The sequence below is a fragment of the Kribbella sp. NPDC050241 genome (genome assembly GCF_044459685.1).
Lineage (GTDB): Bacteria > Actinomycetota > Actinomycetes > Propionibacteriales > Kribbellaceae > Kribbella.
In genome coordinates, this window is sequence record NZ_JBITJE010000003.1 from 504,883 (window position 1) to 618,053 (window position 113,171).

The following is a 113,171-nucleotide window of genomic DNA, read 5'->3' on the forward strand; positions in this document are numbered from 1 at the left end:
CTAACACCGTGTCCCAGGCTGTGGACCACCGGGGCTTCCGCATGGTTCTGTACTAAGGGCGAACTAATATTGGGGTTATCGCCCTGAACTGGGGGGATCGACCTGTCGCCCACGACGTGGCGGGCCGACCCAAGCTTCGACTTGGAGATGAACAGAACAGTGACCATCGAGGTCAAGCAGCTCGACCGAGTGGTGATCCGCTTCGCCGGCGACTCCGGCGACGGGATGCAGCTCACGGGGGACAGGTTCACAGCGGAAACGGCATCGTTCGGCAATGATCTGTCGACCCTGCCCAACTTCCCCGCCGAGATCCGGGCACCAGCCGGAACTCTGCCGGGAGTGTCGTCCTTCCAGCTCCACTTCGCCGACCACGACATCCTCACGCCGGGTGATGCGCCCGATGTGCTGATCGCGATGAACCCGGCGGCGCTGAAGGCGAACCTGCGCGACGTGCCGCGCGGCGCCACCCTGATCGTCGACACCGCCGACTTCACGCCGCGGAACCTGAAGCGGATCGGGTACGAGCAGAACCCGCTGGAGACCGGTGAGCTCGACGGCTACCACGTGGTGCCGCTGAACCTGACCGGCATGACGGTGGAGTCGGTCAAGGAGTTCGGCCTGACCCGCAAGGACGCGTCCCGGGCCAAGAACATGTACGCGCTGGGGCTGGTGTCGTGGCTGTTCCAGCGCCCGGTCGAGTCGACGATCACGTTCCTCGAGACCAAGTTCGCCAGTAAGCCGGACATCCGGGACGCGAACATCGCCGCCTTCCGGGCGGGCTACAACTTCGGCGAGACCGCCGAGGAGTTCTCGGTCCGGTACGAGGTGAAGCCGGCCAAGATGGCCACCGGCACCTACCGGAACATCTCCGGCAACCTGGCGCTGGCGTACGGCCTGGTGGCGGGCGCTCAGCGGGCCGGGCTGCCGCTGGTCCTGGGCGCGTACCCGATCACCCCGGCCTCCGACGTGCTGCACGAGCTGTCCAAGCTCAAGCGGTTCAACGTGACCACGATCCAGGCCGAGGACGAGATCGCCGGTGTCGGCGCCGCCCTCGGCGCGTCCTTCGGCGGAGCGCTCGGCGTGACCACGTCGTCCGGCCCGGGCATCAGCCTGAAGTCCGAGACGATCGGCCTCGGCGTGATGCTCGAGCTGCCGCTGGTCGTCTGTGACATCCAGCGCGCCGGCCCGTCGACCGGCATGCCGACCAAGACCGAGCAGGCCGACCTGCTGCAGGTGATGTTCGGCCGCAACGGCGAGGCGCCGCTGCCGGTGATCGCGGCCCAGTCCCCCGCGGACTGCTTCGCGATCGCGGTCGAGGCGGCCCGGATCGCCGTCACCTACCGGACACCGGTGATCGTGCTGTCCGACGGCTACCTGGCCAACGGTTCGGAGCCGTGGCAGATCCCGGTGGTCGGCGACCTGCCGACGATCGATCCGGACTTCACTCTCGAGCCGAACGCCACCGACGACAAGGGCGCACCGATCTACCTCCCCTACCTGCGCGACCCGGAGACCCTGGCCCGCGCCTGGGCGATCCCGGGTACGGCGGGCCTGGACCACCGCATCGGCGGTCTGGAGAAGGAGGACAAGACCGGCAACATCTCCTACGACCCGGCCAACCACGACCTGATGATCCGCACCCGGCAGGCGAAGGTCGACGGCATCGCCCGTTCCATCGACCCGATCGAGGTCGACGACCCGGACGGTACGGCGAAGGTCCTGGTGCTGGGCTGGGGATCGACGTACGGCCCGATCGGCGCCGGCGTCCGCCGGGTCCGCAAGGTCGGCGGCAAGGTCGCGCAGGCCCACCTACGGCACCTGAACCCGTTCCCACCGAACCTGGGTGACCTGCTGCGCAGCTACGACAAGGTCCTGGTCCCGGAGATGAACCTGGGCCAGTTGGCGATGCTGCTGCGGGCGAAGTTCCTGGTCGACGTCGTCTCCTACGCGCAGGTCCGGGGTATGCCGCTCGGCGCGGCCGAGCTGGCCGAAGTGATCGGCAACCTGGTCGAGGAGACCGAGGGCATCGACGACGACGCGCGCCACCTGGGCGAAGCTGCCGCCAACCTGACGCACGGCGAGGCACTGAACGGTAACGAGCACGATCTGCACCAGTCCCGATTGGGAGGAGCACGATGAGTACGGTCGACCTCGGCCTGCCGAGTCTGCCCGGTGGGCTGCACGGCGTCCCGGCCGCGAGCGAGCCGCAGAACCGCAAGGAGTACGTGTCGGACCAGGAGGTCCGGTGGTGCCCCGGCTGCGGTGACTACGCCGTGCTGGCCGCGTTCCAGGGCTTCCTGCCCGAGCTCGGGATCAAGCGCGAGAACATCGCGATGGTCTCCGGCATCGGCTGCTCGTCCCGGTTCCCGTATTACCTGTCGACGTACGGCATGCACTCGATCCACGGGCGCGCGCCGGCGATCGCGACCGGTCTCGCGGTGGCCCGGCCGGACCTGAGTGTCTGGGTGGTGACCGGTGACGGCGACGCGCTGTCGATCGGCGGCAACCACCTGATCCACTCGCTGCGGCGGAACGTGAACCTGAAGATCCTGCTGTTCAACAACCGGATCTACGGCCTCACCAAGGGTCAGTACTCGCCGACCTCGGAGCCGGGCAAGGTGACGAAGTCGACGCCGATGGGCTCGGTGGACAACCCGTTCAACCCGGTCTCGCTGGCGCTCGGCGCGGAGGCGACGTTCGTGGCCCGCACGATCGACTCCGACCGCAAGCACCTGACCTCGGTCCTGCGCGCGGCCGCCGAGCACCGCGGCACCGCGATCGTGGAGATCTACCAGAACTGCCCGATCTTCAACGACAACGCGTTCGAGGCGTTCAAGGACCCCGACACCCGCGACGACGCGATCATCCCGCTGGTGCACGGCGAGCCGATCCGGTTCGGCAAGGAAGGCCGGCTCGGCGTGGTCCGCGACGGCTTCGCCTCGCTGGCCGTGAAGGAGGTCGCCGACCTGCCCAACGGCGAGGCCGACCTGGTCGTCCACGACGCCCACGCGGACGACCCGGCGTACGCGTTCGCGCTGTCCCGGCTGACCGACGCCGGTGTCTTGCACCAGGCGCCGATCGGCATCTTCCGTGCGGTCGAGCGCCCGGCGTACGACGACATGGTCCGTCAGCAGATCACCACCGCCCAGGAGGCTCAGGGCACCGGCGACCTCCAGGCCCTCGTCACCGGCTCGGACACCTGGACCATCAACTGAGGAAGGTCCGGACGGCTCTCTGAAAGCCGTCCGGGTCCTCCACCCACGGGTAGTGTCCGACACCGTCGAGCACTACCCGTTCCGCATTCGGCAGCGCGCGCAGCAGACTGTCGGTGACGTACGGCGGCCGCAGATCCTCCGCACCGTGGATCAGCAACGTCGGTACGTCGATCCGCTCGCAAGCGCTGGCCCGATCCGGCACCGCACGGAGCTCGGCCAGCAACGCGTCGGCGCATTCCTGGTTGGGCTCGAAGCGTGGTGTGTTGAGCCGGCGTGACTGCTCCAGCGCCGTCGTCCGGTCGGCGAAGTTCGTGGCGATGCGCGCGATCCAGGGATCAACTGATGGCACGAGCCGCTCGGCAACGCGGTCCCGGTACGACGGGGGCGGTCCGTCGAGCCCGGTGCTCGAGACCAGGATCAGGTGGCTGAGGTGGTCGAGGTGCGCAGCGGCGTACTGGAGCGCGAGGGCCGCACCCCAGGAGTGGCCGACCAGGATGAACTTGTCGTGGCCGCCGCGGATCGTCTCGAGGTCGGCGACCGAGCGTTCGAGGGTGTAGGGACCGCGGCGATCCGACCGGCCGCAGCCGCGCTGGTCCCACCGGTGGACCCTGAAGCCGGGCAGCAGCCGAGGGAGGTCGTCGAAGACGTCCCACCAGCCAGGGCCGCCGTGGACGAGGACGACGGTTGGTCCGTCGCCGGTCGCCTCGGTCCAGAGCCGGCAGCCGTCGTCAGTCGTCGAGTGAGGCATAGACAGCGGCGCGCAACTCGCGACGGATCGGATAGCTGGAGGACGGACGCAACTGGGTCAGGAAGACGACGGCCAGCTCGTCGGCCGGCGAGCTGAAGAACGCCGTCGACGCGGCACCACCCCAGAAGTACTCGCCCGGGGTGCCGATCGTCTGCGCCACCGTCGGATCCAGCAACACCCCGAACCCGAGGCCGAAGCCTTGTCCCGCTCGCTTCGTCTCTCCACCGAAATCGGCCACCGCCGCGAGGTCCTGACCACCGGGCAGGTGGTTCATGGTCATGAACCGCAGTGTCCGCGGGCCGATGATCCGCACACCGTCGAGCGAACCGCCGGCGGCCAGCATCCGGACGAACCGCAGGTAGTCCCCGGCCGTCGACACCAACCCAGCCACGCCGGACAGGAACGCGCGCGGCCGAAGGTACGCGCTCGTCAACGGGTCGTCCGCCGGCGCGAAGCCGCCGTCGGCGTACGTGTAGCTCGCGGCGAAGCGGGAGATGTTTGCCTCGGGCACCGAAAATCCGGTGTCCGTCATGCCGAGCGGATCGAAGATCCGGGTGCGCAGGTACTCGTCCAGCGGCAGACCGCCGATCACCTCGCACAGCAGCCCGACCAGGTCGGTCGAGATCCCGTAGATCCAGCGCGTCCCCGGATCCGCCTGCAGTGGAAGATCTGCCAGCCGGGCCGGCAGCTCCGACAACGGTGCGTCCGAGTCCATCCCGGTCAGCCCGGCGTCCTGGTAGAGCCGGCTCACCGGGTGCTTGCCGTTCGAGGCCGCGAGTCCCGACATGTGCATCAGGATGTCGCGCACCGTCATCTCCCGGGTGGAGTCGCGGAGCGCGCCGTCCGCGAACACCTTCGGGCGTCCGAGCGCGGGCAGGTACTTCACCACCGGATCGTCGAGCTGGAACCGGCCCTCCTCGTACAACTGCATCAGCCCGAGGCTCACGATCGGCTTCGTCATCGAGAAGATCCGGAAGATCGTGTCCGGCCGCATCTCCCGGCCACGCTCGGCGTCCGCCAGTCCGCAGGCCTCGAACAACTCCACCTTGTCCCGCCGGGCCACCGCCGTGACCGCACCCGGATACCGTCCCGCGTCGACGTACCGCCGGACCAGGGCCGCGACTCGCTCCATCGAACCTCCTTGTAGCGAACACTTCAGAACCGACGGTATGTGTTGTGAACGTTACATCGCAAGAGCGGATACCGTGGCGACGTGGACGAACGCCTGGTCCTCCTGGTCGCGTACGACGGTGCCGAGTTGCTCGACATCGCCTGTGTCACGTCGTGTCTCGACATCGCGAACCGCATCGGCGCCAGCCCGCCGTACCGGATGGTGCTGGCGACGCCGGGGAAGCGCGCGGTGCGCTGTGACTCGGGTCTGCAACTGCAGGCCGATGTGGCGCTCGAGCGGTTCAACGAGCCGATGGATACCTTGCTTGTGTCCGGCGGACTCGGACACGAGGACGCCGCCGCCGATCGCAGCCTGGTCGGGCACGTACGACGCTTGTCCGCGCTAGCCCGCCGGGTGTCGTCGGTGTGCACCGGCGCGACCGTGCTCGCGGCCACCGGCCTGCTGAGCGGGCGCCGCATCACGACGCACTGGATGTACGCCGACCAGCTCGCGGCGAAGCACCCGGATGTCGATGTCGACGCGGACCCGATCTACATCCGCGACGGCGAGATCGCGACCTCGGGTGGCGTCACGAGCGCACTGGATCTGACCATGTCGTTCATCGAGGAGGACCACGGCGAGGCGATCGCCCGCGGTGTCGCGCTGGGCACGGTCACCTACCTCCAGCGGCCTGGCGGCCAGTCCCAGATGAGCATGTTCGTGGCGAGCCGGCTGAGCGGCGACCTCCTCGTCCGCCGGCTCCGCGACCACATCGTCAGCCACCCGACCTCGGACCTGAGTACGCCGGCCCTGGCGCGACTCGCCGGGGTCAGCGAGCGGCACCTGTCGCGGATGTTCCTCACCCACGTCGAGCAGACGCCGGCGCAGTACGTCCGCGGTGTCCGCACCGAGGCAGCGGCACACCTCCTGGTTTCGGGAGAGCTGCCACTCGCGGCAGTCGCCCGGCAGTGCGGCTTCGGCTCGACCGAGTCCCTCCGGCAGGCCTTCCTCGACCGGTACGGCGTACCTCCGTCGCAGTACCGGCGGACGCAGGCATCGGCCTGATCCCAGGAATCCGGCCCGCTCCAGCAGGCATCCGGACCTGATCGGTCCGGATGGATGGCCCGGCGCCCGATAGTCCGGAAGATCGTGCCATGACGAACGATTTCTCCGACTCCGAAGACCGGAATCTCAGGACACCAAGTCCGTGAGGGTGACGCCGGCCGCGCGATCGAGGTGATGCGCGGTCAGGCCGACGGCGCGGGCCGCCAGTACATCCAGCTCGAGGTTGTCGCCGATCATCATTGTGTCCACCGGGTCGACACCCAGCGCCTCGCAAGTCCGCAGGTAGGTCTCTGGGGCGGGCTTGCTGACGCCGAGCGATTCCGTCGTACAGACCACGTCGACGAGGTCGGCCAGCCCGATCGCCTGGAGCTTCGCGTTCTGCTGTTTCGTGCTGCCGTTGGTCAGCACGCCGATCCGCCAACCGTTGCTCCGGGCAACTTCCAACCCCGGGCGGGCGTCCGGGTACGCGGTCCAGCTCGACCGGTAGTGGTGCAGGTAGCCGGTGAACAGCTCGTCCAGCTCCGCATCCGTCGGCGGCACCGGGTGGCCGAGCAGGGGCAGGAAGTCGCGGAGCCGGCCACGCCGCTGCCCCTGGTGCGTGATCTCGCGGGCCAGGAACCGGCTGTAGACACGGTCCTCGATCACGAACCACTGCGCGACCAGCTCGTCGGTCGTCATACCACCCAGCTCGGGGATCCAGCTGCGGATCGCGTACGTCGCCGACCCGGTGTGGTCGAACAGTGTGTTGTCCAGGTCGAAGATGACCGCCTTCACGCCCGGACCACCGAGTCCCGGTTGAGCTCGCGGTGGTTGGCGTAGCCGGACAGTGCCAGCGTGAGGTCGAGCTCGGCCAGGAAACATCGCAGGACATGTTCAACTCCGGCCTGTCCGGCCAGGGCGAGACCGTAGAGAAGCGGACGGCCGAGCAGGACTGCCTTGGCCCCGAGTGCGAGCGCTTTCGCCGCATCCGAGCCGGTGCGGACGCCGGAGTCGAAGAGGACTGTCAGCTGCTCACCGACCGCGTCCGCGATCGCGGGCAGCGCGTCGAGGGACGCGATCGCGCCGTCGACCTGGCGGCCGCCGTGGTTCGAGACCACGACCCCGTCCACGCCGTGCTCTGCGGCCAGCTTGGCGTCCTCGACGGCCGTGATCCCCTTCAGCACGATCGGGCCGTCCCAGTTGTCCCGCAGGAACGACAGCTCGTCCCAGCCCAGGCCGACGTTCGGGAACATCTGCGCCCAGTGCATCACCGCTGCGCCCGGGTCCTCGGCGACCGGCTTGGCCAGCTTGGCCTGGAACGCCGGGTCGCTGAAGTAGTTCGCCAGGCCCTCCCCCTTGAGGAACGGCAGGAACCCGCGGTCCAAATCGGCCGGACGCCAGCCCAGCGTCCCGGTGTCGAGGGTGACGACCAGGACGCCGTACCCGCTCGCCTTCGCCCGCTGCAGGAAGCTGAGGCAGACGTCGCGGTCGGTCGGCCAGTAGAGCTGGTACCACTTGCTCTTCGCCTCGATCTGCTCGAAGGCGTGACTCGCCTGCGTCGAGTGCGTGTAGGTCAGGCCGAGCGCGTCCGCGGCCCGGGCCGTCGCCAGCTCGCCGTCGGGGTGGGCCAGCGTCTGTACTCCGATCGGCGCGACCAGCACCGGCGCGGGCATCGCCGTACCGAGGATGGTGCAGGACAGGTCACGGTCGACGCTGCCGCGCAGCATCCGCGGCACCAGCCGCCACCGATCGAACGCTGCCAGGTTCGCGCGCGCCGTCGCCCCGCTGCCCGCGCTCGGCACGATGTACCCCATCGCCTCAGCGGACAGCGTCCCGGCCGCCTGCGACTCCAGCCGGGCCAGGTCGGTCGTGATCTCCGGCCGTGTCCCCTGCAGCATCCCCTGCAGGTAGATCTGCAACTGGTGATCCCCATAGTTGGCCATGCCGGATGCTCCCACGCCCACCGCGCGACCTCAACCACACCACCCCGGCCAGCCGTCGCGGGCCATCGGGATGCCGTTCTCGATCCCGCGGAGCAGCGCCATCCGGCTGTGCAGCCAGCCGTCGTTCTCGAAGTCGAGGGCCGACACCAGCAGCAGGCCGACATCTTCCTTCCCGTACGAACGGGACAGCGCAGGGAAGTCCACATCCTTGCAGATCAGCAAGCCCCAGCTGTTGAAGACAGCGAGGTGGTCGCCGGGCGTGTACGGCTCGATGCCGGGGATCAGGTGGTGCTCGACCTTGTTGCTCGTGGCAACGGTCTGGAACTCCTCGGACAGCTGAGGAAGTGCGGTCGCGTCGAGGTCGACGATCTTCGCCGGGAGCAGGACGCACTGAATGATCCCTGAGCATGACATCCGTCAGGTCCGGGGCCCGACGTTCGTCAGCGCAGGATCCGGACGGATCGCATCGGTGCCGGCGCCCGTCGAACGCGAGAGTGAGAAGCGTGACCGACACAACCGATGTGAGTGTGATGAAGCGGACCCTGCCGGCCCTCGGGTTGTTCTTCCTGGCGCCGCTGGTGGCGGAGTTCCTGCTGGGGAACATCCCGATCAGCCAGATCTTCGCGCTGCTGTTCCTGGCACCGCTGTACGGCGGTGGCGCAGTGCTGATCCGTGAAGTCGTCAGGCGCCGCGGCTGGGGCTACCCGAGCGTCATGATCCTCGCGCTGGCGTACGGCGTACTCGAGGAAGGGGTGACCACGCAGTCGCTGTTCAACCCGAACTACGCGGACCTGCGGCTGCTCGATCCGGGACACATCTCGGCGCTGGGCATGGGCGCGCCATGGACGTTGTTCGTGCTCGCGCTGCACACGGTGTGGAGCATCACCGTGCCGATCGTGCTGGTCGAGTCGGCCTCGCGCCGCCCGCGTGAACCGTGGCTCGGCAAGATCGGCCTCTGGGTGTACGGCGCGATCTTCGCCGCCGGCATCGTCGCGAACACGGCGTTCGCCCTGAGCAGCGACTCGTTCGTCGCGTCGCCGGCGCAGTTCGCCGGGACCGGAATCGCGATCGTCGTCCTCATCGCCATCGCGGCCCGGGTCGGCTCCCGCGGACGGCGTCGTACGGCGGGCACGGTGCCCTCGGCGTGGCTGGTCGGCGCCGCCGGGCTGGTGCTCAGCTCGGCGTTCATGCTGGTGAACGACCTGGTGAAGAACGGCTGGCTGCAGGCCGGGCTGATGGCCGCGCTCGACGTACTCGCGGTGATCGTGGTGGTGCGGTGGTCGCGGCGAACCGGCTGGACGCAGCTGCATTCGCTCGCCGTGGCGGGTGGCGCGCTCCTGACCTACGCGTGGCACGCGTTCCCGGAGGACCCGGTGATGGACGCGTCGCGGACCACCGACCTGATCGGCAATGTGGTCTTCGCCCTCATCGCGGTGGTGCTGCTCGTGGGTGCAACAATCAGGCGTGACAAACTCAGTGACTCCTGACAGCCGCAGCACCGAGTGGCCTGTCGGCCTCGCTCTGTTCGCGCTGGCGACCGGTGGTTTCGCGATCGGAACCACCGAGTTCGTCACGATGGGAGTACTGCCCCAGATCGCAGACGGTGTGGGGATCTCGATCCCGACCGCCGGCCACCTCATCTCGGCGTACGCGCTGGGCGTGGTGGTCGGCGCACCGGTGATCGCGGCGCTCGGCGCCCGGACCGGCCGGAAGCGGCTGCTGCTCGGGCTGATGGCGCTGTTCGTGATCGGCAACGTGCTGTCGGCCGTTGCCTCGAGCTACGAGTTCCTGCTGGCGGCGCGGTTTCTGACCGGCGTACCGCACGGGGCGTTCTTCGGCATCGGCGCAGTGGTCGGGACCACACTCGTGCCGGTCAATCGGCGCGCCTGGGCTGTGTCGATGACGATGGTCGGTCTCCCGGTCGCCAACATCATCGGCGTACCGATCACCACCCTGATGGGTCAGCGACTCGGCTGGCCGGCGCCGTTCCTCGCTGTCGGCGCGCTCGGGCTGGTCACGCTGGTGGCGGTGTGGTTCTGGGTCCCGCCGCAGCCGGTCGGCAGCGACGTCAACATCCGTAGCGAGCTCAGTGCCCTGTCCCGACCGCAGGTGTGGATGGCCCTGCTGGTCGGGATGGTCGGCTTCGGCGGCATGTTCGCGACGTACTCCTATATCGCCCCGACGATGACGGAACTGTCCGGTTTCTCCGAGGCTGCGGTCACGGTGGTGCTGGCCATGTACGGCATCGGCATGACTTGCGGCACCGTCGTCGGCGGCCGGCTCGCCGACCGCGCCCTGATGCCCAGCCTGTACGGCGGCCTGCTCGCGATCACCGTCGTACTCGGGACGTTCGGATGGCTGGCGCAAACCCGGCCAGGAGCCCTGATCGCGGTCTTCGCGATGGGGTTCTCGGCGAGCATCCTGGTGCCGGCACTGCAGACCCGGCTGATGGACGTCGCGCACGAGGGACAGTCGCTGGCGGCGTCGCTCAATCACTCGACGCTGAACATCGCCAATGCCCTCGGCGCCTGGCTCGGCAGCGTCGTCCTGGCCGCCGGCTACGGCTACGAATGGCCGAGCCGCGTCGGCGCCGTCCTGGCCGTCGCTGGGCTGCTCCTGGCCCTTGTCTCCGGCCTGATGGATCGTCGTACGGTCCGAAACTCAGGGGTCGACCAGGTTGTCGCCTGACCTTCTGATCACCGGGGACTTGGTTAGATCGGGGTATGGCGACATTGACGTTGGGCGCCGCCGACCTCGTCCGGCGGCGCGGGCTGCGGCAGATGCGATCGGTAGCGTTGTCGTTGCTGCTGCTGGCCGCGGTGATCTATGTGGCCACGCTGCACCGCGACGGCGGCTGGGCGTACCTGAACGCCGCGGCGGAGGCCGCGATGGTGGGTGCGCTGGCGGACTGGTTCGCGGTGACCGCGCTGTTCCGGCGGCCGCTGGGGCTGCCGATCCCGCACACAGCGATCGTGCCGACCCGAAAGGACAGCCTGGCCGAGAGCCTGGAGCAGTTCGTCACCGAGAACTTCCTGTCCCAGGAGGTGGTGGCGGAGAAGATGCGGACCGCCGAGGTGAGCCGCCGGGCCGGCGAGTGGCTTGCCTCCGGCACCCATGCCGAGCGGATCGTGGCCGAGGGCGCCCGGACGATCGGGGCGGCGCTGCCGCGACTCGGCGACGAGGACGTGGCGGCGTTCGTCCGGGGGTCGCTGCTGCCGCGGTTCGTGCAGGAGCCGTTGAGCCCGATCGCGGGGCATTTCCTGCAGTCGGTCGTCGATGACGGTGCCCATCACGCACTGTTCGACCTGCTGATGGTGGAGGCGCATGACTGGTTGCGTGACAACCGTGAACTGCTCGCCGACGTGGTCGGTCCGCGGGCGCCGCGGTGGTCACCGCAGTGGGTCGACCGGCTGGTGATCGACCGGATCCACCGCGAGGCGCTGGCCTGGCTGGCCGACGTACGGGACAACCCGACGCACGCGGCGCGGCGGGCGGTCGACCGGCTGCTCGGGCAGCTCGCCCACGACCTGCAGAACGATCCGGCGACGATGGAGCGCTTCGAGGCGTTCAAGGCGCGGATGCTGACACATCCCGATATGGGCTCCAGCCTGACCGCGGTGTGGGACGCCGTACGCACCGCGCTGATCGACTCGATCGCCGATCCGGACAGCACACTGCGGGTGCGCGCGACCAAGGCCATCCAGGAGCTGGGGCAACGACTGCAGGACGACGAGGCGCTGCGTGGGAAGGTCGACGCCCGCGCCTCCGAAGCCGTCGGGTACGTCGTCCGCACCTACGGCAACGAGATCGTCTCGGTCATCTCCGACACCATCGAACGCTGGGACGGCCGCGAAGCCGCCGCCCGGATCGAACTCCACGTCGGCCGGGACCTCCAGTTCATCCGCATCAACGGCACCGTCGTAGGCGCCCTCGTCGGCCTTCTCATCCACACCGTGAGCCAACTCCTCTGACAGACACCCCGCGCGAGTGGCCTGTGGGGTTGGGATGGTGGGGGTGTGAAGACGACGTACGTCCGGAAGCGGAAGAGGCCGATGGGGTGTGGGTTGTGGCCGTCGTACGAGTGGGAGGCGGATGAGTTCGGGACGTGGTTGTTCACGCCGGCACGTTCGCGGCATCGGGGGGACGACGGGCGTTCTGCGAGGTGGCGCAACGCTGGCCGGGTGGGCCTGGGGAGGACGCGTTGCATCTGGTGCCGCGGGACGGGTGGTGGTTCGCGACGTGGCGGCCGCGTGGGTTGCTGGTGGCGGACGTGAGTACCCAGCCGGCGCTGGTCGGGGACGAGTGGACGTACGTCGATCTCGAGCTCGATCCGTACCGTCGGCCGGATGGGACCGTGGGCACCGAGGACTGGGATGAGCTCGCGGAGGCACACGCCGCTGGTTTGATCGACGATCACGAACACCGGGCGGCCGTCGAATCAGCTCACACGTTGGAACAGCAGTTCACCCAAGGCATCGAGCCCTTCGGCACCACAGGCTGGACCCGGCTGTCAGAGGCGATCGCCCTGGAGCTACCACCCCTGACCGACTTCGGAAACCAACCGGTCACCTAGATCCCGCAGTTGGGGGCGTCCCAGACGTTGCCGGTGCGGATGTCTACGTGGGTGTGGTCGTTGTGGCCGGGGTAGCCGGGGCCGAAGATGCCGCCGAAGCCGTGGTTGCGGGCTTGTTTGGCGAGGGTGCAGAAGGAGTGGACTCCGGTCAGGTCGGCGGACCGGCCGTACAGGTGCTGGCTGTTGCTCGCGCCACCGACGGAGTTGTTGCAGGGAATGCTCCGGAACCCGCTGGAGATGTTCAGCGGCTGGTCGCCGAGCGCGTGCCGCATCGCCTCCAACTGCCACATGGTCTGCAACGCATTGGCCTTCGTCGCCGCCGCAGACAACGGTCCGCCGTCCCACCCCGATCCGCCGCACCCGTCATCGAGTTCGGTGTACGCGAAATGGATCGGCGTGCAGTCGTCGTCCTGCAGCGCGTAGATCTTGCTGAACGTCGCCGGCCCGGCAATCCCGTCCGCCCCCAGCCCGTACGCCGACTGGAACCGCTGCACCGCGGCCTTGGTGGCCGGCCCGAAGTCCCCGTCGACGGCGAGGTGACCGCCGTACCCGGGATATCCGGCGACCCTGATCTGCAACTGCCGCACATCCTCGCCGTTCATGCCCTGGCTGAGCGTGCGGCCCCACGTGTAACAACCATCCGCGTGCGCCTCGGTCGCGGTCACGACCTGGCTGGTCGTGAGCGTCGCCGCGAACAGCAGCAGTACGGCGATCAGCCGCGGCAACGGTCGGGTGATGGACATCGGACACCTCCGGGGCGGTGAAGGAACCTGTCCCGACCCAGCATTCCGTCACCATCCACCGCTTGGCCAGTGCTCAGCGAAACTTTCCGACGCGAAGGCACCCATCCGTCCGACCCACCCGGTCGCTCTCTACCTGCCCGTCAATCAGACCCAGGCGTGCAGGTCGGCCGCGTCCTTGGCCAGCTGCTCCGGGGAGTCGTCGGCGACGAACTCGAGGAGAGCGTTGATCTCGCGGGGCTCGGCGGCGAGGCGGTCCAGTACCGGGCGCCAGAGCGACTCACGGCCGGCGAGCGGGAGCCGGGTGTTCGACGGCCACCAGGAGAAGACGTGGACCGTGGTCAGCCACGGCATCAGGGCTTCGAGCTGGTCGAGGCACTGGGCGTCGTCCAGGTCGACCGGCGGCTGCCAGTACGTCTTGAGGTTGGGAGCCCCGACGTCGAGCAGCAGCGTGATGGTGGAGTCGACCTCGTCGGTAAGCGTGTTGCGGTGGAACTCCATCGCGATCTCGATCCCGGACGAGGCCGCCACATCGGCCAGCTCGGCCAGCCCGCGGGTCACCGCCATCCGGTCCCCCACGCCCGCTTGCGCCGTACCGACGTTGCCCGCCCAGACTCGGATCCGGGGCGCGCCGAGGGCCTCCGCGGTCGCGACCGCGGAGCGCATCTCCTCCCGGTCGATGCTGCCCGCACGCAGGTAGGAGCCGTACGCCGCGATCTCCAACCCGTGGACCTCGCACAGCGCCTTGACCCGCTTGGCGGTGACCAGATTGCCGAGCGGGACGTGCACGTCACCACCCCACTCGATCGCCGCGAGTCCGGCCTTCGCAGCCAGCCCCACCACCTCGTCGGCCGGCAACTGGCGGAACGTCACCGAGACCAGACCGGTCCTCACACCCACGCGTGCCTCCTCGTGTCCACCCCTCTATCCAACCGCATCGCACCAGCGGCTCCCCGGGGACAACGGGTACTGGACGCCCGCCCGTCTCACGTCATGAGCAAAGCAATTGGATGCGACTGTCGCGTGGGCATAGTCTGACGGCGTGCCAGAGCAGCGCAGAGGGTTCATCTACGGGTTCGCCGCCTACCTGATCTGGGGTCTGTTCCCGCTCTACTGGAAGCTGCTGGACCACTCCGGCGCGATCGAACTGCTGGCCCACCGGGTCCTGTGGTCGCTCGTGACGATCGCGATCCTGGTCGTCGTACTGCGGAAGTTCGGCCAGGTGAAGGCGTTGCTGCGAGAGCCTCGGCGCCGGTGGCCGTTGACCGTGGCCGCGTTCCTCATCTCGGTCAACTGGGGCACCTACATCTGGGCGGTGAACCACGGCCGGGTCGTGGAGACGTCGCTCGGGTACTTCATCACTCCGCTGTTCACCGTGCTGCTCGGCGTCGTGGTGCTGAAGGAGCGGTTGCGGGCACTGCAGTGGGTCGCGCTCTCGGTCGCCTTCGTCGCCGTCGCCGGGCTGACGATCGAGAACGGCCGACCACCGTGGGTCGCGATCATTCTCACCTTCTCGTTCGGGTTCTACGGGCTGACGAAGAAGCAGGCCGGCGCCGGCGCGATCGAGGGAATGGCGATCGAGTCCGCGACCGTGGCACCGCTCGCACTCGTGGCGGTCGTCGTACTCGGCGCGCAAGGCGAGTCGACGGTCACGCATCACGGCGCCGGCTATCTCACGCTGGTACTGCTGACCGGGCCGATCACCGCTGTACCGCTGCTGCTCTTCGGGGCGTCCGCGACCAGGGTGCCGATGACCACGCTGGGCCTGCTGAACTACATCGCGCCGATCATGCAGTTCGTCTGCGGCGTACTGGTGTTCCACGAGGAGATGTCACCGATGCGGTGGGCCGGGTTCGGGCTGGTCTGGCTGGCGCTGGTGATCTTCACCATCGACAGCATGAACCGGCGGCGCCGGACGATCGCGATCGAGCGCGCCGCGGTCACCGCCTCCGCGGTGTGACCATTCGCTTGACGACCGGGATTCAGGACATTTAGTATCCAGGTTATGAAGATGAACGAAGGCGTCGAGTGGGCGATGCACAGCTGCGTGAATCTCAGCTGGCTGCCCGGCGAGGCGGTCACCGCCAAGCGACTCGCCGCGTTCTACAACCTTCCCACGGCGTACCTGAACAAACAGCTCCAGGCGCTCACCCGGGCCGGCATCCTCACCTCGGTGTCCGGGCCGAAGGGCGGCTTCCAGCTGGCCCGCGACCCGCACAAGATCACCCTGCTCGACATCGTCGTCGCGATCGACGGGCCGGACGACGCGTTCCGCTGCACGCAGATCCTGAAACAGGGCCCGGGCGCCGATCCGAAGGCCGACTACACCAAGGTCTGCGTGGTCTCCCAGGCGATGCGCGCCGCGGAGCTGACCTATCGCCGTACGCTGGCCGGCCAGACCATCGCGGACATCGCCGAGCGGGTGGTGAGCACGTCTCCGGACGCTCCCGCCAGCACCCGGAACCGGTTCGCCAACCTCAAGTCCTGAACGTCACCCACCACCTCTCCGTCCAGACCCAGGAGTTGATTCTGGATGTCAAATATCCTGAATAAACCATTGATCCTGTCCCTGCTGATCCTCAGCTTCGGCCAGGGCAGCGCGTTCAGCACCATGTACGCCGCCGCGTCCACCGGCGTCGCCGCGGAACACCAGGGCATCGGCTCGGGGATGGCGTCGACCGGTCAGCAGATCGGGAACGCGGTCGGTCTCGCGATCCTCGTTGCCATCGCCAACCGCGGCACGGCCGGCCTGACCGGCGAGTCGCTGCGTACGGCGACCACCCACGGGCTCCGGCTCGCCGTCCTGCTGACCGCGGCCGGGGTCGTCGTCACCGCCGCGATCGCGCTGACCGGCCGGCGCCGGACGCCGGTCCTGGTCGATGCCATCAGCAACTGATTCCCCACCTATCGAAGGAGAAACTGTCATGAGCACCAACCAGCCCGTCCTGGTCCGCGCCGCCGAGGCCGAGGTCCTTCCCGCCGCCGGAGTCACCCTGTTCGCCGACGTCGCCGACACCGGCGGTCACCTGACCAGCCACCGTTCGATCCTCAGGCCCGGCAAGGACAGCGCTCCCCCGCACCAGCACCAGGAGGCGTCCGAACTGTTCTTCGTCCTCACCGGCAGCCTGCGTGTCTTGCTCGGCGGCGACCTCATCACCCTCGCCAAGGGCGACTTCCTCGTCGTACCGCCGAACACCCCGCACGCCTTCGAGGCGGCCGGCGACGAGAACACCGAGGTCTTCTTCGTCCTCACCCACGCGAAGCCGCGCTTCGACTACTACCGCCTCCTGGAACGCGTCTACCGCGGCGAAACCGACGCCGCCGAACTGGCTCAGACCAGCGACCTCTACGACAACCACTACATCGAAAGCCCGGTCTGGCAGACTCGCCAGTCATGATGTGGCCGATAGCGGGCACTGGGAACGGATGAGGCACGACTGGTTCCTGACCGCGGCCGAGCGGGGCAACCCTGCGACGGACATCGACGCCGACGGGGCCTGGATCGAGGGCAACCTGGTCCAGGCCCTGGTGCACGGCGCGACCTACTTCCGGCACCTGTACGACGAACTGCGCGCGCTGCGACCGGGCGACCGGGTGTACTTCACCGACTGGCGTGGCGATCCGGACGAGGTCCTGGTCGAGGGCGGTCCCGGCCTGGGTGCGACGCTCTGCGACCTGGCCCGCGCCGGAGTGGAGGTCCGGGCACTGCTGTGGCGGTCCCACTCGGACCACATGAACTTCAATTCGCAGGAGAACCAGCGGCTCGGCACCGAGCTGAACGAGGCCGGCGGGGAGGTGCTGCTCGATCAGCGTGTCCGTCGGTTGGCGTCGCACCACCAGAAGCTCTTCGTGATCCGGCATCGCGACGATCCGGCCTCGGACGTCGCCTTCGTCGGCGGCATCGATCTGTGTCACGGACGACGTGACGACGAACGGCATCTGGGTGATCCGCAGCCGGCGCCGATGGACGTGCGGTACGGATCCCGTCCACCCTGGCACGACGTCATGTTCGCGATCCGCGGTCCCGCCGTGGGTGATCTGCTGCGCTGCTTCGTCGAACGCTGGGACGATCCCCACCCGCTCGACCGTAGAACGCCGTACCGGATGGTGATCCAGCGGCTGGCGCGGATGCCTCGGCATCCGTCGAACCTGCCGGAGGCCTTCCCGGATCCGCCGCCGGCCGGGCCGCACGCCGTACAGGTGTTGCGGACATACGCGCACAAGCATCCGGCGTTCCCGTTCGCGCCGCGTGGGGAGCACAGTATCGCTCGTGGCTATCTGAAGGCGTTCGCGCGGGCACGGTCACTGATCTATGTGGAGGATCAGTACCTGTGGTCCACGGAGGTGACGCTGTGCCTACGGGAGGCGTTGGTGCGGTCTCCCGGGTTGCGGATCATCGCGGTTGTACCGCGGTATCCGGACCAGGACGGGCGGGTGAGTGGTCCGCCGGCCCGCTACGCGCAACTGGAGGCGATGCGGTTGCTGGAGTCGGATCGCGTGGCGATCTACAACCTGGAGAACGAGGCCGGCGTACCGATCTATGTGCACGCGAAGGTCTGCATCGTCGACGACCAGTGGTTGACGTGTGGGTCCGACAACTTCAACCGCCGGTCCTGGACGAACGACAGCGAGCTGACGTGTGCGGTCGACTCCGAGGACCTGGCCCGCTCGCTGCGGTCGGAGCTGTGGTCCGAGCATCTGGGCACCCACGACCCCGAGCTCGACCCGATCGCCGGCTTCGATCGGTGGCGCGAGACGGCCGCCACCCTGGACGACTGGCACTCAAATGGTTGCCTCGGGCCACGACCCGCGGGCCGCATCCGCCCGCACAACCCCCAGCCGGTTCCCCGCCTCCACTCCCCCTGGGCCCGCTGGTTCGCCCGCCACCTCTACGACCCCGACGGCCGTCCCCGCCGCCACCGCAACACCTTCTAGGCAAAGGTGACGACGAGCACCACGACGGCGAGGAGGGTGTCGAGGACGGCGCAGAACTCGGACATGGAGCGGGCGACTACTCGGTGGGTGCGGTGGTGGTAGGTGTCCCAGCCGGCGTGGATGAGGAGTCCGGCGGCTACGAGGACTCCGGCTACGGTTTGGTCCGCCCGTACCGCTATCAGGGCAACGGCGGCCAGCACCACCAGGGCTGCTGCCTGCAAGGGCAGGCCCCAGGGTGGGCGGAGGGCACCGCGGACGACGCCGTACACGGCTAGTACAGCAGCGAGGGCCAGCATGACCCAGGTTGCGTTGACGCCGTCGAAGTAGGACCCGAGTCCTACCGCGACGAAGCTGACGGCGAACATCGGCCAGGCAGCCTTCCGGCGTTGCAAGGCCGCGGCTCCCAGGTACAAGAACGCCGACGCCGTCACGATCGGCGCCACGTCGGCACCGCTCTCCATCCCCCACGCCGCGAACGCTGCCATCGCGACGCCTGCCACCGCAGGCCACCGCCGCAGCACCCACGGCCGCTCCACCTGCTCGACTGTGTCCACCAGCACCTCCCGGATCTCTGACCGACAGAGGACCACGCAGCCCTTTCAATCCGCTTTCGGCGCCGCCAAGACTCTTTCGGCGCCGCCATGACGCAGGAGCTGGAGGCCAGACCCCGCGGGCTGCGAGCGGTGTTCAGACGGAGCGGGTGACGACCAGGTCGCAGAGGGAGTCGAGGGCCTCGCGCGCGGGCCCTTCGGGGAGGTCGGCGAGGAGCTTGCGGGCGTCGGCCGCGCGGCGGCGTACGTCGTCCTCGGCCTGACGGAACGCCGGGTGCGCCTGCAGCAGCTCGAGGGTCTCAGTGAGCCGGGCGTCGTCGGAAAGATCGGAGTCGAGCAGCTCGAGCAGGCGAGCGTCGTCGGGCTGAGCGGGGTCGGCCTGCGCGCGGAAGATCAGCACCGGCAGCGTCGGCACGCCTTCGCGGAGATCGGTGCCTGGTGTTTTGCCGGACTGGTCGGACTCCGAGGCAATGTCGAGGATGTCGTCGGCCAACTGGAAGGCGACGCCGATCTCCTCGCCGAAGGCTCGCAGCGATTCCTGGACCTCCTCGGACGCACCGGCGTACCGGGCTCCGAACAGCGCCGAGGTCGCGATCAGCGAGCCAGTCTTGTCGGCGACCACCGACAGGTAGTGCGCCAGCGGATCCTGGCCCTCGCCGACCCCGAGGGTCTCGCGGATCTGGCCTTCGACCAGCCGGCCGAAGGTGCGGGCCTGGATCCGGACCGCCTCCGGGCCGAGATCGGCGACCAGGTCCGACGCCCGGGCGAACAGCCAGTCGCCGGACAGGATCGCGACCGAGTTGTCCCACCGTGCGTTCGCGGTGGACGAACCGCGCCGGAGCGCCGCCTCGTCCATCACGTCGTCGTGGTGCAGGGTCGCGACGTGGGTCAGCTCGACCACGGCCGCCGACTTGATCACCTCAGGGGCAGCGGGCGACGGACCGAACTCGGCGGCCAGCAGCACCAGCAGCGGCCGGAACCGCTTGCCGCCGGCAACCATGACGTGCTGCGCGGCCGCCGTCACGAACGGCGCCTCGGACTGGGTCGCGTCGTGCAGTTCCCGCTCGACCGACTCCAGGCCGTCGCGAACCCGGGATTCGAGCGCCTCGTCGGCGAACGCGAATCCCAGGCTCTCGGCCGGCAGCGGGGACGGACTCACCGGATGAACTCACCCGCTCGCGCCGCCAGGTCGAGCATCGGCCCGGGAACCAGGCCGAGGACCACCGTGGCGGCGAGACCGAGCGCGACCGCGCTCGTGGTCTGCCAGCCGGGCAGAGCCACGTCCGGCGCGTCGGCCGGGAGGTCGGAGAAGAACATCAGCACGATCACGCGGACGTAGAAGAACGCGGCGACCAGGCTGGCCAGCACCGCGACCACGACCAGCGGCCACGCGCCACCGGACCACGCCGCGCTGAAGACCGCCCACTTGCCGGTGAAGCCCGCGGTCAGCGGGATGCCGGCGAAGGAGAGCAGGAAGAAGGCGAAGATGCCGGCCAGCAGCGGCGACTTCTTGCCCAGTCCGGCCCATCGGGACAGGTGGGTGGCCTCGCCGCCCGCATCCCGCACCAGCGTGACGACGGCGAACGCGCCGACGGTCGGGAAGCCGTAGGAGACCAGGTAGAACAGCACCGCCTGGGTCGAGGTGATCCCGTTGTGTACGCCGTTCCCGACCTGCGCCAGCCCGACGAACGCGGTCAGCAGGAAGCCGGCGTGCGCGATCGACGAGTAGGCCAGCATCCGCTTCACGTCGGTCTGGGTGATGGCCACGATCGAACCGACCACCATGGTCAGGATCGCGACGATCCACATCATCGGAGCCCAGTCCCAGCGGGTGCCGCCGAGCGCCACGTAGAAGACCCGCATCAGCCCGATGAACGCGGCGATCTTGGTGCAGGCCGCCATGAACCCGGTGACCGGGGTCGGGGCGCCCTGGTACACGTCCGGGGTCCAGGCGTGGAACGGTACGGCGCCGACCTTGAACAGCATGCCGACAGCCACCAGACCGGTGCCGGCCAGCAGGATCGTGTCACCGCCGGTCTGCGTGGCCAGCGCGTCCGAGATCCCGCCCAGCGACATCGTGCCGGCGTACCCGTAGAGCAGCGCGATGCCGAACAGCAGGAACGCCGAGGAGAACGCACCGAGCAGGAAGTACTTCATCGCGGCTTCCTGCGAGATCAGCCGGCGACGACGCGCCAGGCCGCAGAGCAGGTACAGCGGCAGCGAGAACACCTCGAGCGCGACGAACAGCACCAGCAGGTCGTTGGCCGACGCGAACAGCATCATGCCGCCGACCGCGAACAGCGTCAGCGGGAAGATCTCGGTGTGCTCGACCTTGGCCGCGGTGCCCTCCCGCTCGGCCTCGGACCCCGGTACGGCGGCCGCCTGGCCGGCGAACGCGGACAGCCCACCGTCGACCGACCGCTCGGCGAACAGCAGCACGCTGATCAGCGTCAGCGCCAGCAGGATCAGCCAGGTGAACAGCGCCGGGCCGTCGACCGAGATCGCACCCTGCGCAGCGATCAGCTCCTTGTTGTCGTTCATCAGGAAGCCGGTCAGTACGCCGGACACGAGCACGGCGACCACCGTGATCGCCAGCTGCACCAGGTGCCGCAGCGGGCGAGGCAGGAACGCCTCCGCCAGTACGCCGACACACGCCGCACCGAAGACCACGAGCAGCGGCGACAGCTCGCTGTACTCGATCTTCGGCGCGGTGAAGTCCGCCAGCGGCAGGATGTGCGCGATCACTTCTGTCCCTCCGTCACGGGGATCTGCGGTGCCTTGTCGGTCACACCGACGTGCTGCATGGTCGACTCCACCGCCGGCTTGATGATGTCGACCACCGGCTTCGGGAAGATCCCGAGGCCGACGATCAGCACCATCAGCGGAGCGATCGCGAGCACCTCACGCACGTTCAGGTCCTTCAGCTTCTCGATCCCGTCGCGGACCGGCCCGGTCATCAGGCGTTGGTACATGAGCAGGATGTAGAGCGCGGCCAGCACGATACCGACCACCGCGATCACCGCGATCACCTTGTGCCGGCTGAACGTCCCGGCCAGCACCATGAACTCGGAGATGAACGGCGACATGCCGGGCAGCGCGAGGCTGGACAGGCCGGCGAACAGGAACGTGCCGGCCAGTACCGGTGCCACCTTCTCCACCCCGCCGTAGTCGGCGATCCGGGCCGATCCGCGCCGGGAGATCAGGTACCCGGCGACCAGGAACAGCGCGGCGGTGGAGAGACCGTGGTTGAACATGTACAACGTCGACCCGGTCAGGCCCTGCGACGTCAGCGCGAAGATACCCATCACGATGAAGCCGAAGTGCGAGATCGAGGTGTAGGCGATCAGCCGCTTGATGTCGGTCTGCCCGATCGCCAGCAGAGCGCCGTACAGGACCGAGATCAGCGCCAGCACCAGGACGACCGGGGTGGCCCACTCGGACGCGTTCGGGAACAGGCCCAGGCAGTACCGGATCATCCCGAAGGTGCCGATCTTGTCCAGGATGCCGACCAGCAGCACCGACGTACCCGGCGTCGCCTCACCGGCGGCGTCCGGCAGCCAGGTGTGGAACGGGACCATCGGCGCCTTCACCGCGAACGCGAACATGAAGCCGAGGAACAACCAGCGCTCGGTGTTCTGGCTCATGTCGAGCTTCATCATGTCGGACAGCAGGTACGACGGGGCGCCCTGCTTCGCCGAGACGACGTACAGACCGACCACCGACGCCAGCATCAGCAGACCGCCGAGCAGCGAGTACAGCAGGAACTTCACCGCGGCGTACGAGCGCTGCGGACCGCCGAAGCCACCGATCAGGAAGTACATCGGGATCAGTGTGGCCTCGAACAGCACGTAGAAGAGGAACACGTCGGTGGCGGCGAACACGCCGATCGACAGTGCCTCCAGGCCGAGGACCCAGGCGAAGAAGGCCTTCTCCGACCAGCGGCCGTTCTGCGCGTCGTTCCAGGAAGCGATCAGCACGACCGGCGTCAGCAGCGCGGTCAGCACCAGCAGGACGACGCTGACCCCGTCGAGGCCGAGCGCGTAATGCGCGCCGAAGGCCTTGATCCAGGTGTAGGTCTCGGCGTAGTCCTCGGCACCGTTGCGCTGGTAGCCGATCGCAACGATCGCGGTCAGCACCAGCGTGACGAGCGAGAAGCCGAGCGCGACCTGCTTGGCCAGCAGTGCCTTCGCGCTGGGCACGAGCATCGTCACTATCGCCCCGACGAACGGCAGGAGCAGTAACAGGGTCAACCAACCGATGTTCACGACAACCTCACCGCGAGGAGGGCGACGACCACGAGTGCGGCGCCGAAGACCATGCTGAGTGCGTACGAACGGACGAAGCCCGTCTGGACCCGGCGGAGCCGGCCGGACAGTCCACCGAACAGTGCGGCCAGCCCGTTCACCAAGCCGTCCACAACGCGGTTGTCGAACCAGACAAGCGTGCGGGTGAGGTACTGCCCCGGACGCATCAGGACCGCCTCGTTCAGCGCGTCGCCGTACAGGTCACGGCGGGCGAAGGTGGTGACCGGCGAGACCTTCACCGGTGCCAGGCGCGGGATGTCCCGGCGGAACAGCACAACACCGGTGGCAGCGCCGACGATCACGACCGCGAGGATGATCAGCGTCATCGCCAGCGCGCCGATCGGCGGTTCAGCCTCCTCGAACCCGGTGACCGGCGTCAGCCACTTGACGATCCAGTGACCGACGAAGTAGAGCGCACCGCCGACCAGCGAGAGGATCGCCAGGACGATCAGCGGACCGGTCATCACCTTCGGCGACTCGTGCGGATGCACGTCCTCCTCCCAGCGCTTCTCGCCGAAGAAGGTCATCATCATCAGCCGGGTCATGTAGAACGCGGTGATCCCGGCGCCGAGCAGCGCACACAGACCGACCACCGTGTTCTCCGCGAAGGCGACCTCGATGATGTGGTCCTTGCTGAAGAAGCCGGAGAACGGCGGGATGCCCAGGATCGCCAGGTAGCCGAAGGCGAACGTCACGTAGGTGACCCGCATGTACTTCCGCAGGGCGCCGTAGCGCCGCATGTTCACGTCGTCGTTCATGCCGTGCATCACCGAACCGGCGCCGAGGAACATGTCGGCCTTGAAGAAACCGTGCGTGAGCAGGTGGAAGATCGCGAAGACGTAGCCCACCGGACCGAGGCCGGCGGCAAGCATCATGTAGCCGATCTGGCTCATCGTGGAACCGGCCAGGACCTTCTTGATGTCGTCCTTGGCGCAACCGATGATCGCACCGACCAGGACGGTCACCGTGCCGACGACCACCACCGCGGTGGAGGCCGCGTCGGTCTGCTCGTAGATCGCGCTCGAGCGGACCACCAGGTAGACACCCGCGGTGACCATGGTCGCCGCGTGAATGAGGGCCGACACCGGGGTCGGGCCCTCCATCGCGTCCAGCAGCCAGGACTGCAGCGGCACCTGCGCGGACTTGCCGCAGGCCGCCAGCAGCAGCATCAGGCCGAGCAGCGTGGCCCAGGTGCTCGACAGCTTGTCCGCGCCGGCATTCACCGTGGCGAAGGCCGAGGAGCCGAACAGCGCCCACATGCTCATCACCGCGAGCGACAGCCCGATGTCACCGACCCGGTTCACCACGAACGCCTTCTTCGCGGCGACCGCGGCCGAGTTCTTGTACTGCCAGAACCCGATCAGCAGGTACGACGCCAGGCCGACGCCCTCCCAGCCGACGAACACCACCAGGTAGTCGGCCGCGAGGACCAGCAGCAACATCGAGGCGATGAACAGGTTCAGGTAGCCGAAGAACCGGCGCCTGCGCGCGTCGTGCTCCATGTAGCCGATCGAGTAGATGTGGATCAGCGAGCCCACACCGGTGATCAGCAGCACGAACAGGATCGACAGCGGGTCGATCAGCAGGCTGAACTCCACCTTGATGTTGCCGACCGAGAACCACTCGAACAGCCGGACCGTCTCGGACCGGTCGTCGCTGGGTTTGCCCTGCATCTGGACGAACAGCACGACGCCGAAGGCGAAGGCGATCAGCGGTGCCAGCGTGCCCAGCAGGTGACCCCATGCGTCGGTGGCCTTGCCACCCAGCAGCAGGATCGCCGCGGACACGGCCGGGACCGCGACCAGCAGCCACGTCAGCTCATGACTCATCGGTGCTTACCTCAGTACTTGAGCAGGTTGGCGTCGTCGACCGAGGCCGAGCGACGGGTGCGGAAGATGGCCATGATGATCGCCAGCCCGATCACGACCTCGGCCGCGGCCACCACCATCACGAAGAAGGCGGCGATCTGGCCGTCGAGGTTGCCGTGCTGGCGGGCGAAGCTGACGAACGCGAGGTTGGCCGCGTTCAGCATCAGCTCGACGCACATGAAGACGACGATGGCGTTGCGGCGCACCAGGACGCCGAGCGCCCCGATGCTGAACAGAATCGCCGCGAGCACGATGTACGGCTCGGTGCTCACAGTTTGTCCTCCTCGCCGTATCCGGACAGGTCCGTGCCTTCGAGTTCGGGCCGGACCTCGTCGCCTGCGTCGCGGTCGAGGACCTCGTCGATGTCCGCCCGCTCGTCGGCTTCGGGGAACACGGTGCCACGTGCCTGGAGCACGCGCGAAACCGAGGTCGGTGCGATCGACCCGTCGGGCAGCAGCGCCGGCGTGTCGACGGCGTTGTGCCGGGCCAGAACACCCGGGGTCGGCAGCGGACCCGGGTGGATCCCCTGCTCGGCGTACTTGCGGATCCGCTCCTCGGCGTGGTCGCGCTGGGTCCGCTTCTTGGTCAGCCGCTCGCGGTGCGCCAGCATCATCGCGCCCAGGGCCGCGGTGATCAGCAGCGCCGAGGTGACCTCGAAGGCGAACACGTACTTGCCGAACAGCAGTTGCGCGATGCCCTTCGGGTTGCCGTCCGGCTGCGCGTTCGCCAGCCCGACCGGGTTGCCGTACATCGCGTTGCCGACGGCCGCGACCAGCAGGACCGCGAAGCCGAGGAACGCCAGCCCGGCCAGCAGCCGCTGGCCGCGGATCGTCTCGACCAGGGAGTCGGACGCGTCCACACCGACCAGCATCAGCACGAACAGGAACAGCATCAGGATCGCGCCGGTGTAGACGATGATCTGTACCGCGAACAGGAACGGCGCGTCCTGGGCGGCGTACTGGACGGCCAGACAGATCATCACCGTCGCCAGCAGCAGCGCGGAGTGCACCGCCTTGCGGACCAGCACCATCGCGATCGCGGCCAGGACCATGACCGGGGCGAGCATCCAGAACGCGAACTGCCCGCCGGTGACCATGCCGATCATTTCGCGTCACCACTCTCGCCCGGTACGACGGAACCGGTCAGACCGAGGTAGTAGTCCTTCTCGGTGGCGCCCAGCTGCATGTCGTGCGGCGGCTCCTGCATGCCCGGCAGCATCGGTGCCAGCAGGTCCTTCTTCTCGTAGATGAGGGACTCGCGGCTGCGGTCGGCCAACTCGTACTCGTTGGTCATCGTGAGCGCCCGGGTCGGACAGGCCTCGATGCACAGCCCGCACAGGATGCAGCGCAGGTAGTTGATCTGGTACACCCGCCCGTACCGCTCGCCCGGGGAGAACCGGCCACCGTCGGTGTTGTCCGCGCCCTCGACATAGATCGCGTCCGCCGGGCAGGCCCAGGCGCACAGCTCACAGCCGATGCACTTCTCCAGGCCGTCCGGCCAGCGGTTCAGCTGGTGCCGGCCGTGGAAGCGTGGCGCGGTCGGCTTCTTCTCGAACGGGTACTGCTCGGTGAACACCCCGCGGAACATCGTCCGGAAGGTGACCCCGAACCCGGCTACCGGGTCCCAGATGGACTCTTTGACACTAGCCACGGTGGGCTTCCTCGCTTCGGCTCGGAGTCTTGACGAGCGGTGGTGGCACCGGGAACCCGCCGGCGAAGGCGTCGAAGTCCTTGCCGTCGTCGTCCTCGGTCTTGTCGGTCTTGGGCTTCTGCGGGACTGCCAGCGAGATCAGCGCCAGCAGTACGGCGATGCCGGCCGCGACCAGCAGCCAGGTGCGCGGCGTGGACGCCTCGCGGCCGACCGCGCGGACGGTGGCGACCAGCAGGATCCAGCCCAGCGACACCGGGATCAGGATCTTCCAGCCCAGCTTCATGAACTGGTCGTAGCGCAGCCGCGGCAGTGTTCCGCGCAGCCAGATGTAGAAGAAGATGAAGCACATCATCTTGCCGACGAACCACAGCACCGGCCAGAAGCCGGAGTTCGCGCCGTCCCAGATCGAGATCGGCCACGGTGCCCGCCAGCCGCCCAGGAACAGCGTGGTGGCCAGCGCCGACACGGTCGCCATGTTGATGTACTCGGCCAGGAAGAACATCGCGTACTTCATCGAGGAGTACTCGGTCAGGAAGCCGGCCACCAGCTCGCCCTCGGCCTCCGGCAGGTCGAACGGCGCGCGGTTCGTCTCGCCGATCATCGAGACCACGTAGATCACGAACGACGGGAACAGCAGGAACGCGTACCAGCCCGGGATCGGGATGTCCGCGCCGAACAGGTTGACCGACTGGTGCGAGCCCTGCGCCGCGACGATCTCCGAGGTGGACATCGATCCGGCGAACAGGAACACCGTCACCAGCGCGAGGCCCATGCCGACCTCGTAGGAGATCATCTGCGCGCTGGACCGCAGGCCACCGAGCAGCGAGTACGTCGAGTTGGACGACCAGCCGCCGAGCACGATGCCGTAGATGCCGATCGAGGCGACCGCCATCACGTACAGCACCGAGACCGGCAGGTCGGTGATCTGCAACCGGGTGTAGGTGTCGGTGAAGGGGATCTTCACCGTCGGCCCGAACGGGATCACCGCGAAGGTCAGGAAGGCCGGGATCGACACGATCACCGGGGCCGCGACGAAGACGAACCTGTCCACGCCCTTCGGCATCAGGTCTTCCTTGAACATCAACTTCATACCGTCGGCGAGCGACTGCAGCAGGCCCTGCGGGCCGTGCACGTTCGGCCCGATCCGTTGCTGCATCCGGGCCACCACCCGGCGCTCCCACCAGATGTTGAACAGCGTCAGTACGACGAGGAAGACGAAGACCAGCAGCACCTTGAGGCCCACGACCCACCACTCGTCGTGACCGACCCCGGCGTCCGGCACCGCGAGCGGGATGTTCATGCGTTCCCTCCGGCGATCGTCACGATCGAGCCATGGTCTGCGTGCAGCGACCGGCGTACATGGGAGTCGGCCGAGTTGGTCGGCAGCCAGACCACGTTGTCGGGCATCGGAGTGACCACGACCGGCAGCCGGATCGACCCGGCGTCCGTACTCACCACCAGCTCGTCGCCGTCGGCGACACCGACCCGGCGCGCCGTGGTGAGCGAGATCCGGGCGACCGGCGTACGGGCGGTGGCCGTCAGGTGCGGCTCACCGTCGTTCGCGCGGCTGTCGTCGATCAGCATCCGCCAGGTCGCGAGCCGGGTGGAGTCGAACGCGCCGAGCGACGGACCGGCCTGGTACGTCGGCTCCTGCGCGCGGTCACCGTCCCAGCGGCCGAGCTCGTCGTACTCCTTCTTCGCGCCGGCCGGAGTGCTGAACCCGAGCGACCGGTCCATCTCCTGCGCCAGCGCCGCCAGCGCCCGGACGTCGGGCATCGCGGCCGCGACCTTCAGTACCACCGGGAACGACCGCTCGCGGCCCTCCCAGTTGACGAAGGTGCCGTCCTTCTCCGCCGGCGGAACCACCGGGAAGACGACGTCGGCGTACTCGGTCACCTGCGACTTGCGCACCTCGAAGCTGAGCACGAACGGCGCAGCCTCCAGTGCGGCCAGCGCCGCGGCCGGGTCGGGCAGGTCGTCGATCTCGACCCCCGCGACCACCAGCGCGTCCAGCGATTCCGCTGCCGCGAGGATCTCGGTCAGGTCCTTGCCTACCGTCGACGGCAGGCTGTCCACACCCCACGCGGCCTGCAGGTCGACCCGCGCCTGCGGGTCGGTCACCAGCCGGCCACCGGGCAGCAGCCCCGGGAGGCAACCGGCCTCGAGGGCAGCCCGGTCACCCGCACGCCGCGGGATCCAGGCCAGCTGCGCGCCCGTGTCGAGCGCCAGCCGCAGTGCGGTCGAGTAGCCACCCGGAACGCCGGCCAGCCGCTCGCCCACGATGATGATCGAGTCGGAACCCAGCGCGGCCCGCGCAGCGGCTCCGGCCTCGCCCGCACTGCCGAGGTCGGCCAGTAGGGCGGCCTCCGTGCCGGGCGATGCCTGGACGACCACACCGTCGAGCTTCTCGACTCCGCGGGACGCGTACGCCGCCACGCTGAAGACCTTGGTGCCACGCGCCCGGACGCCCTTGCGCAGCCGCAGGAACACGGCCGGCGCTTCCTCCTCGGGCTCGAACCCGACGAGCAGCACCGATCCGGCCTTCTCCAGGTCGGAGAACGTCGTACCGAGGCCGGTGCCGGCGACCGCGGCGGCGAGGAAGTCCACTTCCTCCACGGAGTGCGGCCGGGACCGGAAGTCGATGTCGTTCGTGCCGAGGACGACGCGCGCGAACTTCGAGTACGCGTAGGAGTCCTCGAGGGTCAGCCGGCCACCGGTCAGCACCGCCGCGTTGCCGCGGGCCGCCGTCAGCTTCTCGCCCGCGAAGGTCAGCGCCTCCGGCCAGGACGCCGGCCGCAGCTCGCCGTCCTCGCGGATCATCGGGTGGGTCAGCCGGTCACCGGTGGTGGCGTAGTTGAACGCGAACCGGTCCTTGTCGGAGATCCACTCCTCGTTGACCTCGGGGTCGTCGCCGGCCAGCCGGCGCATCACCTTGCCGCGCCGGTAGTCGACCCGGATCGCCGCACCGGACGAGTCGTGCTCGGCCACCGACGGCACCGACACGAGGTCGAACGGCCGGGACCGGAACCGGTACGCCGCGCTGGTCAGCGCACCCACCGGGCAGATCTGGATGGTGTTGCCGGAGAAGTAGCTCTCGAACGGCTCCTTCTCGTAGATGCCGACCTGCTGCAGCGCACCGCGCTCGACCAGCGCGATGAACGGGTCACCGGCGATCTGCTCGGAGAACCGGGTGCAGCGCGCACACAGCACGCAGCGCTCGCGGTCCAGCAGCACCTCGGCCGAGATGTTGATCGGCTTGGGGTAGGTCCGCTTGATCTCGTGGAACCGCGACTCGCCGTACCCGTTGCTCATCGCCTGGTTCTGCAGCGGGCACTCGCCGCCCTTGTCGCAGACCGGGCAGTCCAGCGGGTGGTTGATCAGCAGGAACTCCATGTTCCCGTGCTGCGCCTTGTTCGCCACCGGCGAGCTCACCTGGGTGCGGACCACCATGCCGTCGGCGACGGTGATCGTGCAGGAGGCCTGCGGCTTCGGCATCCCGCGGCCGTTGCCGGCATCGGTGATCTCGACCAGGCACTGGCGGCAGGCGCCGACCGGGTCGAGCAGCGGGTGGTCGCAGAACCGCGGGATCTGGATCCCGATCTGCTCCGCCGCCCGGATCAGCAGGGTGTTCTTGGGAACCTTCACCTCGATGTCGTCGATGGTGACGGTGATCAGATCGGTCCGCTCCACCTCCGACCCGGCCGGTGGGTTCGCTTGGATCGTCATGCGCTTGCTCCAGCGGTAGCGAAGACTGTGCTTGCCATCGGGTCGAACGGGCAGCCGCCGTTCTCGAAGTGCGCCAGGTACTCGTCCTTGAAGTGCTGGATCGAGCTGGTGATCGGCGCGGTCGCTCCATCGGCCAGCGCGCAGAACGCCCGGCCGGTGATGTTCTCGCACAGGTCGAGAAGCGTGGCCAGGTCGTCCTTGCTGCCCTTGCCGTGCTCCAGCCGCTCGAGGATCTGCACCAGCCACCAGGTGCCCTCGCGGCACGGCGTGCACTTGCCGCAGGACTCGTGCTTGTAGAACTCGGTCCAGCGCAGCACCGAGCGCACCACGCAGGTCGTCTCGTCGAAGATCTGCAGCGCCTTGGTGCCGAGCATCGAGCCGGCTGCGCCGACGCCCTCGTAGTCCAGCGGGATGTCGAGATGCTCGGCGGTCAGCAGCGGCGTGGACGAACCACCCGGCGTCCAGAACTTCAGCTCGTGGCCCTCCCGGACCCCGCCGGCCAGGTCGATCAGTTGCCGCAGCGTGATGCCCATCGGCGCCTCGTACTGACCCGGGCGGGTGACGTGCCCGGACAGCGAGTACAGCGTCATGCCCTTGGACTTCTCGGTGCCCATCGAGGAGAACCAGTCGGCGCCGTTCTTGATGATGACGGGAACCGATGCGATCGACTCGACGTTGTTGATGACAGTGGGGCTTCCGTACAGACCGGCCACGGCCGGGAAGGGGGGACGCAGCCGAGGTTGACCGCGACGACCTTCCAGCGAGTCGAGCAGCGCCGTCTCCTCGCCGCAGATGTAGGCGCCGGCGCCGGCGTGCACGATCACGTCCAGGTCGTAGCCGGTGCCGAGGATGTCGGTGCCGATGAAGCCGGCTTCCTTTGCCTCGGCGACCGCCTGCTGCAACCGGCGGACGACGTGCAGCACCTCACCGCGGACGTAGATGAACGCGACCGACGCGCGGATCGCGTAGGACGCGATGATGACGCCCTCGACCAGCGTGTGCGGCGAGGCGAGCATCAGCGGGATGTCCTTGCAGGTGCCCGGCTCGGACTCGTCCGCGTTCACCACCAGGTACTTCGGCTTCGGGTTGTCCTGCGGGATGAACGACCACTTCATGCCGGTCGGGAAGCCCGCGCCACCACGGCCGCGCAGTCCGGAGTCCTTGACGGCGTTCACCACGTCGGCCGGCTGCATCCGCAGCGCGGTACGCAGAGCGTCGTACCCGCCGGACCGCTGGTACGACGCAAGTTGCCAGGAACGGATCTGGTCCCAGTTGTCGGACAGTACCGGGGTCAGCATGGTCAGTCCTCCTTCTGGGTGTCGGCACCCTGCGTACCACCAGGGGCGGTCCAGTTGCGTTCGCGGGCCAGGCGGAGGCCGGCCAATGTCGCCTTGCCGCCGGTCGGGCCCTCGTCGGCGCGGCCGTCGGGGAAGCCGGCCAGCACGCGCTCGGCTTCCTTCCAGGTGCAGATCGTCGCGCCGCGCGGGGACTTCACCTCGTTGCCCTCACGCAGGTCGTCGACCAGCTGGGTGGCCGACTCCGGCGTCATGTCGTCGAAGAACTCCCAGTTCACCATCATCACCGGCGCGTAGTCGCAAGCGGCGTTGCACTCCAGGTGCTCGAGGGTGATCTTGCCGTCCTCGGTGGTCTCGTCGTTGCCGACGTCGAGGTGCTGCTTGAGCCGGTCGAAGATCACGTCGCCGCCCATCACGGCGCACAGCGTGTTGGTGCAGACCCCGACGTGGTAGTCACCGACCGGGCGGCGCTTGTACATCGTGTAGAAGGTCGCCACCGCGGACACCTCGGCACCGGTCAGCCCGAGGATCTCGGCGCACACCTCGATGCCCTCCGGGGTGACCCGGCCCTCGACCGACTGCACCAGGTGCAGCATCGGCAGCAGCGCGGACCGGCCGACCGGGTACCGGGCGGCCAGCTCGCGCATCTCCGCGATCGTGGTGTCGGTGATCTTCGAGTCACCGGTGCTGTACGGCACCGGGACGTCGGTCGCAGTCGCGTGATTCTCGGCCATCTATCGGTCCACTCCACCCATCACCGGGTCAAGGCTGGCGACGGCGACGATCACGTCGGCGACCTGTGCGCCCTCGCACATGATCGGCATCGCCTGCAGGTTTGCGAAGGACGGGTCACGGAAGTGCGCCCGGTACGGCTTGGTACCGCCGTCGGAGACCAGGTGGCAGCCCAGTTCGCCGCGCGGCGACTCCAGCGCCACATAGGCCTGGCCGGCCGGCACCCGGAAGCCCTCGGTGACCAGCTTGAAGTGATGGATCAGCGCTTCCATCGACTCGCCCATGATGTGCTTGATGTGGTCGAGCGAGTTGCCCATCCCGTCGGTGCCGACGGCCAGCTGGCTCGGCCAGCCGATCTTCTTGTCGGCCACCATCACCGGCTCGCCCTCCATCTTGGCCAGCCGGTCGGCGCACTGCTCGACGATCTTCAGCGACTCGTGCATCTCCTGCAGCCGGACGCGGAACCGCCCGTAGGAGTCCGAGGAGTCCCAGGTCGGTACGTCGAAGTCGTACGTCTCGTAACCGCAGTACGGCTGGGTCTTGCGCAGGTCCAGCGCGTACCCGGTCGAGCGCACCGGCGGACCGGAGATGCCCAGCGCCATGCAGCCGGCCAGATCCAGGTAGCCGACGTTCTGCAGCCGGGCCTTGAAGATCGGGTTCGCGTTGCACAGCTCGGCGTACTCGGGCAGGTGCTTGTTCATCCAGGTGATGTACTCGCGGATCTTGTCCAGCGCTCCCGGCGGCAGGTCCTGGGCGACACCGCCCGGCCGGATGAACGCGTGGTTCATCCGCAGGCCGGTGATCAGCTCGAACAGGTCCAGCGTCATCTCGCGCTCGCGGAAGCCGATCGTCATCACTGTCAGCGCGCCGATCTCCATGCCACCGGTGGCGATGCAGACCAGGTGGCTCGAGATCCGGTTGAGCTCCATCAGGAGCACCCGCATCACGTTGGCCTTCTCCGGGATCTGGTCCTCGATCCCGAGCAGCCGCTCGACCGCGAGGCTGTAGGCCGCCTCGTTGTAGAACGGCGACAGGTAGTCCATCCGGGTGCAGAACGTGACGCCCTGCACCCAGGAGCGGAACTCCATGTTCTTCTCGATGCCGGTGTGCAGGTAGCCGATGCCGCAGCGGGCCTCGGTCACCGTCTCGCCCTCGAGCTCGAGGATGAGCCGGAGCACGCCGTGGGTCGACGGGTGCTGCGGGCCCATGTTGACGACGACGCGCTCCTCGGGCTCGTCACCGAGGCCGGCGACGACCGAGTCCCAGTCCTGACCGGTGACGGTGAAGACCTTGCCCTCGGTGGTGTCGCGAGTGGTCGCGTACGGGTCTGACTGTGTCGATTCTGTCTGGGTCATCAGTTGTACGACCTCCGCGTGTCGGGCGGCGGGATGACCGCGCCCTTGTACTCGACGTCGATCCCGCCGAGCGGGTAGTCCTTGCGCTGCGGGTGTCCGGGCCAGTCGTCCGGCATCTGGATCCTGGTCAGCGCCGGGTGCCCGTCGAAGATGATGCCGAAGAAGTCCCAGGTCTCCCGCTCGTGCCAGTCGTTGGCCGGGTAGACCGAGACGACCGACGGGATGTGCGGGTCGGCGTCCGGGCAGGAGACCTCCAGCCGGATCCGCCGGTTGTGCGTGATCGACAGCAGGTGGTAGACCGCGTGCAGCTCGCGGCCGGTCTCGTTCGGGTAGTGCACGCCGCTGACGCCGGAGCAGAACTCGAACCGGAGCGCCTCGTCGTCGCGCAGGTGCCGGCAGACCTCGACCAGGTCCTCGCGCTTGATGTGCAGGGTCAGTTCGTTGCGGTCGACCACGACCTTCTCGATCGCGGCGTCGCCGACCAGGCCCTGCAGGCGCTCGGTCGCGCCGTCGAACCAGGAGCCGTACGGCTTCGGCGTACCGCCCGGCAGTGCGACCTGGCGGCGCAGACCGCCGAAGCCGGAGGTGTCACCGGTGCCGCGGACACCGAACATGCCCTCGCGCTGGTCCACCACCTCGGCCGCCGGAGTCTGAGCGTCCCCGGCCGCGGACGTCGCCGGAAGGTTCTCCGGTTGCGTGTCACTCACCGAAGCAGCCCCTTCATCTCGATCGTCGGCGAGGCAGCCAGTGCGGCGACCTCCCGCTCCTGCAGCTCCGCCCGCTTGTTCGCGCCGAGCTTGCTGTGCTGGATGTCGTCGTGCAGCTTGAGGAACGCGTCCAGCAGCATCTCCGGCCGCGGCGGGCAGCCGGGCAGATACATGTCGACCGGTACGACGTGGTCCACGCCCTGCACGATCGCGTAGTTGTTGAACATGCCGCCGGACGACGCGCAGACACCCATCGCCAGCACCCACTTCGGGTTCGGCATCTGGTCGTAGATCTGGCGCAGTACCGGGGCCATCTTCTGGCTCACCCGGCCGGCCACGATCATCAGGTCGGCCTGCCGCGGCGACGCCCGGAAGACCTCCATCCCGAACCGGGCCGCGTCGTAGCGCGGCGCACCGGTGGTCATCATCTCGATCGCGCAGCAGGCCAGCCCGAAGGTCGCCGGCCACAACGAGGCCTTGCGCATGTAGCCGGACAGGCCCTCGATCGTGGTCAGCAGTACGCCGGCCGGAAGCTGTTCCTCAACACCCATAGCTCAGTCCCACTCCAGTCCGCCGCGCCGCCACACGTAGGCGTACGCGATGAAGACGGTGACGATGAAGATGACCATCTCGACCAACCCGAACAGCGCCATCTGGTCGAAGGCGACCGCCCACGGGTAGAGGAAGATGATCTCGATGTCGAACACGATGAAGAGCATCGCGGTGATGTAGTACTTCACCGGGAAGCGCCCGCCACCGACCGGCTGCGGGGTCGGCTCGATCCCGCACTCGTAGGAGTCGAGCTTGGCCCGGTTGTAGCGCTTGGGTCCGACCAGCGCGCTCGTCACCAGCGTGCCCGCCACGAAGATCGCCGCGAGTACACCGAGAACGAGGATCGGTACGTAAGGGTGCATCGGTCTCGTGCTCCCTCTCCTTCAGCCGGTGGTCTGTCTTTTTCTGTCTGTTTCGGAACAGCACTGTGTTATCAGTACCGCTGTGGCTCAGCTCACTCGCCCCGCCGGTCAGGCCGCCGGTGCGAGCTTGGTGAGACCGTTGATGATCTTGTCCATCACGTCCCCGTCACGCGGGTCGGTGAGGTTCGCGAGCAACTTCAAGGTGAACTTCATCAGCGTGGTGCGCGGCAGACCGTACTTCGTGCACAGCCGCATCACCTCCGGATTTCCGATCAGCTTCACGAAGATCCGGCCGAGTGTGTAATAGCCGCCGTACTCCTGCTTCAGCGCCTTCGGGTACGCCGTCAGCGCACGCTCGCGCTGGTTCGGCTGCCGGCGCAGTGCCTGGGCGGCGACCTCGGCGGCGAACGCCCCGGACTCCATCGCGTACGGGATGCCCTCGCCGTTGAACGGGTTGACCATGCCGCCGGCGTCGCCGAGCAGCATCAGGCCGCGGGTGTAGTGCGGCTGCCGGTTGAAGCCCATCGGCAGCGCGGCACCACGGATCGGGATGGTCTGGAACTCGTCGCGGAACTGCCACTCCTCCGGCGTGTTCTTCAGCCACTGCTTGAGCAGGTCGGCGTAGTCGACCTTGCCGAAGGCGTCGGAGGTGTTCAGGATGCCGAGACCGACGTTGACCGTGCCGTCGCCCATCCCGAAGATCCAGCCGTACCCGGGCAGCAGCACGCGGCCACCGGGCTGCTTCGGGTCGTCGGCCCACAGCTCGAGCCAGGACTCCAGGTAGTCGTCGTTGGTCCGCGGGCTGGTGAAGTACGTCCGGACCGCGACGCCCATCGGGCGGTCGTCGCGCTTGTGCAGGCCCATCGCGATGCTCAGCCGCGACGAGTTGCCGTCGGCGGCCATCACCAGCGGCGCCCGGAACTCCAGGTCGTCTCCGGCCCGCCGGCCGTTGTCGTCCATCGGCTTCGCGGTGACGCCGACGATGTGACCCCGGTCGTCCAGGATCGGGCCGCTCACGTTGGTCCGCTCACGCAGCCGCGCCCCGGCCTTCACGGCCTGCCGGGCGAGCATGTCGTCGAAGTCCATCCGGTTCCGGGTCAGCCCGTAGTTCGGGTGGCTGGACAGGTCCGGCCAGTCCAGTTGCAGGACATGCCCGGAGCCCTGGATGCGGAGGCCGTAGTTGCGGATCCAGCCGGCCTCTTCGGAGATGTCGATGCCCATGTTGATGAGCTGCTTGGTGCCGCGCGGGGTGAGCCCGTCGCCGCACACCTTCTCGCGCGGGAAGGCCGTCTTCTCCAGCAGCAGGACGTCGAGGCCGGCGTTGGCCAGGTGGTACGCGGCGGCCGAGCCTGCGGGTCCGGCGCCGACGACGATCACATCGGCGGTCTCGGCCTGCTGCCCGTGCGGCACGCTCTGGCTCATCTCGATTCCCGGCCTGATTTGGGGGCTGTGCGCTCGTGAAGGGATTCACTAAGCCTCGTCACCCGACAGTCTAGGACTGCCTGACGCGGACACGAAACCGGCCCTGACTCCCTTGCCTGCAAGCAAATTACGCGCAGACCTTCTTGCGTAATTACACGGGCTTGACCGCCCGGTGGATGGCGACCAGACCACCGGTCAGGTTGCGCCACTGGACCCGGGTCCAGCCCGAGGCCTCGATGGTCCTGGCCAGCGGTTCCTGGCCCGGCCAGGCGCGGACCGACTCGGCCAGGTACTCGTACGCGTCCGGGTTGGTCGACACCGCCTTCGCGACCACCGGCACCGCCCGCATCATGTACTCCAGGTAAGCGATCCGGAACGGCTTCCAGGTCGGGTGCGAGTTCTCCAGTACGACGAGCCGTCCGCCCGGCCGGGTCACCCGCAGCATCTCCTGGAGGGCGACCGTGACGTCGTTCACGTTCCGCAGTGCCCAGGAGATCGTCACCACGTCGAACGTCGAGTCGGCGAACGGCAGCCGCAGCGCGTCCCCGGCGATCAGGTCGAGGTCCGGGTAGCGGCGCTTGCCGACCCGCAGCATCCCGACCGAGAAATCGCACGACACGACCTCGGCGCCGGCCTCCCGCAACCTGATGCTGGACGCGCCGGTCCCGGCGGCCAGGTCGAGGATCCTCATGCCCTTGCGCGGCGCGATCTCGGCCAGCGTCTGTGGCCGCCAGTAATGCTTCTCCAGACCCATCGTCGCCACCGCATTGGTCCGGTCGTACCCCTCGGCCACGTTGTCGAACATGGCCGCCACGGCCTGTGGTTCCTTGGTCAGATCTGCGCGGGTCACTTGTCTAGTTGATCACGGGTCCGATGGGCGCCGAAACTCGCTGGACATCGGGCAGGCATACGCTTGCATCTCGTGAGTGCATCTCCAGTACGCAGACCGGCCACCGTGATCCGGGGCCGGAGCGCTAGCGAGGGGTGGAGCCGTGAGCTTGTCTGACCCGGTCCGATCCGGTCATCAGCCGGCACCGCATCTGGTGATCCGCAGCCAGCCCGTCGACGAAGTGTCGGCGCAGCTGATGGACCATCTGCCCACCGAGGGCGGCCTGGCCTGGGTACGACGTGGCGACGGCCACGTCGGCTGGGGCGTCGCGGCCCGCCTCGATGTTGCCGGCAGCAACCGCTTCCAGGACGCGGTGTCCTGGTGGAAGGAGCTGGTCGCGGCCGCCGTGATCCGCGACGAGGTCGGCGTACCAGGATCGGGACTGGCCTGCTTCGGGTCGTTCGGGTTCACCGACCAGGACCCGAGTGAGCTGGTCGTTCCCGAGGTGATCGTCGGCCGCCGCGGCGGCACCACCTGGGTGACCACGATCTCGCCTGCCAGCTCGCTGACCGCGCCGCCCGAGCTGGTCGCGAACGAGCCGAACCCGGTGTACGACGTGACGTTCTCCGACGGAGCCCGGTCCGGAACGGACTGGTCGAGCATCGTCGCGGACGCGGTGCAGCGGATCACGGCCGGTGAGCTGGACAAGGTGGTGCTCGCCCGCGACCTGATCGCGATCGCCGAGCAGCCGATCGACCTGCGCTGGCCGTTGCGCCGGCTCGCCGCGGCGTACCCGAACTGCTGGACGTTCTCCGTCGACGGCCTGATCGGTGCCACCCCGGAGCTGCTGGTCCGGCGGGAGAAGGGCCTGATCACGTCCCGCGTGCTGGCCGGCACGATCCGCCGTACCGGGGACGACGCGCACGACCTGGCGCTGGCCGCATCGCTGGCCCGGTCGAGCAAGGACCTCGAGGAGCACGAGTACGCCGTACGGTCGGTGGCCGAGGCGCTCAAGCCGCACTGCAAGTCCATGCAGGTGCCCGAGACCCCGTTCGTCCTGCACCTGCCGAATGTGATGCATCTCGCCTCGGACGTGGCCGGTGTCGCGGCGAACGGGGCGTCCGCGCTCGGCCTCGCCGCCGCGCTGCACCCGTCCGCGGCGATCTGCGGTACGCCGACACCGGTCGCCCGCAACCTGATCGGTGAGATCGAGGGGATGCAGCGCGGCCGGTTCAGCGGACCGGTCGGATGGATGGACGCGGCCGGCGACGGCGAGTGGTGCATCGCACTGCGCTGTGGCCAGGCCGACCCTGACAACCCACGCCGGATGCGGCTCTTCGCCGGCGCGGGCATCGTGGCGGGCTCCGATCCCGTCGCCGAGCTGGCGGAAACGAACGCCAAGCTGGTTCCGATGAGAGACGCGTTGGGAGACTGATGAAGCTCACGAAGTTCACGCATGCCTGTGTGCGGATCGAGAAGGACGGGAAGGTGCTGCTGGTCGATCCGGGGTCGTTCAGTGAGGACGCCGCGTTCGAGCGGGCCGACGCGATCCTGGTCACGCACGAGCACCAGGACCACATCGACATCGATCGGGTGAAGGCGCTGGACGCGCCGGTCTACACCAACTCGAGCGTCGCTGAGCAGTTGACCGACCTGGGTGATCGGGTGAACGTGGTGGCCGGCGGGCAGTCCTTCGAGGCGGCCGGGTTCCGGGTCAGTGCCTATGGCAAGGACCACGCGGTGATCCTGCCGGAGCTGGGCGTTCCGTGCGAGAACATCGGCTTCCTGATCGAGGACGCGGTGTACCACCCGGGCGACTCGTTCACCCAGCCGGATCGCGCCGTCCACACCAACCTGGTGCCGATCTCCGGCCCGTGGTTCGCGCTTCCGCCGGCCGTCGGCTACGCCCGCGAGATCAAGTCCGAGCAGCTCGTCGGCATCCACGACGCTCTGCTCAGCCAGCTCGGCCTCGGCATGATGGGCCGCTTCCTCAACTCCGACGAGCGCCCGTACCACGGCCTCGCCCCGGGCGACACGCTCGAGATCAACTGACGACGAACCACCGCAGGTCCAGCACGTCAGGTGAAGGTATGGCCGACGAAGTCCTGGACGGGGTGGAAGCCGATGGCGGCGTAGATCTTGTTGGAGGTGGGATTGGCGAGGTCGGTGAACAGGCAGACCTCGTCGCCCGCCTCCCGCAGGCGCCGCGAGACCTCGGCGGTCAGAGCGCTGGCGTAGCCGCGGCCGCGTGACTCCGGTGGAGTGTAGACCGGCCCGATCCGGACGGCGCCGAACATCGGGCTCTGGTGCCCGACCAGGCTCACGAGGCGACCTTCGTCCTCCCACACCCACAGGCGTCCGCGCTCGATCCGCTGCTCAAGCCAGCGCCGGTCCTCCGCCGCGCCTTCCGCCACGTGACCGGCCTCGGCACGGTAGGCGCCGAACGTCGGCGTGAGCACCGCAAGGTCCGTCTCCGCCGCCGGCCGCGGCGCACCGTCCGCCTTCTGCTCGACGAACCGGCCGAGCTTGTGCAGCCGGCTCCGCTCGACTTCGCGCGAACTTCTGCCGGTCCGCGCGGAGTACAGCTCGGCGAACAAGGGCACCGCATCCTCCCGGCCAGTGACGCCGATCGAGTGCGGCGCCGCCTCGGCCAGCGGATCGGCCACGACCGGCACGAGCTCGGCGGGCAGATTACCCAGGAGGATCCCGCGCAACGCCGTACCCAGGACCGCGCCGACCACCTCGTCGCCGTCATGTACCGAGACGAACACCGGTGGCTCAGGATCGGCCAGGATGCCGCGGATCCGGTCCTCGGTACCGGTCAGCAGCGCCGAGTTGAGCACTGGATCGCGTTGCAGGAAAGGGAAGACGAGGTCCTTGAACACCGCCGGATCACCTGTGCTTCGGGCGATCACGCGGCGAACTCCACGTCGACGAAGTCGGCCACCGGGCGGTAGCCGGCCTGGTGGTAGATCTTGTTGGACGTCGGGTTCGACAGATCGGTGTAGAGGCACGCCTGGTTGCCCTGGGCAAGGATCAGCGCGGACACGTGACTGGTGAGCGCCCCCGCGTACCCGTGCCGGCGCTGGTCGAGCGGGGTGTAGACCGGGCCGATCCGGCTCACCCCGAATGTCGGAAGGCGGTAGCCGACCATGCTCACCGGCTCACCGTCGGCTTCCCAGATCCACAGGGTCTCCTGGTCCAGGTGTTGCTCGGCCCACTCCCGGTAGCCGGTACGCAGCTCGTGCGGAAACCCGTCGACTCCCCAGGCGCCGACCAGGTCGAGCTCGTCCGCGCGCATCAGTCGCGGATGGCCGGCGTCTGCGGTCAGTGGCGTGAGGGTGCCCAGCTTGTGTAGCCGGGTCGCCATGGTCTCGGTCGCCCGACCGCCGCGCAGTTCACACCATCGCTGCCCGAACCGCGTGGCCGCGGGCCGATCGCCCGCGACACCGTCCAGTTCCGGCAGTACGTCGGCGTACGCCTCGGCCACCGGCTCCGCGAGGTCGGCTCGCAGCGCGCCGAGGTAGACCGCCCGCCCCGGGGTCCGCATTGCCGCCCCGACCACGTCACCGTCATGCACCGAGACGAAGTACGACGGCCCGGACTCGGCGCGGGCAGTGCCGGTCGCGCGCCGGCGGACGTTGCTCAGGATGAGGGTGTGCAGCACCGGATCGCGTTGCAGGAAAGGGAAGACGGTCTGCTCGAACGCGGCCGCATCGGTCGTCACACGCACATCCATGCTCCGGGAGACTACGCCTTGACCGCTGTTCAGGTCGCCCGGATTTACACTGCGAGCATGTCCACCACGCGGTTGCTGTTGCTCGGGGTCGTGCGGATCTTCCAGCCGGCCTACGGCTATCAGTTGCGTCGTGAGTTGCTCACCTGGGACGTGGAGCAGTGGGCCAACATCAACCCGGGCTCGATCTACACCGGGCTGCGGACGCTGGCCAAGCACGGCTACCTGCAGGAGCTCGAGGAGAGTGACCAGCGGCCGGGCCGCACCTCCTACAAGCTGACGAGCGACGGCGAGACGGAGTACTTCTCGCTGCTGCGCGGCATGCTCTGGACGGTCGACAGCTTCCACCCCGACAAGATGCAGGCGGCGCTGGCCTTCCTCTGGTCGCTGCGCCGGGACGAGGTCCTGGCCGCCCTCGAGGCCCGCGTCGCCCAGGTGGAGTCGTGGCTCAAGGCCGAGCCGTTCTCCGAACGCCAGATCCTCGAGGACCCCGCCACCCCCAACCACGTGGTCGAGATGTTCCGCATCTCGACCGCCCGGGACAAGGGCGAGCTGGAGTGGACCCGGGAGTTCCACCAACGCGTCGCCGACGGCGCCTACGCGTTCGCCGGCGAACCCACCGACTGGGAACCGTACCCCGGCATGGTCACCCACTGGCGCGAGATCCCCGACCGCTCCGGCGACGGCCCGGACCGCTCCGGGAAATGACCTGGTTCGAGTTTTAATCAACATTGACTAGTCAATGTTGATCACTCAGACTGTCCGCATGATGATCGAAGCTCGCGGACTTGTCCGCACCTTCAAGACCAAACGCGGGCCGGTGCAGGCCGTGCAGGGGGTTGATCTGGATGTCGCCGACGGGGAGATCGTCGGCTTTCTCGGCCCGAACGGGGCCGGCAAGACCACCACGCTGCGGATGCTGGCCACGCTGATCCAGCCGACCAGCGGGACCGCGACGGTGGCCGGCTGCGACCTGGCCAAGGACCCGGTCGGCGTACGTCGTGGGATCGGCTACGTGCCGCAGAGTGGGTCGACACTGCCCGAGGCGATCGCCGGGGACGAGGTCGTCGACCACGCCCGGCTGTACGGCGTACCGAAGGCCAAGGCCGCCGCGGACGGTCAGCGGCTGTTCGAGGAGATGGATCTGCCCGGGCTGTGGCGGCGGCAGTGCAAGACGCTGTCCGGCGGCCAGCGGCGCCGGCTCGACATCGTGATGGGGCTGATCCACGAGCCGAAGCTGATCTTCCTGGACGAGCCGACCACCGGCCTCGACCCGCAGGCGCGGGCGAACCTGTGGGAGCACATCCGCAGCCTGCGCGATCGCGGCGCAACGATCTTCCTCACCACCCACTACCTGGACGAGGCGGACGCGCTGTGCGACCGGATCCTGGTCATCGACCACGGCAAGATCGTTGCCGCCGGCACCCCTGAGGCGCTGAAGCAGCAGGTCTCCGGCGACGCGGTCCGGCTCAGTCTGGCCGATGCAGGCCGGGCGCCGACGGTGAGCAAGATCGTCAGCGAACTGGACGGTGCGGTCGAGGTGGAGACCGACGGCGACGTGGTCGGCTTCCGGATCCCGCGCGGCGGGTCGGTGCTGCCCGGGCTGCTCCGCTCGATCGATGCCCAGGGCATCGAGCTGCAGGGGGTCGAGGTGCACCGTCCGACGCTGGACGACGTGTTCCTGAGCATGACCGGCCGGTCGTTGCGCGACGAGGACATCACCCCGGCCCAGACCGAGGAGAAGCAGGAGGCGGTGGCATGACCACGCTTCGCGAGACCTGGATCGTGTTCCACCGGGCCATGCGGCTGTCGCTGCGGAACCCGATGTGGTCGATCCTGATGCTCAGCCAGCCGCTGATGTACCTGTTCCTGTTCGGCCCGCTGCTGAAGCCGATCACCGCGCAGATCAGCCAGGGCGCGACCACCAACGCCTACCAGGTGTTCATCCCGGGCCTGATCGTCCAGCTCGGCATGTTCGGTGCGATGTTCGTCGGCTTCGGCCTGATCGCGGAGTACCGGGCCGGTGTGATCGAGGCCGACCGGGTGACGCCGGCGTCTCGCATCGCCCTGATGGCAGGCCGGGTACTGCGTGACGTCGTCGTACTCGTGGTCCAGTCCATCCTCCTGCTCGTCGCGGCAATCCCCCTCGGCCTGCGCGCACCGTGGAGCGGTGTACTGCTGTCGCTGGTGATCGTCGCCCTGCTCGGCGCGACGTTCGCCTCGCTGTCGTACTCCGTCGCGCTCATCACGAAGAGCGAGGACGCACTGGCCCCGCTGCTCAACGGAATCGCGATGCCGTTGCTGCTGCTGTCCGGCATCCTGCTGCCGATGCAGATCGGCCCGACGTGGCTGCAGCGGCTGTCCGACATCAGCCCGCTGAAGCACGTGGTGAACGGCGTCCGTTCGCTGTTCCGCGGCGACATCAGCAGCTCGTCGTCGCTGTGGGGCCTGTTCTGGGTCGTGCTGTTGACGGTGGTCGGACTAGCCGTCGGAGCCCGCACCTTCCGCAAGGAATCCGCCTGACGCAAGTTGTTGTTCATCGGGGAGTTGCCCGGTCTGCCTAACCTCCGGCTGTGCGCTCGCCGATGATCCGTGGAGTGGTCGGCTCCGCCGTCGTCGCCGTCGCGAGTCTGGTGACCTCGGTGGTGCCGCCCTCGTCGTGGGTGGCGGAGCTGCCGATCACCGGCGACCTGCGGACCACTCTGGCCGGCCGGATGGTCGGACTCACCTTCATGGTGGCCGGGCTCGGGCTGATGGCCTGGGCCTGGCTGTCGGCGGGGCACCAGGTGATGACTGGGCAGCGCACACCATTGCTGCGGATGGCGGCGTACTGGAGTGCACCGCTGCTGCTGATCCCGCCGCTGTTCAGCCGGGACGCCTGGAGCTACGCCGCGCAGGGCGCACTGGTGGCCGAGGGGTACAACCCGTACGAGGTCGGCCCCGGCGTACTGTCCGGCCACATCGTCGAAGCGGTCGATCCGATGTGGATGCAGACTCCGGCGCCGTACGGGCCGCTGCCACTCGCGTACGGCGGCCTGATGGCCCACCTCACGATGGATCCGTACGTCCTGATGCTGGCCCACCGGCTCCTCGCTGTCCTGGGCATCGTGCTGATCGCTTGGTCCGTGCCACGGCTGGCGACGGCCTGCCGCGTCGATCCGGCGATCGCCACCTGGCTGGTGGTTGCCAACCCGATGCTGATCACGCATGGCATCGGCGCCGCGCACAACGACATTCTGATGCTCGGACTGGCCTGCAGCGCCTTCGCTCTGGCCCTCACCGGCCGCTGGGGTACGGCGGCTGTGATCGCAGGTGCTGCGGCTGCGGTGAAGCTACCTGGTGGGCTCGTGGTCATCGCCATCGCCGCTGTGATGAGTCCGCTGGCCGGACGGGCGCTCCGCTTCGCCAGTCTGGTGATTGCCGGCGCGGTGTCGGTTCTCACGCTGATGACGATCGGCGAACTGACCGGTGTGGGCTCCGGGTGGCTGGGTGCGCTCGACGTACCTGGGCTGGTCCGCTCGCCGTTCTCCATCGCGAATCTGATCGGCATGGCGGCGTCCGGCGTACTGGAGTGGCTGGGCGAGGACACCGCCGCGCAGCAGTCGCTCCAGATCGTCCGACTGGTCGGCATGGTTCTTGCTGTCACGCTGATCGCCGTACTGAGCCTGCGGTCGTCCATCCATCACGCTGCGCGGGCTGTCGGCATTGCCCTGCTGGCGGTGGTCCTGCTGGGGCCGACGGCGCACGACTGGTACTTCCTGTGGTGTCTGCCGTTCCTGGCCGTTGCCCGGCCTGGCCGGCGGTTGACCACCACCATCACCGCGGTCAGTCTGATCTTCACCATCGCCGCGCCACTCAACTCGTCGCTGCGCGGTGCGACCATCCCGATCCTCACCACCACGGCGCTGGCGATCGCAACCATCGCGCCGCTGCTCAACCACTTGCGCACGCTGCAGCCCTCGAAGAAGGCCCGGGTCGCGGTTACTGCTGGCTGAGTGCTGCCACCAGCGCCTCGGTGACCGGGCGGTGGGTGGTGCGCGGGATCCGGGCTTCGACAACGTCCAGACCGGCGACTGTGCGGGTCAGGGCCGTGCGGAGAGCCTCTGGCGTTTCCGCGAGCGTGTACGGCGTTTTGGTCGCGGCGCACAACGCACCGAGGTCAGTGTTGTGGGGTGTGCCGAACACCCGCTCGAAGTGGGTGGCGTGGGTCGGATCGCCCTGCTCGAGGGTGGAGAAGATGCCGCCGCCGTTGTCGTTCACCACCACGATGCGCAGGTCGGGCCGCGCCTCGTCGGGCCCGATGATCAGGCCGTTGGAGTCGTGCAGGAAGGCCAGGTCGCCGATCAGCGCGTACGTCGGCCCGGCGTTCGCGAGGGCCGCGCCGACGGCGGTCGAGATGGTGCCGTCGATGCCGGCCAGGCCGCGGTTGGCGATGGTCCGGATCGGAACCACCGGAGCGAGGTCGAGATCGCGCACCGGGTTCGAGGAGGCGACCACGAGCATGCCGTCGGCACCGACCGCCTCACCGACGATGGCGGCGACGCCCGGTCCGGTCAGGCCGTCCGTCACGACCTTGTCGATCGCCGGGCGGGCCAGTTGGTCCGCACGCTGCCAGCGCTCCAGCCAGTCGGTGGTGTCTGCGCCGGTGACCTCCAGCCCGGTGACGACAGACGCGGCGCGGCGGGCCGGGTCCGGCCACGGCCCGGTCGGTGAGACTACGACCACCTCGACGTCCGGACGGGCCAGCAGCTTGGAGACCGGCCGGGACAGCGTCGGGTGCCCGAACACCAGCACCCGCTGGATCTCGCCCGCCAAAGCGTTGGCCTGCAGCAACAACCGGTACGCCGAGATGACCGCCGGACCGATCCGTGCCCGGCTGGACGGCTCGGCGAACAACGGCCACTGACCCGCCTCTGCCACCAGCCGCGCCGCCTGCGACGCACCATCGCCTGCGACCACCACCGTCTTCGGGCCGGGCGATACCGCCGTCGGCGGTCCGCCGGCCGCGTGCACGGCGGTCCAAGGCCCGGTACTACGACCAGCCAGCGACTCCGGCCAGTCGGGACCGTCGGTGGGCACCAGCGGTTCTGACAGCGGGCAGTTGAGCTGCACCGGGCCCGGATCGGCAGACCGTGCTCCCACCGCGTTGGCCACGGCGCGGGCAACCTGTGAGCGCCAGTAGGCCACCTGCCCGACCTCACGTACCGGCGTACCCATCTCGTGGAACAGCCGCACGGCGGAGCCGAACACCTTCAACTGATCCGTCGTCTGGTTCGCTCCGCTCCCCCGCAGCGCCGGCGGGCGATCCGCACTCAGGACGATCAAGGGCAGGCCGCTGTGCGACGCCTCGAGGACTGCCGGGTGCAGGTTGGCGACCGCGGTGCCGGAGGTTGTCACCACCGGTACCGGCAGTCCGGTCCCGCGGATCAGGCCGATCGCGAGGAAGCCCGCCGTCCGCTCGTCGATCCGGACGTGCAGTCGCAGTCGTCCCTCCCGGTCCGCAGCGGCGAACGCCAACGCCAGCGGGGCGCTGCGCGAGCCGGGGGCGACCACAGCCTCGCGCACACCGTTCCGGATCAGCTCGTCGACCACCACCGTCGCGAACGCTGTGGACGGGTTCATCCAGCACTCCTCTTCTGCACACGGGTCATGCGTTCCTCCCACACTGCGGTTCTGGTCGCATCCGCACGGGCCGCGGCCAGCCGCGCCGCGTCCGGCTGCACGCGTCTGACCGGCAGGAGGCCGTCCACCGGCAGCAGCGGCTCCGCGACGACCTCACTGGTGAACATCGACACCGTGGCGAGGCCGCATGCGTAGGGCAGGTCCGGAAGGGCGGCAGCCAGTGCGACGCCGGCGGCGATCCCCACTGACGTTTCCAGTGCGGACGACACCACCACAGGTAGTCCGATCTGCTCGGCGATCTCCAAGCAGGCACGGACTCCGCCGATCGGCTGCACCTTGAGTACGGCGATGTCCGCCGCCTCCAGCTTCTTCACCAGCAGCGGGTCTTCGGCTCGCCGGATCGATTCGTCCGCTGCCACTGGTACGTCGGTACGCCGTCGTACCGCGGCCAGGTCCTCCACGGCGGCACACGGCTGCTCGACGTACTCCAGGTCGAAGCGGGCCAGCTCCTTCAGGCTCTTCACAGCCTCGTCCACGGTCCAGGCGCCGTTGGCGTCGATCCGCACGCGGCCCGCGCCGATGGCGTCCCGCACCGCCTCCACCCGCTCCAGGTCGTCCGCCAGCGTCTGCCCCGGCTCGGCCACCTTCACCTTGGCCGTGCCACATCCGGACGCCCGGACGATCTCCGCCGCCTTCGACGGACCGATCGCCGGCACCGTGCAGTTCACGGGTACGACGTCCCGCACCGGCGCCGGCCAGCCGTCGACAGCCGCCTCGCGGGCAGCCCGCAGCCAGGAAACGCAGGTGGCGTCGTCGTAGTCCAGGAACGGGCTCCACTCGGCCCAGCCCGCCGGGCCCTCGAACAGCATGCCTTCGCGCACGGTGATGCCACGGAACTTGTTCTTCAGGCCGATCGAGTACGTGATCACCGCACGGTCTCCAGCAGCCCCTGCCGATCGACCTTGCCCGAGGCAAGCATCGGCAAGGTGTCCAGGGCAACCACCTGGCGTGGCGCCCAGGTCCGCGGCAGTGCCTCCGCTACGAAGTCACGCAGCTCGTCGCGGCCGGGCTCTCCGACGACGAAGGCGACCACTCTGGTCCCCCACTCCGCGTCTGGCACTCCCAGCACTACGGCGTCCTTCACGCCCGGATGCTCCAGTAGCCGCGCCTGGACGGTGGTCAGGGTGACGTTGACCCCGCCGGAGATCACCACGTCGTCGATCCGGCCGATGATGCGCAGGCGGCCGTCCACGATCTCGCCGCGATCCTGCGTCCGGAACCAGCCGTCCCGCAGCACCTCCGCGGTCAGCTCCGGCTGCAGCCGGTACCCCGAGAACAGCGTGGTGCCCTTGATCAGGACCCGCCCGTGGTCCAGCGCGATCGACGTACCGTCCAGCGGCTCACCGGCGTACACACAGCCACTGCCGGTCTCGGTCATCCCGTACGCCGGGATCGCCGTGACGCCGGCCTCGGCGGCACGAGCCTTCAGCGGAGCCGGACTGGCGGCACCACCGATGATGATGGCGTCGAACGACCGCAGCGCGTCCAGATCGGTGTCCAGGTAGCGCGCTAGCTGCGTCGGAACCATCGCGGTGTAGCGGCGTGGGCCGGTCATCGACGCGGCCGCCTCGGTGAAGCTCTCGCCGAGCATCACTGGTGTTTGGCCGGCCACCACCGAGCGGGTGAGGATCTGCAGGCCGCCGACGAAGTACGGCTTCATCGGGAGCAGCCACTGCCCCGGTCCGCCGAGGCGGGCGTGCGTGGCGATCGCGGACGCGAGCAGGGCGTCGCGGGAGAGCAGTACACCCTTGGGCTCACCGGACGACCCGGATGTGGTTAGCACCACAGCGCAGCCGTCCTCCAGCGGCTCGTCCGGTGCGGCTGCCTGCCTGACGCGGGCGGCCGCGGCCGGATCGGACGGTACTGGAGCGAACGGCGTACCAGTGCCATCCAGTACGCCGCTCAACGCGGACAACACGGCATCCGGTGTACCGGGGACCAGGCGCAGGCTAGACATGTCACTCCGAGCGTACGGCCCGGCTTCGGACCTTCGACTCGCGGCTGACAGAATCGACGGTCATGGCCACCCCTGCCCAGTGGATCGAAGGCGCGCGCCCACGCACGCTGCCCGCCGCGATCTCCCCTGTCCTCGTCGGAACCGGTGCGGCCGCGTACCTGGACGGCTTCGTCTGGTGGAAGGCGCTGCTCGCGCTCGGAGTCGCTCTGACACTGCAGATCGGCGTCAACTACGCCAACGACTACAGCGACGGCATCCGCGGCACCGACGAGAACCGGGTCGGCCCACTGCGCCTGGTCGGCTCCAAGGTCGCCACTCCGGGACAGGTGAAGACCGCAGCCTTCACCTGCTTCGGCGTGGGCGCCGTACTCGGGGTCATCCTGTCCGCCACCTCCAACTGGTGGCTGCTGGTCGCTGGGGCGGCGTCGCTACTCGGTGCTTGGTTCTACACGGGCGGGAAGAGGCCGTACGGGTACCGCGCGCTGGGTGAGGTCAGCGTCTTCCTCTTCTTCGGGCTGGTCGCCGTACTGGGTACGACGTACGTCCAGGCGGAGACGCTGAGCTGGACGGCCGTGGCCGGTGCGGTCTCGATCGGGTCGATCGCCTGCGCCCTCCTGGTCGCCAACAACCTCCGCGACATCCCCACCGACACCGTCACCGGCAAACGCACCCTCGCCGTAGTCCTCGGCGCCGCAAACTCCCGCCGCCTGTACGCCGCCCTCGTAGTACTGGCGTTCGTCCTGGCAGCCGCCTCCGCAATCGCAACCCCTTGGACCCTCCTGGCCTTCATCGCCATCCCCCTGGCCGTCCAGTCCATCCGAGTAGTCCTCAGCGACGCAGTAGGCCCAGCCCTCATCCCCGTCCTCAAAGGCACCGGCCTCACCGAACTCCTCTACGCCCTCGGCCTAGCCATCGGCCTCGCCCTCGGTGGCTGATGGCCTGCAGGTCCCGGCAAGGCTTACGTGGGGTCGGACCTCGTCAGCCGCAGGCCGGTGAAGATGGCGGTGATCAAGGTGACGGCGCCGGCAACGATGAAGGTCCTGTCGAGGCCGGATTCGAAGGAGCCGCCGCCGGATTCCCTGGTGCGGACGATGGCTCCGAGCAGCGCGACGCCGAGCACCGCGCCGATCTGCCGGGTGGTGCTGCTGATCCCCGAGGCGAGGCCCCCCTCCTGCGGGCTGACCGCCTGGATGGCGGCGCCGGTCAGCGGGGACATCGTCAACGCGAAGCCGATGCCGACGACTGCAAGCCGCCACCACACATTCCCGTAGCCGGTGTCCGCGTGCACCATGCCCAGGGTCAGCAGCCCGATCCCGGCCACCGCGAGCCCGATGGTGACCACGATCCGGAATCCGTACCGCGCGGCGAGTCGGCCTGCGTACGGGCTGACGAAGACCATCGCGAGTGAGGTGGGCAGGGTCTGCAGGCCGGCCAGCAGAAGCGAGCTGCCCTGCACGTACACGAAGAACTGGGAGAAGAAGAACGACGAGCCCATCAGCGCGAACCCGACCACGACCATCGCCGTGTTGGCCGCAGTGAACAGCCGCTGCCGGAACAGCCGCAGCGGCAACATCGGCGCCACCCGACGGCCTTCGACTGCGACGAAGCACGCGAGCAGCACGGTCGCGGCGGCGAAGCTGCCCAAGATCACTGGCGACGTCCAGCCGCGGGACCCGCCCTCGATCAGCCCGTAGGTCATCGCCCCTACCCCGAAGACGGACAGGATCGTCCCAGGGATGTCGACTGCGGGGGCGCTCGGATTGCGGGACTCGCCCAGGACGCGCAGACCGGCCAGCAGCAGGACGACGCCGATCGGCACGTTGACGAGGAAGATGGCCGGCCAGCCGAAGGCATCTGCCAGCACACCGCCGGCCACGGGCCCGGCGGCCAGACCGATGCCGCTGATTCCGGCCCACAGCCCGATCGCCTTGACTCGCTGCTGAGGCACGGGATACGCGGAGGCCAGCAACGCCAGGGAGGCCGGGCTGAGCGCTGCCGCACCGACCCCCTGCAACACCCGCCCGGTGATCAGCCAACCGATCGACGGTGCGAGGGAGCACAGTACGGATGCTGCGGTGAACACCGCGACACCGGCCAGATACGCCCGCTTGCGGCCGAACCGGTCGGCGAGGACTCCGCCGGACAGCAGCAGCATGGCGACCAGCAGAACGTAGGCGTCGACGATCCATTGCAGGCCGGTCAACTGGGTGTGCAGTCGTTGCTGCATGTCGGGCAGCGCCGCGCCGACGATCGTGTTGTCGAGCAGCACCATGAACTGGCCCAAGCAGGTCAGCGCGAGCAACGCTGCCCGGCTCGATCGACCCATCGGCGGTGCAGCCGTCGCAGTGTCTTCGTACGCGCTCAAGACTCGTTCCCTCTTTCACCTGTCGATGCCTAAACGCAGTCCCTGACTGCGTTAAAACACTACGGTGCTTCGTGGCGTAAACGCAACTGAGAACTGCGTTAAGGTGGAGACATGGATGATCGAGAGCGAGCCCGGCGGCCCGGCGGGCGCAGCGCTCGTGTCAGCGCGGCGGTGCACCAGGCGGTCACCGACCTGGTCGGCGAACGCGGCTACGGCAGCTTCACCGTCGCCGACATCGCCGCCCGCGCGGGCGTGGCCGACAGCAGCATCTACCGCCGGTGGGGCAGCCTGGAAACCCTGCTCACCGACGTCGCGCTCACCCGCCTCAACGCGCGATCGCCAATGCCAGACACCGGGAGCCTGGCCGGCGACCTGCGCACTTATGCGGCCGCCGTGGCCCGCGAGATCACCGGACCCGAGGGCCTGGCGGTCCTGCGCCTGACCATCGCCCTGACCGGTAGCGGCCAACAGGGCCTGCAGGCACGGGACGACTTCCTCGGCGAACGAAGGCGCCTGCTGGAGTCCATGCTCGATCGCGCCCGCGAACGCGGCGAGAACCCGCCCGACGCTCTCGACGTCCTCGACCACATCATGGCCCCGCTGTACATCCGAGTCCTGTTCGGCGCGAGCCCACTCACGCCCGATTACGTCGACGGACTGGTCGACCGATTACTGCGAGCACAACCGCCCTCACGCCGCCGAGACGAAGGAGCGCCTGCGTAGCGCGCTGGGGAAGAACTACTCGCCTGGTTCGCGCCAGCGGCCGGTGGTGGCGAAGGTTTCGAGGGTGGTGGTGTACGGCGTGATGTCGATGCCGCTCGTGCGTAGCCAGGCGTCGTCGTAGTACGTGTTGCCGTAGCGTTCGCCGCTGTCGCAGAGCAGGGTGACGATGCTGCCGCGGACGCCCGTACGCCGCATCTCCGCGGCCAGCCGGAGTGAGCCCCACAGGTTGGTGCCGGTGGAGCCGCCGACCAGCCGCCCGGTGACCCGCGAGCAGAAGCGCATCGCGGCGATCGAGGCGGCGTCGGGGACCGAGATCATCCGGTCGACCACGCCGAGGACGAACGACGGTTCGACTCGGGGGCGGCCGATGCCTTCGATCCGGGAGGGGCGGCCGGTGGAGTAGTCGTCGTCGCCGGCTTCGAATGCAGGAAAGAAGGCCGAGTTCTCCGGGTCGACGACCGCGACCGAGGTGTCGTGCCGTTGGTAGCGGACGTAGCGTCCGATGGTGGCCGACGTACCCCCGGTGCCGGCACCGACGACGATCCAGCTCGGCACCGGGTGCTGCTCCAACCGGAGCTGGTCGAAGATCGACTCCGCGATGTTGTTGTTCCCGCGCCAGTCGGTGGCCCGCTCGGCGTACGTGAACTGGTCCATGTAGTGGCCGCCGGTCTCCTCGGCCAGCCGCTTCGCCTCGCCGTAGATCTGGCCGGACCGCTCGACGAAGTGGCAGCTGCCGCCGTAGAACTCGATCAGCTCGACTTTCTCGGGGCTGGTGGAGCGCGGCATCACCGCCACGAACGGCAGCCCGAGCAGGCGGGCGAAGTACGCCTCGCTGACCGCGGTCGAGCCGCTGGACGCCTCGATCACCGTGGTGCCCTCGCCGATCCAGCCATTGCACAGTGCGTAGAGGAACAGCGAGCGGGCCAGCCGGTGCTTGAGCGAGCCGGTCGGGTGCACGGACTCGTCCTTCAGGTACAGGTCCACGCCCAGCGCGTCCGGCATCGGGAACACGTGCAGGTGGGTGTCCGCGCTCCGGTTCGCGTCGGCGTCCACGATCCGGATCGCCTCCGACACCCAGGCGCGCGCCTTGTCGTCGCGCCGGTCCACCTCACGGCACACGTCAACCTCACTCATGCGGGCCAGGCTAGGGCGTACCAGGCGATTTGAGTATTCCTACGCTGAGCAACCGGTGTCCCGGACGGAACGATGAGACCCATGGTGCCCCTGGGATTCGAGCCACACTTCTCCACCGGCGAGATCGTGCTCATCGCAACCGTCGTCGTCGCGTTCGGAGTGTTCAGCGCCCTGCCGGCGACGGCCACGCTGGCGGCGGTCGGCTACCGCAGAGGCATCCGCCACCCCGGATGGAACGCCTTCTGGTACTGGCTCTGGGGCACCGCCCTCGCGCTGGCCGGCGTGGTCGGCATCCTCTTCGTACACCCGTCCTGGTGGTCCGTCCCCCTGAGCTGGCCGCTCCCGCTCCTGCTCGCCTGGATCCTCAATCCGAAGGTACGGCGACCCAGGAGCGAGCTAGGTTGGACGGACACGAGGCCCAGTCAGCAGGGGGAACGATGAGCGAGAACGAAGAGCGCCCGACCCGGCAGCGGGTCACGCTGACCGACATCAGCTCGCGGGCGTGGGAGCACCCGGCCGACCGCGGCGCGCTGGTGGCGTTGCGGCAGCTGAAGGGGTTCGACTACCTGCTCCGGAAGATGTCCGGGATGATCAACGAGCGGGCCTTCCGGCTGCAGTTCCTCGGCGGGGCGATCCGGGTCGACGAACGGCAGTTCCCCCGGGTGCACCGCCTCTACACCGAGGCCGCCAGCACCCTCGACGTCCGCGAACTGCCCGAGCTGTACATCGCCAACAACCCGATCTGGAACGCCGTCACGATCGGCATGGACCGGCCGTTCATCGTGGTCAACAGCGCGCTGCTGCAGGGCATGGACGAGGAGGAACTGCGGTTCATCCTCGGACACGAGCTCGGCCACGCGCAGAGCGGGCACGCGCTGTACCAGTCGCTGCTGCTCTGGCTGATGCGGCTGACCGGTGCGATCAACTGGATGCCGATCGGCGCGCTCGGGATCCGCGCGATCATCGCCGCGCTGCACGAATGGTCCCGCAAGGCCGAGCTCTCCGGCGACCGGGCCGGCCTGCTGGCCGTCCAGGACCCGGCGGTCCCACTCCGCGTGCAGATGAAGCTCGCCAGCGCCGGGCAGCTCGGTGAGCTCGACACCACGGCGTTCCTCGCGCAGGGGACGGAGTACGAGAGCGCCGGCGACCTGCGCGACAGCGTGCTGAAGCTGCTGCTGCTCGAGGCGCAGTCGCACCCGATGGCCGTCATCCGCGCGCACGAGCTGCGCCGCTGGGTGGACGACGGCGAGTACACCTCGATCGTGTCCGGCACCTACCCGAAGCGCCAGGACGACGCCACCGCCTCCATGCCCCAGGAGGCCAAGAACGCGGCCAAGTCGTACTCCGACGCCTTCAGCCGCTCGCAGGACCCGCTCGCCAAGCTCCTCCGCGATCTCAGCGACGGCCTGGGCGGCGTCCGCGACTGGGTCTCGTCCAGGATCCCGCCCCGAAACTGAGTGGCGCCGGCCGCCCCGCACGCTGGATCCTGTCCTCCGTGATCGAACTACGAGACATCGGTGCGGACGACTGGAAACTGTGGCGCGACCTCCGGGTGGCCGCGCTGACGGAAGCGCCGTACGCGTTCGGCTCCCAGCTGGCCGACTGGGTCGACGCGCCCGAAGAACGCTGGCGCGAACGGCTCAGTGCACCCGGTGCCTACCAGGTGATCGCCAGTCTGGACGGTACGCCGGTCGGCATGGTCGGCGGGTTCCCCGGGGAGGAGACCGGCACGGCCGAGCTCGTGTCGATGTGGATCGCCCCGACCGGCCGGGGCCGCGGCGTCGGCGACACGCTCATCACCACCATCGCGCAGTGGGCCTCCGGCACCGGCGCCCGGGTCCTGAAGCTGTCCGTTGCGGACGGCAATGATCCGGCGCACAAGCTCTATCTCCGCAACGGTTTCGCCGACACCGACGAGCTCGGCGACCTGATGCCGGACGGCGTCCGCCGCGAGCTCGTGATGCGCAAGCAGCTCTGAGGTACGACGAAGGGCCCGCTTTCCCCTCCTCCCGTGGAAAGCGGACCCTTCGAGACTCGCGGGCTGGATCAGCCCATGTGGACCGGACCGTTCTGGTTGTCGGTGGCCAGATCCTTGTACTTGACCGACAGGCCGACCAGCGTGACCACGGCCGCGCCGAGCATCAGGAACGTCGACCACAGGAACGCGCGGGTGAAGCCGTGCGTGGTGGCGACCGCCGTGAACTGACCCTCCAACTGCTTCAGCTGAGTCGGCGACTGACCGGACTCGGCCGCCTTCTGCAGGCCTGGGGCCAGCTCGGTGAACTTGTCCTTGATCGCGCTGGTGGAGATCGTGCCCAGCAGCGCCAGGCCGATCGCACCACCGATCTGCTGGACCGTGTTCAGTACGGCGGAGCCGACACCGGAGTCCTCGTTCGCGACGCCACTGACCGCGGTCAGCGTGAGCGGCACGAAGATCAGGCCCATGCCGAACGACAGCAGCAGGATGAACGGCAGCAGATGAGTCAGGTACGACGAGTCGACGTCGAGCTGACTGAATCCGAACATCCCGCCCGAGACCAGCACCGCACCGGCACCGGCGATCCAGCGCGGGTCCATCCGGGCGATCAGCGTCGAGGCGACCTGCGCGGCCACCACGATGCCGAGGCTGAACGGCAGGAACGCGAAGCCGGTCTTCAGCGCGCTGTAGCCCATGATGTTCTGCACGAAGATGCCCAGGAAGTAGAACATCGAGAACATCGCCGCGCCGACCACCAGCATCACGAAGAAGCTGACCCCGCGGGTCCGGTTCGCGAGAATCCGGAATGGCATCAGCGGGTGCCGCGAACGGGCCTCGATCAGCAGGAAGGTCGCGATCAGCGCCAGCCCGCCGAGGATGAAGGTCAGCGTCACCGGGTCACCCCAGCCGTCCGAGGCCGCGTGGTTCAGGCCGTAGACCAGACCGGCCAGACCGACCGAGCCGGTGATCGCACCGGGCAGGTCGAACTTCCCGCTCTGCCGGGCCGACTCGCCCAGATACCGCAACGCCAGCACCGCCACGATCAGGCCGATCGGCGTGTTGATGAAGAAGGTCCACCGCCAGGACGCCTCGGTCAGCGCACCGCCGAGGATCAGGCCGACGGCCGCACCGGCCCCGGACATCGCGGCGTACACGCCCATCGCGCGGTTGCGCTCTTTGCCGGCCGGGAAGGTGGTGGTGATGAGTGCCAGCGCGTTCGGCGAGGCCGCCGCGGCGGCGACACCCTGCAGGATCCGGCTGGCCAGCAGCACGCTCTCACTCTGTGCGATGCCGCCGACGAACGACGCCGCACCGAACAGCACGACGCCGAAGATGAACACCTTGCGGCGGCCGAGGATGTCCCCGATCCGGCCGCCGAGCAGCAGCAGACCGCCGAAGGCCAGCGCGTAGGCGTTGACCACCCACGGCAGCGAGGCGTTGCTGATGCCCAGATCGGTCTGGATGTGCGGAAGGGCGATGTTGACGATGGTGCCGTCCAGCACCACCATCAACTGCGCCATGCAGATCAGCGCGAGCGCGATACCGAGGTTCCGGTGGCCGTGGGCGGTCTCCGTCACCGCGTCAACCGGCCGGCCCTCGGGCGGATCAGCTTTGACGACGTCTTCGGACATAGAACTATTCCCCTCTTGGGCGTAACTGCTTTGTGGTCGCGGACCGGCCCCTCACCGGTCAGCTCGCCTGCGACCCCCGCGCCGCAGGCAGAATCACGTTGTCGATCACTCGGAGGATCAGGTCGTCGGTCGGCTCGACGCCGAGCAGGAAGGCATGGTGGATGATCACGGCCGGAAGCGTGTTGGCCAGCAGTTCGACGTCGATGTCCGGGCTGACCTCGCCGCGGTCGACCGCACGCTGGTAGACCGTTGCCACCAGCCCCAATCGCGGCGCCAGGAACCGCTCCCGGAACGCGTTCTGCAGTTCGGCGTCGTGCTGCAGAGCCGTCAGCAGCCCCGCCATCACCGACATCGGCATCTCGTCGGTGAAGCCACCGGCGCCGCACGCCAGCGAGATCAGGTCACCGCGCAGGCTGCCGGTGTCGACGTTCTCCGGCATCGGGCAACCCTTGGCCCGGCTGACCGCGTCCACCACGAGCTCGGCCTTGCTGGTCCAGCGCCGGTACAGCGTCGCCTTGCTGGCCTTCGCCGCCGTCGCCACCGCGTCCATGGTCAGCCGGTCGTACCCCAGCTCGGCCACGAGCGCGACGGTCGCGGCGAGGATCTCTTCCTCACGACCACCTTCGACCCGCGGACGGTGCCGCACTCCGGCTGTCTCGACCATGATCACCCTGTGTGAGTTCGTAGTAGCAGATAGAACGAAACGGTTTCGTTCTATCCACGACTCTACGACTCATGTGAAGGGATGCACAAACAATTTTGCCAAGAACCTGACCGTGGCCTAGGTCACTCTCCGTACCAGTTGAACCAGTGGTACGCCGCCCGTCCGCGTGATCGCGGGCCGCCTCCGCCCCGTGGGTTCACCCAGGAGATGGTGGGTTGGCTAGTCGCGTGCGGTACGCCAACCCACCCTCTGATGGGTCAACCCATCAGTTGAACCAGTGGTACGCCGTACGTCCGCGTGATCGCGGGCCGCCTCCGCCCCATGGGTTCACCCAAGAGATGGTGGGTTGGCTAGTCGCGTGCGGTACGCCAACCCACCCTCTGATGGGTCAACCCATCAGAGGCGGGCGGGAGCGGGCTCGGCGCGAGGTGGGGTGGGACGGGGCGGCACGCCGCGGCGGCGCGGCGGGGCGGCGCGGCGGGGCGGCGCGGCGGGGCGGCGCGGCGGGGCGGCACGGCGGGGCGGCGCGGCGGGGCGGCACGGCTCGGCGCGGCACGGCGCGGCGCGGGGCGGCGCGGGGCGGCGCGGGGCGGCGCGGCGCGGGGCGGCGCGGGGCGGCGCGGGGCGTCGCGGGGTGGGGTGGGGTGGGGTGGTGGGTCAGTCGTCGTCTTCGGCGGAGCGGGCCTGTTCGATCCGCTGCGACATCCTCGAGGCCCGGCGTTCGATCTGGCCGGCCAGCCGCTCGCGGGCGGCGCGCAGTACGAAGATGGAAAGGATCGAGGACAGGATCAGTGCCAGCAGCAACAACGGGAAGACACCCAGCCGGGCGCTCAGCGAGAACCACAGAACGGCGAAGCAGACCGCGAACAACGCGGCCCGCAAGCCGGTGTAGACGGCGAACTCCTTCATCTCACACCCCGGCGTAGGAGTGCATACCGGAGACCAGCAGGTTCACTCCGACGAAGTTGAAGATGAACACGAACCACCCGACGATCGCGATCGTCGCGGCGTTCCGGCCCCGCCAGCCGGCGGTCGCCCGCGCGTGCAGGTAGGCGGCGTACACCACCCAGGTGACCAGCGACCAGACTTCCTTGGGGTCCCAGCCCCAGTACCGGCCCCAGGCGTACTCCGCCCAGATCGGTCCGGCCACCAGGACGCCGAAGGTCCACAGCGGGAAGGCGAACGCGAGCACCTTGTACGCCGTACCGTCCATCGCCTCGGCACTCGGGAGCCGCCGCAGCGACGCCGACATCGTGCCGCCGGCCAGCACCCGGCGCTCCGCACGGGCCTTGACCAGGTAGAGCACCGACACCAGACCGCCGATGGTGAACGCGCCACCGGAGATGGCGGCCGCGGACACGTGGATGACAAGCCAGTACGAGTGCAGCGCCGGCACGAGCGGACCGGCCGGGGTGTAGAGCGCGAGCGTCGCGAGCCCGAGTACGGCGGCGACCACGAGCGTCACGCCGAGACCCAGCCACTGCAGCTTGTAGCGCTGCACGAAGATCAGGTACACGGCCGCGACAGCCAGCGACGCCGTGATCGAGAACTCGTACATGTTGCCCCACGGCACCCGCCCCGCGGCGAGGCCGCGGGTCACCACACCCGCGAGGTGCAGCACGAAGGCCAGGTAGGTCAGCGTCAGCCCGATCCGGCTCGCCGCCTCCATCCGCTCCGCCCCAGGAACGACGGTCTCGGCCACCCCAGCCGAAGCGGTGCCGCCCGAAGCAGTGCCGGCGGTGACCCCTTCGCCACCGGACGCGACCAGAACGTCCTGCTTCACCTCGGCGTCCTTGACCACGACGGCGCGGCCGAGCGCCCATTCGAGCGCGTGCGACATCATCGCCAGCGCGTAGATCACCGTGGCGGTCGGGACGACCAGGTTGGAGACGTGCGCGAAGGTCTCCGCACTCATGGCTGCTCCTGGGTGCTCGATCGGTCTGGTTCTGGTTTCAGGCTGTCGGTGATGGCCCGGATCTCGTCGCCGAGCCCCCGCTCGGGTCCGCGGTCCAGACCCGCGACTTCGACAACGGTACGCCCGTCTTCGGTGCGGACGCGCACCCAGGTACGCCGCGGGTGCACGAACAGTGAGCCCATCAGGCCGAGGATGGCCAGCAGGATGCCCGCCAGCGCCAGATTCGTGCCCGGAGTGTGGCTGACCTGCAGCTTCACCCAGCGGCTGTAGCCGTCGAAGGTGATCGACCCGGCCTTGTCCGGCAGCGTCGTGGTCTGCCCGGGCGCGAGCTGGAAGCGCAGCTTGTCGCCGTCCTTCTCGAATTGGGTCAGCTTCGACTTGTCCAGCTGGTACACCGACTCCGGTTTCCCGGTCTCGGGCTGCGGGCGGCCGTAGTACCCGGTCATCACCAGCGCCGGGTTCAGGTCGTCGGGGAAGACCGAGACCGGGCCGCGCTGGTCGATCACCGCGGTCGGCAGGAAGAAGCCCTCGAAGCCGAGCTGCATCGGCCGCGCGTCCGGCGCCTTGATCACGCCGAACGACGAGAAGTTGCTGTCCTGCGGCAGGAACGGCGCCGGCCCGGAGAACGCGACCTGCCCGTTGCCGTCCCGCACCGTGACCCGCGGCGCGTAGCCGTGGCCGAGCAGGTAGATGCTGCTGCCGTCGAGCTTCAGCGGGTGGTTGACCTCGAGCTGGTACGACTTCTCCGGCGCGTCCGGCGTCTCCTGATAGCTCAGCTGCGCCTTGAACTCGCGGGCCGCGCCCTTCTGCGGACCGTCCTGCTGGAACTTCACCTCGAAGTCCTTGACCGTCAGCGAGAACGGCGGCAGGTTGTCGCCGTCGAACACCCGGCCCGGCGCGAAGTCGTCGTACTGCGCCAGTGAGTTCGCGAAACCGTTGCCCACGACAACCAGAACGGTGCCGCGGTAGCCGAACAGCGAACCCCAGGCGACACCGATCAGCGCCAGGATCAGGGAGAAGTGGAAGAGCAGGTTGCCGGCCTCGCGCAGGTAGCCGCGCTCCGCGCCGACCGCGCCGTCGTACGCCTGGACGCGGAACCGGCGGCGGCGCAGCTCACGGGTGGCGGTCGCCAGGAAGTCGCCCTCGGAATCGATGGTGAAACGCTGGTAGCCGGGCAGCCGGTTCAGGTTGCGCGGCGGCTTCGGCGGGCGGGCCCGGACCGCCCTCAGGTACACGCCGAGCCGGGGCACCACACACCCGATCAGCGAGATGAACAGCAGCAGGTAGATCGCCGAGAACCAGGGCGACTTGTAGACGTCGAACAGCCCGAGCTTGTCGTAGAACGGGCCGAGCTTCGGATGCGCGGTGAGGAAGTCCGACACCTTGATCGGGTCGATCGGCGTCTGCGGGATGAGCGATCCCGGCACCGCACCCAGCGCGAGCAGGAACAGCAGCACCAGCGCGGTCTTCATCGAGGTGAGCTGGCGCCACATCCAGCGCAGCCAGCCGACCAGGCCGAGCGCGGGCGGTTCGTTCCCGGAGCCGCCGGTCGGTGCGGTGATGTGGTCCTTGACGTCGGTCACATCACACCGCCGACCCGAAGTTGGCGACCCACTGCCTCAGGTCCGCGGTCATCGAATCCCACACTCCCGTCAGCAGCAGCAGTCCCACCGCGATCATCAGTACGCCGCCGATCCGGATCACCAGCACCTGGTGCCGCCGGACCCACGCGACGGCGCCCAGCATCCGCCGGAACGCCAACGCCGCCACGATGAACGGAATGCCCAGCCCGAGGCTGAACACCAACGCCAGCGTCGCACCCCGCCCGGTGCTGCCCTCGGTCGCGGCCAGCGTCATCACGGTCCCGAGCGTCGGACCGATACACGGCGTCCAGCCGAATCCGAACAGTACGCCGAGCAGCGGCGCGGCCGCGATCCCGACCGCGGGCACCCGATGCACCCGCACGTCCTTCTGCAGGAACCCGAATCCACCCAGGAAGACCAGTCCCAGTACGACGGTCAGCCCGCCGAGCACCCGGGTGATCGCGGTCTGGTGCTCGATCAGCAGGTCGCCGGCGGTGCCGAACAGTACGCCGGTCAGGATGAAGACCGCCGAGAATCCCGCCACGAACAAGGCGGTCCCGGCCAGCATCCGGCCGCGCTGCTTCGAGCCGAGCTCGGCCGCGGACAGCCCGGTGACGTAGGACAGGTAGCCGGGCAGCAGCGGAACGACGCAGGGCGAGAAGAACGAGATCGCGCCGGCCAGCACCGCGATCGGCAGTGCCACCAGCATCGAACCCGTCATCGATTGCGCGAACCACTCACCCATCAGGTCAACCGGCGTCCTTGACCATGCCCAGCAGCGTCTGCTTGGTCACGTCGCCGATCACTCGCGCCGCGACCTTGCCGGTCTTGTCGATCACCAGCGTGCTCGGGATCGACGCCGCCGAGATCTGGCCGCGGAAGCGCAGCAGCGACTTGCCGTTCGGGTCGTACACGCTCGGGTACTGCACGCCGAACTCCTGGACGAACTTCTTGGCCGGCGCCGGGTCGAGATCGCGCGTGTTCAGGCCGATGAACTCCACCGACGGGCCGAGTTCCTTGTTCGCCGCGACCAGGTCCGGCGCCTCCTTGCGGCAGGGCGGGCACCACGAGCCCCAGACGTTCAGCACGACCACCTTGCCCAGGTGGTCCGACAGCGTCCAGGTCTTGCCGTCGAGCGTCGTACCGGTGAACACCGGCGCCGGCTTGCGGTCGGCCGGGGCGAAGACGGACACGTTGTGCGTCCCGCTCACGAATCCGGCCTGACCCTGCCGGTTCTCCGCGGCCTGCTGCCCGGACGAGCACGCGGTCAGCGCCAGCACCAACCCAGCCACCACAGCGGCCGCACGCTTCATCACGCGCCCCCGACGAACTTCTTCGGGTTCTTCACCGGCAGCATGTCTTTGGCCGGCTCGGCGTATCCGACGGAGACGATCGACTCGCCGTGGAAGGTGAACGAGGTCAGGCTGGCCAGGCTGCACTGCCGCTTGCGCGGGTCGTGCGGCAGCCGGCGGCCCTCGATCGCGGACCGGACGATCCAGATCGGCAACTGGTGCGACACGATCAGAGCCTCGTGCCCGGCAGCCTTCTGCCGAGCGGTCTCGATCGCGTCACGCATCCGCCGGACGATCTGCTGGTACGGCTCGCCCCAGGACGGCTTCAGCGGATTACGGAGCAGCCACCAGGCGCCCGGGTTCTTCAGGGCTCCGTCGCCGACACCGAACTTCTTGCCCTCGAACAGGTTCGCGGCCTCGATCACCCGCTCGTCGATGTCCGGGGTCAGCCCGAACACCTTGGCGATCGGCTCCATCGTCTCCTGGGCCCGCTCCAACGGCGAGCTGACCAGGTGGACGATGTCGCGGCCCTTCACGGACTCGGCGACCCGCTCGGCCATCGCCCGGCCCAGTTCGGACAGGTGGAAGTCGGGGATCCGGCCGTAGAGCACACCGGTCGGGTTGTGCACCTCGCCGTGACGCATCAGGTGCACGACCGTCGTTTCGGTCACCGCTGCCGTTCCCTTCAGTTCGGTACTGCGGCCGCCGCGGCTGCCGCAAGGGCCAGGGCGGACTCGAGTTCGGCCAGCGCGTCGTCGTCGATGGCGGCGCTGACGAACCAGGCCTCGAAGGCGCTCGGCGGCAGGTAGACGCCGGCGTCCAGCATGGCATGGAAGAACGCCGCGAACCGGGGCAGCACCTGGGCGCTCGCACCGGCGAAGTCCCGGATCTCGGCAGGTCCCTCCTCCGACTCCACGAAGAAGACGCTGAAGAGGTTCCCGGCCGCCGAGATGACGTGCGGCACACCTTCCTTGTCCAGCGCGGTCGAGACCAGCCGCTGGATGGTGGCCGACGTCTCGTCGAGCTTGGCGTAGACCTCGTCGGTGGCCAGTCGCAGCGTGGTCAGGCCGGCGGTGGTGGCGATCGGGTTCCCGGACAGGGTGCCGGCCTGGTAGACCGAGCCCTCCGGCGCCAGGTGGGCCATGACGTCGGCCCGTCCGCCGAACGCCGCGGCCGGGAAGCCGCCGCCCATCACCTTGCCGAACGTCATCAGATCGGGCCGTACGCCGTCGACGCCGTACCAGCCGGAGCGGGTGATCCGGAAGCCGGTCATCACCTCGTCGGAGATGAACAGTGCGCCGTTGTCCTTGCAGGTCCTGGCCAGGAAGGCGTTGAAGTTGTCCCGGGGCGGTACGACGCCCATGTTGCCGGGTGACGCCTCGGTGATGACGGCCGCGATCTGGTCGCCGTACTCGGCGAAGGCGGCGGAGACGGCGGCCTGGTCGTTGTACGGCAGCACGATGGTGTCGGCCGTGGTCGCCTCGGTGACGCCCGGCGTACCGGGGATGCCCAGCGTCAGAACGCCGGATCCCGCCTGCGCGAGCAGCGCATCGACGTGCCCGTGGTAGCAGCCGGCGAACTTCACGATCTTCGCCCGGCCGGTGTACCCGCGGGCCAGCCGGAGCGCGGACATGGTCGCCTCGGTGCCTGACGACACCAGCCGGACCTTGTCCACCGGGGTCCGCGCGACGATCTCCTCGCCGAGCAGTACTTCGGTCTCGGTCGGCGTCCCGTACGACGTACCGCGGGCGACGGCGGCCTGCACCGCGGCGGTCACCTCCGGATGGGCGTGGCCGAGCAGCATCGGCCCCCAGGAGCAGACCAGATCGAGGTAGCGGTTGCCGTCGACATCGGTGATGTGACATCGATCACCCGATGCCATGAAGCGCGGTACGCCGCCAACGGCGCGGAACGCTCGTACGGGAGAGTTGACCCCGCCCGGCGTGACTGCGGACGCCCTGTCGAAGAGCGTGGCGGACTGTTCTGTGTGGTCGGGCACGGCCGCCATTCTTCCCGACCGGCCAGGCGGGCCGATGGGCGGGCAGCCCGGTTCGGTCCCATCGGGGGGTTCACAGGAGCGTTGTTACGCGCCAGTATGGGTACCCGGTAACCGGCCGTAGATGGTCTGAGTTCGGTGCGTAACCCACGCACGGACTGGACGTTAGACCCAGTACGACGGCAACCGACAGCGACGAAATGATTTGTCCGCAGCGTGGGGCTGGACAGGTCGATGAGTCACGGAGGGATCATCGATGGCGAAGGGCAAGCGCCGCGCCACGGGTAGCGGGTGGCGTCAGGTGGCGCCGCTCATCCCGTTGGCGTTGTTCGCGAGCGCATTCACCGTCAGTGCCACGGATGATCCGGCGATCGCCACGGCGTCGCTGGAGCAGGGTCTGTCCGGCAAGAGTCCGGTCGTCGTACCGAAGCAGCCGATCGCCGAGCCGGCCAACGTGCCGGTGCCGGGCGTGGTCGGCCACGGTGTCGACCCCGGCGAGCAGCCGACCCAGGTCGTCTCCGGCCTGTCCCGCAACGGGATCCCGAATGCCGCGTTGAAGGCCTACTCCCGGGCCCAGCAGGTGATGGCGCAGGTCGATCCGGCCTGCAACCTGCCGTGGACGCTGGTGGCCGCGATCGGCCGCGTCGAGTCGAACCACGGCCGCTTCGGCGGCAACGCGCTGAACACCCAGGGCGTCGCGGTGCCGGGCATCTTCGGCCCCCGGCTGGACGGCCTGCGCACGGCCAAGATCAACGACACGGACGCCGGCGCGTTCGACGGTGACGGCGCGTTCGACCGCGCGGTCGGGCCGATGCAGTTCATCCCGGGCACCTGGCGGTCGATGGGTGTGGACGGCGACGGCGACGGCGTGCGGAACCCGCAGGACATCGACGACGCGGCCATGTCCACCGCGGTGTACCTGTGCTCCGGCAAGACCGACCTGTCCAAGGCGAGCGACCTGAACTCCGCGATCCTGCGCTACAACCACTCCCAGCAGTACGCCGATCTCGTGATCAGCATCGCCGAGGCGTACGCCGGTGGGAGTTGGATCGCGGTCGGCAACGGGACCGAGAGCGACGGCCAGGGCATCGACACCGCCGGCGACCAGGTCGGCGACCCGACCATCGACGCCCCGGCCGACAACAACCTGCCGCAGGCGAACGACCTGCCCACCTACCCGGGCGCCGCGAAGCCGACGACGGGGCCGGTCCAGGGTGGCGACGGCAAGCCGGGCACGCAGCCGACCAAGACCCCGCCGGGCAGCAAGCCGACGACGCCGGGCGACCAGCCGTCGACGGACGACCCGACCACGCCGAAGCCACCGACGTCTAGCAAGCCGCCGGCGCCGGGCGTCGCAACCCTGCAGACGGCAGCCGGCCTGATCGTCGGCACGGTCGGCAGCACCGTGACCGAGTTGACCAGGGCCACGCAGTACTGCCAGGCGGAGATGAAGAAGGTGACCATCACCTCGCCGACGCAGGACCAGCTGCAGAAGTGCGTGACGGCGTACCAGACCGGCGGTACCGCGGCCGTCGACCAAGTGATCCGCAACCTGCTGTCCGTGCTCGGGCTGCTGGGCGTTCTCGGTGGAGGCATCCTCGGGAGCTGATCCACACAGACCGGCGCGCCTGCCCCCACCCCTCCCTTGGCGCGCCTCTGGCGACGCCACGGAGCAACTCCCCCCGGCTTCGTGGCGTCGCCCTTTTGATCGATCACATCACTGCACGGTCCACGCCTTCTCGATGGTCTGGCTGAGCTTGTTGCCGACCAGGTCGGTCGCCGTGACCCGGAGGTTCGCCGACGACGCTCCCGCCGGCGCGGCCGGGATCCGTGCGGTGACCGTGCCGTCCAGTCCCTGCGGGAACAGCGTGAGCCGCTGCCACGTCGTCCCGTCGTACGAGATCTCGGCGGTGGTGCGGAAGATGCCCAGGCCGTGCACACCCGGCTGGTACGCCGGCTTGAGCTGGAGCCGGTCATCGGCCCGCTGGTAGTCGACCTGGACGAGCGGGAGCACCGATCGCCCGCTGGTCGGCTTGGACAGGAAATGCCACTCGGTGTGGGTCGCGGTCGAGGTCTTGGCCCAGCTGCTCGGACCACGCTTCTGGTCCAGCGTCAGGTCGTACCACGCGGCCTTGGCCGGCACCGCGAACTGGCCGACGGACCAGTCCTCGCTGCCGAGTTCGACACCGTTGCTGCTGAGCTTCATGCTCGTCGTGTCACCGCGGTCGCCCCAGCCGTAGACGGTGCGATCACCACTGACGTACTGCGGAATCGCGAACCGCAGCGCGTTCTCGTACCGCGCCGGCGGCCAGCCCTGCACCTCGTTCCCGGCTCCCCCTCCGTCCGGAACGGCAGGACGCGTCAGCGACTCCCACCAACCACGGTTCGCCTTCTCGTTCGGCCGGTAGCCGCGCGCGATCGTGTACTCGAAGCCGGACTCGTTCCAGTCCCCTGCCGACGTCTGCTCGTCCCAGAGGACGCCCTGCACGTCGCTGGCGAGGTAGTCGGTACGCGTGACCGGTCCGGTGACGCCACGGATCGCGCTCAGACCGGCCGGCACACCGGGCAGGTGCGCGATCCGCTCGTCGTTGTGCAGCTTGAACGCGTCGTTGCGCTGGAAGTCCGTGGTCACCACAGCCGGCCGCAGCTTCGCGACGTCATAGCTGAGCGGGCCGCGTACGACCGACGGCCCGAGGACCACGTCGTACCGGTAGGTGCTGTCACGCAAGCCGTTCAGCCGCACGGACACCGGGCCCTTGGACAGTACGTCGAGCAACTGCCGGCCTTGCTCGGCGCGCAGCAGGTAGAACGGGACGCCCTGGTTGGAACTGGTCGACCAGAAGCCAGGAATCTCGTTGTACATCAGGACGAACCGCGCCCCCGCCTCCTTGGCCGCGGTGATCTGCGCCGCCGTCTGACCGGAACCCCGGAAGCGCAGCAGAACCGCGGCATCCTTGGCCCCGGCCAGCTCGGCTGCCGTCCCATCGCCTCCGTTCACCAGAGGCATTGTCGTGCTGCCGACGTACGACGAGTCGAAGGTCGTCTCGCTCGGGGTCGGCAACCGGAAGGTCCCGTCCACGCCGGTGACGTCGGCGGTCAGCTCGGGCTGGGCGAGATCCCACCGCTGCACGACCTGGAAGGTGCCGTTGGCAACCTTCCCGAAATCCTGCACGTAGATGCCGCCGGTGGCCCGTTGCGGCACCGTCCAGCCGGACACCGCGTCACGGGCGCCGACCGAGCGGTGCCAGGCGAACCCGACCTTCTGCGCGTCGGCCGGGCGCGGGGTCTTGATGGTGACCTTGTTCGCCGTACGGGCGTCGAAGCTGAAGGTCCGGTCGCCGTCGATCCACTCGTCCGGATCACCGAGCAACGAGTACGAGTTGGACCAGCCGGCCTGGTCGGCGCCGACCACGAACACCATGACGGCGTAACGTCCGGTCGGTACTTCGAGGGTCCGGCTGCCGGTGGCGCTGTCGAAGGCGACCACCTTCACCGCGCCGGTGTCCTGGTTCCACAACTGCACGCCGCTGGACCCGCCCTTGAGACTGGCGGGCTTGCCGTCGCGACCGATCGCCTTCACGGTCACGGAGTTCAGCCGCCCACCGGCCGCGAACCCGAGCCCGGTCCGGTACGACGTGTGGCCGCTGCGGGCCGTGAGCACACCGGTGTACTTGGCCGGCTGGGTCTTCGCGAGGTCGAGGGTGACGGTGGCGGACGCCGTACCGCCGGCCGGGATGGTCAGCCGCGCAGGGCTCACGGTGAGTGCCGCGTTCACCCTGCCGGGCGACTGCGCGCCGACGCTCAGGTCCAGCGTCACGTTCCGGGTGGAGTTGTTGCGGTAAGCAACCGTACGGCCGACCGGCGCCGGGGCCGTCGTACCGCTCCAGGAAAGATCACCGAAGAACAGGCTGGCCGCATCCGGCAGGATCACCGGGTCGAGGGCGTTCGGGATGTCGATCCGGCCGAGGCCCTGCTGGGCGGGGGTCGCGTCCTTGGACGGCACCGCTGTCGCGGCGAGCACGGCCTTCAGTTGCTGACCGGACCAGTCCGGGTGCCGCTGGGCCAGGATCGCTGCCGCACCGGCCACGTGTGGCGTGGCCATCGAGGTGCCGCTCAGCCTTGTGTAGTACTGGCCGAGCACGTGGCCTTGTTCGGTGCCGGCCGCGCGGGCGGCCGCGATCTCCACGCCGGGTGCAGTCACCTCGGGCTTCAGCGCACCGTCGCCGAGCCGCGGACCACGGCTGGAGAAACTCGCCAGCTTGTCGTCACGGTCGACTGCGCCCACGGTCAGTGCCTCCGACGCCGCACCGAGCGAACTGACGGAGTCCTCCGTACCGGCGTTGCCTGCGGCAACGACGAACAGCGCACCACTCGACTCTGACAACCTGTCGACGGCCTGGCTCATCGGATCGGAACCGTCGGACGGCTTGCCGCCGAGGCTCATGCTGACGACCTTGGCACCCTGCTGCACCGCCCACTCCATGCCGGCGATCGCCTCGGAGTCGAGACCGTGGCCGCTGTTGTCGAGCACCTTGCCGATCAGCAGGTCTGCGCCCGGCGCGACCCCCTTGCGCGCACCGTCGGACGCCGTACCGAGGCCGGCGACGATCGACGCGGTGTGGGTGCCGTGGCCGTGCAGGTCCTGGACCGGCTGGTCCGGGACGAAGCTCTGGGATGCGACGACCTGCTGGGCGAGGTCCGGGTGGCCCGCGTCGTAGCCGGTGTCGAGCACCGCCACCTTGACGCCCTGGCCGTCGTAACCGGACCGCCAGGCGGTCGGCGCACCGATCTGTTGCGTGGACTGGTCGAGGGTCGCCTCAGTCCGGCCGTCGAGCCAGATCTTGGACACCTGGCTGCCGGTCTTGAAGGTGGTCGGGCCGCTGATGCTGCTCCAGAACGTCGTCGCGTCGGCCTTCTCCACACTGACCGCGGTGCTCCCGACGCTGGGGAGAGTACGGCGTACGGTCGCGGCCTGCGGGGCGGCCGGCGTACTGCGCAAGGTCGACGGCGCGGCCAGGAGGAGTGGGAGTTCGTCGCTGCTCGCGTCGTCGTACCCCTGCTCGACCAGCTCGGTGAGGTTGAAGAGGCGCTCGTCCAGGCGGCCCTCGCTCAGCAGCGGGTACGCCGAGGCCGGGACCACGCTGAGGTCGCCGTCGAAGCTGCCGAAGTAGTACGGCTCGTCGCTGGTCAGGTGGGCCGAGACCTGGCCGTTGGAGTTCGTGGTCAGTTCGGCAACGTCACCGGTCAGCAGCGTGATCCGGTGAGTGCTGCCGGCCGGCGTCGCCTGCGTGGTGGTGGCTCCGGCGTGCGCCGGGGTGGTCGCCAGCAGCAGGGAACCGGCGACCACCGCCGTCGCGAGCAGGCCCGCGGTGAGGCGCGGCGATCGAGTAGTCACGGGGCGGTCCTCCCGATGCCCCGACCCTCGCGAGGCCATCCTCGCGAGCCTGTCAGTCGCCCCCGGCCCGGTCCACCGATGCCGGTGACGGACTCCCGCCATGGCCGATTCTGGTCAGCCCCGCCTCCGTGCGTAAGGGGTCAGGCGAAACGCTTGGTGACCTGCTCGACGCGGTCCATCAGATCCAGGTCGTAGGCGACGCCGGGGACGTAGAAGATGACATAGTCGGCGCCGGCCTCGAGTGCCGCCTCGACCTTGTCGGCGATCTCGTCCTCGGTGCCGATCAGGTTGTCCCGGTCGAACTTCTCCCGGTTCATCGGGCCGAGCGCCTTCTCGGTCGCCTTCTGCGGGTCGTCACCCTTGTCGATCGGGAACACGTTGAAGTTGGTCGACTTGATGATCTCGTCGTAGTCGCGGCCGACGGTCTCGCAGTGGCCCCGCAGGATGGCCGCCTTCTCCTTGAACACCTCGGGGTTGCCGCCGCCGATGTTCGCCGCGTCGCCGTACTGCGCGACCAGCTTCAGCGTGACCTTCGGGCCACCGCCACCGATCCAGAACGAAGGGTGCGGCTTGCGCACGCCCTTCGGCTCGTTGATCGGCTCGTTGATCGAGTAGTGCTTGCCGTTGTAGACCGGCTTGTCCTCGGTCCACATCTTGTAGATGATCTCGGTGGCCTCCCGGAACGCGGCCATCCGCGGCGGGATGTCGGTCCACTCGTAGCCGTAGGCCTTCCATTCGTGCTCGTACCAGCCCGCGCCGATGCCGGCGTACAGGCGGCCGTGGCTGGCGACGTCGACGGTGGACGCGATCTTCGCGTACAGCGCGGGGTTGCGGTACCCGTTGCAGCCGACCATCTGGCCGATGTTGACCCGGCTGGTGTCGCGGGCCAGCGCGGCGGTCGCACTCCAGCACTCGAAGGTGGTGTTGTCACTGGGCTCCGGCACGGTGTGGAAGTGGTCGAACAACCAGATCGAGTCCCAGGACTGCTCATCGGCCCGCTTGGCGACATCCGTCATCGCCTCCCACTGCTCCACCGGATCCGCGATCTGCGCCAGATCCATCTTCCAGCCCTGCGGGACGAAAATCCCGAAACGTGTAGTCATGCCCTCATCCTTTCCGGCCACGCCGGTCAGGGTCCATCACTCTGGCTACTGAATTCGTTCTCAATCAGACCACTCCAACTTCTGAATCCCGTCCGGCGTCGTACCGCCCGTGACCAAGTTCGACGACCTCTTCGCCACCGCCACACCCCTGATCGCCCGCGGAGACCATCAGCGGGACGAACCTCCCCGCGAGGGCGGCCGCTGGCCAGTGAGCGTCGTACTGCGTCCTCCGGCCGACAGTGATCTCGCCCAACGCCTGGATGCAGTCACAGCCGAGGCGGCGGAGCTGGCCGGTCCGGGCCACTGGCAGACCGGTCAACTGAGATCGGCCCACCTCACCGTCCGCGCCCTGGAGGGCTACCGCGCCACCATCGCCCCGGACGACCCCGCGATCGGGCGCTATCTGTCCGCTCTGCGGCGGGCCACCGCCGGTCCGACTCGGTTCCGCGTCACCGGCCTCACGCTGACCCCGGGGTCGGTCATGGCCTCCGCCATCCCCCTCGACGGAGCAGCCGACGCCTTCATGGACCGGTTCGCCACCGAGCTCGGCCCCGACGACTGGTTCGAGCGCCCGCACGGCCGCCGCGACATCTGGTACCTGAACCTGCTGCACTTCACCTCCGATATCGCGAACCCGCTGAAGCTGATCGACTGGGTGGCCGAGCGCCGCACCACCACGATCGGCGAGGTCGAGGTCGAGGCGCCCGAGCTCGTTCGTTTCTGCCTTCAGCACGGAGATCGCGCGCACATGCGGCCGATCGTGAGAGCGCTCTAGTTCCGGAACCGCTGAGGTCTTGACCGGCGGGTGGGGAGAGCTGAGAGTCAGGGCCGAACGCGGGTGTGAGGCTCGCGCGGAGTGGGGAGTCGGCCATGCGTGGTTTCCGTCAGACAGCACTGGTCGCGGCAGCGGCCCTGATCACCGGGCTGCTCCCGCTGCCGGCGGTGGGCGCCGACGACCCGGCGCCGATCGTGCTGGCCGCGTTCGAAGGCGCGGAGCCGTTCGCGTCGCCGCCGAACGCCGGGATCTTCGGCTGGGGCAGCGACGCCGACGACCCGCCGACCATGGAGCTGCAGGCGCGCGCCGACGCGCCGTCCGGCGAGAAGGTGCTGCACGGCACCTACAACATCAGCGGGTACGGCGGGTTCAGCCACGACGTGACGTTCGATCAGAACCCCGGCGACTGGTCCGCGCACAAGGGCATCCGGTTCTGGTGGTACGGCCAGAACACCGCACCACTGCCACCCGGCTCGGGCAAGCGGATCTTCTTCGAGATCAAGGACGGCGGCGCCAACGCCGAGGCCTCCGAACTGTGGAACACCAGCTTCACCGACGACTGGCAGGGCTGGCACCTGGTCGAGATCCCGTTCAGCGACCTGGTGTACCGCACCGACTTCCAGCCGGTCGGCGGCATCGACCAGGTGCTGAATCTGAACCAGATGTGGGGTTACGCGATCACCATGCCGGTCGGGTCCCCGGGTGAGTTCGCGATCGACCAGGTCGAGGTCTACGGCAAGGCCGATCCCGCACTGAAGGCGAGCGTCGGCACCGATGCCGGTGTCTACCCGGTCAAGGAAGGCGGCACCGCGCAGGTCAAGATCTCCGTCGCGACCACCGGCAGCACCCCGCTCGAGGAGCCGGTCACCGTCGAGTACCGCACCGGCATCGGGTCCGCCGGAGCCGACGACTACAACCCGGTCACCGGCACGATCACGTTCCCAGCCGGTACGGCGTCCGGCACCGCGCGGACCGTGGCCGTCACCACCCGCAAGGACCACTCCGCGGAGGCCGCCGAGACCATCCCGCTCGAGCTCACCGTCACCGGTGCGAAGGCGCCGTCGACCCAGCCGGTCGTCGTGATCAACGCCCACGACCTGCCCTACCTGAACAGCAAGCTCCCGGTGAAGGAGCGGGTCGCCGACCTGCTCGCCCGGATGACGACGGCCGAGAAGGTCGGCCAGATGACCCAGGCCGAGCGCAACGCACTCCGCTCGCGGACCGACATCGCGTCGTACGCGCTCGGCTCGCTGCTGTCCGGTGGCGGCTCGGTGCCGACGCCGAACACCCCGGCCGCGTGGGCGGCGATGATCGACAACTTCCAGCTCAACGCACAGGCCACCCGGCTGCAGATCCCGCTGATCTATGGCGTCGACGCGGTGCACGGCCACAACAACGTGGTCGGCGCGACGATCCTGCCGCACAACATCGGCATCGGCGCGACCCGCGATCCGAACCTGGCCCGCCGGACCGGTGAGGTGACCGCGACCGAGGTACGCGCGACGGGCATTCCGTGGGACTTCTCGCCGTGCGTCTGCGTGGTCCGCGACGACCGCTGGGGCCGGGCATACGAGGGGTACGGCGAGGACCCGGCGCTGGTGCAGTCGATGGCGACCGTGATCACCGGCATGCAGGGCAAGGCGGACGGCAGCCAACTCGCACAGAACACCCGTGTGCTGGCGACCGCGAAGCACTTCGTCGGCGACGGCGGTACGACGTACGGATCGTCGACCACCGGTAGCTACAAGATCGACCAAGGCATCACCGAGGTCACCCGTGAGCAGTTGGAGACGCTGCACCTGGCGCCGTTCGGGACGGCGGTGGATCTCGGGGTCGGGACCGTCATGCCGTCGTACTCCAGCGTCGCCATCGATGGCCAGGCTCCGGTCAAGATGCACGGCGACGGCGAGCTGATCAACGGCGTACTCAAGCAGCGGATGGGCTTCGACGGGTTCGTGATCAGCGACTGGCAGGCGATCGACCAGCTGCCCGGCGACTACGCGAGCGACATCCGGACCTCGATCAACGCCGGGCTCGACATGATCATGGTGCCGACCAACTACCAGGGCTTCACCCAGGGCCTGACCGACGAGATCGCTGCCGGCCGGGTGCCGATGACCCGGGTCGACGACGCGGTCCGGCGGATCCTGACCGAGAAGTTCAAGCTCGGCCTGTTCGAGCACCCGTACGCCGACACGTCGCACCTCGCCGACATCGGGTCCGCCGCACACCGCGCGGTCGGGCGGGAGGCGGCCGCGAAGTCCCAGGTGCTGCTGAAGAACGACGGCAACCTGTTGCCGCTGGCATCCACCTCGAAGGTGTACGTGGCCGGCAGCAACGCGAACGACCTGGGCAACCAGATGGGCGGCTGGAGCATCACCTGGCAGGGCGGCTCCGGTACGACGACCACCGGTACGACGATCCTGGACGGGATCAAGCAGGTGGTGCCGACGGCGACGTTCAGCGCGGATGCCTCGGCTCCACTGGAGGGTCACGACGTCGGCGTGGTCGTCGTCGGCGAACGCCCGTACGCCGAGGGGATCGGTGACGTCGGCAACGGTCACGACCTGCTGCTGTCGGACGCCGACAAGGCAGCGGTGGACAAGGTCTGCGGCGCGATGAAGTGCGTCGTGCTGATCGTGTCCGGCCGCCCGCAGGCGATCGCCGACCAGCTCGGCACGATGAACGCCGTGGTCGCGTCGTGGCTGCCGGGCACCGAGGGCGCCGGGGTCGCGGACGTCCTGTTCGGCAAGCGGCCGTTCACCGGACGGCTGCCGGTCACCTGGCCGCGGACCGAAGCGCAGGAGCCGCTGAACGTCGGTGACGCCTCCTACGATCCGCAGTACCCCTACGGTTGGGGTCTGACCACCCAGGCGACGGCTCGGCAGAAGCTGACGGAGGCGCGGAACACCCTTCTGCAGAAGCACGATCCCTACGCCCTGGCCGCTGCGGTCGCCGCCTCGGTCGCTCTCCAGGCGAAGGACTGGTCAGGGCCCCAGGCAACTATTGCTCTCGCCGCTCTGACCCAGTCCGCCAAGTCCCTGGAGCGCACCGAGGTGGACTCCTTCACCGAAGGCGACGCGGTTGTTGGCGCGGCCCGCTGGATCGCTCAGAACCACATCGGGCAGAACGTCACAGAGCCGGCGTCCAAACTCACGTCGGACGCCGAGCACCTGCTCTTGACCGGACAGCTGAGTGCCGCCGTCAGCAAACTGACGGCGGCCTCCAAGCTCAGCTGATCGGTACGAGTTCCTGGTCGGGAACTGTGGTTGCGGCCTGGCGGTGGAGACGGTTCGGCCACCAGGCCTTGCGGCCCAGGAGGACGAGGACGGAGGGAAGCATCACGATCCGGACCAGGGTCGCGTCGATGAGGACGGCGACGGCCAGGCCGATGCCCATCTGCTTCATCTCGAGCATGCCGAGGGTGGCGAACACGGCGAAGACCGACACCATCACCGCGGCCGCGCTGGTCACCACACCGGCCGATTCGGTGACGCCCTTGCGGACCGCCTCGCGAGGCGTCAGCCCTTCGGCCACTCCTTCGCGGATCCGGCCGAGGACGAACACGTGGTAGTCCATCGACAGCCCGACCAGGATCACGAACAGGAACAGCGGGATCCACGACACCACGAAGCCCGAGGACGTGAACCCGAGCAGCCCTTCGGCCCAGCTGTGCTGGAACACCAGTGCCAGTACCCCGAAGCACGCCGCCACCGAGGCGAGGTTGAGCACCGTGGTCAGCAGCGCGATCGCCAGGCTCCGGAACGTGATGGCCATCATCACCAGCGTCAGCGCCAGCACGAACGCGATCACCCACGGCAGCTTGTCCCGCTGGTTGTTGCCGTAGTCAACCGATTCCGCCTGCTCCCCGCCGACCGCCCAGGTCGGCACGGACCCGAGCGAGGCCGGTACGAAGTCCGACCGCAACTGGTTCAACGCGGTCTCGGCGTTCGCACTGCTCTCCGGCAGGACCGACACCAGCGTCAGCACCGCGGTCCCGGCCGCCTGCCGGATCGCCTCTCCTTGCGGTACGACGAACTTGCCGCTGCGTACTGCGGATTGCTGCAGCCCGGTCAACGCCGCGACCGCATCCTCGCCGCGCGCGACCACGTCGTACGAGAGACCGCCCTGCGACGGGAAGTTCTCCTGCAGCGCCTTGAACGTGCGTACCTCGGGGATGCTCTGGGGCAGCGTGTTCAGGTCGGATGGTTCGGTCTTCATCCCCAGTGCCGGTACGGCGAGAGCGGCCACGGCGAGGATCGACACGGACAGTGCCGCCCGCGGATGGCTCAGTACCGGAGCCAGGATGCGACGGCTGATCCCGCCGGGACCGATGCGCCGGTTCAGCCGCCAGAGCAGCGGGACGCGGGGCCGGTCGACCCGGTGCCCCAGCTTCGCGAGCAGCGCGGGCAGCACGGTCAAGGAGCCGAGGACCGCCACGGCGACGACAACGATCGTTGCCGTTGCCATCGACGCGAACGTCATGTCCTGAGCGACGTACAGGCCGGCCATCGAGACGATCACGGCGAGACCGGAGACGACCACCGAGTGACCGGAGGTCGCCGCGGCGATCTCGACGGCGTCCAGGGTGCTGCGACCCTTGCGCCGTTCCTCGCGTTCTCGCTTGAGGTAGAAGAGCGAGTAGTCGACGCCGACCGCCATCCCGATCAGCAGGACGACGTTGGCGACCGACCCGCCGTCGGGGAAGAGGAACGACAGCGGCGCGTAGAAGCCGAGCGCGGCGCCGACCGCCGAGAACGCCAGCAGGACAGGGATCCCGGCCGCGATCAGCGCACCGAACGCCAGCAGCATCAGGACGAACGTGATCGGCAGGCTGAGCTTCTCCGCCTTGGCGAGATCGGACCCGACCTGCTTCCAGATCCCCGCGTCCAGTGAAGCCGTGCCGGCCTGGGCGATGCTGAGGTCCGGGTTGGCCTGCTGCACCTCGGCGGTGGTGGCGACGACCTTCTCGATCGCGTCGGCCGCGTCGTCCGCCGTTCCCTTCAACTCGATCGGCAGCAAGGCGGCCTTGCCGTTCTCCGACCAGACCGGCTGACCGACCACCTGGACCGAGTCCAGTGCGGTGAGTTTCTGCCGGAGCTGGGTCATCGCGGTCGTCGCGGCCGTCTTGTCCAGCGGACCGTCGGGATCGGTCAGGAGGACGGTCTCCGCGGGCCGATCACCCAGCCCGGCTTGCTCGATCATCTCGGCTGCCTGGCCGGACTGGCCGACCCAGGTGTCCTTGCTCTGCATCTGCTGCTTCGGGATGACCACCGACATCCCGACCGCGACGACGACGAGCAGCAGCCAAAGGCCGATCGCTCGCCATGGATGGATCGCACTCCACCGTGCAACCCGCACGGTCACGCCACCAGCGCTCACGCTGTCCCCACCTCTCGTTGTTCCGGACACAACGAGCCTCGCGGGACGGCGGGCGGAACTCAGGAGCGCTGAGTCCCCCGGCCGGGTGGACCTAGGTCTACCCCGCGACCGGTTCCGCGGTGCGGGCGCGGAGGCGGCGGAGCATCCGGGCATCCTCGAAGCCGACGGTGCGAGCGGCTGCCTCGACGGTGGCACCGTGGCCGATCAGGTGTTCGGCCCGCTCGAGGCGGAGGAGTTGCTGGTACCGCAGCGGGGTCAGACCCGTGGCATTGGTGAAGATCCGGGTCAGGGTCCGTTCGCTCACGCCCACCTCGTGCGCGAGCTCGGCGAGCAGGAGGCGGTCGGCGTACCGGGCGTCGATGACGTCCTGCACCCGGTGGGCGAGGTCGCTCAGGTGACCGCGGTACCGCAGCATCACGCTGTCCTGCAGTTCGTCGCCGTTGCGCCGCGCGTACACGACCATCTCCCGCGCCACCCGGGCCGCCGCCTCGGCGCCCCGCTCTACCGCGACCAGGTGCAACGCCAGGTCGATCCCGCTCGCGATCCCCGCGGAGGTGATGACGCGGTCGTCCACGACGTACAGGACGTCCCGCACGATGGTCGCCTTCGGGTACCGCGCGGCCAGCTCCTCGGTCAGGTCGTGGTGCGTGGTGTAGCGGTGGCCGTCGAGCAGCCCGGCGGCGCCGAGTGCATCGGCACCGGAACACACGCTGGCCACCGATCCCCCGGCTGCGTGATGACTGCGCAACCGCTGCCTGGTCTCGGGCCCGATCGGCGGCAGCGGCGACAACCGCGGCGACCGCCAACCCGGTACGACGATCAGGTCGCCCGGATCGAGGTCGGGCCAGTCCAGCCGCGCCTTCACCGGCACGCCCTGGGCGGTGGCGATCTCCTCGACCTCCGCCACGTAGCTCAGCTGGTAGCCGTAGCCGAGGTCGTTCGCGGTCGAGAAGACCTGCGCCGGCCCGGCCAGATCCAGCAGGTGCAGCTTCGGCACCAGCAGGAAGACGACCCGAGTACTACTCATGATCTGGTCAGGATGACACGGGTACGCCGGTCAGTTCGTCGAGTGTCCGAATGGTGGCGAACCGGCCCGCCAGCGCGTACTCGGTCCGCTCGGTGACGAGCTCGGGACTGAGCGTGCGCGGATCCGCCAGGATCTCGTCCAGGGTCGCGTCGGCCGGCATCGTCCAGTGCGGCAACGGGGTCGTCGCCGTGGCCTCGGTGACGAACACGACGTCGTAGCCGAGGTCCGAGGCGATCCGCGTGGTGGTCTCGCAGCACTGCTCGGTCCGGATGCCGCCGATCACCAACTCCGTGACGCCGTGCTGGGTCAGGAGTTGCTGCAGATTCGTTGTGGTGAAGGCGTTGTGCGAGGTCTTGGTGATGACCGGCTCGCCGTCGATCGGCTCGAGTCCTTCGATCAGCCGGACGTGGCCGTTGGCCGGATCGAACGCGCCGCCGGTGCCCGGCTCGGTGTGCAGCACCCAGACGACGAGGTCGCCCTGGTCCCGGGCGGCGCGGACCAGGCGGCCGACCCGGTCTGCGATGTCGGGGTGGTTGACGGCCCGCCAGTTCGGCCGGACGCGGAAGGACTCCTGGACGTCGATGACGATCAGTGCGGTTGCGCTCATACCGTCCATGCTCGCGTGCTGCCGGCGTACCGGAGAAGACCCGATCGGGGCCGGGACCGGACCGATCCGGTCAGCGGTCGGCGGACCTTTCGATACCCGTGCAGTCATCGGACGAATTCAAACCGTTACGAACTGTTCCAAACACTGGACACCCGTGCTTATCGTGCCCGGGTCGGCGTGGAAACGCTCTCGCCGACCACCGTCGACTCAGTGAGGGGAATGCGATGCCCGACCACCTGCCCCGCCGCCAGGTCCTGCGTACGGCCGGCGCCCTGGGTCTGGGTGCCGCCGCCGCGGGCGCTCTGAGCAGTACCGCGGAGGCGACCACCCAGGCCGGTTCGGCCGCTGGTACGCCCGATAAGTTGGCCGCCATGGGTGCACACCACGGCAAGCTGGAGATCCGCAAGGACCCGTTCGGCACCACCCCGGAGGGCGTTGCGGTGGACGTCTACACGTTCACCAACGGCCGGGTCACGATCTCGATGCTGACCTGGGGTGCCACCATCCAGCGGGTCGAGACCCCGGACCGGCGCGGCCGGACCAAGAACATCAGCCTGGGCTTCGACAACCTGCCCGACTACGCGGCCCTCAGCCCGTACTTCGGCGCCACCATCGGCCGCTACGGCAACCGGATCGCGAAGGGCCGGTTCACGCTGGACGGGACGACGTACCAGATCCCGGTCAACAACGGCGAGAACGCGTTGCACGGCGGCACGATCGGCTTCGACAAGAAGGTGTGGAAGGCCAAGACCGTCCGCACCGACGACTCGGTCGGCGTCGCGTTCAGCTACGTCAGCCCGGACGGCGAGATGGGCTTCCCGGGTGAGCTCAGCACCACGGTGACCTACACGCTGGACCGGCGCGACAACCTGCGGATCGACTACCACGCGACCGTCGCAGGCAAGCCGACCGTGGTGAACCTGACCAACCACGTGTACTTCAACCTGGCCGGTGAGGGCAGCGGCTCCATCGACGACCACGTGCTCGAGCTGAAAGCACCGTCGTACACCCCGGTCGACGCCGGCCTGATCCCGACCGGCGAGATCGCCCCGGTCGCGGGTACGCCGTTCGACTTCAACAAGCCGACCGCGATCGGCGCCCGGCTGCGGGGCGACCACCCGCAACTCATCGTCGGCCGCGGCTACGACCACAACTTCGTCCTGGGCGGCAAGACCGATCACGACGGCCTCCGCTTCGCCGCCCGCTTCTGGGAGCCCGAGGACGGCCGCACCGTCACGGTCCACACCGACCAACCGGGCGCGCAGTTCTACAGCGGCAACTTCCTCGACGGCACGTTCCTGGGCATCGGCAACAAGGCCTACCGCCAGGGCGACGCCTTCGCCTTCGAGACCCAGCACTTCCCGGACTCCCCCAACCAGCCGAACTTCCCGTCCACGGTCCTCCGCCCCGGCCAGACCTACGCGACCACCACCATCTACACCTTCGGCACCAAGTAGCACCCGTACCGAAGAACAGGAGGTAGTCGGGCCGGCCGGTCCGCCGCAGGCTCACGCAGCGAGGTGGTCCCGTCACCGACGGGACCACCTCCTGTCCTTAGGTACCTCACGCATTGCCTGCACCGGTGAACGGGCGCAGGCTGGCGTTAGAGGGTGGGTGACGGGTTGTGGCGAGGGGGGCCCTGGCAGAACCGGCCCGCGGCCCCGGGCCGTGGGCGTTGTGGACGACCGTCGTGGCAGGGTTCGGCACGCTGGTCGTCTCGGTGGCCCTCGCGCTCGCGGGCGACGAACTGGTGCGGCCCGGCCTGCAGGCGTTGCTGTTCAACTGGATCACCGTCCCGTACCTGATCAGCGGGACCATCGCCTGGTGGCGCCGGCCGGAGAGCCGGCTCGGCCCGCTGATGATCGCGACCGGCTTCGTGATGGCCCTGACCGCCTTGCAGTGGTCGACGGTGCCTGCACTGCTCTCCATCGGTCATCTGCTCGACCTTGTGCCGGCTGCGATGTTCCTGCACGTGTTCCTCGCCTACCCCACCGGACGGGTGGTCGGGCGTCCCCGCCAGCTGGTCGTCGTCTGCGGCTACGTGACCGCGGTGGTCCTGCAGCTCGCGAAGATCGTGCTCGGGATCAATCCGGAGAGCCTCTTCACCGTCACGACCAGGCCGCTCCTGGCCAGCCGGATCGAACAAATCCAGCTGATCACCATGAGCGTTCTGCTCCTGACCGGCACCGTTCTGCTCTTCGTACGACGCCCTGCCGTGGCCGGTACTCGCAGACGTCCGGTGACACTGCTGGTGGACACGTTCGGACTGGCCCTGATCGCGCTCGCGGTCCTGTTCGTCGCAGGTCTGCGCGGCTGGCCGCAGATCGAAACGGTCCGCCACATCGCCTTCGCCGCACTCGGGCTCGCCCCGGTCGCGTTCCTGCTCGGCCTGCTGGATGCCCGGCTGGCCCGGACCGACGTGGGCGCGCTCCTGATGGAGTTGCGCGCCCACCCGACCGACGATCTGCGCGAACCACTGGCGCGAGCACTGCATGATCCCTCCCTGACGCTTGCGTATTGGTTGCCTCAGTACGGCACTTGGGCGGACCACGACGGACGGGCCATCACGTTGCGGGGAGCCGAGGAGGGGCGAGCGACGCGGGTCATCAACCGAGACGGCGAACCGATCATCGCGCTGGAGTTCGACCGATCGCTCGAGGACGAGCGGGAGTTGCTGGACGCCGTCGCCGCGGCGGCGGGCATCGCGCTGGAGAACAACCGCCTGCAGGTGGAACTCCGCGCCCGGCTGCAAGAACTGCAGGGTTCACGGGCCCGCGTCATCGACGCCGGCCAGAAAGAGCGGCAGCGACTCGAGCGCAATCTCCACGACGGTGCCCAGCAGCGGTTGGTTGCCCTGTCGCTCGAACTCGGTCTGCTCGCCGGCAGCTCCGGGGGCGAGACCTCGGAACGGCTGCTGCAGGCCAAGCGTGAGGTCAGCGTCTCGCTCGACGAGTTGCGAGATGTTGCCCGCGGCATCCATCCTGCCGTGCTCACCGGCCACGGCCTGGCCGTCGCGCTGGAGTCGCTGGCCGCACAGGCCGCCGTACCCGTCGAACTCGAGGTCACGGTCGGCGGACGGCTGACCGAGCGGATCGAGGTCGCCGCGTACTACGTCGTCAGCGAGAGCCTGACCAACATCGCCAAGCACGCCCACGCGACCGTGGCCTCGGTCCACGTCACGCGCTCGGCGGACACGGTCGTGGTCGAGGTCGTCGACGACGGCGTCGGCGGGGCCGACACCGAGCGCGGGACCGGGCTTCGCGGACTCGCCGATCGGGTCGAGGCGGTCGGAGGCCGGCTGCGGATCTGGAGCCCGGCCGGGAACGGGACCCGGCTCGAAGCGGAGTTCCCGTGCGAGTAGCGATCGCCGAGGACAGCGTGCTGCTGCGCGAGGGGGTCACCCGGATCCTGACTGGCGCCGGGCTCGAGGTGGTCGCGGCGTACGACAACGCCGACGACCTGCTGCGGTACGTCCGCAGCTTCCCGCCGCAGGTCGCGATCCTCGACATCCGGTTACCACCGACGCACAACGACGAAGGGATGCGCGCCGCTCTGCGGATCCGCGCGCAGCATCCGGGGGTCGGCGTACTCGTGCTGTCGCAGTACCTCGAACTCGGTCTCGCGATGCAACTGCTGTCGGAGTCCGCCGAGGGCGTCGGCTACTTGCTCAAGGACCGGATCAGCGACGTAGAGGACTTCGTGGCCGCAGTACGGCGGGTGGCCACCGGCGGCTCGGCCATCGACCCGAAGATCGTCTCCACCCTGCTGAAGCGCCGGCGTGGTGACGATCCGCTCGCGGTGCTCACGCCGCGCGAGCGCGAAGCGCTGGAGCTGATGGCGACCGGCGCCTCCAACCAGGGCATCGCGGACGCGCTGACGATCACGCTGCGCGCCGCGGAGAAGTACGTCTCCGGCATCTTCACCAAGCTCGGCATCCCGTCCACCCGCAGCGAATCCCGCCGGGTGCTCGCCGTGCTGCTCTACCTGCGCGCCTGACACCAGAAACCCGAACCATTCCTCCACCGGTCGACCGGTCTCCCGAACGCGCCCAGGAGCGCGAGTCTCGGACGTAGACCGAGTCCCTGGAGGAGCAGTGCACAAGTCCCGCGTGATCCAGAACGACCCCGAGCCTCCACGCCGGCCGAACCAAGACCCAAGTCCGCAGCCGCCCCCGATCCGCAGGAGAACCGTCATGACCTTCATCCGCAATCACCCCGTGCTCAGCTTCTTCGTGCTCGCCTACGTCCTCGCCTGGGGAGCCGTCCCGTTCGGAAGCTTCTTCGCCCCGGGCGCCCTGGTCGCCGCCGTCGTCATCGTCTTCCTCACCGAAGGCCTCGCCGGTCTGCGAGCCCTCGGCGCCCGGGTGATCCGCTGGCGGGTCCGCTGGGTCTGGTACGTCGTCGCGATCGCCGTACCGCTCGCCGTCCACTTCGTCACGATCTCGCTCAACCAGGCGCTGGGCGCACCGGCGCCGAACACTGGGCAATTCACGCCCTGGTACGCCCTGGCGATGGTTGTCGGCATGATCATGGTCGACCCGACCGGTGGCCCGTTCAACGAGGAACCGAGCTTCCGCGGCTACGCGCAGCCGAAGCTGCAGGCCACCCGCACGCCGCTCGCGGCGACCGCGATCCTCGCCGTGGCGATCACCGGCTGGCACGCGCCGCTGTTCTTCATCTCCTCGTTCGGGCTCCAGCCCTTCGAGGCCCTGACCACCATCGCTGTCACGTTCTGGTACGCGTGGCTGTTCAACCACGCAGCCGGCAGCGTGCTCATCACCCTCATCGCCCACGCCACCGAAGGCAGCGTCAACACCAGCGAACTCTGGCCGACCGGCTCCGGCGACTTGACCCGCGAGACCTGGCTGTACGTCGGCGTGTGGTGGGCAGTCGCCATCGGGCTCCTGATCGTGAGCCGCCGCTTCTGGACCAGCCCCGCACCAGCCGCCGCAGTCGACAACCAGCCCCCAACCCATGCCAAGGAGACAGTCTCATGACCACCACACCGAGCCTTACGCCAACAGTTCAGCGCTCGTGGAGCGGCCGCCGTACTCTACTGGTTGTCGTCGGCGCCTTCTTCGGCATGGTCAGCCTCATCCTGTTCGCGATCGGCGGCTTCGGCCTCTGGGCGCAGCAGCAACGCGACAACGGCTACTTCACCGCCGGACCGGAGCGCGTCACGACCAGCTCCTACGCTCTACTGGCGCCGTCACTCGATGTCGGCGGCACCGGGCCGGACGCCTTGTACGCCGACGACTTCCTCGGTGAGGTCCGCATCGACATCGAGTCGAAGAACGGCACGCCGGTGTTCGTCGGGATCGGTCCGGCTGCCGAGGTTGCGACGTACCTGAACGGCGTCAGCCACGACGAGGTCGCGGACTTCGACGTCGATCCGTTCAAGCTGTCGACCACGGCACACGCCGGAGACAAGCCCCTTGCCGCACCCGCCGACCAGTCGTTCTGGGTCGCTTCCGGCTCCAGAACCCTCGACTGGAAGGCCGTCGGAGGCGACTGGTCCGTCGTCATCATGAACGCCGACGGTTCGCCGAACGTCGACGCCGAGCTCAGCCTGGGCGGCACCCTGCCCGTGGTCGAGGGCATCACCATCGGATCCCTCATCGGCGCGGTCCTGATGCTGCTCATCGCAGCCGCCTTCATCGTCCCGGCGATCGCGACCCGCCCCTCCCCATCGACCCGCTGAGCAGCGGGCAAGGGTTACCTAAGTCGCTTAGGGTCGAAGACATGTCGGAGCCGGTGCTGGAGATTCCGTTCGAGGATGCCTTTCAGTTCGATCCCTCGCCTACGTTCGCCGAGCTGCGGGAGAACCGTCCCGTGGCTCGGGTGCGGACGCTGGCGGGGGCTGAGGTCTGGCTGGTGACGCGGTACGACGACGTACGGATGGTGCTCGCGGACCCGCGGTTCTCGCGGGCCGCGGTGGTCAAGCAAGGAGCACCCCGGGTCGCGCTGGCGAAGCCGATGCCGAACAGCCTGACCACGACCGACCCGCCCGAGCACACTCGGCTGCGCAGGCTGGTCGTGCCGACCTTCGCGCATCGGAAGATCGAGCAGACCCGGCCGTGGGTCGCGGAGTTGTCGGCTCAGCTCGCGGAAGATGTCGCGGCGGCCGGCGACGGTGCGGACATCCGGCAACTGGTCGCGTTGCCACTGCCGATCCAGGTGATCTGCCAACTGCTCGGCGTACCGTACGCGGACCGCGCGCGGTTCCGTGAGTGGACCGAGCTCGGGTACAGCATGAAGATGGCGGAGAAGGATCTGGTCGAGGACGCGATGACCAACCTCACCGCGTACATCGAGGACCTGGTCACGAAGAAGCTGGCGAACACCGACCAGCCCGCGGAAGACCTGCTGGACGAACTGGTCCGGGCCCGCGAGGAGGGCGACCGACTCAGCCAGGAAGAGCTGATCGCGTTCGGTGTGAATCTGCTGGTCGCCGGCCACGAGACCTCGGCGAATCAGATCTCGAGCTGCGTCGCGACCCTGCTGCGCTGGCCGGAGAACTGGGCCAAGCTGGTCGCCGATCCCACTCTGGTCCCGACCGCGATCGAGGAGCTGCTGCGCTTCAACCGCTTCAGCGAGGTCGGCCAGTTGCGCGTCGCCCTCGAGGACGTCGAGCTGCACGGCGTACGGATCAAGGCCGGAGAAGGCGTGATGGCCGCGCTGAACTCGGCCAACCGGGATCCCCGCGCGTACGACGCTCCCGACGAGCTGCGGCTGGACCGGAAGGGCAACAAGCACCTGTCGTTCGGGTTCGGGCCGCACTTCTGCCTCGGGGCACAGCTGGCCCGGATCGAACTGCAGGAGTCGTTGCTGGCCCTGGTACGACGGTTCCCGCGGATGAGCCTGGCCAAGCCGGCCGAGGACCTCGAGTGGCGCCGCGTCCTGGTCAGCGGCCTCGCGGAACTACCGGTCAACCTCGGGAACTGAACCCGCGCCGGGGTGCGGCCGGCGCGGGGATCTAAGCCTCGATCCGTGGATCCTGGCAGCAGCGAGCAGGTGCTCGGCGGAGTGCAGCGCAAGGCGGAGGGCGAGGCTCGGAGTGGGGTTCTCCGTGCCTCGTCCTCCAACGCCGCGATGTGCCCGCCGAGTGCCGCGCAGCGCGGCAGGATCCACGGATCGAGGCTTAGTTCTGTGAGGTGAACACGAGGCCGTGCTCGGCCTCGTACTGCTCGATGAAGCGTGCGGCCATCGGCTCGCTGGACGCGATCGCGTCGGCGAGCTTCTTCGCCGTACGCTCGTGTCCCTCCGGCCAGTCGGACAGCAGCGCCCACGCCCGCATCCGCTTCTTCTCCAGTGCGGTCGGTTCGGCGGCCGGCTCCTCGATCTTCATCGACTCCATCGCCGGCTTCGCCACCACCGATTCGTCCACGACCGACTTCCGCACAGGAGGTTCGGCGGGGGCCGTCGTGATCAGCGCCGGCGGCTGGGTGTCCGTCGCGTCCGCGAACGGCGACGGCGGCTGCGGCTTCTGCACCACCGGCTCGGCCTTCGGCTGCGGCGCCAGCGGCTTGAGCTTGCCATTCACCGACCCTGTCACCGACCCGTTCACCGCACCGTTGGACGAGCCGTTCTGGACGACGTGCTCCGGCTCGCTCTCGTCCTCGACGACGACCGCCTCGGCGACCGACTCGTCGTTGGGGACCTGGTAGTCGACAGCCATCAGCTCGCCGGTCCAGGCGTCCTCGTCGCGCAACGACACCCCGGTGCCCTCGGCCCGGCGCGGCTGCCCACCCTCCAGCACCCAGACCGCGGCCGGTACGGCGGGACGCTCCTCGGGCTCCGGCGGCGGCGAGATCGCCTTGGTCAGCTTGCTGGTGATGACCTCGTAGTTGATCCGCTCCTCGAGCATCCCGGCCAGCCGGTCCGGGTCGTACGTCGTCTCGGCGATCTTCGCCAGCCGCTCGTCCTGGTGCTCGGAACGGATGTACTCGGCAACGGTCCCGGCGATGGCGTCGCGCCGGGACTTGTTCCGGATCTGGTGATGGGCGGCGCGCAGGCTCTCGTACAGGCTGTACCCGTGCTCGATCGCCAGCGACCGCGCCAGCCAGGTCACGCGCGGCTCGCGCACCCACTGGACCACGCCGTACACCGGGCCGGTCTCGCGCATCTGCCCCGCCCGGCGCAGCGCGTCGCGGCGGCGGGCCGAGCTGTGGATCAGCCAGAGCACGTAGGCGAACGCGGACAGGCCGCCGAAGCCGAAGGCGAGGAACCGCTCCTCCGGACGCCAGTGACCGACGACGTTGAAGACGACCGCGACCAGCGCCGCGAAGAACGACATCGCGCGGTAGGCGTAGGCCTGCTCACCCTTGCGCCGGCGCAGGTCGGCCAGCGCGGCGGTGGCGACACCACCGAGCTCGAGCACGGCCACCGCGGGCGTCACGACGGCGATCTTGAGGAACTGCGAGAAGCCTTCCTCGGGCCAGGGGATATGGGTCACGCCGGCCCAGACCTGGCCGACTAGTGCGGCCGCGGCCGCAGTGGCGTAGAACGCATAGGCGACCTTGTCCGCACCGGTAAGGGGTACGTTCGCCAGTTCGCCAGTACTGGGATTGCTGGTGTTCTCCTGCAAGACGTGGTCTCCTGACCGGTTTGGGCTCTCCGGCAGTTCGTCGGGATGGATGCGGTGGCTCGGTAGGCCTCCCCCAAGGACCGCTGAACGAGGCTACCGGTTTCCGGCCCCAGAAGGGGAGGCGAATCCGGAAACATTGCGAACCTCCCCACTCCGTCCGGACTTCACACCTCGAATTCACAGGATTTACGGAGCCCAGTCTCCTAGGGTCGGGCCATGGTCCGGACCCTGCGATCGTTGCCTGACCCACGCGCTCTGAGCGCTTACCTCGGCGAGCTCTACGGCCTCCGCTTCACCGGCTGCGAGCTGCTGCGGTCACTGGTCAACGACGTCTACGTGCTGACCGCCGGAGACGTCCGATACGTCCTCAAGCTCTATCGGTACGACGGACGCCACCCGGACGAAATCCGTTGGGAGGCAGGGCTTTCGGAACATCTGCGGTCCACCGGACTGCTCGTTCCAGCAATTCGTCCGTTGCCTTCCGGTGACCTTGTCGGCGTCCTCGACGCACCTGAGGGATCACGGCCGTTCACCCTGTCCGAGTTCGTCGACGGCACCACCCCACGACCGCCGTTCGACGACGATCTGTACGCTGCCTTCGGCGCGCAACTCGCCGCGGTCCACGATGCCGCCGACAACTACTCGTCGCCGTACCGGCGTCGTCCGGCGGATGTCGCCCATCGGCTCGACGAACCGCTCGAGCAGATCCTCGCGATCGACCGCGCGGAGGAAAACCTGCTCCGCGAACTCGCGGCCGCAGTACGGAACAACGTCGCGCAGTACTCCGACCATGGTGTCTGCCATGGCGACGTGACTCTCGACAACGTTTTGCTGACGCCGCAGGGACTGCTTTTGCTCGACTTCGACCTCGCCGCGATCGGTCCCCGGGCCGCGGACTTCACCGGCGTCGCGTCGACGCCGTACTGGTCATCGTTCAAGTCGGGGTACAGGAAGCGGCGGCCGATCGCGGCGGCCGACGAAGCCGCCATCCCGTACCTGCGGGTCGTCGGCCGGATCTTCAACCTGCGTTTCCACCTGGTCGACAAGCCGACGTTCCGCGGCACCGAGTCGCGGACCGAGGGGTGGGCTGCTGGTGAGCTCGAGGCACTGCGGCAGGACGCGGCCGAGATCCTCTGACTCACAGCAATTCCCCAGCCGGCGCGGAGGTTCCTCCAGGGCTGGTTGCTCATGCTGGGGTGCATGACGCGGTTCGTGCCTGCCTCGCTGACCGCACGGGTCGCGGCCGCGGTCGTGCTGCTGGTCGCGGTCGTGAGTGTGCTGATCAGTGTGCTGACGACCGCCGCCATCAGCTCGTACCTGACCAAGCAACTCGACACCAAGGTGATGGCGACGCATGGGCGGGCGCTCGGCGTGCTGACCAACGGCGGCGGGAACAAGCCGCCGCCGGACGTTCCGCACGGGCAGGACGCCGGCACGGTGACCGTCTACCGCAGTGCGTCGGATGCCGTCGGCAACGTGATCACAACCGCCGGCCAGGTCACCACCCTGTCCGACCAAGACCTCGCTGTCCTGGAGGCCGTACCCGCCGGCGGCACGAATGCGACCGTGGCCGTTCCCGGTCTGGGGCAGTACCGGGTGCACACTTCGCGGATCGGCGACGTCACGGTCATCACCGGGTTGCCGACCAAGGACATCGATGACACGGTCAACAGTCTGATCGGGTGGGAGGTGCTGTTCGGCGGCGTCGGCGTGCTGGCCGCGGGCGGTGCCGCAGTGTTCGTCGTACGACGGCAACTGCGGCCGCTGCGGCGAGTCGCGCAGACGGCTCGTGAGGTGGCGGGGTTGCCGCTGGACACCGGTGAGATCGGAGTGACGGCGCGGGTCCCGTCACGGCTGACGGACGAACGGACCGAGGTCGGTCAGGTCGCGGTCGCCTTGAACACGTTGCTGGGGCACATGGAGCGGTCGCTGGACGCGCGCCATCGGAGTGAGCTGCAGGTGCGGCAGTTCGTTGCCGATGCCTCCCATGAGCTTCGAACACCACTGACCACGATTCACGGGTATGCGCAGTTGAGTCTGCAGCGGCGTGATCCCGAGTTGTACACGCAGGCGATGGGCAAGGTGATGGTCGAGGCGACCCGGATGGCGGCGCTCGTGGAGGACCTCCTGTTGCTGGCTCGCCTCGATGCGGGCCGTCCGCTCGACCGTCGTCCGGTGGACCTCAGCCGGCTGGCGCACGACTCGATCGCCGACGCGCGGATCGTGGCGCCCGACCACGTGTGGCGGTCGAGCCTGCCGTCGGATCCCGTTGTCGTCATCGGCGACGAGCAACGCCTGCACCAGGTCGTCACCAACCTCCTCGGCAACGCCCGCCGTCACACTCCTCCGGGTACGACGGTCACAGTCGCCCTGACTTCGTCCGCCCACTCCGCCGTCCTCACCATCCACGACGACGGACCCGGCATCCCCACCGACCTGCAACCCACCGTCTTCCAGCGCTTCACCCGAGCCGACACCTCCCGCACCCGAGCCTCCGGCGGCGCCGGCCTAGGCCTCTCCCTCGCCCACTCCATCACCCAAGCCCACCAAGGCACGCTCATCCTCACCTCTCAGCCCGAGAGCACGACCTTCACTCTCGCACTGCCCCGCTGACGCTCGTCTACTTCAGGAGGCTCTCCACCAGCGGGCGCGCCTGGGCTGCCGGCCCGACGCTGCCGAGCGCCTGGACCGAGGCGTAGGCGCCCTCGAAGATCAGCGTGAGATGCGCGGCCAGCTGGTCCGGGTCATCGACCTCCAGGTCGTTGGCCAAGGCAACGAACTGGTCGCGGACCCACTCCTTCAACTGGATCGCCCGCTGGTGTCCGGCCAGCTTCTCGTCCGGGAACTCGGTCAGCACCATCAGGAACGGGCAGCCCCGGCAGATGTCGGGCTGGAGCATCGCGTTCTGCCCGGAGAAGAGCGCCAGCACCCGGTCGCGCGGATCGTCGCCACCGCGTTCGAGCGACGTACGGAACCACTCGCGGTACGCCTCGTAGGCACGGTCGACGTACGCCGCGACCAGATCGTCCTTGGACGCGAACAGGCGGTACAGCGTGGTCGGAGCGATGCCGGCCTCGGCCGCGATCCGGTCCACGCCGATCGCCCGGATCCCCTGCCAGTAGAACAGCTCGTGCGCGATCTCCAGCACGTGTGCACGGGTCTCGTCCGAGCTTCTGCGGGTCCTCATGAGAAAGAGGGTAGCAATGTTAGGGATCGTTCCCTTACATTGATGTTAGGGATCGTTCCGTTTCGAGGAGGGCCACGATATGAGCTTGCAGGGAAAGACGGCGTTGGTGACCGGTGGATCACGCGGGATCGGGCGGGCCGCGGCCGAGCGGCTGGCCGCGGACGGTGCGCGCGTCGGGGTGCATTACGGCACGAACGAGGCGGCGGCCAAGGAGACCGTGGAGGCGATCACCGCTGCCGGCGGAGACGCGTTCGCGGTCGGCGCGGAGTTCGGCACCGACGGCGACGTCGACACGTTGTACGACGGCCTGGTCGCCGGACTCGACGGCGCCGGTCTCGACATCCTGGTCAACAACGCCGCCGTCATCGACTACGCCGACAGCATCGACGGCATCACGCCCGAAGCGTTCGACCGGCTGATCGCGGTGAACGTCAAGGCGCCGCTCTTCGTCACCCAGCGGGTCCTGCCCCTGATGCCCGACGGCGGCCGCATCGTCAACGTGTCGTCGGGTGTCACCTGGTTCGCCCAGCCGGAGATCGGCTACGGCATGACCAAGGGAGCACTGAACGTCTTCACCCGCTCGCTCGCCCGGACCCTCGGCCCGCGCCAGATCACCGTGAACACGGTGTCTCCCGGCATCACCGAGACCGACATGAACGGCTGGCTGCAGGACCCGAACTCCGCCGCACTGGTGGCCGGCATGGTCGCCCTCGGGCGGCACGGTCAGTCCGCCGACCTCGCCGACGTGATCGCGTTCTTCGCGTCCGCCGACGCGCGCTGGGTCACCGGCCAGGTCCTCGAAGCCAACGGCGGGCTCTGGCTCGGCCCGAACGAGCGCTGACACCCGCTTCACCGGACCGCCAGACCATCACGATCACCAGCCAACTGCGGCGTCAGGCGGAGGAGACCTGCGCCGGCGGCGATTGTGATGGCCTGGCGGTTCTCGACCTCACCCGGCGCTTTCGACCGTCCGGATCGGGTGGAAGTAGGGCCGCGGCGACTCCAGCTGCCGATCCGTGGCCCGGTAGACATAGGTGAACAGCTCGCCGTCGCCCGCGGTGACCTGGATCGAGCGGCCGACGGCGTGGTTGCAGCCGAGGTTCTGCCTTATCGAATCTCCTGTTCCCGTGGATTCGTCCATGGCGCGCCGAGTTCGCTGAACACGGCGAGTTCGTCGGCGGCCCGATCCACCCACTTCTCCACGTCGAGCACGATCGGCCGCCGCTCGAGTCCCTCCCCCTCCCATCGGACCAGCGCGGCCGGGATCTCGACCGGCTCCTCCGCCACCCGTACCGCTTCGACCACGCGGGTGAATCCCCCGGTCGCGGCCAGCGGGACATACAGCGGTACGCCGGGATCCGCACGATGATCGAGCAGGTTCTCCAGCAGCCCGGCCCGGCCGTACGTCGTGTCGGTCGTGCCACTGGCGTCGGTGATCTCGAGCGTGTCCGTCGTGTACCGGAGCTCGGCGCGACCAGCGGACCCGTGCACGATCACGCGCGGCTCGAGATGTTCCGACGCGCACAGCGTCACCGCGATCAGGATCGTCGTACCGCGGCCCGTCACGATCCGGACCGTGGACGTGTCGTCGGACTCGATCGGGTTCGCGTGGAACAACTCCGTCTCGACGGACCGTACGTCGTCCACCCCGGTCGACCTGTCGAGCAACAACGCAGCCGCGGCCGCATGGGCCAGCGGGTTCGTCACCGCGCCGTCGACCACCGCAACACCGTCGAGCGTACGTCGACCGGCCCACCGCGCCCGCTGGAAGTACTGCGCCTTCCGCACCCACTTGCCAACGGCGCTGATCCCGCGGATCTCCCCAAGCCGCCCGTCGGCCACCATCGACGCCAACGTCAACGTGGCCTCAGATGCCTGAGCCTGAAAGCCGACCTGACAGGCCCGGCCCGTCTCAGCGACGACCGCGGACAACTTCTCGAACTCCGCCAGCGACGCCGTCGGAGGTTTCTCCAGCAGTACGTCGGCCCCGGCCCGCAACGCCGCCTCGGCCAGCGCAACGTGCGTCTGGATCGGCGTACTGATGACGACCACGTCGACCGCCGTCGACGCGAGCACCTCGTCCAGCCCGCCGAAGACCTCAACCCCTGCGGGCAGGTCCTCGGCCGGCCGAGGGTCGGCGACAGCGACGAGCTGCGCCTTCCCCTCAGCGGCCAGTCGTACGACGTTGCGGACGTGGGACGCCCCGTGGCCGTGGACACCTGCCACGGCCACGCGAGGCGTCATGGCCAATCAGTTGCCGTCAGCAACACTATTTGAGCTCCCCGTTGACCTCGTCGATGAACGCAGTCGCGGCCTTGTCGGGCGTGAGCCGGCCGAACAGTACCTCGGTGGTGTAGCGCTGGGTGATCTTCTCCACCTGACCACCACCGACCGGCGGCGCCGGCGACGGGTCGCCGAGCTCCTTGCCGATGTCCTGGATGAACTTCGACGAGGCCGCGTCGGCCGGCTGCAGCTTCGGGTCGACCGCCGCGCGGATCTCGGTGTTCGGCGGCACGCCGCGCTCGGCGAGCAGGATGTTGCCGGCTGCGGTGCTGTTGGCCAGGAAGTTGACGAACTCGGTCGCCTCCTTCTGGTGCTTCGACCGCGACGAGATCGACCAGAACATCGAGCCCTTGTAGTACGAGCCGTTGTCGGCCGCCGTACCGTCGGTGCTCGGGATGCGCAGCAGCTTGAGCTCGGTCCCGGCCGCCTTGCTGAACGCGACCAGCTGGTTGCTCCAGATGAAGCTCATGCCCAGCTTGCCGGTCGCCATCGCGGACTGGTCCAGCGGCGCGTTCATGTCCTGCGAGATGGACTCGGCCGACGGGATCGCCTTCGCGTCGCGCATCTTCAGCAGGTTCTTGTAGAAGTCGGTCACCTGACCGGCCGAGATGCCGAGCTTGCCGTCCTGGGTCCACAGCGACTCGCCGTGCTGGCGGGCCCACAGGTTCAGCGCGGCCTCGTTGGTACCGGGTGCACCGGTCCCGGACACCTTGCCGCCGGACTTGGCGGTGATCTCCGCGGCGATCCGGGTGTAGTCGTCCCAGGTCCACTTGGTGTCGTCGGGCAGGGCGACCCCGGCGGCCTTGAACACAGCCGGGTTGGCGACCACGGCGAACGAGTTGATCCCGGCGTTCAGCCCGTAGAGACCACCGTCGAACTCGCCGGCGCCGAGGGTGTCCTTCTCGAACTTGCCGGTGTCCAGGCCGTCGGCCTTCTTCAGGTCCTGCAGCGCGCCGCGGTCGGCATACTCACGCAGGTACTTCTCGTCCATCTGGATGATGTCCGGCGCGTCGTTGGCCGCGACGGTGGTGGCGAGCTTGTCCCAGTACCCGGACCATTCGCCGAACTCACCCTTGATCTTGATGTTCGGGTGGTCCTTCTGGAAGGCCTCGATGGCCTGCTGGGTCATCTTCTGCCGGGTGTCGCCGCCCCACCAGGTGAAGCGGAGTGTGACCTCGCCGTTGGCGGAGTCGCCACCGCCGCCACCGCCGGAGTCACCACCGCACGCGCTGGCGGCCAGCAGGGTGGAAGCGATCGCGACGGCGGCCAGGGCCCGCAGGCGCCGGCCCGCGGTGGGTGGGATGAGCGGCCTCATGATGTGTGCACCTTTCAGGGGGTTACTTGATGCCGGTGGTGGCGATGCCCTTGATCAGGAACCGCTGGCCGAGCAGGAATGCGAGGAAGACGGGAACGAGGGAGACGACGGACATCGCGAACATCGACCCCCAGTTCGTACTCGAGGTCGCGTCGACGAACGACCGCAGCGCGACCGGCACGGTGTACATCTTCGGATCGGTCAGGTAGATCAGCTGGCTGAAGAAGTCGTTCCAGGTCCAGATGAAGGTGAAGATCGCGGTGGTGGCCAGGGCCGGCGTCATCAGCGGCAGGATCACCCGCAGGAAGATCCCGGCCCGGCCGCAGCCGTCGATCCGGGCCGCCTCGTCCAGCTCGCGCGGGATGCCGCGGATGAACTGCACCATCAAGAAGACGAAGAACGCGTCGGTGGCCAGCAGCTTCGGCACCACCAGCGGCAGGAACGTGTTGATCCAGCCGGCCTGCGAGAACAAGATGTACTGCGGCACGATCACCACGTGGATCGGCAGCATGATGCTGACCAGCATGATCGCGAACCAGAACTTCTTGCCGTTGAAGTCGAGCCGGGCGAACGCGTACGCCGCCATCGAGCACGACACCAGGTTGCCGATGATCGCGCCGAGCACCACCGCCGCCGAGTTCAGCAGGTAGCGGGTGAACGGTTCGGCCAGGGCGTTCCAGCCGAGCCGGTAGTTGTCGATGTGCAGGTCCCTCACCAGGATCCCGGGCTCGCGGAAGATCTCGTTGCCCGGCCGCAGTGAGCTGACCACCATCCAGATCAACGGGTAGAGCATCACCAGGGCGGCCGCGGCCAGCGCGACGTGGATCAGCACCGGGCGGACCCGGGCCCAGCTCACACCGGTGGTCCGCCGCGCGGCGAGGCTGCTGCGGATCGTCTCAGTCGTCATAGAACACCCAGTACTTCGAGGCGAAGAAGTTCGCCGCGGTGAAGACTCCGATGATCACGAGCAGGAACCATGCCATCGCGGACGCATAGCCCATGTCGAAATTGCCGAAGCCCCGGTCGTAGAGGTAGAGCGTGAAGAACATGGTCGAGTCCGACGGCCCGCCGCTGCCCCCGGAGACCACGAAGGCCTGGGTGAACGACTGGAACGCGTGGATGATCTGCAGCACCAGGTTGAAGAAGATGATCGGGGTGAGCAGCGGCAGCGTGATGCTGAAGAACCGGCGCAGTACGCCGGCGCCGTCGACCGAGGCCGCCTCGTAGTACATCGTCGGGATCTGCCGCAGGCCGGCCAGGAAGATCACCATCGGCGACCCGAACGTCCACACATTCAGCACCACCAGCGTGCCGAGCGCCGTACTCGGGTCGGAGATCCAGCCCTTGCCGTCGATGCCGACCAGGGCGAGCAACTGGTTGAACAGGCCCTCGGTGCCGAACACCTGCCGCCACAAGACGGCGATCGCGACGCTCGAGCCGAGCAGCGACGGCAGGTAGAAGACCGAACGGTAGAACGCCATCCCGCGGACGCCGCGGTCGAGTACGACGGCGAGCAGCAAGGCGATCGCCAGTTGCAGCGGGACCGAGACGAACACGTAGGTGAAGGTCACCCGCAGCGAGTTGTGCAGCCGCTCGTCGGACAGCATCCGGGTGAAGTTCTCCAGCCCGATCCACTTCGGCGCCTGGATCAGGTTGTAGTCCGTGAACGACAGGTAGAGCGAGGCCAGCATCGGCCCGATGGTGATCAGGAACAGCCCGAGCAGCCACGGCGTCAGGAACAGGTACGCGGACAGGTTGTCCTTCTTCTTCACCTTCCCGGTCCAACGGTTCCGGTTCGGCTGCTGCCCGGCCACTTTCTTCCGCCGGAGGCTGCCGAGCTCACCCAGCGCACTCATACTTTCTTCCCTCCGGAAAGCTCCAGGCGGTTGCCGGAAAGCGTTTGCCTTGGCCGGTCAAGCTAGTACGAGAAACCGGTTTACGCAAGACCTCGGTGAGGGCCGGACTGACCGGATGCGGTCAGCTGCGAGCTCTTGACAGGACATACTCCCGAGGCAACAGTTCTGCGCAGCGGGAAACCGCTTTCCTGTATTCTCCGTGGAGGCCGCCCGATGCAGCGCCGTACCTTTCTCGCCGGTTCGCTGACCACTCTCACGGTCGGTGCACTGCACTCGACCACCCAGCACCCCACCGCCGCGGCGAACGCCGCAGGAGCCACCGTGGACGACGACTTCCTGACCGTTCTCACCAACGCCAACCAGAAGCAGATCCCGCTGGTGCTCGGCAACTACCAGAACGCCTCCGACAGCATCCGGACCGTGGCCCGGAAGGCGCGGCGCCTCATCTCCGGATACGTCTGGGGCCGGTCGTCGTACCACCATGACGCCTCGCTGCTGGCGCCGCTGCAGTGGCTGGTCGAGCAGTTGGCCGCGCGGCAGCACGACGACGGCCTGTACGACGTCGGCAACCTGCACTCACCGCCGGACAGCGCGTTCGCGATCCAGGACGTCTGCATGCTCTACGCCCTGCTCGACGCCGACGATCAGCCGGCCACGCTGCCGCACCGCACGATCCTCGAGCAGGTACTGCGGAAGGCCGGCCCGGCCCTGGCGAGCGGTGGGGTGCACACGCCCAACCACCGCTGGGAAGTCTCCGCCGCACTGGCGCGGACCCACCACCTGTTCCCGGACCGCCGGTACGCCGCCCGGATCGACGACTGGCTGGACGAGGGCGTCGACGCGACCCCGGAAGGCTTCTACAGCGAGCGGAGTTCGACGTACGCCGCCGAGGTGACCAATCCTTGTCTGCTGACGATCGCGTGGCTGCGGGACAAGCCCGAACTGCTCGGGTACGTCCGGCGCAACCTGGACTCGACGCTGTACCTGCTGGAGCCGAACGGGGAGGTCGACACCACCGCGTCGCGCCGGCAGGACCAAAAGGGGATCCGCGAGGTCTGGTGGTACCTGACGCAGTACCGCGAGCTCGCGCTGCACGACCGGGACGGACGGTTCGCGACCGTTGCCAAGAGCATCGAGCAGCGCGGGACCGGTGAGCTCGGCGACTTCCTCGCCGAGGTGCTCGAGCGGCCGGAGCTGGCCGCGGCCCTGCCTGCCGCCGAGCCCGTACCGACCGACTTCGCCCAGCACTTCCCGACCCAGGGGTCGGCCCGGATCCGGCGCGGCGATCGGACCGCGACCGTGTTCGGCGGGACCGACTTCCACGACCTTGCAGTGATCTCGTCCGGGCTGTCCACCAACCCGACCTTCTTCAAGCTCCGCCAAGGTGCCGCGATCCTCGACTCGGTCCGGTTGTCGCCACAGTTCTTCAGTACCGGCCATTTCCGCAGCGACGGACTGCGTCGTACGGGCGATCGCAGCTTCGAGCTCGCGGACGAGGTGAAGGTGCCGTACCACCTGCCGTTGCCCAAGCGGTACCGGCGCAAGGACGGGCTGTACGCGCTGACGCCGGACGGCCGGTTCTACGCGTCGATGGACTTCCCGCACCGGCCGAAGCAGTTCCGCACGCTCCGGACCGAGGTCACCGTCGTCGAGGTCGGCAACGGCTTCGACCTGACCTTCGATCTCGACGGCGACGAGACGTCGTACGCGATCGAGCTCTGTTTCCGGCCCGGCGGCACGCTGGCCGGCGTCGAGGCCTTGGATGCCCCAGGCAACTACCAGCTGGTGAGCGGCACCGGCAGCTACACCGTCGGCTCCGACCGGATCGAGTTCGGCCCTGGCTCGGGCGCCGCCCGGGTCGGCATGGACCCGGGCGAGCGCTACACCTACCTCGGCGGCAACCTGACCCCGGACGGCCTCCGCGTGTACCTCACCGGCCGCATCCCGACCCGTCAGGTGCTCAGCCTGCGGACCATCTAGGGATTGAAGTACGGATCGGACGCGAACCCGGCCAGCGAGCTCAACGCCGGGTTCGCGGCCGGTGTGTCGACCCGCCAGTGGTTGTCGGTGTCGTCGCCGTCGGTGTGGAAGTAGAGGAACGCCTTGAGCTGCGGGACGTTCATCATGCGGCAGTTCTTCATCACGCTCCCCGCTGAGCTCGAGGAAGCCGGTCGCGTGGACGGTCTCGGCCGCTTCGGCCTGTTCTGGCGGGTCTGCCTCCCGCTGGCCCGGCCGGCGATCGGCGCGGTCGCCATCTTCACCTTCCTGCACAGCTGGAACCTCTACCTGGAGCCGATCGTCTTCCTGTCCAGCAAGTCCAAGTTCACCATCCCGCAGGCGCTGACCCAGGACGTCGACGCGTACGGCGGCCCGATGTGGAACACCCAACTCGCCGCCGCCACCCTGTCGGCGCTGATCATCTTCGTGCTGGCGCAACGCCAGTTCGTCGAGGGCCTGGCCCAGACCGGCCTGAAGGGCTGATCGCCTGCGGCCCGTCCGCTTCTCCGCGCGTGAGGAGTGTGGTCTACTGCGCGAAAGGGGGTGCGGGCGGATGGCCACAGCACGAGAGTTGGGCGAGGTCGAGATCGCGAACACCTCGGGGCGGCCGGTGGTGATGTTCGTGCATGGGCTGTGGTTGCTGGCCGGGAGCTGGCAGCGATGGCGGGAGAAGTTCGAAGCGGCCGGGTACGCGACCGTGGCGCCAGGCTGGCCGGATGATCCGGAGAGCGTCGGCGAAGGGCGGGCGAATCCGGCGAGCTTCGCGGGGAAGTCGGTCGGGGCGGTCACGGAGTACTACGTGGACATGATCTCGCGGCTGGAGCGGCAGCCGGCGATCGTCGGACACTCGTTCGGCGGGCTGATCACGCAGAAGCTGGCCGGCATGGGTCTCGCGACTGTCTCGGTCCCGATCGACCCGGCACCAGGGCGAGGCATCCTGCCGTTGCCGCTGTCCGCGCTGCGGGCGTCCTTCCCGGCCCTGCGGAATCCCGCGAACCGGAAGAAGGCCGTGATGCTGACCTACGGCCAGTTCCGGTACGCCTTCGTCAACGCCGTACCAGAGGACGAGGCCCGGAAGCTGTACGACGAGTTCCCGGTGCCGGGGCCCGGGCTGCCGCTGTTCCAGGCAGCGGTCGCCAACTTCAACCCGGACAGCGAGACGGCGGTCGACCGAGCCAACCCGAACCGCGGCCCGATGAAGTTCCTCTCCGGCGAGCACGACCACACCGTCCCCTGGGCCATCACCAACGCGTCGTACCGCAAACAGCTCGTCAACCCGTCCATCACCGAAATCGAAGAAATCCCCACCCGCGGCCACTCCCTCGTCATCGACTCCGGCTGGGAACACGTCGCCGACACCGCGCTCGCCTTCATCCAGAAACACCACACCTAATTCGTTGCTCGAAGCAACATCTCGGAATCGACTGTCCATAGGAAGCTCGGCTGTGGATAACCTCGCGTCTGGGGATCCCTTGAGAACAAGGGGTTTTCGGAGTGCGAAACTGTCGGAGGGCCTGTCTAGAGTTCTTGGCATGGAGATCCTCGGCGAACGACCCGTCTGGTCGATGAGCGACAGTGAGAAGCTGTCGACTCTCGACGCAGTGGTCGCCGAGGTGGCTCGGCTGGAGACGATCAAGTGGCAGCTGATCGCCGGCCTCGACCAATCCGGGTACGCCAAGGACCTCGGCGCCGGTGACACCGCCCGCCTGCTGTCCCAGCGCTACCGCATCGACGCGACCGAAGCCCACCGGGACGTCCGCGTCGCCAGCCGGCTGACCAGGCACCCCGCCACCACGGCCGCTCTCCCTGACCCGGGCGTCCCCTTCGCCAACCTGACCACCGCCCATCCTGCAGCCAGTGAGACTGAGGCACTCAGCGACCCGGACGGCTCCACGGCTGGAGCCTGGCGCGTCCATCCCGCGCAGGCCGAGGCGATCATGTCGGTCATGGCCAGGGTGCCCTCAACGGTGCCTGCCGAGGACGTCGAGTTCGCCGAACGGCAACTGATCGGCCTGGCGGCCACCCACACGCCCTCCGAGCTACGCCGCGCGGGCAAGAAGATTCGCGACATCCTGGTGCCCTGGTGTTCGGGGACAACCTGTCGGCCGGAGCCATCCGCCGCTTGGCCTGCGATGCCGAGATCCTCCCGATCGTGCTCGGCTCCAAGTCGCAGCCCCTCGACGTCGGCACCAGCCAACGCCTCGTCACCCGACCGATGCGGCGCGCGCTGAACGCCCGCGACAAGGGTTGCGTCGTGTGCGGCGCGCCGCCGATCCAGTGCGAGGCCCATCATGTCGTCCCGTGGCTGGAGGGTGGTGTGACTGCCGTGTCGAACCTGGTACTGCTCTGCAAGCGCCACCACAACGACCTGCACTCCGGCCATTGGCACATCCGCATCATCGACGGCATAGTCCGCGTCACCCGCCCCGCCTGGACCGGCCCCACCGCGATCCCACCAGGCAGATACCGACCACCCGCCGCTCCCCCAACTCACCAACCCACAAGCTCAACCCCATGCGTCGACCCATGGAACGACGGCCCCGAGCCCGCCGTACACACGTCCACGCCACCTCCACCCACGTCCGGCGCGCCCCCACCCTTCAATCCGTGGGACAGCAACGCCTTCACAGCAGCCGAAGCCCAGCGCCCCGCCTGAACCATCACGCCTGATCCGTTGGTGATGCAGTTGCTGAGAGCAAGCACGCCAGACGTTTCACATGCCGCCCAGCGGAGACACGGGCAGGCCGGAGTGGGCGCGACGTGCGCGCGGGTGGACCTCGGTGGGTCAGTGGTGGTTCAGGAGGTGTACGGCTCCTGCTGCCCAGTAGGTGAGGATGGTGTCGGCGCCGGCTCGGCGGATGGAGGTCAGGGTCTCCAGGATTGCGCGGTCGCGGTCGATCCAGCCGTTGGCGGCTGCGGCCTCGACCATCGCGTATTCGCCGGAGATGTTGTACGCCGCGACCGGGACGTTCACGTGGTCGCGGACCTGGCGGATGATGTCGAGGTACGCCAGGGCCGGCTTCACCATCACGATGTCGGCGCCTTCGGCAATGTCGAGGTCGACCTCGCGGATCGCGTCGCGGGCGTTCGCGCTGTCCTGCTGGTACGTCTTCCGGTCGCCCTGCAGCGACGAGTCCACCGCCTCGCGGAACGGACCGAAGAACGCGGACGCGTACTTCACGGCGTACGCCAGGATGACCGTGTCCAGGTGACCGGCCGCGTCGAGCGCCGTACGGACCGCGCCGACCTGGCCGTCCATCATCCCGGACGGGCCGACCACGTGCGCGCCGGCGGAAGCCTGCGCGACGCCCATCTCCGCGTAGATCGACAGCGTCGCGTCGTTGTCCACGCGACCGGAGGAGTCGAGTACGCCGCAATGCCCGTGCGAGGTGAACTCGTCCAGGCACAGGTCCGACATCACCAGCAACGCGTCGCCGGCCTCCGAGACAGCGTCCCGGATCGCGACGTTGAGGATCCCGTCCGGATCCAACGAACCAGACCCGACCTCGTCCTTGACGGCAGGGATGCCGAACAGCATCACGCCGCCGAGTCCGAGCTGAGCCGCCTCGGCGATCGCCTTCCGCGCGGTGTCGCGGGTGTGCTGCACGACGCCCGGCATGGACTTGATCGCGATCGGCTCCCGGGCGCCTTCCCGGATGAACATCGGCAGGATCAGCTGCCGCGGCTCCAGCGTGGTCTCCGCGACCAGCCTGCGCACCGCCGCCGACGACCGAAGCCGCCGCGGCCTGACCTCCGGGAAACCACCAGACACGGACCTAGCTCTTCCTGCGTGAGCCCGAGCGCCGCTCGGACGGGCGGGTGACCGGTTCCCCGGCCTCGACCATGGTGTCACGCCGGTCCGCACCGAACCGGGCGAGGGCGTCGGCCAGCTCCTCGGCGGCCGGCGTCTCAGCCATCGCGTCGACCCGCAGGCCGTGCTCCTCGGCCGTCTTCAGCGTGGCCGGGCCGATGACCGCGATCACCGTGGACGCGTGCGGCTTGCCGGCGATGCCGACCAGGTTGCGCACCGTCGAGGAGGAGGTGAACACGACCGCGTCGAACTTGCCGGACTTGATCGCCTCGCGGGTCGGCGCGGGCGGCGGCGCGGCGCGGACGGTCCGGTACGCCGTCACGTCGTCGACCTCCCAGCCGAGATCGGTCAGGCCCGCGACCAGCGTCTCGGTGGCGATGTCCGCGCGCGGCAGGAACACCCGGTTGATCGGGTCCAGCACCTCGTCGAACGGCGGCCAGTCCTCGACCAGACCGGCGGCCGACTGCTCGCCGGACGGGACCAGGTCCGGACGGATGCCCCAGGCACCGATCGCCTCGGCGGTCTTGTCGCCGACCGCGGCGATCTTCAGCCCGGAGAACGCCCGCGCGTCCAGGCCGTACTCGTCGAACTTCTCCCGGACCGCCTTGACCGCGTTGACCGAGGTGAACGCGACCCACTCGTACCGGCCCTCGACCAGGCCGCGGATGGCCTTGTCCATCTGCTGCGGGTTGCGCGGCGGCTCGACCGAGATCGTCGGGACCTCTTCGGGCATCGCGCCGTAGCGGCGAAGCCGATCCATCAGCGGCCCGGCCTGGTCCTTGGTGCGCGGCACCAGGATCCGCCAGCCGAACAGCGGCTTGGTCTCGAACCAGGACAGCGCCTCGCGCTGCTCGACCACGGCACCGACGACGATCACGGCCTCGCCGGTCACCTTGGCCGCGCGCAGGTCAGCGACGATCGTCTCCAAGGTCCCGACCACACTGGTCTGTGCCGTCGTCGTCCCGCCGACGGTCACCGCGACCGGCGTGCTGCCGTCGAAGCCGGACTCGATCAGAGCGTTGGCGGTGTCCTTCAAAACGTCCACAGCGTTCAGCAGCACCAGCGTCTGCTTCGGGTTCAGCCGGCCCAGGTCGAGCTTGGCCTCGGCCAGGTCGAGCACGGTGACCTCGCGGTCACCCTTCATCGTCAGCGGGATGCCGGCGTACGTCGGAACGGCGCTGACCTCACTGACACCGGGGATGACGTTGAAGCCGATGCCGGCCTTCCTGCACGCGGACGCCTCCTCGGCTCCGCTGGAGAAGGTGAACGGGTCGCCGGTGAGCAGGCGGACCACGTTCGCCGAGGTCTTGGCCGTCTTCACCACCAGTCGGGCCCGGGCGGCGACCTTCAGCGCCCGGCTGCCCTCGGCGCCGGACCCGTCGATCACCTCGACGCCCGGCCGGCAGTACGCCAGGAACGCGTTGTGCTCGGGGCCCTCGACAACGACCGCGTCGGCGTTCGCCAGTACGTCGCGGCCGGCCAGGGTCAGCAAGGACGGGTCACCCGGCCCGACGCCGACGAACGTGACATGGCCGAGTGGTCTGGTCTGCTTGACCGTGCTGGTGGCGGCGGCCTTCGCCGGCACTTTCTGAGGTGTGCTGGATGCTGCGGTGGCCGCTGTCTTCGCGCTGCTCACGTCTGCCTTCGCCCTCGTCCTCGTCCTGCTCGTCTTGTGCGCCGTCTCATGGGCCCCCTTGTGGGCGGCCGTCGTTCCCCGTGCCGGTGTCATGTTCGCTCCAGCAACTCGTTCGCCAGCGCTTTGCCCAGGGCCACCGGATCGTCCACCGGCCCGTTCGCGGAGAGCCGCCGTACGCCGTCGTCCTGGCCGAGCGCGCCCCGCAGCCAGAGCTCGGGGCCGTCCTCACCCTCGACCACCTCGGCAAGTGCACCGACCGGAGCCGTGCAGCCTGCCTCGAGCGTGGCCAGCAGTTGCCGTTCCGCCGTGACCGCGGCCCGGGTGGCCGCATCGTCCAGCGGAGCCAGGGCGGCCAGCACCTCGGTGTCACCCGCCCGGCATTCGATGCCCAGGGCACCTTGTCCCGGTGCGGGCAGGACCTGGATCGGATCCAGGGTCTCGGTCACCTCGGCGAGCCGTCCCAACCGGGACAACCCTGCCCTCGCGAGGACCACCGCGTCCAATTTGCCGTCGGTGACCATCCCGATCCGGGTGTCCACGTTGCCGCGGATCCCGGTGCATTCGATGCCGAGGCCGAGCGCATCGAGCTGCGCCACCCGGCGAGCCGCGCCGGTGCCGACGAGCGCACCCGATGGCAGCTCTCCCAGGGTGAGCCCGTCGCGGGCGACCAGCACGTCGCGCGGGTCCTCGCGGACCGGGATCGCACCCATGGCCAGACCCTCGAGTGGTTGGGTCGGCAGATCCTTCAACGAGTGCACGGCGATGTCGATCTCGTCGGCCAGCAAGGCGTCGCGCAGTGCGCTGACGAAGATGCCGGTCCCGCCGATCTGCTCCACCGGCGCCCTGTTGACGTCCCCGGTCGTGACGATCGGCACCAGCTCGACCTCGTGGCCGAGCTCGCGCAGCCAGTCGGCGACCATGGTTGCCTGTACGGTCGCCAGCGCGGACCGCCGGGTGCCGAGCCTGATCATGCGTGCTCACCTCCGGGCGCCTTCGGCGTGGTCACCGCGTCGACCGTCGCCTGATCGAGGGCGAAGAGTTCGCGCAGTGCGTTCGCGTACGTCGGCCCGCCCGGATCAGCGGCGAGCTCTTTCACCCGAACCGTCGGGTTGTGCAGCACCTTGTCGACCACGCGGCGGATCGTCCGGGTGACCTCTTCCCGCTGGACGTCGTCCAGGCCGGGCAGCCTGCGCTCCAGCCGGGCCAGCTCGGAGTCGACCAGCTCGGTCGCCATCGCCCGCAGCGCGACGACCGTCGGCGCGACCGACGCGGCCCGCCGGGTCGCCTCGAACGCCCCGGTCTCCTCGCTGACGATCCGGCGTACCTCGTCGATGTCGGCCTCACTGCCGCCGGACGTCCCTGCGATGTCGGCGAGGGTGACCAGCGTGACGCCCGGGATGCGCGCGGCCTCAGGAGCCACGTCTCGCGGCAGAGCGACGTCCAGTACGCCGAACGGCTGCCCGTCCGTCGCGTTCCGGATCATCTCCTCGGTCAGTACGACGCCCCGCGCACCGGTGCAGGACACGACCAGCTCGGCCTCGGCCAGCGCGTCGGGCACGTTCGCGAGCTGGATCGCCGTACCGCCAACCCGCTCGGCCAGCGCGACCGCGCGGTCGTAGTTGCGGTTGGCAATGGTCACGCTCTTCGCGCCGCCGTTGAGCAGCGTCTGCGCGGCCAGCGAGGCCATCGAGCCGGCGCCGACGACGAGCGCGCGGCGGCCTTCGAACCCGCCGAGAGCTTCCAGCCCGGCCGACACGACCGAGCGCCCGGCCGAGTCGATGCCGGTCTCGGCGTGCGCCCGCTTGCCGACCCGCAACGCGTGCTGGAGCAGGGCGTTCAGGTCGGTGCCGATGGTCTCCAGGTCCTGGCCGACGCGCAGCGTTTCCTTCACCTGGCCGAGGATCTGGCTCTCGCCGACGACCATCGAGTCCAGCCCGACCGCGACCTGGAACAGGTGTGCGACGGCACCTTCCTCGAAGTGCACGTAGAGGTGCTCGGCCAGATCCAGCAGCGGTACGCCGGTGACGTCGGACAGGATCGCGGTGACCTCGTCCATACCCGCGTGGAAGCGGTCGACGGTCGCGTAGACCTCGGTCCGGTTGCAGGTGGCGATCACCGCGGACTCGGCGACGGCCGGAGTGTTCTTGACCGCCAGGGCCAGCTTGGTCGCCGCGTCCGGATCGAGCGCCACGCGCTCGAGGACGTTGATGTCAGCTGAGCGGTGGCTGATACCGACGACCAAGTAGCTCATGCTCCGACACCTCCGCCCACGCTCGGCAGATCCGTCAGACCGTTCATCGCTGGTAGCTCGGGCACCTGGGGGAGCGCCGCCTCTCCGGACTTTCGTTGTTCGTGGTACGCCAGGATCTGCAACTCGATCGAGAGGTCCACCTTGCGGATGTCGACACCGGTGGGCACGGACAGCACCACCGGCGCGAAGTTCAGGATGCTGGTCACCCCGGCGGCGACCAACCGGTCGCACACCCCCTGGGCCGGACCGGCGGGAGTGGTGATGACGCCGATCGAGACCCGGTCGGCCTTGACGATGTCCTCCAGCTCGGCGAAGTCGCGGACCTCCATGTCGCCGATCCGCTCGCCGATCAGGTTCGGGTCGGCGTCCAGCAGCGCCACGATCCGGAACCCGCGGGTGCCGAAACCGGAGTAGTTCGCCAGCGCGTGGCCCAGGTTTCCGATCCCGACGATGACGACGGCCCAGTCCTGGGTGACACCGATCTCACGGGCGATCTGGTACCGCAGGTACTCGACGTCGTACCCGACGCCGCGGGTGCCGTACGAGCCCAGGTAGGACAGGTCCTTGCGCAGCTTGGCCGAGTTGACTCCGGCGGCGGTGGCCAGGTCCTCACTCGAGGCGGTCGCGATCCCGCTGTCCGACAGTGCGGTCAGGGCCCGCAGGTAGACCGGCAAGCGCGCGACAGTCGCCTCGGGGATACCGCGTTCGGTTCTCGTCGGCGGGCCCGGTCGACGGCTGCTGGCACGCGTCACAATTCTCCTGGGAACGGTTGCTCGGCCGCGGTCTGACGGCCGACGGCCCGTTCCTTACTCTAGGAGCTTGTGAACGTGAGAACAAAATCGGCGAGAGTGACCCAGCGCACTACGCCGTCAGGGCCTTGCGGAGGCGGGCCGGGTCGACGCGCCAGAAGTCGTGCTGCTTGCCGTCCACGAACGTGACCGGGATCTGTTCGCCGTACTCCGTGAACAGCCGCTCGTCCTGGGTGATGTCGACCTCGGTCCACTCCACCCCGAGCTCGGCACAGACCGCGCGGACGATCTCCCGGGCGTCGTCACACAGGTGACAGCCGGGCTTCCCGTACAGCGTGACCCTGCTCATCGGTCCGCCTCCCGGAGCCGGCCCTTGGCGACCTTGCCGGTGACCGAGTGCGGCAGATGGTCGACCACCTCGATCTCCACCGGGCACTTGAACCTGGCCAGCCGCGTGCCGGCGTACTCCCGGACGTCGGCGGTGTCGACGGTCGCGCCGGCCTGCGGTACGACGAACGCCTTCACCGCTTCGCCGGTCTCCTCGGACGGTACGCCGATGACCGCGGCCTCACGGACCCCGGGCGCACCGACCAGCACCTCTTCGACCTCGCTCGGGAAGACGTTGAAGCCGGACACGATGATCAACTCGCGGAGCCGGTCGACCAGGAACAGGTCGCCGTCGGCATCCAGGAAACCGACGTCGCCGGTGCGGTACCACCCGTCGCGGTCCGGGCCTTCGGCACCGTCCGGCCAGTAGCCGGAGAACAGGTTGCCGCCGCGGATCACGATCTCGCCGGGGTCGTCGCCCTCGACGTCCTCGCCCTGCTCGTCGGCGATCCGGAGCTCGACGTTCGGCAGCGGACGGCCGACCGAGCCGGGCTTCGGCTCGCTCTCCCCCAGCGTGGTGGTGACACCGGGCGAAGCCTCGGTCAGGCCGTAGCCCTGGTGCACGAACTTGCCGGTCTCTCGCTCGAACCGGTCCGCCATCTCGCGGTCGAGGGTGGACGCGCCGGTCAGCACGACCTTGATCGTCTTCAGGGCGTCCCGCAGGTCCGATCGGGCCAGCAGGGCATTCAGCGCCGGCGGCGCGAGTGGCAGCCGCGTCACGCCGTACTTGCCGATCAGGTCGAGCGTGTGAGCAGAGTCGAACCGCTGGTCGATCACGAGAGCGGCGCCGGTGGCGACGGCCCAGCCCAGTACGGCGTTCAGCCCGAACGCGTGGAACATCGGCAGGACCCCGAGGACGACGTCCTCCGGGCCCATCCGGTCCTCGCCGAGCTCGGAAAGATTCTTGACGTTCGCAGCCAGTGCCCGATGGCTGAGCATCGCCGCCCGCGGATCGCCACTGGTTCCGGACGTGTACAGCAGGACCGCGAGTGTCTCAGGGTCGATCGACGGAAGTAACGGAGCGTCACCCTGGAGCGCGCCCGGACGGACCGTCCGGACCCCCTCGCCGACCTTCGCCGCAAGATCCCCGTCGGTGACCGCGAGACGGGCTCCGGAGTGCTTCAGGACGGCCGCGATCTCGGGCTCGGTCAACCCGGTGTTCAGCGGTACGGCGACCAGCCCGGCGCGGAGAATCCCCAGGTAGGACGTGACGAACTCGATGCTGTTGGCCATCAGCAGGACGACCCGGTAGCCGGGCACCAGGCCGGCCGCGGCGAACCCCTGCGCGGTCGCGCCGACGATCTCGTCGAGTTCGCGCCAGGTCAGCCGCCGGTCGCCGTCGACCAGCGCCAGACGTTCACCGTGACGTTGCGCTGTGTCACGAAGAATGTCAGCGAAATTGAAGTTCACCAGGCGAGTCTGCCATGTCGCCGGTGCGTGCTTCCGGCACGGTTGGGGCGTTCGGCTCGCTCAGATCGGTTGCAGCAGAGCGTGACGGGCGATATACAGGTGAACTCGTGGGCGAGCTTCTGCTGAACCTCACACTGCAGAAACCGTCCGGCCGGGGTTCCTATGCGCAATTACCCCCGGCAGCAGGCTGCGCCGTTGTCCGGTGCCGGCCCGCTGGCGCATTCGTGACGACTCGGACCGGACGGAAGGCGGCACGCCTCAGGCTGTTGACAGCGAGTGCTTAAGGCATAACGCTCGGTGCTGTCTCAGCCGCTGTGGCCATTCGCGGATGTGTCAGACGACGTGTCAGTTGAACGGGGAGAAATCTTGACGACGCCGGAGCCAAGCCCGGACGGGATGAGACGTGCGGAGCTCGTCGATCGCGCCCAGGCCGGGGACGTCGGTGCCTTCGGTGAGCTGTACGACGAGTACTCGCTCACCGTCTATCGCTACATCTACGCACGGGTGTCGTCCTCGGCACTCGCCGAGGACCTGACCAGCGAGACGTTCGTCCGGGCGCTTCGCGCACTGGACTCGTTCCGCTGGCAGGGCCGGGACTTCGGCGCCTGGCTGGTGACGATCGCCCGGAACCTGATCACCGACCACTACAAGTCCGGCCGGGTCCGGCTCGAGGTGGTCACGGACGAGATCGAGACGCACGACCGGCAGACCGAGGGGCCGGAGGTCGACGTACTGGCCGCCGCCACCGCCGAGGTCCTGCGGGACGCCGTCGCGGCCTTGCCCGAGGAGCAACGCGACTGCCTGACGATGCGATTCTTCGCCGGATTGTCGATCGCGGAAACGGCCAAGGCGCTGGAGAAGTCCGAAGGCGCCGTCAAGCAACTGCAACTGAGGGCCGTACGGCACTTGGCGAAGGTTATCCCCAAGGACTTGAGGTGAGGAGGATGACAACGAATGTCTTTCGTAACCCGTCAGCGAGTTTCCTCGTTCTCCTTCGTGAGGACCTGTCGGTGACCCCGGCTGGCCATTGAGGAGAACGAGAACACATGAGTGACCTACACAGGGCTCGAGCGCGCGCGGAGTCATTCGCGCACGCCGTCGATCACGGGCCCCGTCACTCTTCGCGACTGAGCGATGACCCGGAGCTTGTGGAGGCTGTGGAGCTGGTCGGACGGCTGAGGACCGCCGGCGCAGTGGCACCGCGTCCGGAGTTCAGTGCCGAGCTACGGCACCGCCTGATGGAACAGGCGGCTGCCCGCGCGGCGACGACTCCGATGGTGGTGCACAGCACTCCCGACGGTCCGGACGACCCGCCGACCCGCGAGGACGTCGACGCGTCCGTGACACCCATCCGCCATCGTCACGGCCGGCGCATCCGGCTCGTGGCCAGTACCGCCGCGCTGGTCCTGCTCGGGGGTGGCATCGGTTCCGCCGCCGCCGCTCAGCAGGCGATGCCCGGCGACACCTTGTACGGGATGAAGCGCAGCATCGAGAACGTGGCCACCAACGTGGGCGTCGGGGACGACTCCCGCGGCCGGCGCGATCTCGAGCACGCGATGACCCGACTGTCCGAGGTCCGCGCGCTGGCCGAGCACGGCGGCGACGTGGGCACGATCAACAGCACTCTGGACGACTTCTCGGCGCAGGCCCGCAAAGGCGTGTCCCGCCTGGTCGCGTCGTACCAGCAGGACGGCGACGAGGGTTCGATCACGGCGATCACCACCTTCATCACGAACGCCCGTCAGGCTCTTGGTGAGCTCGCGCCGAAACTGCCCCCGGAGTCGCTGAAGTCCGCCGTGGAGGCGCTGGCCACGATCGAGCAACTGGCCCAGCACACCACGGCCGCCTGCCCGAAGTGCGATCAGCCGAAGCCGGCCAAGGGCACCCAGCCTGCCGGTCCGAGCGTGGGCACCGAGCCGAGCAATCCGTCCAACGGATCGCCCAGCTCGAAGTCGTCCACCGCGCCGGCGCCTGGTGCGTCCACGCAGCCGAGTGGGTCGCCGGCCAAGCTGCCGAACACCACGATCGTCGAGGAGTCCAACACTCCCCCGCCGAGTCTGAAGACGCCCCCGAAGCCCAACACCCCGAACTCGTCGACGACCCCCACGATCGTCCCGAGCCTCCCGCCAGGCACACCGTCGTGGCCCTGGCCCTTCCCGACCCTCAGCATCCCGACTCTCATCAATCTCCCCGGCGTCGTCCAGACCTTGCTCCCACCCTGGAAGTAGGCCCCAGACGCACAGAAGCCCGGCACACACGATGTGCCGGGCTTCTTCTGTGCTCGCCGGGATGCTGTCAGAAGAAGACTGAGCGGCGTCGCATCAGGAGGGTGTAGAGGGTCTGCTGGATGGTTTCGCGGACCTGGTCGGTGACGTTGAAGACGAGCATCGGGTCGTCGGCGGCGCCGTCGGGGAACTCGTCGGTCCGGATCGGCTCGCCGAACTCGATCAGCCACTTGGACGGGAGTGGGATCAGCCCCAGCGGTCCGAGCAGCGGGAAGAACGGCGTGATCGGGATGTACGGAACGCCGAGCAACCGCGCCAGCGACGCGATGTTGCCGACCAGTGGGTAGATCTCCTCGGCGCCGACGATCGAGCACGGAATGATCGGTACGCCGGTCCGCATCGCGGCGCTGACGAATCCGCCCCGCCCGAAGCGCTGGAGTTTGTACCGCTCGGAGAACGGCTTGCCGAGACCTTTGAACCCCTCCGGCCAGACACCGACCAGATTGCCCTGCCGCAGCAGCCGCTCGGCGTCGTCGTTGCTCGCCAGCGTCGCCCCGCCCTTGCGGGCCAGCTCCCCGACGAACGGCGTCTGGAACACGAGATCCGCCGCGAGCGTGCGCAGCGGACGGTTCGTGTGATCCGAGACGACCACCTGGGTGACCAGCCCGTCGAGCGGCATCGTGCCGGAGTGGTTCGCGACCACCAGGGCGCTGCCGGTGTCCGGGATGTTCTCGATCCCCCGCACCTCGACCCGGAACCACTTCTCCACCATCGGCCGCAGCATCGGCAGCAGGACCTGGTCGGTCAGGTCGGAGTCGTACCCGAACTCGTCGAGCTCGTACTCCCCGCTCACCCGCCGCCGCAGGAACGCGAGCCACTCCGCGACCCGCCGCTCCCCGTCCTCGCCGAACAGTTCGCGCACGACCCGCTCGAGTCCCGCGAAGTCCAGCGGTGCCGCCTCGACGACCGGCTCCTGCGGTCGCGGTCCGGCCTCGACCGGCTCCGCCGCGGGCGGCTCCACCGACCGCTTGCCCTTCTTCTTCAACCGCGTTCCAGGCCCCGCGAGTGCGCGAGCAGCCGCGGACGGCGTCGTACGGCGGCCTGATCCGCGGCCCGGACGTCCGCCGGCACCGATCGGGATGACCTCGGCGTCAACCACGCAACGCTCCCAGTCCGGCCGTCAGCAGCGACGCCGCGCGGGCGACCGCGCCGGGGCCGAGCGAGTCACGGAAGTCGTCGAAGGCGGCCGCGGTCGTGTACTTCGGCTCGAACCCGAACTCGGACCGCATCCGGGTGGTGTCCACCGCGCGGCCGTAGGTCAGGAAGGTGATCTGGTCCGGCGAGAAGTCCGCGAGCCGGGCCCGGCGCACGGCGGCCGCCGTACCGGACGCGGTGAAGGACGGCAGCCGGAGCGCGGGACGGCCGAGTTTGCGGATCGCCTGGGACAGCGAGAGCACTCCGTCGCCGGCCAGGTTGAAGGTCCCGGGCAGGTCGTTCACGGTGGCGTGGTGGATCGCCTCGACGCCGTCGTCCTCGTGCAGGAACTGCAGGCGGGCGTCGTACCCGAAGACGGTCGGTACGACGGGCATCGCGAAGTACCGGGTGATCGGGGAGTCGGTCCTGGGGCCGATCCAGTTCGCCATCCGGAGCGTGGAGACGCGGACGTCGGGGCGGCGCCGGGCGAAGCCGCGCACGTACCCCTCGACCTCGACCGCGTCCTTGCTCAGCCCGGTCTGGTGGATCGCCCGCGGCGCCATCTCCTCGGTGAACATGGCCGGATCCCGCGGACCGGCGCCGTACACCGTGGTCGACGACTTCACCACCAGCTTGGCCACGCCAGGCGCCTTCTGGCAGGCGGCGAGCAGCTGCATGGTGCCGATGACGTTGATCTCCTTCATCGACGAGCGGCCGCCGGCGCTGCCAGGGGTGGCCACGACGCCGGTGTGGACGACCGTGTCGACGCCCTCGGCGGCGATCACCTTCGCGATCACGGGGTTGCGGATGTCGGCCCGAACGAACCGGACCCGGCCCAGCTCGGCCCGTGGCGGCACCACATCGACGCCGAGCACCGTGCCGATCGACGGATCGTCGGCCAGTCTGCGGGCACAGCGAGCACCGGCGTCCCGGGAGACGCCGGTCACCATCACTACCTGTGCCACGAGAAACCCCCAGCCAGACAGCAACCCCACAAGTGGCCGCGCCGACCCCCGGCGCGGCGGGAACTGCTTACTTGCCGAGCTTGCGGCGCTGCACCCGCGTCTTCTTCAGCAGCTTGCGGTGCTTCTTCTTCGCCATACGCTTACGGCGCTTCTTGATAACAGAACCCACAGTGGACCATCCAAACTCAAAGAGAACGTCGGCAAAGCTTACCCGCAGGTCAGGCGGTGAACCTAAAGCAGGCTGCTTCGATAGGCTGGGCGGTGACCTGGGGAGGCGCCGATGACAAGCAGTACGACGGCCCGGTACGACGGTCTGGCCGACTGGTACGACGCGAAGTACGTGGCCGGAGCGGAACCACATCAGCCGGGTCTGCTCGAGCTCCTCGGGCCTGGATCCGGTCCCTGCCTGGACATCGGGTGTGGCACCGGGCGCAACTTCGAGACCATTCGGGCGAGTGGGCGCAGTGTGGTCGGGGTGGACTTCTCCGCCGACCAGTTGCGGCTGGCACGGAGCCGGACCGACGGTCCGCTGATGGTCGCGGACGCCGCCGGCCTCCCGTTCGCCGACGAGTCCTTCGACACCGCGATGGTGATGTGGATCTCCACGGACGTGGATGACTTCGCCCAGGTCGTGCGTGAGGCCACGCGGGTGCTCCGGCCGGACGGGGTGCTCGTCGTGTACGGCGTACATCCGTGCTTCAACGGCCCGCA

Annotated in this window: 107 protein-coding genes (1 of these 107 running past the window's edge); 43 read left to right on the plus strand and 64 right to left on the minus strand. The window is 68.7% G+C overall.

Annotated elements, in window-relative coordinates:
- Positions 1-147: 147 nt before the first annotated feature.
- Both ACIBG5_RS17095 and ACIBG5_RS17100 read left to right on the plus strand, forming a co-directional pair.
- The gene (locus ACIBG5_RS17095) at positions 148-2,139 is read left to right on the plus strand and encodes a 2-oxoacid:acceptor oxidoreductase subunit alpha (RefSeq protein WP_396392458.1); all 1,992 of its coding nucleotides are present in this window, start codon (positions 148-150) and stop codon (positions 2,137-2,139) included.
- Positions 2,136-3,215, plus strand: coding sequence for a 2-oxoacid:ferredoxin oxidoreductase subunit beta (locus ACIBG5_RS17100; protein WP_360450424.1), 1,080 nt, complete (start codon positions 2,136-2,138; stop codon positions 3,213-3,215). The genes ACIBG5_RS17095 and ACIBG5_RS17100 overlap by 4 nt, the downstream gene beginning before the upstream one ends.
- Here the strand turns inward: ACIBG5_RS17100 and ACIBG5_RS17105 are convergent.
- Positions 3,208-3,963: an alpha/beta fold hydrolase gene (locus ACIBG5_RS17105; RefSeq protein ID WP_396392459.1), complete on the minus strand. Its 756-nt coding sequence runs from the start codon at positions 3,961-3,963 to the stop codon at positions 3,208-3,210. The genes ACIBG5_RS17100 and ACIBG5_RS17105 overlap by 8 nt on opposite strands.
- The gene (locus ACIBG5_RS17110) at positions 3,944-5,095 is read right to left on the minus strand and encodes a serine hydrolase domain-containing protein (RefSeq protein WP_396392460.1); all 1,152 of its coding nucleotides are present in this window, start codon (positions 5,093-5,095) and stop codon (positions 3,944-3,946) included. Before ACIBG5_RS17110 ends, ACIBG5_RS17105 begins: the two co-directional genes overlap by 20 nt.
- Positions 5,096-5,176: 81 nt before the next feature.
- Between ACIBG5_RS17110 and ACIBG5_RS17115 the strand changes: the two genes are divergently transcribed.
- The gene (locus tag ACIBG5_RS17115) at positions 5,177-6,139 is read left to right on the plus strand and encodes a GlxA family transcriptional regulator (RefSeq protein ID WP_396392461.1); all 963 of its coding nucleotides are present in this window, start codon (positions 5,177-5,179) and stop codon (positions 6,137-6,139) included.
- 126 nt (positions 6,140-6,265) lie between these two features.
- Here the strand turns inward: ACIBG5_RS17115 and ACIBG5_RS17120 are convergent, their stop codons facing one another.
- From ACIBG5_RS17120 to ACIBG5_RS17130, 3 genes are read right to left on the minus strand one after another with little or no spacing between them, the layout of a single operon-like run.
- Positions 6,266-6,913, minus strand: a complete 648-nt coding sequence (locus ACIBG5_RS17120) for an HAD family hydrolase (RefSeq protein WP_396392462.1) — start codon at positions 6,911-6,913, stop codon at positions 6,266-6,268.
- The gene (locus ACIBG5_RS17125; RefSeq protein ID WP_396392463.1) at positions 6,910-8,061 is read right to left on the minus strand and encodes an alpha-hydroxy-acid oxidizing protein; all 1,152 of its coding nucleotides are present in this window, start codon (positions 8,059-8,061) and stop codon (positions 6,910-6,912) included. Before ACIBG5_RS17125 ends, ACIBG5_RS17120 begins: the two co-directional genes overlap by 4 nt.
- 30 nt (positions 8,062-8,091) lie before the next feature.
- On the minus strand, positions 8,092-8,475 hold the full coding sequence (locus ACIBG5_RS17130) for a hypothetical protein (RefSeq protein WP_396392464.1): 384 nt from the start codon (positions 8,473-8,475) through the stop codon (positions 8,092-8,094).
- 89 nt (positions 8,476-8,564) lie between these two features.
- On the opposite strand from ACIBG5_RS17130, the gene ACIBG5_RS17135 reads away from it, so the two are divergent.
- The 4 genes from ACIBG5_RS17135 to ACIBG5_RS17150 all read left to right on the plus strand — a co-directional run bounded on the left by ACIBG5_RS17135 (position 8,565) and on the right by ACIBG5_RS17150 (position 12,634).
- Complete coding sequence (locus ACIBG5_RS17135; protein ID WP_396392465.1) at positions 8,565-9,548, plus strand: hypothetical protein; 984 nt, start codon at positions 8,565-8,567, stop codon at positions 9,546-9,548.
- Entirely contained in the window at positions 9,526-10,749 is a 1,224-nt protein-coding gene (locus tag ACIBG5_RS17140) for an MFS transporter (protein WP_396392466.1), read from the plus strand. The genes ACIBG5_RS17135 and ACIBG5_RS17140 overlap by 23 nt, the downstream gene beginning before the upstream one ends.
- Positions 10,750-10,784: 35 nt before the next feature.
- Positions 10,785-12,032 (plus strand): DUF445 domain-containing protein, encoded by a 1,248-nt coding sequence (locus ACIBG5_RS17145; protein ID WP_396392467.1) that lies wholly within the window; start codon positions 10,785-10,787, stop codon positions 12,030-12,032.
- A 134-nt stretch (positions 12,033-12,166) separates the two neighbouring features.
- Positions 12,167-12,634, plus strand: a complete 468-nt coding sequence (locus tag ACIBG5_RS17150; protein WP_396392468.1) for a DUF402 domain-containing protein — start codon at positions 12,167-12,169, stop codon at positions 12,632-12,634.
- Here ACIBG5_RS17150 and ACIBG5_RS17155 read toward each other — a convergent pair.
- Positions 12,631-13,377 carry a D-Ala-D-Ala carboxypeptidase family metallohydrolase gene (locus tag ACIBG5_RS17155; protein ID WP_396392469.1) on the minus strand — a complete coding sequence of 249 codons (747 nt, stop codon included), beginning with the start codon at positions 13,375-13,377 and terminating at the stop codon, positions 12,631-12,633. The two genes, ACIBG5_RS17150 and ACIBG5_RS17155, sit on opposite strands and share 4 nt — an antisense overlap.
- 144 nt (positions 13,378-13,521) lie before the next feature.
- Positions 13,522-14,274 carry a TIM barrel protein gene (locus tag ACIBG5_RS17160; protein WP_360450396.1) on the minus strand — a complete coding sequence of 251 codons (753 nt, stop codon included), beginning with the start codon at positions 14,272-14,274 and terminating at the stop codon, positions 13,522-13,524.
- Positions 14,275-14,416: 142 nt separating this feature from the next.
- On the opposite strand from ACIBG5_RS17160, the gene rarD reads away from it, so the two are divergent.
- From rarD to ACIBG5_RS17185, 5 genes are read left to right on the plus strand one after another with little or no spacing between them, the layout of a single operon-like run.
- The gene (rarD, locus tag ACIBG5_RS17165) at positions 14,417-15,334 is read left to right on the plus strand and encodes an EamA family transporter RarD (protein ID WP_396392470.1); all 918 of its coding nucleotides are present in this window, start codon (positions 14,417-14,419) and stop codon (positions 15,332-15,334) included.
- A gap of 45 nt (positions 15,335-15,379) precedes the next feature.
- Complete coding sequence (locus ACIBG5_RS17170) at positions 15,380-15,862, plus strand: RrF2 family transcriptional regulator (RefSeq protein WP_396392471.1); 483 nt, start codon at positions 15,380-15,382, stop codon at positions 15,860-15,862.
- 45 nt (positions 15,863-15,907) lie between these two features.
- Complete coding sequence (locus ACIBG5_RS17175; protein ID WP_396392472.1) at positions 15,908-16,270, plus strand: hypothetical protein; 363 nt, start codon at positions 15,908-15,910, stop codon at positions 16,268-16,270.
- Positions 16,271-16,298: 28 nt separating this feature from the next.
- Positions 16,299-16,772 carry a cupin domain-containing protein gene (locus ACIBG5_RS17180; RefSeq protein ID WP_396392473.1) on the plus strand — a complete coding sequence of 158 codons (474 nt, stop codon included), beginning with the start codon at positions 16,299-16,301 and terminating at the stop codon, positions 16,770-16,772.
- Between the two features lie 28 nt (positions 16,773-16,800).
- The gene (locus ACIBG5_RS17185; RefSeq protein WP_396392474.1) at positions 16,801-18,309 is read left to right on the plus strand and encodes a phospholipase D family protein; all 1,509 of its coding nucleotides are present in this window, start codon (positions 16,801-16,803) and stop codon (positions 18,307-18,309) included.
- Here ACIBG5_RS17185 and ACIBG5_RS17190 read toward each other — a convergent pair.
- The 18 genes from ACIBG5_RS17190 to ACIBG5_RS17275 all read right to left on the minus strand — a co-directional run bounded on the left by ACIBG5_RS17190 (position 18,306) and on the right by ACIBG5_RS17275 (position 37,683).
- Positions 18,306-18,863: a hypothetical protein gene (locus ACIBG5_RS17190; protein ID WP_396392475.1), complete on the minus strand. Its 558-nt coding sequence runs from the start codon at positions 18,861-18,863 to the stop codon at positions 18,306-18,308. The two genes, ACIBG5_RS17185 and ACIBG5_RS17190, sit on opposite strands and share 4 nt — an antisense overlap.
- A gap of 133 nt (positions 18,864-18,996) precedes the next feature.
- Complete coding sequence (locus ACIBG5_RS17195) at positions 18,997-20,019, minus strand: polyprenyl synthetase family protein (protein ID WP_393380610.1); 1,023 nt, start codon at positions 20,017-20,019, stop codon at positions 18,997-18,999.
- Complete coding sequence (gene nuoN / locus ACIBG5_RS17200; RefSeq protein ID WP_396392998.1) at positions 20,016-21,602, minus strand: NADH-quinone oxidoreductase subunit NuoN; 1,587 nt, start codon at positions 21,600-21,602, stop codon at positions 20,016-20,018. Before nuoN ends, ACIBG5_RS17195 begins: the two co-directional genes overlap by 4 nt.
- The gene (locus ACIBG5_RS17205) at positions 21,602-23,125 is read right to left on the minus strand and encodes an NADH-quinone oxidoreductase subunit M (protein WP_396392476.1); all 1,524 of its coding nucleotides are present in this window, start codon (positions 23,123-23,125) and stop codon (positions 21,602-21,604) included. The genes nuoN and ACIBG5_RS17205 overlap by 1 nt, the downstream gene beginning before the upstream one ends.
- A complete protein-coding gene (gene nuoL, locus ACIBG5_RS17210) occupies positions 23,122-24,993 on the minus strand; it encodes an NADH-quinone oxidoreductase subunit L (protein ID WP_396392477.1) in 1,872 nt (623 codons plus the stop codon). The genes ACIBG5_RS17205 and nuoL overlap by 4 nt, the downstream gene beginning before the upstream one ends.
- A gap of 11 nt (positions 24,994-25,004) precedes the next feature.
- Positions 25,005-25,304 carry an NADH-quinone oxidoreductase subunit NuoK gene (gene nuoK, locus ACIBG5_RS17215; RefSeq protein ID WP_132411663.1) on the minus strand — a complete coding sequence of 100 codons (300 nt, stop codon included), beginning with the start codon at positions 25,302-25,304 and terminating at the stop codon, positions 25,005-25,007.
- The gene (locus ACIBG5_RS17220) at positions 25,301-26,137 is read right to left on the minus strand and encodes an NADH-quinone oxidoreductase subunit J (protein WP_396392478.1); all 837 of its coding nucleotides are present in this window, start codon (positions 26,135-26,137) and stop codon (positions 25,301-25,303) included. The genes nuoK and ACIBG5_RS17220 overlap by 4 nt, the downstream gene beginning before the upstream one ends.
- Positions 26,134-26,682, minus strand: coding sequence for an NADH-quinone oxidoreductase subunit NuoI (gene nuoI / locus ACIBG5_RS17225; RefSeq protein ID WP_396392479.1), 549 nt, complete (start codon positions 26,680-26,682; stop codon positions 26,134-26,136). The genes ACIBG5_RS17220 and nuoI overlap by 4 nt, the downstream gene beginning before the upstream one ends.
- The gene (gene nuoH, locus ACIBG5_RS17230) at positions 26,675-27,982 is read right to left on the minus strand and encodes an NADH-quinone oxidoreductase subunit NuoH (protein WP_396392480.1); all 1,308 of its coding nucleotides are present in this window, start codon (positions 27,980-27,982) and stop codon (positions 26,675-26,677) included. Before nuoH ends, nuoI begins: the two co-directional genes overlap by 8 nt.
- Positions 27,979-30,408, minus strand: coding sequence for an NADH-quinone oxidoreductase subunit G (locus ACIBG5_RS17235; protein WP_396392481.1), 2,430 nt, complete (start codon positions 30,406-30,408; stop codon positions 27,979-27,981). The genes nuoH and ACIBG5_RS17235 overlap by 4 nt, the downstream gene beginning before the upstream one ends.
- A complete protein-coding gene (gene nuoF / locus ACIBG5_RS17240) occupies positions 30,405-31,706 on the minus strand; it encodes an NADH-quinone oxidoreductase subunit NuoF (protein ID WP_202867532.1) in 1,302 nt (433 codons plus the stop codon). The genes ACIBG5_RS17235 and nuoF overlap by 4 nt, the downstream gene beginning before the upstream one ends.
- A 2-nt stretch (positions 31,707-31,708) precedes the next feature.
- Positions 31,709-32,437 carry an NADH-quinone oxidoreductase subunit NuoE gene (nuoE, locus tag ACIBG5_RS17245; protein ID WP_396392482.1) on the minus strand — a complete coding sequence of 243 codons (729 nt, stop codon included), beginning with the start codon at positions 32,435-32,437 and terminating at the stop codon, positions 31,709-31,711.
- Positions 32,438-33,790 carry an NADH-quinone oxidoreductase subunit D gene (locus ACIBG5_RS17250; protein ID WP_396392483.1) on the minus strand — a complete coding sequence of 451 codons (1,353 nt, stop codon included), beginning with the start codon at positions 33,788-33,790 and terminating at the stop codon, positions 32,438-32,440.
- A complete protein-coding gene (locus ACIBG5_RS17255; protein WP_360450350.1) occupies positions 33,790-34,497 on the minus strand; it encodes an NADH-quinone oxidoreductase subunit C in 708 nt (235 codons plus the stop codon). The genes ACIBG5_RS17250 and ACIBG5_RS17255 overlap by 1 nt, the downstream gene beginning before the upstream one ends.
- Positions 34,494-35,048, minus strand: coding sequence for an NADH-quinone oxidoreductase subunit B family protein (locus ACIBG5_RS17260; protein ID WP_131360293.1), 555 nt, complete (start codon positions 35,046-35,048; stop codon positions 34,494-34,496). The genes ACIBG5_RS17255 and ACIBG5_RS17260 overlap by 4 nt, the downstream gene beginning before the upstream one ends.
- Before the next feature lie 3 nt (positions 35,049-35,051).
- Positions 35,052-35,411: an NADH-quinone oxidoreductase subunit A gene (locus tag ACIBG5_RS17265; RefSeq protein WP_360450344.1), complete on the minus strand. Its 360-nt coding sequence runs from the start codon at positions 35,409-35,411 to the stop codon at positions 35,052-35,054.
- A 108-nt stretch (positions 35,412-35,519) separates the two neighbouring features.
- Positions 35,520-36,833 carry a geranylgeranyl reductase family protein gene (locus tag ACIBG5_RS17270; RefSeq protein WP_396392484.1) on the minus strand — a complete coding sequence of 438 codons (1,314 nt, stop codon included), beginning with the start codon at positions 36,831-36,833 and terminating at the stop codon, positions 35,520-35,522.
- 151 nt (positions 36,834-36,984) lie between these two features.
- Positions 36,985-37,683, minus strand: coding sequence for a demethylmenaquinone methyltransferase (locus ACIBG5_RS17275; RefSeq protein WP_396392485.1), 699 nt, complete (start codon positions 37,681-37,683; stop codon positions 36,985-36,987).
- Between the two features lie 142 nt (positions 37,684-37,825).
- Here ACIBG5_RS17275 and ACIBG5_RS17280 point away from each other — a divergent pair, with 142 nt between their 5' ends.
- Positions 37,826-39,097 (plus strand): isochorismate synthase MenF, encoded by a 1,272-nt coding sequence (locus tag ACIBG5_RS17280; protein ID WP_396392486.1) that lies wholly within the window; start codon positions 37,826-37,828, stop codon positions 39,095-39,097.
- Positions 39,097-39,714: an MBL fold metallo-hydrolase gene (locus ACIBG5_RS17285; protein ID WP_396392487.1), complete on the plus strand. Its 618-nt coding sequence runs from the start codon at positions 39,097-39,099 to the stop codon at positions 39,712-39,714. Before ACIBG5_RS17280 ends, ACIBG5_RS17285 begins: the two co-directional genes overlap by 1 nt.
- A gap of 26 nt (positions 39,715-39,740) precedes the next feature.
- On the opposite strand, the gene ACIBG5_RS17290 is transcribed toward ACIBG5_RS17285, so the two are convergent.
- Positions 39,741-40,577 carry a GNAT family N-acetyltransferase gene (locus ACIBG5_RS17290; protein WP_396392488.1) on the minus strand — a complete coding sequence of 279 codons (837 nt, stop codon included), beginning with the start codon at positions 40,575-40,577 and terminating at the stop codon, positions 39,741-39,743.
- Positions 40,574-41,401 carry a GNAT family N-acetyltransferase gene (locus tag ACIBG5_RS17295; protein ID WP_396392489.1) on the minus strand — a complete coding sequence of 276 codons (828 nt, stop codon included), beginning with the start codon at positions 41,399-41,401 and terminating at the stop codon, positions 40,574-40,576. The genes ACIBG5_RS17290 and ACIBG5_RS17295 overlap by 4 nt, the downstream gene beginning before the upstream one ends.
- Before the next feature lie 57 nt (positions 41,402-41,458).
- On the opposite strand from ACIBG5_RS17295, the gene ACIBG5_RS17300 reads away from it, so the two are divergent.
- From ACIBG5_RS17300 to mptB, 4 genes are read left to right on the plus strand one after another with little or no spacing between them, the layout of a single operon-like run.
- Positions 41,459-42,106, plus strand: coding sequence for a PadR family transcriptional regulator (locus tag ACIBG5_RS17300; protein WP_396392490.1), 648 nt, complete (start codon positions 41,459-41,461; stop codon positions 42,104-42,106).
- 58 nt (positions 42,107-42,164) lie between these two features.
- Complete coding sequence (locus tag ACIBG5_RS17305) at positions 42,165-43,160, plus strand: ATP-binding cassette domain-containing protein (RefSeq protein ID WP_396392491.1); 996 nt, start codon at positions 42,165-42,167, stop codon at positions 43,158-43,160.
- On the plus strand, positions 43,157-43,921 hold the full coding sequence (locus tag ACIBG5_RS17310; protein WP_393380642.1) for an ABC transporter permease: 765 nt from the start codon (positions 43,157-43,159) through the stop codon (positions 43,919-43,921). Before ACIBG5_RS17305 ends, ACIBG5_RS17310 begins: the two co-directional genes overlap by 4 nt.
- A gap of 50 nt (positions 43,922-43,971) precedes the next feature.
- Entirely contained in the window at positions 43,972-45,393 is a 1,422-nt protein-coding gene (gene mptB / locus ACIBG5_RS17315) for a polyprenol phosphomannose-dependent alpha 1,6 mannosyltransferase MptB (protein ID WP_396392492.1), read from the plus strand.
- On the opposite strand, the gene menD is transcribed toward mptB, so the two are convergent.
- Genes menD through menE form a run of 3 tightly spaced genes read right to left on the minus strand, consistent with a single transcriptional unit; the run spans position 45,380 to position 49,037 of the window.
- Positions 45,380-47,020 carry a 2-succinyl-5-enolpyruvyl-6-hydroxy-3-cyclohexene-1-carboxylic-acid synthase gene (gene menD / locus ACIBG5_RS17320; protein ID WP_396392493.1) on the minus strand — a complete coding sequence of 547 codons (1,641 nt, stop codon included), beginning with the start codon at positions 47,018-47,020 and terminating at the stop codon, positions 45,380-45,382. The two genes, mptB and menD, sit on opposite strands and share 14 nt — an antisense overlap.
- Positions 47,017-47,949 carry an o-succinylbenzoate synthase gene (locus tag ACIBG5_RS17325; protein WP_396392494.1) on the minus strand — a complete coding sequence of 311 codons (933 nt, stop codon included), beginning with the start codon at positions 47,947-47,949 and terminating at the stop codon, positions 47,017-47,019. The genes menD and ACIBG5_RS17325 overlap by 4 nt, the downstream gene beginning before the upstream one ends.
- A complete protein-coding gene (gene menE / locus ACIBG5_RS17330; protein ID WP_396392495.1) occupies positions 47,946-49,037 on the minus strand; it encodes an o-succinylbenzoate--CoA ligase in 1,092 nt (363 codons plus the stop codon). Before menE ends, ACIBG5_RS17325 begins: the two co-directional genes overlap by 4 nt.
- A 62-nt stretch (positions 49,038-49,099) precedes the next feature.
- On the opposite strand from menE, the gene ACIBG5_RS17335 reads away from it, so the two are divergent.
- Positions 49,100-49,972, plus strand: coding sequence for a 1,4-dihydroxy-2-naphthoate polyprenyltransferase (locus ACIBG5_RS17335; protein ID WP_396392496.1), 873 nt, complete (start codon positions 49,100-49,102; stop codon positions 49,970-49,972).
- A gap of 23 nt (positions 49,973-49,995) precedes the next feature.
- Here ACIBG5_RS17335 and ACIBG5_RS17340 read toward each other — a convergent pair whose 3' ends face one another.
- Positions 49,996-51,402 (minus strand): MFS transporter, encoded by a 1,407-nt coding sequence (locus tag ACIBG5_RS17340; protein ID WP_396392497.1) that lies wholly within the window; start codon positions 51,400-51,402, stop codon positions 49,996-49,998.
- Positions 51,403-51,513: 111 nt separating this feature from the next.
- On the opposite strand from ACIBG5_RS17340, the gene ACIBG5_RS17345 reads away from it, so the two are divergent.
- Positions 51,514-52,125 carry a TetR/AcrR family transcriptional regulator gene (locus ACIBG5_RS17345; protein WP_396392498.1) on the plus strand — a complete coding sequence of 204 codons (612 nt, stop codon included), beginning with the start codon at positions 51,514-51,516 and terminating at the stop codon, positions 52,123-52,125.
- A 15-nt stretch (positions 52,126-52,140) separates the two neighbouring features.
- Here ACIBG5_RS17345 and ACIBG5_RS17350 read toward each other — a convergent pair whose 3' ends face one another.
- Positions 52,141-53,259 (minus strand): PLP-dependent cysteine synthase family protein, encoded by a 1,119-nt coding sequence (locus ACIBG5_RS17350; RefSeq protein WP_202867530.1) that lies wholly within the window; start codon positions 53,257-53,259, stop codon positions 52,141-52,143.
- A gap of 81 nt (positions 53,260-53,340) precedes the next feature.
- Here ACIBG5_RS17350 and ACIBG5_RS17355 point away from each other — a divergent pair, with 81 nt between their 5' ends.
- From ACIBG5_RS17355 to ACIBG5_RS17365, 3 genes are read left to right on the plus strand one after another with little or no spacing between them, the layout of a single operon-like run.
- Positions 53,341-53,700: a hypothetical protein gene (locus tag ACIBG5_RS17355; RefSeq protein WP_360450296.1), complete on the plus strand. Its 360-nt coding sequence runs from the start codon at positions 53,341-53,343 to the stop codon at positions 53,698-53,700.
- Positions 53,697-54,716 carry a M48 family metallopeptidase gene (locus ACIBG5_RS17360; protein ID WP_396392499.1) on the plus strand — a complete coding sequence of 340 codons (1,020 nt, stop codon included), beginning with the start codon at positions 53,697-53,699 and terminating at the stop codon, positions 54,714-54,716. Before ACIBG5_RS17355 ends, ACIBG5_RS17360 begins: the two co-directional genes overlap by 4 nt.
- A gap of 38 nt (positions 54,717-54,754) precedes the next feature.
- On the plus strand, positions 54,755-55,237 hold the full coding sequence (locus tag ACIBG5_RS17365; RefSeq protein ID WP_396392500.1) for a GNAT family N-acetyltransferase: 483 nt from the start codon (positions 54,755-54,757) through the stop codon (positions 55,235-55,237).
- Between the two features lie 68 nt (positions 55,238-55,305).
- Here the strand turns inward: ACIBG5_RS17365 and ACIBG5_RS17370 are convergent, their stop codons facing one another.
- The 9 genes from ACIBG5_RS17370 to hemL all read right to left on the minus strand — a co-directional run bounded on the left by ACIBG5_RS17370 (position 55,306) and on the right by hemL (position 64,330).
- Entirely contained in the window at positions 55,306-56,868 is a 1,563-nt protein-coding gene (locus ACIBG5_RS17370; RefSeq protein ID WP_396392501.1) for an MFS transporter, read from the minus strand.
- Positions 56,869-56,926: 58 nt separating this feature from the next.
- A complete protein-coding gene (locus tag ACIBG5_RS17375) occupies positions 56,927-57,532 on the minus strand; it encodes a TetR/AcrR family transcriptional regulator C-terminal ligand-binding domain-containing protein (RefSeq protein WP_396392502.1) in 606 nt (201 codons plus the stop codon).
- Positions 57,533-58,189: 657 nt separating this feature from the next.
- Positions 58,190-58,441, minus strand: a complete 252-nt coding sequence (locus ACIBG5_RS17380) for a DUF4229 domain-containing protein (protein WP_396392503.1) — start codon at positions 58,439-58,441, stop codon at positions 58,190-58,192.
- A 1-nt stretch (position 58,442) separates the two neighbouring features.
- A complete protein-coding gene (gene ccsB / locus ACIBG5_RS17385) occupies positions 58,443-59,447 on the minus strand; it encodes a c-type cytochrome biogenesis protein CcsB (protein ID WP_396392504.1) in 1,005 nt (334 codons plus the stop codon).
- Entirely contained in the window at positions 59,444-61,030 is a 1,587-nt protein-coding gene (locus ACIBG5_RS17390; protein WP_396392505.1) for a cytochrome c biogenesis protein ResB, read from the minus strand. Before ACIBG5_RS17390 ends, ccsB begins: the two co-directional genes overlap by 4 nt.
- Position 61,031: 1 nt before the next feature.
- Positions 61,032-61,775: a cytochrome c biogenesis protein CcdA gene (locus ACIBG5_RS17395; protein ID WP_360450276.1), complete on the minus strand. Its 744-nt coding sequence runs from the start codon at positions 61,773-61,775 to the stop codon at positions 61,032-61,034.
- A gap of 4 nt (positions 61,776-61,779) precedes the next feature.
- Positions 61,780-62,343, minus strand: a complete 564-nt coding sequence (locus ACIBG5_RS17400; protein ID WP_396392999.1) for a TlpA family protein disulfide reductase — start codon at positions 62,341-62,343, stop codon at positions 61,780-61,782.
- Positions 62,343-62,993 carry a histidine phosphatase family protein gene (locus ACIBG5_RS17405; protein ID WP_396392506.1) on the minus strand — a complete coding sequence of 217 codons (651 nt, stop codon included), beginning with the start codon at positions 62,991-62,993 and terminating at the stop codon, positions 62,343-62,345. Before ACIBG5_RS17405 ends, ACIBG5_RS17400 begins: the two co-directional genes overlap by 1 nt.
- A gap of 14 nt (positions 62,994-63,007) precedes the next feature.
- Positions 63,008-64,330 carry a glutamate-1-semialdehyde 2,1-aminomutase gene (gene hemL / locus ACIBG5_RS17410; protein ID WP_396392507.1) on the minus strand — a complete coding sequence of 441 codons (1,323 nt, stop codon included), beginning with the start codon at positions 64,328-64,330 and terminating at the stop codon, positions 63,008-63,010.
- Positions 64,331-64,574: 244 nt separating this feature from the next.
- Here hemL and ACIBG5_RS17415 point away from each other — a divergent pair, with 244 nt between their 5' ends.
- A complete protein-coding gene (locus ACIBG5_RS17415) occupies positions 64,575-65,927 on the plus strand; it encodes a lytic transglycosylase domain-containing protein (protein ID WP_396392508.1) in 1,353 nt (450 codons plus the stop codon).
- 108 nt (positions 65,928-66,035) lie between these two features.
- On the opposite strand, the gene ACIBG5_RS17420 is transcribed toward ACIBG5_RS17415, so the two are convergent.
- Together ACIBG5_RS17420 and ACIBG5_RS17425 are read right to left on the minus strand one after the other, a co-directional pair.
- Entirely contained in the window at positions 66,036-69,713 is a 3,678-nt protein-coding gene (locus ACIBG5_RS17420) for a S8 family serine peptidase (protein ID WP_396392509.1), read from the minus strand.
- A 140-nt stretch (positions 69,714-69,853) separates the two neighbouring features.
- Complete coding sequence (locus ACIBG5_RS17425) at positions 69,854-70,816, minus strand: LLM class F420-dependent oxidoreductase (RefSeq protein ID WP_360450263.1); 963 nt, start codon at positions 70,814-70,816, stop codon at positions 69,854-69,856.
- A 109-nt stretch (positions 70,817-70,925) separates the two neighbouring features.
- On the opposite strand from ACIBG5_RS17425, the gene ACIBG5_RS17430 reads away from it, so the two are divergent.
- Positions 70,926-71,591, plus strand: a complete 666-nt coding sequence (locus tag ACIBG5_RS17430; RefSeq protein ID WP_396392510.1) for a hypothetical protein — start codon at positions 70,926-70,928, stop codon at positions 71,589-71,591.
- Between the two features lie 95 nt (positions 71,592-71,686).
- Positions 71,687-74,830: a glycoside hydrolase family 3 N-terminal domain-containing protein gene (locus ACIBG5_RS17435; RefSeq protein WP_396392511.1), complete on the plus strand. Its 3,144-nt coding sequence runs from the start codon at positions 71,687-71,689 to the stop codon at positions 74,828-74,830.
- Here the strand turns inward: ACIBG5_RS17435 and ACIBG5_RS17440 are convergent.
- The 3 genes from ACIBG5_RS17440 to ACIBG5_RS17450 all read right to left on the minus strand — a co-directional run bounded on the left by ACIBG5_RS17440 (position 74,823) and on the right by ACIBG5_RS17450 (position 78,607).
- A complete protein-coding gene (locus ACIBG5_RS17440) occupies positions 74,823-76,973 on the minus strand; it encodes an MMPL family transporter (RefSeq protein ID WP_396392513.1) in 2,151 nt (716 codons plus the stop codon). The genes ACIBG5_RS17435 and ACIBG5_RS17440 overlap by 8 nt on opposite strands.
- A gap of 97 nt (positions 76,974-77,070) precedes the next feature.
- Complete coding sequence (locus ACIBG5_RS17445) at positions 77,071-78,000, minus strand: GlxA family transcriptional regulator (protein WP_396392514.1); 930 nt, start codon at positions 77,998-78,000, stop codon at positions 77,071-77,073.
- A gap of 7 nt (positions 78,001-78,007) precedes the next feature.
- A complete protein-coding gene (locus tag ACIBG5_RS17450) occupies positions 78,008-78,607 on the minus strand; it encodes a cysteine hydrolase family protein (protein WP_396392515.1) in 600 nt (199 codons plus the stop codon).
- A 224-nt stretch (positions 78,608-78,831) separates the two neighbouring features.
- On the opposite strand from ACIBG5_RS17450, the gene ACIBG5_RS17455 reads away from it, so the two are divergent.
- The 6 genes from ACIBG5_RS17455 to ACIBG5_RS17480 all read left to right on the plus strand — a co-directional run bounded on the left by ACIBG5_RS17455 (position 78,832) and on the right by ACIBG5_RS17480 (position 85,551).
- A complete protein-coding gene (locus tag ACIBG5_RS17455; RefSeq protein ID WP_396392516.1) occupies positions 78,832-80,064 on the plus strand; it encodes an aldose epimerase family protein in 1,233 nt (410 codons plus the stop codon).
- 167 nt (positions 80,065-80,231) lie between these two features.
- Positions 80,232-81,968 (plus strand): histidine kinase, encoded by a 1,737-nt coding sequence (locus ACIBG5_RS17460; RefSeq protein ID WP_396392517.1) that lies wholly within the window; start codon positions 80,232-80,234, stop codon positions 81,966-81,968.
- Positions 81,959-82,603, plus strand: a complete 645-nt coding sequence (locus ACIBG5_RS17465) for a response regulator (RefSeq protein WP_396392518.1) — start codon at positions 81,959-81,961, stop codon at positions 82,601-82,603. Before ACIBG5_RS17460 ends, ACIBG5_RS17465 begins: the two co-directional genes overlap by 10 nt.
- 196 nt (positions 82,604-82,799) lie before the next feature.
- Positions 82,800-83,603 carry a type II CAAX prenyl endopeptidase Rce1 family protein gene (locus ACIBG5_RS17470; RefSeq protein ID WP_396392519.1) on the plus strand — a complete coding sequence of 268 codons (804 nt, stop codon included), beginning with the start codon at positions 82,800-82,802 and terminating at the stop codon, positions 83,601-83,603.
- On the plus strand, positions 83,600-84,307 hold the full coding sequence (locus ACIBG5_RS17475) for a hypothetical protein (protein ID WP_396392520.1): 708 nt from the start codon (positions 83,600-83,602) through the stop codon (positions 84,305-84,307). The genes ACIBG5_RS17470 and ACIBG5_RS17475 overlap by 4 nt, the downstream gene beginning before the upstream one ends.
- Before the next feature lie 41 nt (positions 84,308-84,348).
- The gene (locus tag ACIBG5_RS17480; RefSeq protein ID WP_396392521.1) at positions 84,349-85,551 is read left to right on the plus strand and encodes a cytochrome P450; all 1,203 of its coding nucleotides are present in this window, start codon (positions 84,349-84,351) and stop codon (positions 85,549-85,551) included.
- Positions 85,552-85,747: 196 nt separating this feature from the next.
- Here the strand turns inward: ACIBG5_RS17480 and ACIBG5_RS17485 are convergent, their stop codons facing one another.
- Entirely contained in the window at positions 85,748-87,193 is a 1,446-nt protein-coding gene (locus ACIBG5_RS17485; RefSeq protein ID WP_396392522.1) for a hypothetical protein, read from the minus strand.
- 216 nt (positions 87,194-87,409) lie between these two features.
- Between ACIBG5_RS17485 and ACIBG5_RS17490 the strand changes: the two genes are divergently transcribed.
- Positions 87,410-88,330 (plus strand): phosphotransferase enzyme family protein, encoded by a 921-nt coding sequence (locus ACIBG5_RS17490; RefSeq protein ID WP_396392523.1) that lies wholly within the window; start codon positions 87,410-87,412, stop codon positions 88,328-88,330.
- Between the two features lie 63 nt (positions 88,331-88,393).
- Positions 88,394-89,806, plus strand: coding sequence for a sensor histidine kinase (locus tag ACIBG5_RS17495; protein WP_396392525.1), 1,413 nt, complete (start codon positions 88,394-88,396; stop codon positions 89,804-89,806).
- 7 nt (positions 89,807-89,813) lie between these two features.
- On the opposite strand, the gene ACIBG5_RS17500 is transcribed toward ACIBG5_RS17495, so the two are convergent.
- Entirely contained in the window at positions 89,814-90,380 is a 567-nt protein-coding gene (locus tag ACIBG5_RS17500) for a TetR/AcrR family transcriptional regulator (protein WP_396392526.1), read from the minus strand.
- Between the two features lie 79 nt (positions 90,381-90,459).
- On the opposite strand from ACIBG5_RS17500, the gene ACIBG5_RS17505 reads away from it, so the two are divergent.
- Positions 90,460-91,221, plus strand: coding sequence for an SDR family oxidoreductase (locus ACIBG5_RS17505; RefSeq protein WP_396392527.1), 762 nt, complete (start codon positions 90,460-90,462; stop codon positions 91,219-91,221).
- 108 nt (positions 91,222-91,329) lie between these two features.
- Here ACIBG5_RS17505 and ACIBG5_RS17510 read toward each other — a convergent pair whose 3' ends face one another.
- The 5 genes from ACIBG5_RS17510 to ACIBG5_RS17530 are packed head-to-tail and all read right to left on the minus strand — an operon-like array spanning position 91,330 to position 95,834.
- The gene (locus tag ACIBG5_RS17510; RefSeq protein WP_396392528.1) at positions 91,330-91,521 is read right to left on the minus strand and encodes a DUF6807 family protein; all 192 of its coding nucleotides are present in this window, start codon (positions 91,519-91,521) and stop codon (positions 91,330-91,332) included.
- Positions 91,488-92,624: a Gfo/Idh/MocA family protein gene (locus ACIBG5_RS17515; RefSeq protein WP_396392529.1), complete on the minus strand. Its 1,137-nt coding sequence runs from the start codon at positions 92,622-92,624 to the stop codon at positions 91,488-91,490. Before ACIBG5_RS17515 ends, ACIBG5_RS17510 begins: the two co-directional genes overlap by 34 nt.
- Positions 92,625-92,649: 25 nt before the next feature.
- Positions 92,650-93,978: an ABC transporter substrate-binding protein gene (locus ACIBG5_RS17520; protein ID WP_396392531.1), complete on the minus strand. Its 1,329-nt coding sequence runs from the start codon at positions 93,976-93,978 to the stop codon at positions 92,650-92,652.
- A gap of 22 nt (positions 93,979-94,000) precedes the next feature.
- The gene (locus ACIBG5_RS17525; protein WP_396392532.1) at positions 94,001-94,885 is read right to left on the minus strand and encodes a carbohydrate ABC transporter permease; all 885 of its coding nucleotides are present in this window, start codon (positions 94,883-94,885) and stop codon (positions 94,001-94,003) included.
- A complete protein-coding gene (locus ACIBG5_RS17530; RefSeq protein ID WP_360449627.1) occupies positions 94,875-95,834 on the minus strand; it encodes a sugar ABC transporter permease in 960 nt (319 codons plus the stop codon). Before ACIBG5_RS17530 ends, ACIBG5_RS17525 begins: the two co-directional genes overlap by 11 nt.
- 213 nt (positions 95,835-96,047) lie before the next feature.
- Between ACIBG5_RS17530 and ACIBG5_RS17535 the strand changes: the two genes are divergently transcribed.
- Positions 96,048-97,814 (plus strand): hypothetical protein, encoded by a 1,767-nt coding sequence (locus ACIBG5_RS17535; protein ID WP_396392533.1) that lies wholly within the window; start codon positions 96,048-96,050, stop codon positions 97,812-97,814.
- Here ACIBG5_RS17535 and ACIBG5_RS17540 read toward each other — a convergent pair.
- The gene (locus ACIBG5_RS17540) at positions 97,811-97,960 is read right to left on the minus strand and encodes a hypothetical protein (RefSeq protein ID WP_396392534.1); all 150 of its coding nucleotides are present in this window, start codon (positions 97,958-97,960) and stop codon (positions 97,811-97,813) included. The two genes, ACIBG5_RS17535 and ACIBG5_RS17540, sit on opposite strands and share 4 nt — an antisense overlap.
- On the opposite strand from ACIBG5_RS17540, the gene ACIBG5_RS17545 reads away from it, so the two are divergent.
- From ACIBG5_RS17545 to ACIBG5_RS17560, 4 genes are all read left to right on the plus strand, one after another.
- Positions 97,959-98,315, plus strand: coding sequence for a carbohydrate ABC transporter permease (locus ACIBG5_RS17545; protein WP_396392535.1), 357 nt, complete (start codon positions 97,959-97,961; stop codon positions 98,313-98,315). The two genes, ACIBG5_RS17540 and ACIBG5_RS17545, sit on opposite strands and share 2 nt — an antisense overlap.
- A 70-nt stretch (positions 98,316-98,385) precedes the next feature.
- Positions 98,386-99,225 carry an alpha/beta hydrolase gene (locus ACIBG5_RS17550; RefSeq protein WP_396392536.1) on the plus strand — a complete coding sequence of 280 codons (840 nt, stop codon included), beginning with the start codon at positions 98,386-98,388 and terminating at the stop codon, positions 99,223-99,225.
- Positions 99,226-99,364: 139 nt separating this feature from the next.
- Entirely contained in the window at positions 99,365-100,063 is a 699-nt protein-coding gene (locus ACIBG5_RS17555; RefSeq protein WP_396392537.1) for a DUF222 domain-containing protein, read from the plus strand.
- Positions 99,955-100,488, plus strand: coding sequence for an HNH endonuclease signature motif containing protein (locus tag ACIBG5_RS17560; protein ID WP_396392538.1), 534 nt, complete (start codon positions 99,955-99,957; stop codon positions 100,486-100,488). The genes ACIBG5_RS17555 and ACIBG5_RS17560 overlap by 109 nt, the downstream gene beginning before the upstream one ends.
- Positions 100,489-100,617: 129 nt before the next feature.
- Here the strand turns inward: ACIBG5_RS17560 and hemB are convergent, their stop codons facing one another.
- The 7 genes from hemB to ACIBG5_RS17595 form a co-directional block, all read right to left on the minus strand.
- Entirely contained in the window at positions 100,618-101,604 is a 987-nt protein-coding gene (gene hemB, locus ACIBG5_RS17565) for a porphobilinogen synthase (protein ID WP_396392539.1), read from the minus strand.
- Between the two features lie 4 nt (positions 101,605-101,608).
- Positions 101,609-103,279: a uroporphyrinogen-III synthase gene (locus ACIBG5_RS17570; RefSeq protein ID WP_396392540.1), complete on the minus strand. Its 1,671-nt coding sequence runs from the start codon at positions 103,277-103,279 to the stop codon at positions 101,609-101,611.
- A gap of 89 nt (positions 103,280-103,368) precedes the next feature.
- Complete coding sequence (gene hemC, locus ACIBG5_RS17575; RefSeq protein WP_396392541.1) at positions 103,369-104,250, minus strand: hydroxymethylbilane synthase; 882 nt, start codon at positions 104,248-104,250, stop codon at positions 103,369-103,371.
- On the minus strand, positions 104,247-105,530 hold the full coding sequence (locus ACIBG5_RS17580) for a glutamyl-tRNA reductase (RefSeq protein WP_396392542.1): 1,284 nt from the start codon (positions 105,528-105,530) through the stop codon (positions 104,247-104,249). The genes hemC and ACIBG5_RS17580 overlap by 4 nt, the downstream gene beginning before the upstream one ends.
- The gene (locus tag ACIBG5_RS17585; protein ID WP_131360150.1) at positions 105,527-106,282 is read right to left on the minus strand and encodes a redox-sensing transcriptional repressor Rex; all 756 of its coding nucleotides are present in this window, start codon (positions 106,280-106,282) and stop codon (positions 105,527-105,529) included. The genes ACIBG5_RS17580 and ACIBG5_RS17585 overlap by 4 nt, the downstream gene beginning before the upstream one ends.
- A gap of 109 nt (positions 106,283-106,391) precedes the next feature.
- Complete coding sequence (locus ACIBG5_RS17590) at positions 106,392-106,628, minus strand: glutaredoxin family protein (RefSeq protein ID WP_396392543.1); 237 nt, start codon at positions 106,626-106,628, stop codon at positions 106,392-106,394.
- Positions 106,625-108,076 (minus strand): class I adenylate-forming enzyme family protein, encoded by a 1,452-nt coding sequence (locus ACIBG5_RS17595; RefSeq protein WP_396392545.1) that lies wholly within the window; start codon positions 108,074-108,076, stop codon positions 106,625-106,627. The genes ACIBG5_RS17590 and ACIBG5_RS17595 overlap by 4 nt, the downstream gene beginning before the upstream one ends.
- A gap of 366 nt (positions 108,077-108,442) precedes the next feature.
- On the opposite strand from ACIBG5_RS17595, the gene ACIBG5_RS17600 reads away from it, so the two are divergent.
- Together ACIBG5_RS17600 and ACIBG5_RS17605 are read left to right on the plus strand one after the other, a co-directional pair.
- Positions 108,443-109,015 carry a sigma-70 family RNA polymerase sigma factor gene (locus ACIBG5_RS17600; RefSeq protein ID WP_238162892.1) on the plus strand — a complete coding sequence of 191 codons (573 nt, stop codon included), beginning with the start codon at positions 108,443-108,445 and terminating at the stop codon, positions 109,013-109,015.
- A 254-nt stretch (positions 109,016-109,269) separates the two neighbouring features.
- Positions 109,270-110,304 (plus strand): DUF5667 domain-containing protein, encoded by a 1,035-nt coding sequence (locus tag ACIBG5_RS17605; protein WP_396392546.1) that lies wholly within the window; start codon positions 109,270-109,272, stop codon positions 110,302-110,304.
- Between the two features lie 67 nt (positions 110,305-110,371).
- Here the strand turns inward: ACIBG5_RS17605 and ACIBG5_RS17610 are convergent, their stop codons facing one another.
- The 3 genes from ACIBG5_RS17610 to ACIBG5_RS17620 form a co-directional block, all read right to left on the minus strand.
- Positions 110,372-111,460, minus strand: coding sequence for a lysophospholipid acyltransferase family protein (locus ACIBG5_RS17610; protein ID WP_396392547.1), 1,089 nt, complete (start codon positions 111,458-111,460; stop codon positions 110,372-110,374).
- A complete protein-coding gene (locus tag ACIBG5_RS17615; RefSeq protein WP_396393000.1) occupies positions 111,453-112,445 on the minus strand; it encodes an NAD-dependent epimerase/dehydratase family protein in 993 nt (330 codons plus the stop codon). Before ACIBG5_RS17615 ends, ACIBG5_RS17610 begins: the two co-directional genes overlap by 8 nt.
- 82 nt (positions 112,446-112,527) lie before the next feature.
- On the minus strand, positions 112,528-112,629 hold the full coding sequence (locus tag ACIBG5_RS17620; protein WP_008356322.1) for a 30S ribosomal protein bS22: 102 nt from the start codon (positions 112,627-112,629) through the stop codon (positions 112,528-112,530).
- Between the two features lie 111 nt (positions 112,630-112,740).
- On the opposite strand from ACIBG5_RS17620, the gene ACIBG5_RS17625 reads away from it, so the two are divergent.
- A protein-coding gene (locus tag ACIBG5_RS17625; protein WP_396392548.1) for a class I SAM-dependent methyltransferase crosses the window boundary here: on the plus strand, positions 112,741-113,171 show its 5' portion. The gene runs 139 nt beyond the window's last position; the window shows 431 of its 570 coding nt (coding positions 1-431); its start codon is at positions 112,741-112,743; its stop codon lies beyond the right edge, outside the window.

What these genes read in the sequence shown, in the direction of transcription:
- ACIBG5_RS17095 (WP_396392458.1), top strand. Translation starts at nt 148, where the DNA reads ATGAACAGAACAGTGACCATCGAGGTCAAGCAGCTCGACCGAGTGGTG.
- ACIBG5_RS17100 (WP_360450424.1), top strand. Translation starts at nt 2,136, where the DNA reads ATGAGTACGGTCGACCTCGGCCTGCCGAGTCTGCCCGGTGGGCTGCAC.
- ACIBG5_RS17105 (WP_396392459.1), bottom strand. Translation starts at nt 3,963, where the DNA reads ATGCCTCACTCGACGACTGACGACGGCTGCCGGCTCTGGACCGAGGCG.
- ACIBG5_RS17110 (WP_396392460.1), bottom strand. Translation starts at nt 5,095, where the DNA reads ATGGAGCGAGTCGCGGCCCTGGTCCGGCGGTACGTCGACGCGGGACGG.
- ACIBG5_RS17125 (WP_396392463.1), bottom strand. Translation starts at nt 8,061, where the DNA reads ATGGCCAACTATGGGGATCACCAGTTGCAGATCTACCTGCAGGGGATG.
- ACIBG5_RS17130 (WP_396392464.1), bottom strand. Translation starts at nt 8,475, where the DNA reads ATGTCATGCTCAGGGATCATTCAGTGCGTCCTGCTCCCGGCGAAGATC.
- ACIBG5_RS17145 (WP_396392467.1), top strand. Translation starts at nt 10,785, where the DNA reads ATGGCGACATTGACGTTGGGCGCCGCCGACCTCGTCCGGCGGCGCGGG.
- ACIBG5_RS17155 (WP_396392469.1), bottom strand. Translation starts at nt 13,377, where the DNA reads ATGTCCATCACCCGACCGTTGCCGCGGCTGATCGCCGTACTGCTGCTG.
- ACIBG5_RS17170 (WP_396392471.1), top strand. Translation starts at nt 15,380, where the DNA reads ATGAAGATGAACGAAGGCGTCGAGTGGGCGATGCACAGCTGCGTGAAT.
- ACIBG5_RS17175 (WP_396392472.1), top strand. Translation starts at nt 15,908, where the DNA reads ATGTCAAATATCCTGAATAAACCATTGATCCTGTCCCTGCTGATCCTC.
- ACIBG5_RS17180 (WP_396392473.1), top strand. Translation starts at nt 16,299, where the DNA reads ATGAGCACCAACCAGCCCGTCCTGGTCCGCGCCGCCGAGGCCGAGGTC.
- ACIBG5_RS17185 (WP_396392474.1), top strand. Translation starts at nt 16,801, where the DNA reads ATGAGGCACGACTGGTTCCTGACCGCGGCCGAGCGGGGCAACCCTGCG.
- nuoL (WP_396392477.1), bottom strand. Translation starts at nt 24,993, where the DNA reads ATGAGTCATGAGCTGACGTGGCTGCTGGTCGCGGTCCCGGCCGTGTCC.
- ACIBG5_RS17220 (WP_396392478.1), bottom strand. Translation starts at nt 26,137, where the DNA reads ATGATCGGCATGGTCACCGGCGGGCAGTTCGCGTTCTGGATGCTCGCC.
- nuoH (WP_396392480.1), bottom strand. Translation starts at nt 27,982, where the DNA reads ATGAACATCCCGCTCGCGGTGCCGGACGCCGGGGTCGGTCACGACGAG.
- ACIBG5_RS17235 (WP_396392481.1), bottom strand. Translation starts at nt 30,408, where the DNA reads ATGACGATCCAAGCGAACCCACCGGCCGGGTCGGAGGTGGAGCGGACC.
- nuoF (WP_202867532.1), bottom strand. Translation starts at nt 31,706, where the DNA reads ATGCTGACCCCGGTACTGTCCGACAACTGGGACCAGATCCGTTCCTGG.
- nuoE (WP_396392482.1), bottom strand. Translation starts at nt 32,437, where the DNA reads ATGGCCGAGAATCACGCGACTGCGACCGACGTCCCGGTGCCGTACAGC.
- ACIBG5_RS17250 (WP_396392483.1), bottom strand. Translation starts at nt 33,790, where the DNA reads ATGACCCAGACAGAATCGACACAGTCAGACCCGTACGCGACCACTCGC.
- ACIBG5_RS17260 (WP_131360293.1), bottom strand. Translation starts at nt 35,048, where the DNA reads ATGGGTGTTGAGGAACAGCTTCCGGCCGGCGTACTGCTGACCACGATC.
- ACIBG5_RS17265 (WP_360450344.1), bottom strand. Translation starts at nt 35,411, where the DNA reads ATGCACCCTTACGTACCGATCCTCGTTCTCGGTGTACTCGCGGCGATC.
- ACIBG5_RS17270 (WP_396392484.1), bottom strand. Translation starts at nt 36,833, where the DNA reads ATGAGCCAGAGCGTGCCGCACGGGCAGCAGGCCGAGACCGCCGATGTG.
- ACIBG5_RS17285 (WP_396392487.1), top strand. Translation starts at nt 39,097, where the DNA reads ATGAAGCTCACGAAGTTCACGCATGCCTGTGTGCGGATCGAGAAGGAC.
- ACIBG5_RS17295 (WP_396392489.1), bottom strand. Translation starts at nt 41,401, where the DNA reads ATGGATGTGCGTGTGACGACCGATGCGGCCGCGTTCGAGCAGACCGTC.
- ACIBG5_RS17300 (WP_396392490.1), top strand. Translation starts at nt 41,459, where the DNA reads ATGTCCACCACGCGGTTGCTGTTGCTCGGGGTCGTGCGGATCTTCCAG.
- ACIBG5_RS17305 (WP_396392491.1), top strand. Translation starts at nt 42,165, where the DNA reads ATGATGATCGAAGCTCGCGGACTTGTCCGCACCTTCAAGACCAAACGC.
- ACIBG5_RS17310 (WP_393380642.1), top strand. Translation starts at nt 43,157, where the DNA reads ATGACCACGCTTCGCGAGACCTGGATCGTGTTCCACCGGGCCATGCGG.
- menD (WP_396392493.1), bottom strand. Translation starts at nt 47,020, where the DNA reads ATGAACCCGTCCACAGCGTTCGCGACGGTGGTGGTCGACGAGCTGATC.
- menE (WP_396392495.1), bottom strand. Translation starts at nt 49,037, where the DNA reads ATGTCTAGCCTGCGCCTGGTCCCCGGTACACCGGATGCCGTGTTGTCC.
- ACIBG5_RS17335 (WP_396392496.1), top strand. Translation starts at nt 49,100, where the DNA reads ATGGCCACCCCTGCCCAGTGGATCGAAGGCGCGCGCCCACGCACGCTG.
- ACIBG5_RS17345 (WP_396392498.1), top strand. Translation starts at nt 51,514, where the DNA reads ATGGATGATCGAGAGCGAGCCCGGCGGCCCGGCGGGCGCAGCGCTCGT.
- ACIBG5_RS17350 (WP_202867530.1), bottom strand. Translation starts at nt 53,259, where the DNA reads ATGAGTGAGGTTGACGTGTGCCGTGAGGTGGACCGGCGCGACGACAAG.
- ACIBG5_RS17355 (WP_360450296.1), top strand. Translation starts at nt 53,341, where the DNA reads ATGGTGCCCCTGGGATTCGAGCCACACTTCTCCACCGGCGAGATCGTG.
- ACIBG5_RS17360 (WP_396392499.1), top strand. Translation starts at nt 53,697, where the DNA reads ATGAGCGAGAACGAAGAGCGCCCGACCCGGCAGCGGGTCACGCTGACC.
- ACIBG5_RS17370 (WP_396392501.1), bottom strand. Translation starts at nt 56,868, where the DNA reads ATGTCCGAAGACGTCGTCAAAGCTGATCCGCCCGAGGGCCGGCCGGTT.
- ACIBG5_RS17375 (WP_396392502.1), bottom strand. Translation starts at nt 57,532, where the DNA reads ATGGTCGAGACAGCCGGAGTGCGGCACCGTCCGCGGGTCGAAGGTGGT.
- ACIBG5_RS17380 (WP_396392503.1), bottom strand. Translation starts at nt 58,441, where the DNA reads ATGAAGGAGTTCGCCGTCTACACCGGCTTGCGGGCCGCGTTGTTCGCG.
- ccsB (WP_396392504.1), bottom strand. Translation starts at nt 59,447, where the DNA reads ATGAGTGCGGAGACCTTCGCGCACGTCTCCAACCTGGTCGTCCCGACC.
- ACIBG5_RS17395 (WP_360450276.1), bottom strand. Translation starts at nt 61,775, where the DNA reads ATGGGTGAGTGGTTCGCGCAATCGATGACGGGTTCGATGCTGGTGGCA.
- ACIBG5_RS17400 (WP_396392999.1), bottom strand. Translation starts at nt 62,343, where the DNA reads ATGAAGCGTGCGGCCGCTGTGGTGGCTGGGTTGGTGCTGGCGCTGACC.
- hemL (WP_396392507.1), bottom strand. Translation starts at nt 64,330, where the DNA reads ATGGCGGCCGTGCCCGACCACACAGAACAGTCCGCCACGCTCTTCGAC.
- ACIBG5_RS17415 (WP_396392508.1), top strand. Translation starts at nt 64,575, where the DNA reads ATGGCGAAGGGCAAGCGCCGCGCCACGGGTAGCGGGTGGCGTCAGGTG.
- ACIBG5_RS17425 (WP_360450263.1), bottom strand. Translation starts at nt 70,816, where the DNA reads ATGACTACACGTTTCGGGATTTTCGTCCCGCAGGGCTGGAAGATGGAT.
- ACIBG5_RS17435 (WP_396392511.1), top strand. Translation starts at nt 71,687, where the DNA reads ATGCGTGGTTTCCGTCAGACAGCACTGGTCGCGGCAGCGGCCCTGATC.
- ACIBG5_RS17445 (WP_396392514.1), bottom strand. Translation starts at nt 78,000, where the DNA reads ATGAGTAGTACTCGGGTCGTCTTCCTGCTGGTGCCGAAGCTGCACCTG.
- ACIBG5_RS17450 (WP_396392515.1), bottom strand. Translation starts at nt 78,607, where the DNA reads ATGAGCGCAACCGCACTGATCGTCATCGACGTCCAGGAGTCCTTCCGC.
- ACIBG5_RS17455 (WP_396392516.1), top strand. Translation starts at nt 78,832, where the DNA reads ATGCCCGACCACCTGCCCCGCCGCCAGGTCCTGCGTACGGCCGGCGCC.
- ACIBG5_RS17470 (WP_396392519.1), top strand. Translation starts at nt 82,800, where the DNA reads ATGACCTTCATCCGCAATCACCCCGTGCTCAGCTTCTTCGTGCTCGCC.
- ACIBG5_RS17475 (WP_396392520.1), top strand. Translation starts at nt 83,600, where the DNA reads ATGACCACCACACCGAGCCTTACGCCAACAGTTCAGCGCTCGTGGAGC.
- ACIBG5_RS17480 (WP_396392521.1), top strand. Translation starts at nt 84,349, where the DNA reads ATGTCGGAGCCGGTGCTGGAGATTCCGTTCGAGGATGCCTTTCAGTTC.
- ACIBG5_RS17490 (WP_396392523.1), top strand. Translation starts at nt 87,410, where the DNA reads ATGGTCCGGACCCTGCGATCGTTGCCTGACCCACGCGCTCTGAGCGCT.
- ACIBG5_RS17495 (WP_396392525.1), top strand. Translation starts at nt 88,394, where the DNA reads ATGACGCGGTTCGTGCCTGCCTCGCTGACCGCACGGGTCGCGGCCGCG.
- ACIBG5_RS17500 (WP_396392526.1), bottom strand. Translation starts at nt 90,380, where the DNA reads ATGAGGACCCGCAGAAGCTCGGACGAGACCCGTGCACACGTGCTGGAG.
- ACIBG5_RS17505 (WP_396392527.1), top strand. Translation starts at nt 90,460, where the DNA reads ATGAGCTTGCAGGGAAAGACGGCGTTGGTGACCGGTGGATCACGCGGG.
- ACIBG5_RS17510 (WP_396392528.1), bottom strand. Translation starts at nt 91,521, where the DNA reads ATGGACGAATCCACGGGAACAGGAGATTCGATAAGGCAGAACCTCGGC.
- ACIBG5_RS17515 (WP_396392529.1), bottom strand. Translation starts at nt 92,624, where the DNA reads ATGACGCCTCGCGTGGCCGTGGCAGGTGTCCACGGCCACGGGGCGTCC.
- ACIBG5_RS17520 (WP_396392531.1), bottom strand. Translation starts at nt 93,978, where the DNA reads ATGAGGCCGCTCATCCCACCCACCGCGGGCCGGCGCCTGCGGGCCCTG.
- ACIBG5_RS17525 (WP_396392532.1), bottom strand. Translation starts at nt 94,885, where the DNA reads ATGACGACTGAGACGATCCGCAGCAGCCTCGCCGCGCGGCGGACCACC.
- ACIBG5_RS17530 (WP_360449627.1), bottom strand. Translation starts at nt 95,834, where the DNA reads ATGAGTGCGCTGGGTGAGCTCGGCAGCCTCCGGCGGAAGAAAGTGGCC.
- ACIBG5_RS17535 (WP_396392533.1), top strand. Translation starts at nt 96,048, where the DNA reads ATGCAGCGCCGTACCTTTCTCGCCGGTTCGCTGACCACTCTCACGGTC.
- ACIBG5_RS17545 (WP_396392535.1), top strand. Translation starts at nt 97,959, where the DNA reads ATGCGGCAGTTCTTCATCACGCTCCCCGCTGAGCTCGAGGAAGCCGGT.
- ACIBG5_RS17540 (WP_396392534.1), bottom strand. Translation starts at nt 97,960, where the DNA reads ATGATGAACGTCCCGCAGCTCAAGGCGTTCCTCTACTTCCACACCGAC.
- ACIBG5_RS17550 (WP_396392536.1), top strand. Translation starts at nt 98,386, where the DNA reads ATGGCCACAGCACGAGAGTTGGGCGAGGTCGAGATCGCGAACACCTCG.
- ACIBG5_RS17555 (WP_396392537.1), top strand. Translation starts at nt 99,365, where the DNA reads ATGGAGATCCTCGGCGAACGACCCGTCTGGTCGATGAGCGACAGTGAG.
- hemC (WP_396392541.1), bottom strand. Translation starts at nt 104,250, where the DNA reads ATGATCAGGCTCGGCACCCGGCGGTCCGCGCTGGCGACCGTACAGGCA.
- ACIBG5_RS17580 (WP_396392542.1), bottom strand. Translation starts at nt 105,530, where the DNA reads ATGAGCTACTTGGTCGTCGGTATCAGCCACCGCTCAGCTGACATCAAC.
- ACIBG5_RS17590 (WP_396392543.1), bottom strand. Translation starts at nt 106,628, where the DNA reads ATGAGCAGGGTCACGCTGTACGGGAAGCCCGGCTGTCACCTGTGTGAC.
- ACIBG5_RS17615 (WP_396393000.1), bottom strand. Translation starts at nt 112,445, where the DNA reads ATGGTGACCGGCGTCTCCCGGGACGCCGGTGCTCGCTGTGCCCGCAGA.